The organism is Rossellomorea arthrocnemi (assembly GCF_904424705.1).
GTDB classification, from domain to species: Bacteria; Bacillota; Bacilli; order Bacillales; family Bacillaceae_B; genus Rossellomorea; species Rossellomorea arthrocnemi.
The window spans coordinates 1-101,504 of sequence record NZ_CAJGBF010000014.1; the positions used below are offsets into that span (position 1 = coordinate 1).

General features: G+C 43.7%; 91 protein-coding genes, 1 pseudogene and 2 other annotated features. Of the genes and pseudogenes, 26 read left to right on the forward strand and 66 right to left on the reverse strand.

Annotated features, from left to right (window positions below; genetic code table 11):
• The first annotated feature begins 3 nt into the window (after window positions 1-3).
• Window positions 4-84, forward strand: a complete 81-nt coding sequence (locus BAA9072_RS24715) for a hypothetical protein (protein ID WP_408015236.1) — start codon at window positions 4-6, stop codon at window positions 82-84.
• A 256-nt stretch (window positions 85-340) separates the two neighbouring features.
• Here BAA9072_RS24715 and argH read toward each other — a convergent pair whose 3' ends face one another.
• Window positions 341-1,735, reverse strand: coding sequence for an argininosuccinate lyase (gene argH / locus BAA9072_RS16875; protein ID WP_201715863.1), 1,395 nt, complete (start codon window positions 1,733-1,735; stop codon window positions 341-343).
• Window positions 1,732-2,943 (reverse strand): argininosuccinate synthase, encoded by a 1,212-nt coding sequence (locus tag BAA9072_RS16880; RefSeq protein WP_230980919.1) that lies wholly within the window; start codon window positions 2,941-2,943, stop codon window positions 1,732-1,734. Before BAA9072_RS16880 ends, argH begins: the two co-directional genes overlap by 4 nt.
• A gap of 210 nt (window positions 2,944-3,153) precedes the next feature.
• Between BAA9072_RS16880 and BAA9072_RS16885 the strand changes: the two genes are divergently transcribed.
• Window positions 3,154-3,465: a hypothetical protein gene (locus BAA9072_RS16885; RefSeq protein WP_201715864.1), complete on the forward strand. Its 312-nt coding sequence runs from the start codon at window positions 3,154-3,156 to the stop codon at window positions 3,463-3,465.
• Window positions 3,466-3,490: 25 nt separating this feature from the next.
• Here the strand turns inward: BAA9072_RS16885 and BAA9072_RS16890 are convergent, their stop codons facing one another.
• From BAA9072_RS16890 to sppA, 8 genes are all read right to left on the reverse strand, one after another.
• Window positions 3,491-4,330: an EcsC family protein gene (locus BAA9072_RS16890; RefSeq protein ID WP_201715865.1), complete on the reverse strand. Its 840-nt coding sequence runs from the start codon at window positions 4,328-4,330 to the stop codon at window positions 3,491-3,493.
• A 463-nt stretch (window positions 4,331-4,793) separates the two neighbouring features.
• Window positions 4,794-5,987, reverse strand: coding sequence for an acetate kinase (locus BAA9072_RS16895; RefSeq protein WP_201715866.1), 1,194 nt, complete (start codon window positions 5,985-5,987; stop codon window positions 4,794-4,796).
• Window positions 5,988-6,468: 481 nt separating this feature from the next.
• Window positions 6,469-7,455 carry a class I SAM-dependent methyltransferase gene (locus BAA9072_RS16900; RefSeq protein ID WP_408015245.1) on the reverse strand — a complete coding sequence of 329 codons (987 nt, stop codon included), beginning with the start codon at window positions 7,453-7,455 and terminating at the stop codon, window positions 6,469-6,471.
• A gap of 129 nt (window positions 7,456-7,584) precedes the next feature.
• Window positions 7,585-8,085 (reverse strand): thiol peroxidase, encoded by a 501-nt coding sequence (gene tpx / locus BAA9072_RS16905; protein WP_201715868.1) that lies wholly within the window; start codon window positions 8,083-8,085, stop codon window positions 7,585-7,587.
• 128 nt (window positions 8,086-8,213) lie between these two features.
• A complete protein-coding gene (gene ytfJ / locus BAA9072_RS16910; protein WP_201715869.1) occupies window positions 8,214-8,684 on the reverse strand; it encodes a GerW family sporulation protein in 471 nt (156 codons plus the stop codon).
• Between the two features lie 15 nt (window positions 8,685-8,699).
• A complete protein-coding gene (locus BAA9072_RS16915; protein WP_201715870.1) occupies window positions 8,700-9,410 on the reverse strand; it encodes a DUF2953 domain-containing protein in 711 nt (236 codons plus the stop codon).
• A 308-nt stretch (window positions 9,411-9,718) separates the two neighbouring features.
• Window positions 9,719-10,171 (reverse strand): RDD family protein, encoded by a 453-nt coding sequence (locus BAA9072_RS16920; RefSeq protein WP_230980922.1) that lies wholly within the window; start codon window positions 10,169-10,171, stop codon window positions 9,719-9,721.
• A 92-nt stretch (window positions 10,172-10,263) separates the two neighbouring features.
• The gene (gene sppA, locus BAA9072_RS16925; RefSeq protein WP_201715871.1) at window positions 10,264-11,274 is read right to left on the reverse strand and encodes a signal peptide peptidase SppA; all 1,011 of its coding nucleotides are present in this window, start codon (window positions 11,272-11,274) and stop codon (window positions 10,264-10,266) included.
• 154 nt (window positions 11,275-11,428) lie between these two features.
• On the opposite strand from sppA, the gene BAA9072_RS16930 reads away from it, so the two are divergent.
• The gene (locus tag BAA9072_RS16930; RefSeq protein ID WP_201715872.1) at window positions 11,429-12,229 is read left to right on the forward strand and encodes an NAD kinase; all 801 of its coding nucleotides are present in this window, start codon (window positions 11,429-11,431) and stop codon (window positions 12,227-12,229) included.
• A gap of 152 nt (window positions 12,230-12,381) precedes the next feature.
• Here the strand turns inward: BAA9072_RS16930 and rarD are convergent, their stop codons facing one another.
• The 6 genes from rarD to BAA9072_RS16960 form a co-directional block, all read right to left on the reverse strand.
• Window positions 12,382-13,299: an EamA family transporter RarD gene (rarD, locus tag BAA9072_RS16935; RefSeq protein WP_201715873.1), complete on the reverse strand. Its 918-nt coding sequence runs from the start codon at window positions 13,297-13,299 to the stop codon at window positions 12,382-12,384.
• Window positions 13,300-13,373: 74 nt separating this feature from the next.
• Window positions 13,374-14,969, reverse strand: a complete 1,596-nt coding sequence (locus BAA9072_RS16940; RefSeq protein WP_201715874.1) for an amidohydrolase — start codon at window positions 14,967-14,969, stop codon at window positions 13,374-13,376.
• A 115-nt stretch (window positions 14,970-15,084) separates the two neighbouring features.
• Window positions 15,085-16,668 (reverse strand): acyl-CoA synthetase MbcS, encoded by a 1,584-nt coding sequence (mbcS, locus tag BAA9072_RS16945; RefSeq protein WP_201715875.1) that lies wholly within the window; start codon window positions 16,666-16,668, stop codon window positions 15,085-15,087.
• Between the two features lie 689 nt (window positions 16,669-17,357).
• On the reverse strand, window positions 17,358-17,561 hold the full coding sequence (locus BAA9072_RS16950; RefSeq protein WP_034765764.1) for an alpha/beta-type small acid-soluble spore protein: 204 nt from the start codon (window positions 17,559-17,561) through the stop codon (window positions 17,358-17,360).
• 86 nt (window positions 17,562-17,647) lie between these two features.
• Window positions 17,648-18,859 (reverse strand): tRNA uracil 4-sulfurtransferase ThiI, encoded by a 1,212-nt coding sequence (gene thiI / locus BAA9072_RS16955; RefSeq protein ID WP_201715876.1) that lies wholly within the window; start codon window positions 18,857-18,859, stop codon window positions 17,648-17,650.
• On the reverse strand, window positions 18,856-20,007 hold the full coding sequence (locus tag BAA9072_RS16960) for a cysteine desulfurase family protein (RefSeq protein ID WP_201715877.1): 1,152 nt from the start codon (window positions 20,005-20,007) through the stop codon (window positions 18,856-18,858). Before BAA9072_RS16960 ends, thiI begins: the two co-directional genes overlap by 4 nt.
• A gap of 692 nt (window positions 20,008-20,699) precedes the next feature.
• On the opposite strand from BAA9072_RS16960, the gene brnQ reads away from it, so the two are divergent.
• Window positions 20,700-22,040: a branched-chain amino acid transport system II carrier protein gene (brnQ, locus tag BAA9072_RS16965; RefSeq protein ID WP_201715878.1), complete on the forward strand. Its 1,341-nt coding sequence runs from the start codon at window positions 20,700-20,702 to the stop codon at window positions 22,038-22,040.
• A 62-nt stretch (window positions 22,041-22,102) separates the two neighbouring features.
• Here brnQ and ezrA read toward each other — a convergent pair whose 3' ends face one another.
• Entirely contained in the window at window positions 22,103-23,797 is a 1,695-nt protein-coding gene (ezrA, locus tag BAA9072_RS16970) for a septation ring formation regulator EzrA (protein WP_201715879.1), read from the reverse strand.
• 472 nt (window positions 23,798-24,269) lie between these two features.
• Between ezrA and hisJ the strand changes: the two genes are divergently transcribed.
• Window positions 24,270-25,064, forward strand: coding sequence for a histidinol-phosphatase HisJ (gene hisJ / locus BAA9072_RS16975; RefSeq protein ID WP_201715880.1), 795 nt, complete (start codon window positions 24,270-24,272; stop codon window positions 25,062-25,064).
• A 42-nt stretch (window positions 25,065-25,106) separates the two neighbouring features.
• Here the strand turns inward: hisJ and refZ are convergent, their stop codons facing one another.
• Entirely contained in the window at window positions 25,107-25,760 is a 654-nt protein-coding gene (gene refZ, locus BAA9072_RS16980) for a forespore capture DNA-binding protein RefZ (RefSeq protein ID WP_201715881.1), read from the reverse strand.
• Between the two features lie 283 nt (window positions 25,761-26,043).
• Here refZ and BAA9072_RS16985 point away from each other — a divergent pair, with 283 nt between their 5' ends.
• The gene (locus BAA9072_RS16985) at window positions 26,044-26,529 is read left to right on the forward strand and encodes a GAF domain-containing protein (RefSeq protein WP_201715882.1); all 486 of its coding nucleotides are present in this window, start codon (window positions 26,044-26,046) and stop codon (window positions 26,527-26,529) included.
• Between the two features lie 340 nt (window positions 26,530-26,869).
• Here the strand turns inward: BAA9072_RS16985 and BAA9072_RS16990 are convergent, their stop codons facing one another.
• The 3 genes and pseudogenes from BAA9072_RS16990 to rpsN form a co-directional block, all read right to left on the reverse strand.
• Window positions 26,870-27,238 (reverse strand): hypothetical protein, encoded by a 369-nt coding sequence (locus tag BAA9072_RS16990; protein WP_201715883.1) that lies wholly within the window; start codon window positions 27,236-27,238, stop codon window positions 26,870-26,872.
• A 69-nt stretch (window positions 27,239-27,307) separates the two neighbouring features.
• Window positions 27,308-27,519: pseudogene (gene rpmE / locus BAA9072_RS16995) on the reverse strand (50S ribosomal protein L31).
• 31 nt (window positions 27,520-27,550) lie between these two features.
• Window positions 27,551-27,820 (reverse strand): 30S ribosomal protein S14, encoded by a 270-nt coding sequence (gene rpsN, locus BAA9072_RS17000; protein ID WP_201715884.1) that lies wholly within the window; start codon window positions 27,818-27,820, stop codon window positions 27,551-27,553.
• Window positions 27,821-28,156: 336 nt separating this feature from the next.
• Here rpsN and BAA9072_RS17005 point away from each other — a divergent pair, with 336 nt between their 5' ends.
• Both BAA9072_RS17005 and BAA9072_RS17010 read left to right on the forward strand, forming a co-directional pair.
• Window positions 28,157-29,140 carry a metal ABC transporter substrate-binding protein gene (locus tag BAA9072_RS17005; protein ID WP_201715885.1) on the forward strand — a complete coding sequence of 328 codons (984 nt, stop codon included), beginning with the start codon at window positions 28,157-28,159 and terminating at the stop codon, window positions 29,138-29,140.
• Between the two features lie 418 nt (window positions 29,141-29,558).
• On the forward strand, window positions 29,559-30,200 hold the full coding sequence (locus tag BAA9072_RS17010) for a phosphatase PAP2 family protein (protein ID WP_201715886.1): 642 nt from the start codon (window positions 29,559-29,561) through the stop codon (window positions 30,198-30,200).
• 48 nt (window positions 30,201-30,248) lie between these two features.
• On the opposite strand, the gene megL is transcribed toward BAA9072_RS17010, so the two are convergent.
• The 3 genes from megL to BAA9072_RS17025 all read right to left on the reverse strand — a co-directional run bounded on the left by megL (window position 30,249) and on the right by BAA9072_RS17025 (window position 34,435).
• Window positions 30,249-31,430, reverse strand: a complete 1,182-nt coding sequence (gene megL / locus BAA9072_RS17015; RefSeq protein ID WP_201715887.1) for a methionine gamma-lyase — start codon at window positions 31,428-31,430, stop codon at window positions 30,249-30,251.
• Window positions 31,431-31,970: 540 nt separating this feature from the next.
• Window positions 31,971-33,788, reverse strand: coding sequence for a sensor domain-containing diguanylate cyclase (locus tag BAA9072_RS17020; protein ID WP_201715888.1), 1,818 nt, complete (start codon window positions 33,786-33,788; stop codon window positions 31,971-31,973).
• Window positions 33,789-33,829: 41 nt separating this feature from the next.
• Window positions 33,830-34,435 (reverse strand): hypothetical protein, encoded by a 606-nt coding sequence (locus tag BAA9072_RS17025; protein ID WP_201715889.1) that lies wholly within the window; start codon window positions 34,433-34,435, stop codon window positions 33,830-33,832.
• A 337-nt stretch (window positions 34,436-34,772) separates the two neighbouring features.
• On the opposite strand from BAA9072_RS17025, the gene rpsD reads away from it, so the two are divergent.
• Window positions 34,773-35,375 (forward strand): 30S ribosomal protein S4, encoded by a 603-nt coding sequence (gene rpsD, locus BAA9072_RS17030; protein WP_034765742.1) that lies wholly within the window; start codon window positions 34,773-34,775, stop codon window positions 35,373-35,375.
• A gap of 246 nt (window positions 35,376-35,621) precedes the next feature.
• Here rpsD and tyrS read toward each other — a convergent pair whose 3' ends face one another.
• Complete coding sequence (gene tyrS / locus BAA9072_RS17035) at window positions 35,622-36,884, reverse strand: tyrosine--tRNA ligase (protein WP_201715890.1); 1,263 nt, start codon at window positions 36,882-36,884, stop codon at window positions 35,622-35,624.
• A 54-nt stretch (window positions 36,885-36,938) separates the two neighbouring features.
• Window positions 36,939-37,147: a binding site (T-box leader), on the reverse strand.
• Window positions 37,148-37,333: 186 nt separating this feature from the next.
• Here tyrS and BAA9072_RS17040 point away from each other — a divergent pair.
• The gene (locus BAA9072_RS17040; RefSeq protein WP_201715891.1) at window positions 37,334-40,294 is read left to right on the forward strand and encodes a transglycosylase domain-containing protein; all 2,961 of its coding nucleotides are present in this window, start codon (window positions 37,334-37,336) and stop codon (window positions 40,292-40,294) included.
• A 769-nt stretch (window positions 40,295-41,063) separates the two neighbouring features.
• Here BAA9072_RS17040 and acsA read toward each other — a convergent pair.
• Window positions 41,064-42,782, reverse strand: a complete 1,719-nt coding sequence (acsA, locus tag BAA9072_RS17045) for an acetate--CoA ligase (RefSeq protein ID WP_201715892.1) — start codon at window positions 42,780-42,782, stop codon at window positions 41,064-41,066.
• Window positions 42,783-43,035: 253 nt separating this feature from the next.
• Here acsA and BAA9072_RS17050 point away from each other — a divergent pair, with 253 nt between their 5' ends.
• The 4 genes from BAA9072_RS17050 to BAA9072_RS17065 all read left to right on the forward strand — a co-directional run bounded on the left by BAA9072_RS17050 (window position 43,036) and on the right by BAA9072_RS17065 (window position 46,979).
• Window positions 43,036-43,668, forward strand: a complete 633-nt coding sequence (locus BAA9072_RS17050) for a GNAT family N-acetyltransferase (protein ID WP_201715893.1) — start codon at window positions 43,036-43,038, stop codon at window positions 43,666-43,668.
• A gap of 30 nt (window positions 43,669-43,698) precedes the next feature.
• Complete coding sequence (locus BAA9072_RS17055) at window positions 43,699-44,346, forward strand: acetoin utilization AcuB family protein (RefSeq protein WP_201715894.1); 648 nt, start codon at window positions 43,699-43,701, stop codon at window positions 44,344-44,346.
• The gene (locus BAA9072_RS17060) at window positions 44,343-45,518 is read left to right on the forward strand and encodes an acetoin utilization protein AcuC (RefSeq protein WP_201715944.1); all 1,176 of its coding nucleotides are present in this window, start codon (window positions 44,343-44,345) and stop codon (window positions 45,516-45,518) included. Before BAA9072_RS17055 ends, BAA9072_RS17060 begins: the two co-directional genes overlap by 4 nt.
• Before the next feature lie 354 nt (window positions 45,519-45,872).
• Window positions 45,873-46,979, forward strand: a complete 1,107-nt coding sequence (locus BAA9072_RS17065) for a hypothetical protein (RefSeq protein WP_201715895.1) — start codon at window positions 45,873-45,875, stop codon at window positions 46,977-46,979.
• 70 nt (window positions 46,980-47,049) lie between these two features.
• Here BAA9072_RS17065 and motS read toward each other — a convergent pair whose 3' ends face one another.
• From motS to BAA9072_RS17085, 4 genes are all read right to left on the reverse strand, one after another.
• Window positions 47,050-47,784 (reverse strand): flagellar motor protein MotS, encoded by a 735-nt coding sequence (gene motS, locus BAA9072_RS17070; RefSeq protein WP_201715896.1) that lies wholly within the window; start codon window positions 47,782-47,784, stop codon window positions 47,050-47,052.
• Entirely contained in the window at window positions 47,774-48,589 is an 816-nt protein-coding gene (gene motP, locus BAA9072_RS17075; RefSeq protein WP_201715897.1) for a flagellar motor protein MotP, read from the reverse strand. Before motP ends, motS begins: the two co-directional genes overlap by 11 nt.
• A gap of 60 nt (window positions 48,590-48,649) precedes the next feature.
• Window positions 48,650-49,648, reverse strand: a complete 999-nt coding sequence (gene ccpA, locus BAA9072_RS17080) for a catabolite control protein A (protein WP_201715898.1) — start codon at window positions 49,646-49,648, stop codon at window positions 48,650-48,652.
• Window positions 49,649-50,057: 409 nt separating this feature from the next.
• The gene (locus tag BAA9072_RS17085; RefSeq protein ID WP_201715899.1) at window positions 50,058-51,134 is read right to left on the reverse strand and encodes a bifunctional 3-deoxy-7-phosphoheptulonate synthase/chorismate mutase; all 1,077 of its coding nucleotides are present in this window, start codon (window positions 51,132-51,134) and stop codon (window positions 50,058-50,060) included.
• A gap of 205 nt (window positions 51,135-51,339) precedes the next feature.
• Here BAA9072_RS17085 and BAA9072_RS17090 point away from each other — a divergent pair, with 205 nt between their 5' ends.
• Window positions 51,340-53,496 (forward strand): cell division FtsA domain-containing protein, encoded by a 2,157-nt coding sequence (locus tag BAA9072_RS17090; RefSeq protein WP_201715900.1) that lies wholly within the window; start codon window positions 51,340-51,342, stop codon window positions 53,494-53,496.
• A gap of 47 nt (window positions 53,497-53,543) precedes the next feature.
• On the opposite strand, the gene BAA9072_RS17095 is transcribed toward BAA9072_RS17090, so the two are convergent.
• The 4 genes from BAA9072_RS17095 to BAA9072_RS17110 form a co-directional block, all read right to left on the reverse strand.
• Window positions 53,544-54,095 carry a YtxH domain-containing protein gene (locus BAA9072_RS17095; RefSeq protein WP_230980920.1) on the reverse strand — a complete coding sequence of 184 codons (552 nt, stop codon included), beginning with the start codon at window positions 54,093-54,095 and terminating at the stop codon, window positions 53,544-53,546.
• A 137-nt stretch (window positions 54,096-54,232) separates the two neighbouring features.
• On the reverse strand, window positions 54,233-54,547 hold the full coding sequence (gene ytxJ / locus BAA9072_RS17100; protein ID WP_201715901.1) for a bacillithiol system redox-active protein YtxJ: 315 nt from the start codon (window positions 54,545-54,547) through the stop codon (window positions 54,233-54,235).
• A gap of 121 nt (window positions 54,548-54,668) precedes the next feature.
• Entirely contained in the window at window positions 54,669-55,157 is a 489-nt protein-coding gene (locus BAA9072_RS17105; RefSeq protein ID WP_201715902.1) for a YtxH domain-containing protein, read from the reverse strand.
• 17 nt (window positions 55,158-55,174) lie between these two features.
• Window positions 55,175-55,696, reverse strand: coding sequence for a DUF948 domain-containing protein (locus BAA9072_RS17110; protein WP_201715903.1), 522 nt, complete (start codon window positions 55,694-55,696; stop codon window positions 55,175-55,177).
• A gap of 201 nt (window positions 55,697-55,897) precedes the next feature.
• On the opposite strand from BAA9072_RS17110, the gene BAA9072_RS17115 reads away from it, so the two are divergent.
• Window positions 55,898-57,013, forward strand: coding sequence for an aminopeptidase (locus BAA9072_RS17115; RefSeq protein WP_201715904.1), 1,116 nt, complete (start codon window positions 55,898-55,900; stop codon window positions 57,011-57,013).
• Window positions 57,014-57,250: 237 nt separating this feature from the next.
• Here BAA9072_RS17115 and murC read toward each other — a convergent pair whose 3' ends face one another.
• The 9 genes from murC to BAA9072_RS17160 all read right to left on the reverse strand — a co-directional run bounded on the left by murC (window position 57,251) and on the right by BAA9072_RS17160 (window position 67,838).
• A complete protein-coding gene (murC, locus tag BAA9072_RS17120) occupies window positions 57,251-58,570 on the reverse strand; it encodes a UDP-N-acetylmuramate--L-alanine ligase (RefSeq protein ID WP_201715905.1) in 1,320 nt (439 codons plus the stop codon).
• Window positions 58,571-58,728: 158 nt separating this feature from the next.
• Window positions 58,729-59,385, reverse strand: a complete 657-nt coding sequence (locus BAA9072_RS17125; RefSeq protein WP_201715906.1) for a hypothetical protein — start codon at window positions 59,383-59,385, stop codon at window positions 58,729-58,731.
• Between the two features lie 8 nt (window positions 59,386-59,393).
• Window positions 59,394-60,497, reverse strand: coding sequence for a nicotinate phosphoribosyltransferase (locus BAA9072_RS17130; RefSeq protein ID WP_201715907.1), 1,104 nt, complete (start codon window positions 60,495-60,497; stop codon window positions 59,394-59,396).
• A gap of 111 nt (window positions 60,498-60,608) precedes the next feature.
• Window positions 60,609-63,350, reverse strand: coding sequence for a DNA translocase FtsK (locus BAA9072_RS17135; RefSeq protein ID WP_408015246.1), 2,742 nt, complete (start codon window positions 63,348-63,350; stop codon window positions 60,609-60,611).
• Between the two features lie 468 nt (window positions 63,351-63,818).
• Window positions 63,819-64,424, reverse strand: coding sequence for a YtpR family tRNA-binding protein (ytpR, locus tag BAA9072_RS17140; RefSeq protein WP_201715909.1), 606 nt, complete (start codon window positions 64,422-64,424; stop codon window positions 63,819-63,821).
• Entirely contained in the window at window positions 64,424-65,233 is an 810-nt protein-coding gene (locus tag BAA9072_RS17145; RefSeq protein WP_201715910.1) for a DUF1444 domain-containing protein, read from the reverse strand. Before BAA9072_RS17145 ends, ytpR begins: the two co-directional genes overlap by 1 nt.
• Window positions 65,234-65,679: 446 nt before the next feature.
• Complete coding sequence (locus BAA9072_RS17150) at window positions 65,680-65,997, reverse strand: thioredoxin family protein (protein ID WP_201715911.1); 318 nt, start codon at window positions 65,995-65,997, stop codon at window positions 65,680-65,682.
• Between the two features lies 1 nt (window position 65,998).
• Window positions 65,999-67,030 carry a PTS transporter subunit IIC gene (locus BAA9072_RS17155; RefSeq protein ID WP_201715912.1) on the reverse strand — a complete coding sequence of 344 codons (1,032 nt, stop codon included), beginning with the start codon at window positions 67,028-67,030 and terminating at the stop codon, window positions 65,999-66,001.
• A gap of 304 nt (window positions 67,031-67,334) precedes the next feature.
• Entirely contained in the window at window positions 67,335-67,838 is a 504-nt protein-coding gene (locus BAA9072_RS17160; protein WP_201715913.1) for a hypothetical protein, read from the reverse strand.
• A gap of 171 nt (window positions 67,839-68,009) precedes the next feature.
• Between BAA9072_RS17160 and BAA9072_RS17165 the strand changes: the two genes are divergently transcribed.
• Both BAA9072_RS17165 and BAA9072_RS17170 read left to right on the forward strand, forming a co-directional pair.
• The gene (locus tag BAA9072_RS17165) at window positions 68,010-68,456 is read left to right on the forward strand and encodes a YtoQ family protein (protein ID WP_201715914.1); all 447 of its coding nucleotides are present in this window, start codon (window positions 68,010-68,012) and stop codon (window positions 68,454-68,456) included.
• A gap of 215 nt (window positions 68,457-68,671) precedes the next feature.
• Window positions 68,672-70,165, forward strand: a complete 1,494-nt coding sequence (locus BAA9072_RS17170) for a peptide MFS transporter (RefSeq protein ID WP_201715915.1) — start codon at window positions 68,672-68,674, stop codon at window positions 70,163-70,165.
• A 263-nt stretch (window positions 70,166-70,428) separates the two neighbouring features.
• Here BAA9072_RS17170 and BAA9072_RS17175 read toward each other — a convergent pair whose 3' ends face one another.
• From BAA9072_RS17175 to BAA9072_RS17185, 3 genes are all read right to left on the reverse strand, one after another.
• The gene (locus BAA9072_RS17175) at window positions 70,429-70,629 is read right to left on the reverse strand and encodes a hypothetical protein (protein WP_201715916.1); all 201 of its coding nucleotides are present in this window, start codon (window positions 70,627-70,629) and stop codon (window positions 70,429-70,431) included.
• Window positions 70,630-70,753: 124 nt separating this feature from the next.
• Window positions 70,754-71,278 carry a DUF84 family protein gene (locus BAA9072_RS17180; RefSeq protein WP_330999307.1) on the reverse strand — a complete coding sequence of 175 codons (525 nt, stop codon included), beginning with the start codon at window positions 71,276-71,278 and terminating at the stop codon, window positions 70,754-70,756.
• A 118-nt stretch (window positions 71,279-71,396) separates the two neighbouring features.
• Window positions 71,397-72,470: a M42 family metallopeptidase gene (locus tag BAA9072_RS17185; protein WP_201715917.1), complete on the reverse strand. Its 1,074-nt coding sequence runs from the start codon at window positions 72,468-72,470 to the stop codon at window positions 71,397-71,399.
• Window positions 72,471-72,700: 230 nt separating this feature from the next.
• On the opposite strand from BAA9072_RS17185, the gene BAA9072_RS17190 reads away from it, so the two are divergent.
• A complete protein-coding gene (locus tag BAA9072_RS17190; protein ID WP_201715918.1) occupies window positions 72,701-73,015 on the forward strand; it encodes a PepSY domain-containing protein in 315 nt (104 codons plus the stop codon).
• A 46-nt stretch (window positions 73,016-73,061) separates the two neighbouring features.
• Here BAA9072_RS17190 and BAA9072_RS17195 read toward each other — a convergent pair whose 3' ends face one another.
• Both BAA9072_RS17195 and trmB read right to left on the reverse strand, forming a co-directional pair.
• Window positions 73,062-73,904, reverse strand: coding sequence for a YtnP family quorum-quenching lactonase (locus BAA9072_RS17195; RefSeq protein ID WP_201715919.1), 843 nt, complete (start codon window positions 73,902-73,904; stop codon window positions 73,062-73,064).
• Window positions 73,905-74,049: 145 nt separating this feature from the next.
• Window positions 74,050-74,694 carry a tRNA (guanosine(46)-N7)-methyltransferase TrmB gene (trmB, locus tag BAA9072_RS17200; RefSeq protein ID WP_201715920.1) on the reverse strand — a complete coding sequence of 215 codons (645 nt, stop codon included), beginning with the start codon at window positions 74,692-74,694 and terminating at the stop codon, window positions 74,050-74,052.
• Window positions 74,695-74,927: 233 nt separating this feature from the next.
• Here trmB and BAA9072_RS17205 point away from each other — a divergent pair, with 233 nt between their 5' ends.
• The gene (locus tag BAA9072_RS17205) at window positions 74,928-75,206 is read left to right on the forward strand and encodes a YtzH-like family protein (RefSeq protein ID WP_201715921.1); all 279 of its coding nucleotides are present in this window, start codon (window positions 74,928-74,930) and stop codon (window positions 75,204-75,206) included.
• A gap of 1 nt (window position 75,207) precedes the next feature.
• Here BAA9072_RS17205 and BAA9072_RS17210 read toward each other — a convergent pair whose 3' ends face one another.
• From BAA9072_RS17210 to thpR, 4 genes are all read right to left on the reverse strand, one after another.
• Window positions 75,208-75,981 carry a phosphotransferase family protein gene (locus BAA9072_RS17210; protein ID WP_201715922.1) on the reverse strand — a complete coding sequence of 258 codons (774 nt, stop codon included), beginning with the start codon at window positions 75,979-75,981 and terminating at the stop codon, window positions 75,208-75,210.
• 168 nt (window positions 75,982-76,149) lie between these two features.
• Entirely contained in the window at window positions 76,150-78,294 is a 2,145-nt protein-coding gene (pulA, locus tag BAA9072_RS17215) for a type I pullulanase (RefSeq protein WP_201715923.1), read from the reverse strand.
• 275 nt (window positions 78,295-78,569) lie between these two features.
• Window positions 78,570-79,514: a nuclease-related domain-containing protein gene (locus tag BAA9072_RS17220; RefSeq protein ID WP_201715924.1), complete on the reverse strand. Its 945-nt coding sequence runs from the start codon at window positions 79,512-79,514 to the stop codon at window positions 78,570-78,572.
• A 24-nt stretch (window positions 79,515-79,538) separates the two neighbouring features.
• Entirely contained in the window at window positions 79,539-80,090 is a 552-nt protein-coding gene (thpR, locus tag BAA9072_RS17225; RefSeq protein ID WP_201715925.1) for an RNA 2',3'-cyclic phosphodiesterase, read from the reverse strand.
• 165 nt (window positions 80,091-80,255) lie between these two features.
• Between thpR and cysK the strand changes: the two genes are divergently transcribed.
• Window positions 80,256-81,185, forward strand: coding sequence for a cysteine synthase A (cysK, locus tag BAA9072_RS17230; protein ID WP_201715926.1), 930 nt, complete (start codon window positions 80,256-80,258; stop codon window positions 81,183-81,185).
• 44 nt (window positions 81,186-81,229) lie between these two features.
• Here the strand turns inward: cysK and BAA9072_RS17235 are convergent, their stop codons facing one another.
• The 3 genes from BAA9072_RS17235 to pepV are packed head-to-tail and all read right to left on the reverse strand — an operon-like array spanning window position 81,230 to window position 83,803.
• On the reverse strand, window positions 81,230-81,505 hold the full coding sequence (locus BAA9072_RS17235; RefSeq protein WP_201715927.1) for a hypothetical protein: 276 nt from the start codon (window positions 81,503-81,505) through the stop codon (window positions 81,230-81,232).
• An 18-nt stretch (window positions 81,506-81,523) separates the two neighbouring features.
• A complete protein-coding gene (dat, locus tag BAA9072_RS17240) occupies window positions 81,524-82,372 on the reverse strand; it encodes a D-amino-acid transaminase (protein ID WP_201715928.1) in 849 nt (282 codons plus the stop codon).
• A 24-nt stretch (window positions 82,373-82,396) separates the two neighbouring features.
• Window positions 82,397-83,803, reverse strand: coding sequence for a dipeptidase PepV (gene pepV, locus BAA9072_RS17245; protein WP_201715929.1), 1,407 nt, complete (start codon window positions 83,801-83,803; stop codon window positions 82,397-82,399).
• 395 nt (window positions 83,804-84,198) lie between these two features.
• On the opposite strand from pepV, the gene BAA9072_RS17250 reads away from it, so the two are divergent.
• The gene (locus BAA9072_RS17250) at window positions 84,199-84,420 is read left to right on the forward strand and encodes a DeoR family transcriptional regulator (RefSeq protein WP_044340309.1); all 222 of its coding nucleotides are present in this window, start codon (window positions 84,199-84,201) and stop codon (window positions 84,418-84,420) included.
• Window positions 84,421-84,873: 453 nt separating this feature from the next.
• Here BAA9072_RS17250 and BAA9072_RS17255 read toward each other — a convergent pair whose 3' ends face one another.
• Window positions 84,874-85,593: a pseudouridine synthase gene (locus BAA9072_RS17255; RefSeq protein WP_201715930.1), complete on the reverse strand. Its 720-nt coding sequence runs from the start codon at window positions 85,591-85,593 to the stop codon at window positions 84,874-84,876.
• 436 nt (window positions 85,594-86,029) lie between these two features.
• Complete coding sequence (locus BAA9072_RS17260) at window positions 86,030-87,649, reverse strand: putative polysaccharide biosynthesis protein (protein WP_201715931.1); 1,620 nt, start codon at window positions 87,647-87,649, stop codon at window positions 86,030-86,032.
• Between the two features lie 196 nt (window positions 87,650-87,845).
• On the opposite strand from BAA9072_RS17260, the gene BAA9072_RS17265 reads away from it, so the two are divergent.
• Window positions 87,846-89,108, forward strand: a complete 1,263-nt coding sequence (locus BAA9072_RS17265) for a BaiN/RdsA family NAD(P)/FAD-dependent oxidoreductase (RefSeq protein ID WP_201715932.1) — start codon at window positions 87,846-87,848, stop codon at window positions 89,106-89,108.
• A 46-nt stretch (window positions 89,109-89,154) separates the two neighbouring features.
• Here the strand turns inward: BAA9072_RS17265 and BAA9072_RS17270 are convergent, their stop codons facing one another.
• From BAA9072_RS17270 to BAA9072_RS17295, 6 genes are all read right to left on the reverse strand, one after another.
• Window positions 89,155-89,337: a sporulation protein Cse60 gene (locus tag BAA9072_RS17270; RefSeq protein WP_034765594.1), complete on the reverse strand. Its 183-nt coding sequence runs from the start codon at window positions 89,335-89,337 to the stop codon at window positions 89,155-89,157.
• A gap of 340 nt (window positions 89,338-89,677) precedes the next feature.
• Complete coding sequence (locus tag BAA9072_RS17275; RefSeq protein WP_201715933.1) at window positions 89,678-89,992, reverse strand: rhodanese-like domain-containing protein; 315 nt, start codon at window positions 89,990-89,992, stop codon at window positions 89,678-89,680.
• A 171-nt stretch (window positions 89,993-90,163) separates the two neighbouring features.
• On the reverse strand, window positions 90,164-92,578 hold the full coding sequence (gene leuS, locus BAA9072_RS17280; RefSeq protein ID WP_201715934.1) for a leucine--tRNA ligase: 2,415 nt from the start codon (window positions 92,576-92,578) through the stop codon (window positions 90,164-90,166).
• Window positions 92,579-92,648: 70 nt separating this feature from the next.
• Window positions 92,649-92,871, reverse strand: a binding site (T-box leader).
• A 317-nt stretch (window positions 92,872-93,188) separates the two neighbouring features.
• A complete protein-coding gene (locus tag BAA9072_RS17285) occupies window positions 93,189-93,965 on the reverse strand; it encodes a 3-hydroxybutyrate dehydrogenase (RefSeq protein WP_201715935.1) in 777 nt (258 codons plus the stop codon).
• A 15-nt stretch (window positions 93,966-93,980) separates the two neighbouring features.
• A complete protein-coding gene (locus tag BAA9072_RS17290) occupies window positions 93,981-95,303 on the reverse strand; it encodes a GntP family permease (RefSeq protein ID WP_201715936.1) in 1,323 nt (440 codons plus the stop codon).
• A gap of 279 nt (window positions 95,304-95,582) precedes the next feature.
• Window positions 95,583-96,941: a sigma-54 interaction domain-containing protein gene (locus tag BAA9072_RS17295; protein WP_201715937.1), complete on the reverse strand. Its 1,359-nt coding sequence runs from the start codon at window positions 96,939-96,941 to the stop codon at window positions 95,583-95,585.
• Between the two features lie 173 nt (window positions 96,942-97,114).
• Between BAA9072_RS17295 and BAA9072_RS17300 the strand changes: the two genes are divergently transcribed.
• Window positions 97,115-97,618, forward strand: coding sequence for a cupin domain-containing protein (locus BAA9072_RS17300; RefSeq protein WP_201715938.1), 504 nt, complete (start codon window positions 97,115-97,117; stop codon window positions 97,616-97,618).
• A 329-nt stretch (window positions 97,619-97,947) separates the two neighbouring features.
• On the opposite strand, the gene BAA9072_RS17305 is transcribed toward BAA9072_RS17300, so the two are convergent.
• The 3 genes from BAA9072_RS17305 to BAA9072_RS17315 form a co-directional block, all read right to left on the reverse strand.
• A complete protein-coding gene (locus BAA9072_RS17305) occupies window positions 97,948-99,135 on the reverse strand; it encodes an MDR family MFS transporter (protein WP_201715947.1) in 1,188 nt (395 codons plus the stop codon).
• A 154-nt stretch (window positions 99,136-99,289) separates the two neighbouring features.
• Window positions 99,290-99,454, reverse strand: coding sequence for a hypothetical protein (locus tag BAA9072_RS17310; protein WP_060672924.1), 165 nt, complete (start codon window positions 99,452-99,454; stop codon window positions 99,290-99,292).
• A complete protein-coding gene (locus BAA9072_RS17315) occupies window positions 99,451-99,744 on the reverse strand; it encodes a YtzC family protein (protein ID WP_201715939.1) in 294 nt (97 codons plus the stop codon). Before BAA9072_RS17315 ends, BAA9072_RS17310 begins: the two co-directional genes overlap by 4 nt.
• A 200-nt stretch (window positions 99,745-99,944) precedes the next feature.
• Between BAA9072_RS17315 and BAA9072_RS17320 the strand changes: the two genes are divergently transcribed.
• The gene (locus tag BAA9072_RS17320) at window positions 99,945-100,910 is read left to right on the forward strand and encodes a TIGR01212 family radical SAM protein (protein ID WP_201715940.1); all 966 of its coding nucleotides are present in this window, start codon (window positions 99,945-99,947) and stop codon (window positions 100,908-100,910) included.
• Entirely contained in the window at window positions 100,907-101,479 is a 573-nt protein-coding gene (locus BAA9072_RS17325; RefSeq protein ID WP_201715941.1) for a class I SAM-dependent methyltransferase, read from the forward strand. Before BAA9072_RS17320 ends, BAA9072_RS17325 begins: the two co-directional genes overlap by 4 nt.
• Window positions 101,480-101,504 lie beyond the last annotated feature (25 nt).

Consider the following 101,504-nt stretch of genomic DNA (forward strand, 5'->3'; position numbering starts at 1 on the left):
TACGTGCGCTATTACAACCAAGACCGTATCCTAGAAAAATTAGGCTACCTGACGCCCAAAGAATTTGGGGCGCAAGCAGCCTAAAGAGGTGTTTTATATGTGTCTCAAATCGCTATGTCAGTCTATCACCCCAGTCGCTTCTTTCTTTTTATGAAGATAGAAATACCGAATATCCCACAAGTTGATTGTAGCGGAAGGTGCTCGACTCCTGCGGGAAATGCGTGGAAGTTGAGAACCCACAGGGCTTCAGCCCGAGGAGGCTCAACCCACGCCCCGCGGAAAGCGAGCACCTGCAGCGGAAATCAACCAGCACTCGCTAATGTTAAGGTTCAACATTTTTCTACACAGATTGAGTAGCAAAAGACCCCAACTGAGCCTTCCCCTTCTCAATTTGAATCTTCACCTGCTCAAACCCCGTACCACCATATGAATTCCTTCTCTCAACAGCCGAATACGGAGCCAGAATCGAATAAATGTCCTCCTCAATCAATGAAGAAAACTCACCATACTTCTCAAGCGGTACATCCTTCAGATAGCAGCCTTTCTCAATACAATAAAGCACAAGCTTTCCGACAATTTCATGGGCTTGTCTGAAAGGAACACCCTTCGTCGCCAAATAATCCGCAAGCTCTGTCGCATTGGAAAAATCGTTTCCGACCGCTTCCTTCATTTGATCCTTGTTCACCTTCATCGATGACATCATGCCGGTGAAAATCTTAAGTGATCCAACCACCGTTTTAACGGTATCAAACATCCCTTCCTTGTCTTCTTGCATATCCTTGTTATAGGCAAGAGGCAGCCCTTTTAAAACAGTCAGAAGGGAGATGAGATTCCCATTCACCCTGCCTGTCTTACCTCTGACAAGCTCCGCCATATCCGGGTTCTTCTTTTGCGGCATGATGCTGCTGCCCGTCGTGAAGCTGTCATCGAGCTCAATGAATCGAAACTCCTCCGTGGACCATAGAATCATTTCTTCCGCCAAGCGGGAAAGATGGGTCATCATCATCGAGCTATTGCTCAGGAATTCCAGGATGAAATCACGGTCACTCACGGCATCGAGACTGTTTTCATAGCAGGACCCGAAGCCGAGGAGCTCCGCTGAATATTCCCTGTCGATGGGGAATGTCGTCCCTGCCAGTGCTCCTGCACCTAATGGAGATACGTCGATTCTTTTTAGAGAGTCAACAAGACGTTCCTTATCCCGATTGAGCATCCAGAAATAACACATCAGATGATGGGCGAATGAAATGGGCTGAGCACGTTGAAGGTGTGTGTATCCCGGAATGATCGTTTCAACATTTTCTTCAGCCTGTAGGATGATGGCCTGTTGAAGATCCTCAACAAGATTCACAATTTCCTCTACCCGTCTTTTTAGAAACAGATGCATGTCTGTCGCAATCTGGTCGTTCCGGCTTCTTCCTGTATGAAGCTTGCCCCCAACCTCACCGATTAAATCAATCAGCTGCTTCTCCAAGTTTAAATGGATGTCCTCATACTCAACAGAAAACTGAAGCTCATTTTTTTCAGCCTTTCCATACAGCACTTGTAGTCCATCAAGAATCTGATTGGCTTCACTCCCCTTAAGGATTCCGCATTTTTTTAACATTTTCACATGAGCGATGCTGCCTTCAATATCCTCCAGTACGAGCTCTTGATCGAAAGAGATGGATGCATTGAATTCATCCACCCACTCTTCCGGTTTTTTAGTGAAACGTCCTCCCCACAGCTTGCTCATAGAGTCACTTTCTCTTTCTTTTCAGCATTGACCATAGCTGAAACCTTGGTAGGAAGACCCCATAATTGAATGAATCCAACGGCTGCATCATGATCGAATTCATCAGCTTTTGTATAAGTTGCCAGATTTTCATCGTATAAAGAGTTAGGTGATTTTCTTCCTTCGACGATTGCGTGGCCTTTGAATAATTTCACGCGAACAACGCCATTCACGTACACCTGTGTTTGATCAAGGAATGCTTTCAGTGCTTTATTCAGTGGTGAAAACCATAACCCTTCATAAATCAATTCCGTCATTTTTTTCTCGATAACCGGTTTGTAGTGAGCAAGCTCTTTCACTAGTGTGAGATCCTCGAGTTCTTTATGTGCTTTCAATAATGTGACGGCTGCTGGGCATTCGTACACCTCGCGAGACTTGATCCCGACAAGGCGGTTTTCCACATGGTCGATACGTCCCACCCCGTGCTTTCCAGCGATGGCATTCAATTTCGCAATGATTTCTTCCAACGGATAAGCCACGTGATCCAATTCAACAGGCACACCTTTTGAGAATGTGATCTCGACCACTTCGGCTTTATCCGGCGATTCTTCAATGCTTGACGTTAGATCATAGGCATCCTCTGGCGGAGCGGCCCATGGATCTTCAAGAACTCCGCACTCATTGCTTCTGCCCCAAAGGTTCTGGTCGATGCTGTAAGGAGAGTCTAGATTGATGGGAATCGGAATTCCTTTTTCCTTCGCATATTCAATTTCTTCCTCACGGGACCATTTCCACTCACGAACGGGCGCAACCACTTCCAATGAAGGATTGAGTGCCGCGATGGATACTTCGAATCTCACCTGGTCATTTCCTTTACCCGTACAGCCATGTGCCACCGCCGTTGCATTTTCCTGCTCTGCGATTTCCACAAGTTTTTTGGCAATCAACGGTCTTGAGAGAGCGGACACCAGTGGATATTTCCCCTCGTACAGTGCATGACTTTGTAAGGCGAGCAGGGCATATTCATTCGCAAACTCTTCTTTCGCATCGATGACATAGCTTTTAGAAGCCCCTACCGTCAACGCTTTTTCCTGTACGAAATCCAAGTCCTTTCCTTCCCCCACATCCAGGCAGCATGCAATGACTTCATATCCTTTTTCCTTCAACCATTGAACCGCCACCGACGTATCTAAACCGCCTGAATAAGCTAATACCACTTTTTTATTCATCCGTATCTCCTCCTGTTGATTTTATATAAAAATGAATATTTATTCTTTAAGATGAATTTATATTAGCAGTTAATCAGGGATACATCAATACTTATTCATGAATTTGTATAAATATTTTATGGACAGATTGTAAGATTGCCTTTGCACTGGGCTTGTCGGGGATTTTCATGTAGGATGAAAGGAGAATGTAACGCAAGGAGTTCAGAACAGATGAAGAACGAATTTTTTTCATATGATGCAAGACTGGGAATTCATCTGCCCGTGCTTATGAAAGAATGGCCGTCTTATTCATCCCAGGAACAAGAAATGGTCCTTCTCGAATGGGAACGGGTAAGAGGCACGATTCCGGATCGGATCCAGGAAATTGAAGTGGAGATTGAGCGGCTACAGGGGGAATTGGCACAGGAAGACGATTTCGACCGATCCTGTATGATCAATGGCGAGATTTCCGAAAGGGCTTCAGAAATCAATGATTTATGGATCTGGTATCGGACCAATCCTGAGAAAACACAAAGGGAATGATGTACGTTCATCATTCCCTTTGTGTTTATTGATCATTTTTTTTATCCCGCAAATAGCGATATTGATAATATTTTTCCGCAAAATCAGTGATCTTTCTGGAAAGCTGATAGTTGGATCCTGCACCGATGGCGATGCTGACAAGAGGCAAACCCGACCACTTCTTCCCTTTGAACATGGTAATGGCCATGGCTTTCAGTGCCTGCTTCATGGACCCTTCCAGCCAGGTGTAATCTGTCAATTGCTCTGATCCGTCATAGAAATAATTCGAATCCTTCTTATTTAAATCCTCCATCAAATCTTCCCAGGCAATGGCCCGCAGTCTGGCGGGAAGTGTCGCTGCGTGAAACACCTTCAACGACGTCATCATTTCAAACGGGGTCTGAACATCAAATCCATAAGTGACAGCAATGAGCTGCACCGAACGCAAATTGATGACGAGCATGGCAGGGAGATCCGAACCGAGCGCCACGAGGCCACCTGTACCCGTCACCCCTCCTTGCAGCAGGGAGTAGATGCGATGGCGTCCCGCATGCTGTTCTGCTATGTAATGAAGCTGATCAATCGTTAAATAATGAAGGTCCTCCACCGTCTGAATGTCCTGATTGAAAGCCCTTGCCGTCACAAGAATGCGCTCACGTGCGTCATTCTGCATCTGTGAGCCTTGAATAAGAGAGTGCATGTGAAACAACCAACCATCCAGTCGCTGGAAAAATTGATCCTGAACATCTTCAGGAATCGATTCAAAGGCGTAATCCAACCATCTCACATATGTATGCTCCAAATCATTCGCTTCATATTCATATAATTCATCTCTCCACGCTTTGATCGACTGCCATACCTGCTTATCTCGTTCTGACCAATTCACCGCTCCCACTCCTTACATTCCTTAAATTAGGTATAGTATATCATATATGGGGTATATAATTCTTTGGTTACGGGAGGAGTCTTTGGAATAGTCAGATATTATGGGTGTGAAGAAAATTCGACACCGTGGCATGATTATTTGAAACCTCGCATGATTAATCAGAATCCCGCATGATTAATCAGAATCCCGCATGATAAAACCCATTTCCCGCACGAATATTGTGAATCCGGCATGATCCCCATCAATTCTCGCATGATTCCTCAGCGAGGGGGCTTTCAGCCAAAGAAACCTCTTCCCTATCCGGCCAAAAACTCCCTTCCAGGTTCATATTCCCAGCTGAAACAGACAATCTAACGATAAATTCTTTTAGAAAGAGACCGAAAACCAGCTATTTCAGAAACAACGCCATTCCTTTTTTAAACAAATAAAAAAAAGGACCGCCAAGGCGATCCCGTTTCATCTATTAGATATTCCCTTTTTCCACGACATCACGCGCGATCATGACTTCTTCATTCGTAGGAATGATCATGACTTTAACAGGTGAATGCGGGTAGTTAACGAATGCTTCTTTTCCGCGTACTTTATTTCGTGCCGGATCCCAGTATACGCCCATGAATTCTAAACCTTGAAGAACTTTTTCACGGATCAGTGTACTGTTTTCACCGATACCAGCTGTGAAAACGATCGCGTCTACACCGTACATGCGTGATGCATATGAACCGATGTATTTATGAATCCGGTTGGCGAACACTTCAAGAGCCAGCTCCGCACGGTCGTTTCCTTCTGAAGCCTGTTGTTCGATGTCACGAAGATCACTTGAGAATCCTGATACACCAAGCATACCGGACTTCTTGTTCAGGATATTCAATACCTCATCAGCCGTTGATCCCGTTTTCTCCATAATGAACGGAATAAGGGCAGGGTCGATATTTCCTGAACGTGTTCCCATGGCAACACCGGCAAGTGGTGTGAAGCCCATTGATGTATCGATTGATTTACCGCCTTCGATGGCTGCGATACTTGCCCCATTTCCAAGGTGACAAGAAATCAGGCGTACTTGTTCTTCCGGACGACCAAGCATTTCAGCTGCACGCTGAGATACATACTTATGAGAAGTACCGTGGAAACCATATTTACGGATTCCGAAATCTTCGTAGTACTCATAAGGAAGGCTGTACAAGAAAGAGCTTTCCGGCATGGATTGATGGAACGCTGTATCAAACACAGCAACAGCAGGTACATTCGGCAACACATTATGGAATGCTTTAATACCTGTTAAGTTTGCCGGGTTATGAAGTGGCGCTAAATCAGACAGTTCTTCAATTTTCGTCACGACTTCATCTGTGATCAGGACGGAATCATTGAAGACCTCTCCGCCGTGCACGACACGGTGGCCAATTCCATCGATTTCATCAAGTGAGTTGATGATGCCAAAGCCTGTCAGCTTTTCAAGCAGCATTTTAACGGCCACTTCATGGTTCGGAATATCCGTTACTTCTTCACGTTTCTCATCATTTACTGTTATATTGAAAACCGCATCGTTCAGTCCGATACGTTCAATTAGACCTTTTGTAATAACTGTTTCTTCAGGCATATCAAAAAGCTGAAACTTTAACGAAGAGCTTCCAGCATTAATTGCAATCACTTTTTTTGCCACGTTGTATCGCTCCTTTTGTTTTCGATCTATCGACTCTTATTTATTCTGTTCATTGAATCGTTTTTTATCTCTCAATTCCCCATTAAATCACTGACTCCCCCCCATTTCAAGAAAAAGCTTGAAATGACATCGTTTTCATGTTAAATTAAATGTTTTCACAAAAGTTTGAAAAAGAAAAGCGGAGGCGGCTTGCCCAGAGGCGACAAGCATAAGGCGGGAACACCGGAAAGGCGCCCTTTGCCTTTTTGGTGTTCCTGACTTATGACCTCGAGCTTCTAAGCCTTGGAGCTAGACATATCAAAAAGCAAGTGTAGTCCTACACGAATCTTGTCGACTTACAAAAAGGTCAATATACTCAAATTTCGGTCGATATCTATTTTGAAAAAGGTCAATAAACTCCTCGTTTACTGCATACCCTTCCACCACCTTCTACAAAACACCCAAAAAAAAGACTGCCCAAAGGCAGTCTTGATTCATCCATTTATTTATTTTGTACAAGCCACTGATCGATTTTCGACAGGATGTCTTGAAGGGCTCTCTGGTTTGAAAGACTTGGCAGCTGGGCTAGGAGGACCTCTTTAGGAGGCTTGATACCTTCTTTTTTCTTTTGAAGCACCAGGATACTCTTCGCCGAGTTTTTATTTTTAAACAGGGAAAGGGGCAGCTGCAGGAAGCCCTGGATGTCTGCCTTATCCTTGAGATACCCTTGCAGCTGTGCACTGTGCGGGGATTCAAAGAGTCCGTTTGGCACGATGAAAAACAGGTATCCTCCGTCTTTCGTATGCTTCAGGCTTTGTTCAATGAACAGGTGATGAGCATAGGAATGTCCTTCTTCTGCTTTAAGCTCATAATCCTGGGAGCGCAGGTCGTTCGGGTAATAGCCGATCGGCAGGTCGCATAGCACGAGATCCACGGGATCGATGAATAACGGCTCAAGTGAATCCTGATTAAAGAGCTGCAGGGGATGCTTCTGAAGATCTGCCCCCACATACGCAAGTTTGATCAGGATTTCATCAATTTCCACCCCGATGGACTGGGTTTCTTTACCCGGCATTTGGTTTAACACAGTCGTCAGGAGATTCCCCGTTCCGATTGCAGGGTCCAAAATAGTGAGTTTATTCTTACCAGCTGTAAATTTATTTACCAGATAGCTGATAAATAACCCGAGTGAGTCCGGTGTCATTTGATGATTCGGTTGTACATTTTCTTTCATCCCTTTTAAGATAGCAAATTGAAACGCTTTACGGATATTTTCGTTCTCAAGTTGAGATAGACTGACTTCATCGTACTTTTTGTTCAGGCGTTTTTTGGTCAGTTCACTGGCTTCCTCCTGGAGGACATCCCCCTGAAAAAGGTTTTCCCCGGTTTCAGCAACGGCTTCCAGGTAACTGCATGCTAATTCTTCCTGGAGCAGTGTAGCCGTTTCATCGATTATTCCAAATAATGATTCGACAGGCGAATTAATCATCGGCATTCATTCCTTTATCACAATTTCATTCATCTATTTTACCTTTGTCCCGCACGTTTGTAAAAAAAACAATGCTGACCATCCGAAAGTCAGGTCAGCATTTTTAAATATGTTTTAGTTGGGACTGAATTACTTAGCGTTCTTGACTGCTTCAACGGCAGCTTCATAATTTGGGTGGTCAGTAGCTTCGCTTACATATTCCACATACGTTACTTCATCATTGCTGTTTACGACGAATACAGCACGTGCAAGGAGGCGGAGTTCCTGGATGTGCACGCCGAATGCTTCACCGAAAGAAAGGTCGCGGTGATCGGAAAGGGTTTGAACGTTTTCGATTCCGTTTGCACCGCACCAGCGTTTTTGAGCGAATGGGAGATCTACTGAAACCGTCAAGACTTCAACATTATTAAATTTTGTAGCTTCTTCATTGAATTTTCTTGTTTGTGCATCACAAACACCTGTATCGATGGAAGGAACGACACTGATTAAACGTACCTTGCCCTTGGAATCATTCAGTGTGACTTCCGATAAATCATTAGCTAATACTGTGAAGTTGGGAGCTTTGTCCCCTACTTTTACCTCATTACCTAATAGAGTGACAGGGTTGTTCTTGAACGTAATATTTGCCATTAATGGTTCCTCCTCTATGAATAGTATGTACACTTTCATAGTACAGAAAAAGGAAGGGGGAAAGCAAATCATAGGATCCCTTTTCAAAAAAAAGATGAGCTCACTCATTCGAGTAAGCTCCCTATCATTTACAGATCCAGCTTATGATTGTTTTGATTGTGTTGATCCTGCTTATTGTCATCCTTTTTCATCATGCCCTGAATCTTTTCAATGGCACCCGGCGCCAGGTCCAGCAGGCGATCGATCAGGTGTGTGCTTTCATCTAAATGAAGCATCTTAATTCCTTTTGAACTGACGATCAGGAACGCGATTGGCGTAATGGACACACCGCCCCCGCTACCTCCGCCAAACGGCTGCTGCTTAGGAGCTGACTTATCACCGCCGCCGTCTCCGCCTTTGCCGCTATCCTCTTTCCCCTTGCTGTCGATGATAAATTCACTTCCACCTGCAGCAAACCCAAAGCCTACCTTTGACACGGTCAAGATGACGCTTCCATCGGGTGTTTCAACGGGATCACCGATAATCGTATTCACATCAATCATTTCTTTTAAATTTTCCATTGCCGTGGTCATCAGACCTTCAATCGGATGTTCTGACATTAGAAGACCTCCTTATTAAACTGAATGTTTTTCTCCAGAAATTGTGGAAAGTGGCTTCGTCTTAAACCTGGCCCTGCCGCCTCTCCAATACCGAAGTATCTTTAAACCTACTAGGATAGCATTCCCTATGCGAAACTGGATAATACATGAAAATTGCGTTTGAATTACAGCGTGCTGAAATGTAGGAGTTACCTCAATGACTGGCATGGATTGTAGACGCACATACCCGCTCAATATTCCGATGATGCTCCCTTTTATCCCCCAGATCGTTCCGGTTAACGTCCCCGTTGACGCTGCATCCCCGGTACCAAAGAGAGTCTTCCATTGAACTTGATCCAATTTAACTTTTTTAAGAAACCCCCGGATGATCCTGTGCATGGACTGTACATGAAGGACAATCTCTCTGGTGTCACTTAAGCTGGCAATGAAATCGTTTGGTGTAATTTTCTTTTTAGATGCCTTTTTCTTGGATGGATTGCTTTCATTCCCTTTCTTCGTTTCCTGTTCAACGACCACATTCGGCCCATCGTCATCGAGCTTCACGAGGGGAATGTCGATTGTATATTTAATCAAACCAAACCAGGCCCTAAGCTTCACCTTGAAATGGTCATTATCATTTCCATGGTACAGGGAGATAGTGACGGTCAGCTTCGTAATGATAAGAATGAATAATAGAAATATAATAAGTGCCCCGATAATGATTAACGTCCAAATCCACCAGCTCATATTTTCACACCCTTCAACCTCTTATTATGGCCTTCCCGGAGGAAAATAAACTTAGGACGTAAAAATTTGCATCGAAAGGGTTGGAGAGGAGGGCATTTGCAGGTAGCTTATGTGTTAATGGTTGGAGGATTGCGTCATTTCGAAGGTAATTGCGTCATTTTTCAAATAATTGCGTCATATTCCCTACTAATTGCGTCATTTTATTATCAATTGCGTCTAATCAACAGTTAATTGCGTATTTTACATTTAATGGAAACTAATGTGATGCAAAATAAAAAACAAACCCGCCTCAGCAGGTTTGCCTCATATTATACAGCCGGATTAAACTCCAGCTTCTTCTTTTCTTGAATGACAGTCGTGTCTGCAAACAGGTCATGAATCCCCTGCTTCTTATTCGTAAAGGCTACAACCACGTATAAAATAAAGATGGTCGTGGAGATGAACCGCCCGATCAGTTCCCTGAAAAGAATGGTTCCCCATGATGGTTTGGAGCCTTTCAACTCGATGACCCGGATGCCGAACACCATTTTTCCGATGGTTTGGCTGAAGTATTTCGTCATTAAGATAAAATATCCGTAGAAAACAATGCTCGTCAGAATGGAGATCGGAGCAAACATCGAGCCATCTGATAAAGAAATGTCCAATAGTTTAAAAACTGGATTCACGATTAGACGCGTGATGCTGCCGATAACGATCAAATCCACCAGATACGCCCAGAATCTTATCCAGAATCCCGCTAAGTAATATCCGTCGGGACGGATGGTACTTGAATAGTCAGGAGAAGAGGATTGGACGTCGATATGTTCCCGTGTTTCATTTTGTTCATAGCGATCACTCACTTCATTCACCTTCCTTATTCAGAATATAGATACATTAATCGTGGAGAACCCGGGTTTGACAGAAGTTTCATAAGTGCTGCCGCTTCCATATCCTGACCCATCATTTTCTTTGCACCCATACTGAAGAATTCGGAGAAAGGATCGCCCGCCGTGTATTCAAATACTTGTGCGTCTTTTAATTTATAATCTTTCTTCATCGCTGCAATGGTATCTTCCACATAACCGAATTCATCAATTAAATTGACTTCCTTCGCCTGAATCCCGTCGTACACCCGTCCATCCGCGATTTTCTTCACTTCGGCTTCGGACATATTCCGCCCTTTCGCAATGACATCCACGAAACCTTCATAGGAATTGTCGATCATCGATTGAATGATCTTTCGTTCTTCATCCGTCATTTTACGGGTTGGGCTCATAATATCTTTGTACGGCCCACTTTTAATGGTGACGAAATCCACCCCGTATTTCTCTGCTAATTCAGAGTAGTTGATGCTATGCATGATCACCCCGAGTGAACCTGTCAGCGTTTCTTTACTGGCAAAGATCTTCGTAGCCGGAGCCGATATGTAATAGCCACCTGATGCCGCAGTACCACCCATCGATACATAAATCGGCTTCTTCGTCTTTTCCATGATTTCCACAAGCTTGGAGTGAATCTGTGCACTTTCCACTACACCGCCGCCTGGAGAATTCACTTTCAAGATGATTCCTTTGACAGATTTATCTTTTTCCACTGCATCAAGCTTATCCATAAAGAGTTCATGATTGTACCCCGGGCTTTCAAATAATGAGCTTGCGCCGCCCGTGTCTTGAATGACACCTTCGACTTCCAGGACCGCAATCCGTTTATTCGCATTTCCTTCATCAATGACTTCTTCAGAGAATGGATTGTCCGTCCCTCCGAACATGTCTTCAAATGCCTGATTAAAATCACTTGTCACAGCAGAGGTCGCAAAGTTGACGATTACCGAAACAAAGAATAATACGCCAGCGATTCCTAATGCCGTCCACCTTTTTGCATTCATCTGTATATTCCTCCCTCGTTTACCCTATCTTATGTAAGGATATGAATATCATTCTCACGTGGAAACATGATAGAATATTCACTAAGTTAGATTCTAGCAAAATTTCATGGAAATGGGAAAAATTATCTTATTTTTTATTCAGGAGGTACATACGATGAATAACCGTCGAAATATCTATTTCTATGCATTACATGAAGAAGGATTGCAGGCAAAGCTCGATCATTTATATGAACTTGCCACGCGCTATGATTTCAATATCGTTGAATCTCCCAAAACCGCCAATATCATCGTCAGTATTGGAGGCGATGGTACATTCCTTCAAGCCGTCCGTCAAACCGGTTTCAGGCAGGACTGCTTGTATGCGGGGATCTCAACCGGCGGCACCTTGAGTATGTACTGTGACTTCCATATCGATGACACATCCAAGATGATAGAAGCCATGACAACGGAGCAGATCGAGGTTCGTAAATATCCGACCATCGAAGTGACTGTTGATAACCAGACGTCCTTTCACTGCCTGAATGAATTCAGCATCCGCTCTGGCATCATCAAGACCTTCGTCATGGATGTCTTTATCGATGACAAACATTTCGAAACGTTCAGAGGCGACGGCATGATCTTCGCCACCCCAACGGGAAGTACCGCTTATAATAAATCCGTCAACGGTGCCGTGGTCGATCCCATGCTTCCTTGCATCCAGGTGAGTGAAATGGCTTCCCTGAATAATAACCGCTACCGCACCCTTGGTTCTTCTTTCATTCTGAGCGAAAAGCGCAGACTCGTTCTGAAGATCGTTCAAGACGGAAACGATTACCCGGCCATGGGAATGGACAATGAAGCCTTGAGCATTCAGCATGTGGAAAAAGTAGAAGCAAAACTGAGTGATAAAGTCATCAAAACCGTGAAATTGAAAGATAACTCGTTCTGGGAGAAAGTGAAGCGGTCGTTTTTATAGGTTAGAAGGTGGGAAATGGTTGAGAATGAGCAGGTTTGGGATGGAACCTTGCTGCAGTTTGGCCGGTTGTTTGCGATAACCTTTGGCCTAACTTGTGCCAAATTGTGATCAACAGAAAACGCTCCAGGGGACCCCCCTGGAGCGTTTTTGCATTATGCTGATAACCTCGCATCTCTTCTGCGCTTCCTCGCGTACTGCACACGAGAAGCGGTAAAAATCGTCAATGCGAGCCAAATGAACATGAATGAAACGAGATGAGTCACTGAAAAGGCTTCGTGATACACCCATATGCCGAGTATCAATGTGATTGTCGGTGCAATGTATTGCAGGAATCCGACCATATACAGTGGTATCTGCTGGGCACCCTTAGAGAAGAACAGTAAAGGTATCGCCGTCGCTGCCCCGGCTCCCATAAGCAGGAGGTCCGTCCCTACTGAAACATGGAATAGGGAAAGGGTTCCTTCTTTGAACATGTAGCCAAGGTAGATCAGGGATAAGGGTGCGATGGTCATCGTTTCAAGCGTGAGACCAATGGATGATTCCACCTGTATGAGTTTTTTTGCTAATCCGTATAGCCCGAAGGAGAAGGCAAGACCAATGGCGATCCAGGGGAATTCCCCGTAAGATATCGTGAGGATCAGCACTCCGATGGCCGCCAATCCAAAGGAAATGACTTGAGCCTTTGACAGGCTTTCCTTCAGGATGAATACCCCTAACAGCACGCTGACCAGCGGATTGATATAGTAACCAAGGCTTGCTTCTACCATCTGATTCGTATTTACCGCCCAAATGTAAATAAACCAGTTCATACTGATCAGGAGTGAAGCAAGCAGCAATGCAAATAGCTGCTTCTTTTTGGTTAGAGATGTTTTGAGATAGTTGGAAAAATCTTTCCAACGCTTGCTGACGAATAAGAATAGAAGCATGAACCAGAACGACCAAAAGATGCGGTTGGCGAGGATTTCATCCGCCGATACATGATTCAGCCATTTCCAATAAATCGGGAGAATGCCCCATAGAAAATATGAAAATGCTGTGTAGAGGATCCCGGCTTGATCCGTTTGCTTCATAAAAAACACCCCCAAAACTATTTCTGTTTTCGAAATATCTCTATTATATCGGTGAACAGTTTTGGGGGCAATGATTATTTATTTTTTTTATAGACGATGGTCTCGTCAACAATCGTCATATGGACCACTTTACCGAGTAATTTGTCTGTGTCAACTTTGAATGGATCGATGTCTAAGACGGTGAAGTCTGCCGTGTACCCTTCACGGATCTCTCCTCTATCGTCTTCATGATGACAGGCATATGCGCTTCCCTTTGTGAAAAGGGATATTGCTTCATGCATCGTAAGTTTTTCTTCCGGACGATAGACGGTTCTGTTTGGATCCAGTGGGTTCGTCCGGGTTACGGCCGCATGGATGCCCCAAAGAGGATTGATCGGTTCAATCGGTGCGTCTGATCCACCTGCGCAAGGGATTCCTTCTTCAAGAAGCGTTTTCCATGCATAGTTGTACTTCATGTTTTCTTTTCCCAATCGTTCGATTACCCATGGAAAATCCGACGCCACAAATCTCGGCTGAATATCAAGGATGAGAGGCAGACCTTTGATTTTCCCGATTAGTTCTTTACGAAGAATTTGGGCATGGATGAGCCGATCACGTCTATTGTGAATGGAAGGAGCTTCCAGGATGCTGTCAACGACATTTTCAAATGCTTGATCCCCGATCGTATGGACCGCAATCGGTAATTCATACTTTCTAGCTTTCTTCACAAGTTCAAGAAGTCGTTCATTCGAATGGATGCTGACTCCAGTCGTGCTTGGATCATCGGCGTACGGATAGCTCAACAGTGCCGTTCTGCCACCCAATGCACCGTCTGCGAAGATTTTCATGGCACCGAATTCAATGAATTCATTCCCACTCAGGAACTGATGGCCATCCTCCTTCCAATCTTCAATCACTTCATGATGAACGAGAAGATGGGCCCTGAATTTCCTTTTGCCTTCGTTGATGGTCTTAAGAAAAGCATCATATGTTTTCTTAAAGTTGCCGTAGTAGCTCAGATCCTCTGTATGTCCCCCAACCAATCCATGCTCCCAGCAGCTTTCGATCCCTTTTGTCAGGGCTTCGACGAGATATTCGGAGGAAATGGATGGCAGAGCATCGATCATAAGATCCTGTGCCTTATCCTTTAATAAGCCATTCAGATCACCCAGATCATTCCTTTCAATTAATCCGCCTGAAGGATTTGGTGTACGTTCATCTATACCGGCATGAATGAATGCAAGTGAATTCACGACCATGGCATGGCGGCAAATCCGCTTAAGGAGGACCGGATGCTTTGGAACGACTGCATCGATTTCCTGCCTGGTCAAAACTGCGGCGTCACTCCAAAGATTTTCATTCCAGCCTTCCCCGATGATCCATTTGCCTTCCTCGAGTCCTTTGGCTTTTTCCGAAATGGCGTCCAGTACTTCACGCTTACTGTTCATACTGGAAAGATCAAGCCTCATCAAGGTTTCACCGTGACCGATCAGATGCATGTGACTATCCACAAATCCAGGGAACATTACCTTCTGTTCAAGATCCACTATGGAATCAATCGTAAACTTCTGTTCTAATTCTTCCGAGGTGCCTAATCCTTTGATAAGACCATTCTCGGTAAAAACTGCTTCCACATGATGTCCCTCTTGTTGCATGGTATAGATGATTCCGTTTCTCCATAAAGTACCCATGATGCATTTCCTTCTTTCATAAAAGTCTATTTCTCAAATGTATCATATGATAGGAAGATTCTGAAATGGAAAACTCATAAAAAATAGGGAGCCTTTAATGGCCCCCTATCCCGAATCAGTTTTTCACTGAACTCGATTCTTTTTGTCTTAGTTCGATTCTTCTAATCTTGCCGGACGTTGTCTTCGGCAGTTCCTTTACAAATTCAATCTTACGCGGATACTTGTATGGGGCCGTTAATTCCTTCACGTGCTGTTGCAGGGAGGGAATCAGATCGGGATTCTCCTGATCTACATCTTCCCGTAATACGACAAATGCCTTTACGATCAGTCCCCTTACTTCATCAGGACTTCCAACGACGGCACACTCCTGAACGGATGGGTGCTTGACGAGGGCATCTTCCACTTCAAATGGCCCGATCGTGTAACCGGAGCTGATGATGATGTCGTCCCCGCGGCCTTCAAACCAGAAGTAGCCGTCTTCATCCTTCTTGGCTTTATCTCCTGTAATATAGTAATCGCCCCTGAACTGCATGGCCGTACGTTCAGGATCTTTATAATAGTTTTTGAACAGTGCAGGCGTTTCTACGTGAACCGCTATATCTCCCACTTCGCCTGCTTCACATGGGTATCCTTCATCGTTGATGATTTCGACCCGGTTTCCAGGGGTCGGTTTCCCCATGGAGCCCGGTTTCAATTCCATACCTTTCATGATCCCGACTAGGAGGGTGTTTTCTGTTTGCCCGTAGCCGTCACGGACTTCAATCTGGAAGTGTCTCATAAAAGCATCGATGACTTCCCTGTTTAACGGTTCTCCCGCAGACACAGCGCTGTGCAGATGATCCAGCTTGTATGTTCCCAGGTTATCCACTTTAGCCATGAGTCGGTACTCAGTCGGGGTACAGCACAGAACATTGACCTGGTTATCCTCAAGCATCTGGAGATACTTGTTCGGATCGAATTTCCCTTGATATACAAGCCCGGTAGCACCGGAACCAAGGACGGACAGGAAAGGACTCCAAATCCACTTTTGCCAGCCTGGACCTGCCGTTGCCCAAACCGTGTCGCCTTCTTCGATGCATAACCATTCCCTTGCCGCTGTTTTCAAGTGAGCGTATGCCCATCCGTGGGTGTGGACAACCCCTTTTGGATTCCCCGTCGTTCCGGACGTGTACGAAAGAAATGCCATATCGTCCCTTTTCGTATCGGCAAATGCTAATTGATCAGAGGCGGTTATCATTTCGTCTTCGATTGCAATCCAGCCGCCCTGCTTTTCCCCTACTACAAACTTCTTGAGATTTTCCATGCCCCTTACGTTTTCAAACTGCTCCACAAATGGAGAATACGCCACAATCCCTTTTACATCCCCGTGATCGATCCGGTATTCCAGATCCTTTGTCCGCAGCATTTCAGAACTCGGTATGACCACTAGTCCGGATTTCAGGGCTGCAAGATAAACGGCGTACGCTTCGATCAGGCGAGGAACCATGACAAGGACGACATCCCCCTTCTCAAGCCCTTTCTCAGAGAAAACGCTTCCAATTCTATTTACATTTTCCAATAATTGTTTATATGTAATGTCTTCTTTTTTTCCTTCTTCATTTTCCCACTTGATCGCAAGCTTCTCTTCACCACTTGCAAACTTCTCAACTTCTTCCACCAAATTATACTTTTCCGGTGCGATCAATTCTTCCCTCTTCACTTCTGACTCCCCCTTGTATGTCGATTCCCCTCTATTATACAAAATAATTTAAATTTTTTAAATTATTTGGATATATTCGATCATCGTCAATATGTGAGGTTATTCGACAAACATAATTAAATTTAAGAAGCGAGTAGTGGTTGATTTCCGCTCCAGGTGCTCGCTTTCCGCGGGGCTGGCGGTGAGCCTCCTCGGCTGCGCCTCCGGGGTCTCACCTGTCCAGCGTTTCCCGCAGGAGTCGAGCACCTTCCGCTCCAATCAACATTGGTTTTATCATTCATTAAAGGATAAACATCTGAATGTTTAACAATTATTATGGATAATCACCAAGAGAGCAAAGCAAGGCACTGATTTATTCAAAACAAAATTCAAAAGGACATCGTTCGTTTTTTGTTGTTTATGTATATGAAGTGTATTTAGCAGGCTCTAGCTGTTGATTGGAGTGCAAGACGAAGACTCCTACGGGAAAAGCGGAATAGGTAAGACCCCGCAGGAGCGAGAGCGACGAGGAGGCTTGCCTTCCGCCCGAGGAAAGCGAAGTCTTGCACGGAAATCAACAGCGGTGTGAAAGTGATACATAAATTTTATACGATTTGATCGTCTTTGGATTGAAACACGAAAACAATTTTCTTTTTCACACAAATAGAAAAGGAGCGGGAATCCCGCTCCTTTGTAGCCATTGTATTTAATTATTTTGAGTATCCGCCACCGATTTGTTGTTCAGCCATTTGAACTAAACGTTTAGTGATTTCACCACCTACAGAACCGTTAGCGCGTGCTGTTGCATCTGGACCAAGTTGAACTCCGAATTCAGAAGCGATTTCGTATTTCATTTGATCGATTGCTTGTTGAGCTCCTGGAGCTACTAATTGATTTGAACTGTTGTTTGCCATGTGTTTTCACCTCCTTGTTGAATATAGATTGTGTAAAAACACATGGCTTCATACAAGGAATTTCACTGGTAAATTATCCTAAATACTTAGAGTAATTCGTCAAAAGTTTTTTCTGCATTTGAACCGGTGGATCCATCGATCGTGACTGTTTCTGTACCGTCTACTGCCTCTTTAAGAAGAGTTTCGAAATCAACGAAGCTTTCATAGTACTCCACTTTTTCTTTTTTAGGGCGTGTCTTTGGTGCAGGCGGCGTGAAGATCGTGCAGCAATCTTCGTAAGGAAGAATGGAAATGTCATGGGTATCGATTTTCTGGGCGATATCAATGATTTCCAGCTTGTCCATGGCAATGAGTGGCCTTAACACAGGTGTGGTTGTAACTGCGTTAATCGCCTGCATGCTTTCTAACGTCTGACTCGCCACCTGGCCGAGGCTTTCGCCGGTAATCAAGGCGAGACCTTCATTCTTTTCACGGATTTGATCCGCAATCCGGAGCATCATTCGTCTCGTTGACGTCATGGTGTAATTTTCAGGAACCTGATCATGGATTGTTTGCTGCACTTTCGTAAATGGAACGATGTGCAGTTTTACTTTTCCACTGAAGGCAGAGAGCTTTTTCGAAAGATCGATGACCTTTTGCTTTGCCCGTTCACTTGTAAATGGCGGGCTGTGAAAATGAACCGCTTCGATCTCTACTCCTCTTTTCATCGTAAGATAACCGGCTACAGGACTGTCGATCCCTCCTGATAGCATAAGCATCGCTTTTCCGCTTGCCCCGACAGGCATACCGGTGGACCCTTGATAAATTTCAGAGGAAAGATAGACTCCCTCTTTTCTCACTTCCACATTAAGTTGAATATCGGGGTTTTTCACGTCCACCTTTAGGCCGTCCATATTGCGGAGGATATAAGATCCCACTTCGTAATTTAATTCATTTGTGTCCATCTCAAACTTCTTGTCCGCTCTGCGTGCTGATACCTTAAAGGTCTTACCAGGGGCAAAACTCTTCTTGACGAGGGCCAATCCTGCTTTCGTGATTTCCTCTATATCCTGAGGAACTTTCACAACAGGACTGAACGATTGGATTCCAAATATTTTCTCTAATCTTGGAATGATTTGATCCCCGTTTTCGTCTCCCAATTGGATGTGAAGGCGATCCCTGCCAGCTGCAACAGAAATCGTCGGGAAATCCTTTAATGCTTGCAAAATATTTTCACGAAGCTTGGCTGTGAACATCTTACGGTTTCTTCCTTTGGTCGAAATTTCACCGTATCTGACTAGTATGCGATTATATTTCATCGTGATCTCCTCATTGTATGTTGTAATAACTCTATTTCACTTTTTAATAACAGAATGAATGCTTTGCATTCTTCTATTGTATTATGAAACGACAGGCTGACCCTGATTGAATTACTTGCAAGGGTATCCATTACACCCATCGATAAAAGGGTCTGACTTGGCTTACTTTGCTTCGATGAACAGGCGCTTGTCGTCGATACGTACACGTCATGCCGGTCAAGGGCATGGATGAGCACTTCCCCTTTGAAATCCCTGACTGAAAAATTCAGGATGTGTGGAGCGCGATCTCGGATTGGTGTATGAACAGTCACTCCTTCGATTTTCTCCAACTCTCTCCTAAGGAATTGATGATTTTCTTCCATTAATCCCAATTTCCGGTTACTTTCTTCCGTATGCATTCGGAGTGCCTTTGCAAAGGAAACAATCCCACCTGTGTTCTCCGTACCGCTGCGAAGGTTTCCTTCCTGCTCCCCACCGGACAGGATAGGAGAAAGCTCGAGTCCGTCCCTCACATAGAGCATGCCCGTTCCCTTGATGCCATGAATTTTATGGGCGGAAAGGCTGCATAAATCGATGAGCTTTTCGTCGAGAATAAGAGAGACTTTCCCACATGCCTGTACAGCATCGACATGAAAGAGTATCTTAGGATGGTGTTTCAGGATCATCGCGATTTCCCTGATGGGCTGGACACTGCCAATCTCATTATTGACCTGCATGACCGAAACAAGGATCGTATCATCCTGAATCGCCTCCTGCAACTCGGAGGGACGGACCTTTCCCTGATCATCCACATCGAGATACGTCGCCCTAAACCCAAACGCTTCCAATTGCTTAAAGGCGTTGATGACAGAGGGATGTTCTATTTTAGTTGTGATGATGTGTTTCCCTCTGTGTCCGTATTGAAGAGCGGTCCCTTTGATCGCCAGGTTATTAGATTCAGTTCCTCCAGAAGTAAAAAACACCTCTTTCGTCTTTATACCTAATAGAGAGGAGATCTGTTCCCTGGATTGCTGTATTAATTTTTCCACCCGGCCACCGAATGAGTGGACGGATGAGGGATTGGCATAATAGCTTTCATTGACTTTCAGGAACGTATCCAGTACTTCTTTATATGGCTTGGTTGTCGCACTATTATCAAAATAGATCAAAGTATACACCTTCTTTTGAATGACACTTACTTTTATATTCAATCACTAATCTTACCATAAATCTTTCTTATCCCAAACATTTTGGTTAAAGGCTTATTTTGTAAAAGGAAATTGCTTTTTAATTAGTGAGTGCTAGTTGATTGGAGCGGAAGGTGTTCCCTTTCCGCGGGGCGTGAGTTGTGCACCTGGAGTTTAGCTTCTCTCTCAATGTTGAGGTCAACGTCCTGCTCTTTCGATAGCCTCTTGTCATTGGGTGAGTTCTGTCACTCAAATTGGGTTTAGAAGGTGAGGGGTACTGGGTAACTCCGGTCTGGGATCTGGCGTGACGATACCCCGTTCGTTTTAGCTGAAAAGGATCTGCGGTACGTCCGCGCTAAAAAGCGGAGTAGTTCCCGTCAACCTAAAGCTTACAGTGATGGACAGAGCCTATACAGAAGATAAGTTAAGTTCAACTATCTTTTCGAATATATTATAGTGGGAACATAATTCAACAAACTTTCACAATTAATTATACATTTTCCAAAAATTATTATTGAAAAGTGACAGAATTTTTGCGAGAATCTATAAGGAAATATCAACGGAAGTTATTTAAATATACTAAATTGCGAGACTATTTAGTTTTTCGACATTTTTCTACAATCTTATGATACGATATTTTTCTTATGACATCGATTACAATCGGAGGGGTATATATGAACGAGAAAGCGCTATCATTCAGCCAGATCTTAACGATCGGATTAATGCTCTTCGCTCTATTTCTTGGTGCAGGAAATCTGATTTTCCCGCCATTTCTGGGACAGCAGGCTGGAGAGCATGTTTGGACCGGAATCATTGGCTTTCTTATTACGGGAGTAGGTCTTCCTTTGTTAGGGGTCATTGCCATCGCGAAATCGGGAGGAGATCTCCAAACTCTCGCCAACCGGGTTCACCCATTATTCGGAATTGTTTTTACCATTGTTATGTACCTGGCGATTGGGCCGTTCTTCGGAATTCCCCGGACTGGAACAGTTGCCTATGAAATCGGGGTCATCCCATTTTTACCTGAAGAAACAGCGAAATACGGCATTCCTTTACTTATTTATACAGTCATTTTCTTTGGGTTGACGGCATGGCTTTCGATGAATCCGTCAAAGCTTGTGGATAGAATCGGGAAAATCCTGACGCCTTCCCTGATCGTGATCCTCACCATTCTGGTAGCCAAAAGCTTTATTAGTCCCATGGGCGAATTCGGTACACCGAAAGACGCTTACCTGAATGGACCATTGTTCAAGGGGTTCATTGAAGGATATCTCACCATGGACACCATTGCGGCCCTGGTGTTCGGGATTGTGGTCATTAATTCCATTAAAGATCGAGGCATCACAAGTAAATCCAGTCTGACCCGCATCACGATCATTGCAGGAATTATCGCTGCCATTGGCCTTGCTCTCGTGTATTTATCCTTAAGTTATATCGGTGCCAGCAGCCCGGATTCCATCGGATTGCAGGCAAACGGTGGAGCGATCCTATCAGCAGCAGCGAGCCATTTATTCGGTTCTATGGGGACGATCATCCTTGGACTCGCTATTACCTTTGCATGCATTACGACATCAGTCGGACTTGTTTCAGCATGCTCACAATATTTTGCGAAAATACTTCCTGTTTCCTATCCGAAATTAGTAATCATCATCTCTCTCTTCAGTATGACCATTGCCAATATCGGATTGACTCAGTTGATCGCTGTATCTTTACCTGTTCTTATTTTCATCTATCCATTGGCGATTGTACTGATCCTTCTGTCCTTCATGCACAATGGATTTAACGGGTACTCCCTCGTTTATGTGGGGGCTTTGATTCCAACAGGGCTGATCAGTTTAGTCGACGGAATCAAGACCGCCGGCGTTGACGTAACAGCCGTCAGTCAATCACTGGATTTCCTTCCGTTTTACAGTCAAGGAATCGGCTGGGTCGTTCCAGCAATGATCGGTGCCATCATCGGATTCGTCATTGCCGTACTTGCAGGACAAACCAAACGGACGATTGAAGCAAGCTGAGTTCAATCGTCTCATCAAAAAAAGGACTGATGTAGAACATTCTACATCAGTCCTTTTATTTATTATTTTTCTTCGAGGTCCATCATTTTCTCAATCTTCTTCAGCGCGCCCGGCTCCACTTTCTCAATGGTAGTGGCCGCTTCTTCCAGGGCTTTACGGTAATCATATTGACGGAAGGCTTCTTCAGCAGTATGCAAACCATCCCTTACCGAACTATATTTACTGCGGTAGCGATTACCGTATTGAATGATTTTCTCTGATAGGAGGACATTCTCGATCAGATCTCCTGTTTTCGTATAGAAATGGTCGACCGTATCTTCCGCCCCTAATAATGTTTCTTGGATGAACTTCATATTTAAAGGTTTTTCCGTTAAGCTCGCATTCACTTGCTCAATCTTACGGTGGACCTCGTCCAGAAGATCTTTGTAATCAGCAGGCAGTCCCGGAACATTGCTCTTTGAAATCATCCGGCTTGCTTCCGCTACCTTTTTCTTCAGTTCCTGGATTTTTTCCCTTGTAGCCAATTCATCTTTACGGAGGTTCTGCAGATAAACGGAGAACTCGCTCTGCTGTTGATTCAGTTCTTCCAGTCCGTTTCTGATCTCCTTTAGCTCATCACTCAGGTTTGAGAAGGCCGTAGCATTTGTTTCTTCCTTGTGCATGAGCATCTCGTGACGCTTTGAGAGCTGGATAATCTTCTTATCGATCTCGCTCGGAGTACTAAGGTCTGCCTCATGAAGGTGATAGCCTTGTTTTACAATACTAATTTCTGATTGGATTTCATCATTGTCTTCCTTGGCCTTGATCAGCCCTTCAGTCGTTTGATCTCTGTACTGCTCTACAAAATGCTTGGAGTGAACTTCTTTTTCCAGTAAATCATAAAGGCTTTCGACCTTCACTTTGATTTCCTGTATACCTTCTTCCACTTCCTCGACCTGAAGCTCTTCAAGATTCTTGTTAAAGTGCTGGAGGGTGTCCTTTAAGGATGCCACTTCTTTGTCCACTTCAATATGATCAAGGGTGTAACCCTGATCCTTCATTTCCACGTATCCTGCTTCAAGCTCAGACAACTGGGAAGGTAACAGGTTTTCACAATCGGTGATCAGCTTCGGCACCGTCTCCATTTTGTAGGAAACATCCTTCATTTCTTCTGCAAGGCTAAGCACGATTTCTCTTGCATCCAGATAGTTCCCCTGTTCTGTCAGGTCATTGAATTGATTGATTTGTCCAGAAAGCTTATCAAGGATTGCCTCTATGTGCTTTGCCGTTTGACCGTATGTATGACGATAGGCGAGCAGCTGCTTCTTGCTGTTTCGATGTTCTTCCTGAAGAGCCTGAATTTCTTCACGGTTCTTCTCTTCACTGCCAACCAATTCATTTAATTCGTTGAGAATCTGTTCGATCTTTTCTTCGGTTTGGGTAAGGACCTGATGAATTCTCGCCAAGATCTCTTTCGTTTTATTAAAACGAAATTTATCGGTGTACTCTTCTGCATCGAATAGGAGTTCTTCAACATCAGGAAGCTGCACAGCAACAATCTCATCCCATCCCTGTCTCCAGCCGTCAAACAATTCTTCCGTCTGACCTGTCATATTCAGTTGCTTCACTCTGGAAAGCTCGTCTGAAACCGGTTTGTTCATAATATCGATTTTCCAGGCTTCATATCGATCAATTTCAGCGTAATATTTTTTTCTAGAGAAAAATCCGATTAGGAATACGATTAAGATAAGTATTATTCCAGCGATGACGTATTGCATCTTAAGCCCCCTGTTCAACTATTCAGTAGACATCTATATGAATGTGGATGTTTCATTAATAATTTGTCATTGCTATAATGATACCATGTTAACGACATTTTTTGACTATTAATTTCTAATTTTTCAGTGATAAAAAATCAATTTTAGCAAATTTGAGGGGAAATGGACATGATTTTTTGGGTTTTGTGTTGATTGGGCTGTCTTTGTAACACCTTTTGGATGGGTGAGTGTTGGTTGATTTCCGTCCAGGTGCTCGCTTTCCGTGGGGCTGGCGGTGAGCCGCCTCCGCTTTTTGTTGTTTCCCACAGGAGTCGAGCACCTTCCACTCCAATCAACTCATATAGTTTCAAATTACGTATCTAATTGGGGCTAATAATCTCATAATATTTATTACCCTATCAAATTCACAATATCTTTTTCATATTCCATTTTAATAGCACAATTCATTATTTAAACAAGGAAGTGAAGTCTCATGGTTAAGGTTGATGGGCATGTTCATACGCCGTTTTGTCCGCATGGAAGTCGGGATTCTTTTGAGATGTATGTGGAGAGGGCGATTTCTTTAAATTATAGTGCAATAACGTTTACGGAGCATGCTCCGCTGCCGGACGGATTCAGGGATACGACGCCTGATCAGGACAGTGGGATGGATCATTCACGCCTTGAGGAGTATTTTGATGCGCTTGACAACCTTAAGAAGAAATATAAGGACAAGGTCATCATCCGATCCGGGCTCGAGGTTGATTATATTGAAGGGTTTGAAAAGGAGACGGAAGAATTCCTTTCGATCTATGGACCAAGGATGGATGACAGCATTCTTTCTGTTCATTTTTTACAGCACCGTGGCAAGTGGGATTGTCTCGATTTCAGCCCCGATGTGTTCGAATCCATGATCGGGTATTATGGTTCGGTTGATGCAGTTTATGCCCAGTATTATGAGACGGTATTGAAATCGATAAGGAGTAATTTGGGTGTTCATAAACCGAAGAGAATCGGTCATATCACTCTGGTAAAGAAATTTCAGCAGCTGTTTCCTGCTTCCCATTCGTTCTCGGGTGATATTTCCACCATCCTCCGGGAAACGGCGGGTAAAGGTCTCGCGCTTGACTATAATGGGGCGGGATTTGTCAAGGAGTATTGCGGTGAGTCTTACCCTCCACTGGATATCGTGAAAGAGGCCCGTGCGCTAGGGATCAAAACCGTCTATGGTTCTGATGCCCATACGGCAAATGGCCTTGATCAGGGGAGGAAATGGATGGACATATAAAAGAAAAAGAACTCTTCTTCAATCGGAGAAGAGTTCTTTCATTCAGATGATCAGCTCTTTTTTCATGACCTCTTTCGATTCAGAAACGAGGAGGAGGTCGATCCATTGATCAATGTTTTTATAATATTGATCGATAAAGTAATACTCCTGTGGGAACATCTGCCACACTTCTCTTAATTGCTGGCTGTGAAGAAATGGCATGGTCAGCATGGACTTGAGCTGGATCACGAGAAAGCTGACCGGTTGTTTTTTCAATGCATGGTCTTTCATTCCTTGTTCAAATAACCGTTTCATATAATGTCTTTCTTTCATTAAATAGGAGGAAATGATTTCACGGACCACCTGTGAATCGATGGACACTTCCCTCCAGATGAATCGGGATAATTGATGGTTGTCACTTTGGAATTTCAATATTTTGTAGACTGCCCGCTTTAGGCAAAGTTCGGCACTTACATAATTCAACGCTTCTACCTCTTCCTGAAGAAAGCGCAAATACGGCTCAAAAAAATGGGTGAAGCACGCTTCCAATACCCCCTGCTTGCCTTTGAAATAATAGGAGATCGTAGCTGGATTCACGTTCGCCCTCTTCGCAATATCCCTGACTGACGTCCCATCAAACCCATGATCATAAAATAAGTACACAGCTGCTTTAAAAATGGACTCTTTCGTCGACTTGGACGTATCTAGTTTTTTCATATTTCCCCTTCTTTCAACTATTATAGGCGAATGAAAAAAACAGTGGCGAGGATCAATGTATAAAAAAGTTCATCAGAAAAAAATCTAAATCATTGAAGGTTATAAAGAAATGTGCTAAAAATGGTTCAATAGATGTTTCTATTATAAGTTGTTTACACAATGAATTCGTGTTTTCGCAGGGATTTCCTTTAAGTTTTTCTCGACAGGATTTGTTGCAGGGATGCTTCATAGGAACAGATAGACATGAAATTACACATATTATGTAGAATCGGGGGAGTTATTGGTGTTTCAAGTAGAAAAATATCAAGGTACAAAGGAACAGGGCTTTGGTCTTGTCACGAAACAACTGAAAGCTTTATTAGAAGGTGAGCCGAATCAAATCGCAAATTTGAGCAATGCTTCCGCCCTATTGAACCAATTCATGGACCGCATTAACTGGGTAGGCTTTTATTTATATGAAGAAGAAAGCAATCAACTGGTACTCGGACCTTTCCAGGGACTGCCTGCTTGTGTAAGGATCCCCTTAGGAAGAGGGGTTTGCGGTACCGCCGCCAGTGAACAAAAAACCCTGTTAATCGAAGATGTCCATCAGTTCCCCGGTCACATCGCCTGCGATGCTGCTTCCCAATCTGAAATCGTCATCCCTCTCGTCAAAGAAGGAAAACTGATCGGAGTCCTGGACATCGACAGTCCTGAAAAAGGAAGATTTGACGGAGAAGATCAGAAGTATTTGGAGATTTTCGTGAAAGAACTGTTGAACCATCTTTAATAAAAGAAAATCCAGTAGAAAAGCCTGATTCCGGATGCGGATTCAGGCTTTTTTTTAACACATTATTCGACTTTGATATAAAATTCTTCCACATACGGATTCTCTGGCTCGGCAACCGTTTCAAACACGGGATTTGTAATGGCCGGCATGGTTCGGCCATTACAAATCTACAGCACTCACCCATACATATAGGTTGTTAGCCCCCCCTGTACCTTCTACATTGGAAAAAAATATCAATATTCAACATAAAAACTCTTACTCAATTTATTTACTGAAGAGGGTAAGACTCCATTCTTCACCCCCACTCCATGTAAACGATTACGATCATCATTTATCATGGTTATGTATGCAAATCTCCCATCGAAAAATAAAAGTATTTCCTATTTTCAGGTGATGACCCTTTTGGACGAATTATATCCGTACAATCAAACCATTTTACCTGACCCAACACCGAATCTAATTGTTGTTGGATTTCCTTTTCGATTTCCCTCATTTCAGCCATAAATTGACCATAGGATAATTGAAAATGATCTGCGGCCTGTTGATGAGGGGCGTTCTGAATGAGTAAACTCATGAATTCTTCTGATGAAGCAGCCTGTTGAGCAAGTTCATCTTCCAGTTGAACCACGTACTGATATAAGTCTCTCTTTCTTTTGGGAAGTGAATGGACAATTTCTCTTGCCACTATTTCCATAAGGTTCCCATTCATTACTTCCACCTTCCTTTTACATGAAAAAGGGGTACAGAGTAAAAGATTATTCTGCAACCCTTCCCCCCATTATTTCATATTGTATTTCTTCATGAAGCGTTCTGCGCGCCCTCCGCGATCCGAGAATTTTTGTCTTCACGTGTAAAATGGATGCCTGTCAGCACTGATCTCTACTTTTATTAATGGATAGGATTTTCCATCCTTCCACTCCGTTAAAAACGTAATCCCGTTATATCCATGAATACAACGTCATGGTATTGAGGATGTATTCCTTGCTTCATTTTTTGCTCCTCCTCAGCTAATCACCTTGTATTACCAGCTTGATTTTTTCACGCCAGGAATTTGACCTTTATGAGCCAATTCACGGAACGCAATGCGGGACATCTTGAATTTCCCAAGGTATCCCCGCGGACGTCCAGTCAGTTCACAACGGTTCTTCAAACGAGTAGGAGACGAATCCCGGGGGAGCTTTCGAAGCGCATCATATTCTCCTTGTTCTTTAAGCTCTTTTCTTAGTTTTGCGTACTTTAACACCATCTCTTGACGCTGTTTTTCTTTTACTACTTTAGATTTTTTAGCCAAAGGATTTCCTCCTGTTATCAAATCGTAATCATTACGCTTTAAATGATTCTAAAATTAGTTAAACACAAACATCCACAATTTGCAAACGCACATTCATGTAAAAAATGGAGAGTAAAAAGGAATGCATCCCTTTATACAAAGTTCAAACATTCGGAAGAAATTCCGAATTACATAACCATTTCCATATCTGTCTCCAGTAAAAGAATTAGAGATTGATTGAAGATTATTTGTACAGATAATCTTTTTTAAAGAAAAATAATCGTAATGATTTCGATTTACAAAACGTAATCATTACGATATAATCACATTTGAATTTAACTAAAAAGGAGTTTACCTATGAAAAAATCCCTAATAATTTCCCTTCTTCTTGTTTCGTCCCTGTTTCTTTCTGCCTGTAATGAGACAAATAAAACTACAGGAAATAACGAAAGCTCATCTGATGCTGAAGAATCGATAAGCATCATGACTTCACTTTATCCACTTCAGTATTTTGCCGAGCGTATAGGAGGAGATCTAGTGAAAGTCGAGTCTCTTCTACCTCCAGGTTCTGATGCCCATACCTTTGAACCAACTTCAAAGGATATGATCGCTATCGCAGAATCCGACCTATTTATTTATAATGGGCTTGGGATGGAGTCGTATGCTGATAAAATTACTAAAGCGCTGGAAAATGAGGATACCATAATGGTTGAGGCAACAAAGGGGGTCGATGTCATCACAAGCACTCATCACCACTCTGAAGATGAACACCACGAAGGCGAAACTGCCAATCATGAAGAAGAGCACCACCATGGGGATTATGACCCGCATGTTTGGTTAGATCCTAACCGTGCAAGTCAATTGGCCAAGAATATTCGTGATTCTCTAATTGATCTTCATCCTGAATATAAAGATACATTTACTCAAAATTACAGCAAATTAAAAGAAGATTTAGATGAAGTTGACGAGGAATTCACCACTTTGGTTCAAAAAAGTAATCATCCTGAAATTCTTGTCTCTCATGCAGCATACGGATATTGGGAAGAAGCTTATGGAATTAAACAATTAGCTGTAGCCGGTCTCTCTCCTACCGATGAGCCTTCTCAAAAAGAGTTAAAGGAAATCATCGAAACAGCTAAAGAACACAATATTCAATATGTCATTTTCGAACAAAATGTCACGACTCGAGTTGCTGACATCATCAAAAACGAAATTAATGCAAAGCCCTTGAAAATTCATAACCTCGCTGTATTGACAGAATCAGATATTAAAAATAATGAAAACTTTCTTTCATTGATGGAGCAAAACCTCAAGACCTTAGATCAAGCTATCCATGATTAAAACAACTGTTTAATGTTTTATATTTAATTTCAACAAGCGCGGCAACGATTTATGGCTCGCGCTTGTTGATTTTTTTTTGAAGTCCCCTGCAGGATTTGCATGAAATTAAGAAAAACGCAGGTCTGCCCGGGAGATATTCAGTAATCGCTCAAACACAATAGAAAAAAATTCATAATCCTTATCTTATTAAATCGAACTCATTCCCCACTTAAAGCAAATCTCTTGCTGCAATCAACAGGACATTCTTCTCAGTAAAATAGTTCTAGACATTATCCGCAACTAATGGTATGTTTACGTTTTTCACCCCTGTTAAAAGGGAAGAGAGTAACGTAAATAAAGATAAAAGTGGAACAGGCAATTTTCACTATATAATCCATACAATGTCTTAGAACAAAGTGCAGGTAAGAAGAGGTGTTTTATGAGAAACAAGAAAAAAGACTTACCCTATTTAGTATGTTTGCTGGTGATGCCGGTATTAGGGTTGGTATATACACTATTGAATACAGATACCCGTGAAGCGGTCATCCTCTCCACAACACTTGATGAATGGATCCCATTCGTGCCGGCTTTCATTGTCCCCTATATTTGCTGGTACGCATTTATTTTAGGTTACCTTTTTTACTTTTGGTATAAAAATGTACCGACATTCCTTAAAACTCTTGGCATCATTGTCATCGGTGAGTTGATTTGTTTTGTTATCTACTTCTATTTTCAAACAACTGTACCTCGTCCTGAACTAGCAGGAGACGGACTGTTTGTCGACCTGGTTCGAATGATCTACAGTCATGATCAGCCATATAATGCTTTTCCAAGTATCCATGTCTTAACGACATTCGCTATCATTCTAGGAAATTTCAACATTAAGAATAAACACCCGTTCCATTCCGCCTTTGTGCCGATCATGGGGTCGTTGATTATCGTCTCAACTCTTTTTGTTAAACAGCATTATATTCTCGACATGACCAGCTCGATCTTTTTAACCGTGTTCATTTATGGCATTTTGTTTGAGCTTTATGGAGTCAGTGCAAAGAAATCGAAGCAAGCCTATTTAGAAGAATAATAGACAAAACAGGAAGGACCCCTTAGTCGGATTCCTTCCTGTTTTTTCTTATGTCTTATCCAGCGCCTGGGATAAATCACTCCAAATATCTTCCGGTGCTTCTAGTCCCACAGAGAGCCTCAGAAGAGAATCATTGATTCCCATGCTTTTTCTCGACTCTTCAGGCACGACGGCATGAGTCATGGTGGCGGGATGCTGGATTAACGTTTCAGCGTCTCCCAGACTTACGGCGATCTTGATCATTTTGAGATCATCCATAAGCTTCTGTGCTTCTTCCTTTGTCCCTTTCAGCGTAAAGGAAATCATCCCGCCCGGTTTTTTCATTTGTTTCTTCATGACCCCGTGCTGAGGGTGATTGATGTGTCCAGGGTAGATGACGGTTTCGACTGCCGGGTGCCCGGCTAATAAATCGGCAATCTTTTCCGCACTTTCACAGTGACGGTCCATTCGCACAGCCAGAGTTTTTAACCCCCGCAGTAACAACCATGCATCGAATGGAGAAATGATTCCTCCGATATCCTTTTGAGTCGTCATGCGGATTTCGGCCATCTTTTCCTGTGTACCGACGACGAGGCCGGCGACGACATCCCCATGTCCGCCAATATATTTCGTCGCACTGTGAATGACAATGTCACACCCATGCTCTAACGGACGTTGTAGATACGGGGAACAGAACGTATTATCCACAACGACAGGGATCCCTTTTTCACGGGCGACCTTCACAACAAGTTCCAGATCAATGAGCTGCATTGTCGGATTGATCGGAGTTTCCACATAAATGCAGCTGGTGTTTTCTGTGATTTTGCTGCGGATCTCTTCCTCTGAATCCATGGAAGAAAAATCATGCCCGATGGCAAATTTCTCCTGGATAAGCTCAAGGAGGCCAAACGTACAGCCATACACCCCTTGAGAGCAGAGGATATGATCCCCTGACTTTGTCAGCGAAAACAGCACTGCGCTCACAGCCGCCATTCCGGAACCAAAGGCAAGGGCAGCCTCGCCCCCTTCCAACGACGCCATCCGATCTTCCAATATCGACACCGTCGGATTTCCCAGTCTTGAATATATATATCCTTCTTCTTCACCGGCAAATCGATTTTCCCCTTGTTTCGCATTTGCAAAGGTATAAGTAGAAGTTTGGTATAAAGGGGGTGCTAAACTATCAAAATGCTGAGACGATTGATACCCCTCGTGAATCACTCTTGTTTCAAAACGCTTCTCTTCTTTCATCCAGTATTCCTCCCAGTATTCCCTTTAAAGTCTAAGTAACTACTATTCTAGAATATGATAACCCCGGTGAAAAAGAAAGCGTTTACACTAAAGTGATAAAGGAACTTATTACTATTTTTCTTTGTTTTGTCAACATCGCTCCCTACATAGTGAGGTGTTGGTTGATTTCCGCTCCAGTTGCTCGCTTTCCGCGGGGCGTGAGTTGAGCCTCCTCATGCTAAAGTCCTGCGGGGTCTCAACTTTCACGCGTTTCCCGCAGGAGTCGAGCAACTTCCGCTACAATCAACTTTCTAGTTTTTTTCTACAACATTCAATGTTTAACTACCTTCACTTCACAGAATGTTGACTGAATTACTTCATTGCTGAACTTTGTAACACAAAACCTGATTGTTAGCAGGAAAACTGCGATCGATTCCTATAGCTAAAAGCAAAGAAATAAGTTCCATCGTCCTTTTAAACACCAATCTTCAGGCAAAACTAACTAAAATAGGAAGAACCAAAAAATGGGTCTTCCCAAGTCATCCTTTATTTAGTAGTACCTCAATCACAATCGTTCACAACCTGATTTTTCCCATTATTCTTCGCAATATAGAGCGCCTCATCTGCTTTTTTCACTAATTCTTTGACTGATTTGGGACATGTGTCATCGTCTTTTCTCCAGATGGATAAGCCGCAGGACAGGGTAACGGATGGATCTGTTTTCAAAGGGATGTCCTTTACGATCCGACGGGCAATTTCCCTGCCTTTATCACGGCCGATGGAAGGCAGGTAGACGGCCAATTCTTCCCCACCCCACCTTGCAACGAAACCATGATGGCTGACAATTCCCTTGATCAGATTCGACACTTCTATGATGACCTCATCCCCGACCTGATGTCCGTAGTTATCATTGATGGATTTGAAATCATCAATATCGATCAAAAGTAAAGTTCCCCGTTCATCCTTATTCATGGAAGACTCCATTTCATCATCCAAATAATTACGCGCGAACAGTTTGGTCATATGATCGGTGATGACCATTTGTTCAAGTTTTTCACGCAGAGTCGCATTGGTGATCGCAAGGGTTGAATGATGAATGAACGACTGCAGCAGCTTATACATATCGAATGAAAACATATACGGTTCCTTGTGAAGCACCACACAGAATCCGATCAGGGCTTCATTTTGAATCATGGGAGCTGCCATGATCGAAGGATAGGCGGCCTCTGTTTCAAATCGATCCCTGACATCCCCTAAAAAGATGGCATCCCTTTCCCTTTCGATGCGCTCCTTTACATAAGAAATATATTTCCTGCCTTTCTCTTCAAAAAAGACAGGTGAGCTTTCATCCAGAATCGAGTACTCCCCTTTTTGAAGGAGCACAAATCCAATGGCGGATGCCTGAAAAGATCGTTTGATCTGTTTCTTTAAAAACATGACGGTTTCAGATAATCGTAAATTCAAGTTTAATTGATGGGATGTTTCATTGATGAGCTGAAGATCGGTTATAAGTCTCTTCGACTGCTCATAAAGCTTGGCGTTCTCCAAAGCACTCCCTGCCGTATAGGCAAGCAGGCGAATGAACTCAATCTTTTGGTCCGTGAAGGTGGCATGCGACATAGACTTCACCTCAAGTACCCCATAGATTCCCTGCTTCCCCTTTAAAGGTGCATACAGGACATCCCGCTCCCCGGCTTCAATCCTCCCATTTACAAATGCCTGCATGGCGGATTCATTGGCTCGGTCAAAGTCGAAATTCTTAATAGGTAGTTCCCCGAAATCATACCTGTCGTTTGAGAGCAGCAAATGGAACTCATCAACAGGGAATACCTCTTTCAACGTCTCAATGATTTGCACGAGAAGCGTGCGGACATCCCTCGTTGAATGGAAGATCTCCGTTACTTTGAACAATTCCCTGTATCTTCTCTCGTCTTCAAGTACTGTCTGAATACCGCCTGTGTGCTGTAAAAACTGATTGCTCGCTTTCCAAAAAGAATGGAGCCCGCTTTCATCTGCCCAACCCTTCGAATGCTCTTTCTTCACTACTAGGATCGCTAAAGGACTTCCATCCTTTTTCCTAAAATGAAACTTAATTGAGGAGTGGTCTTCCTTCTCAATCAAGATAGGGCGGAGGACATATTCCTCCGTCGCTTCAGCAAGTGTTAGAGGAACATCCCCATTCTCACGGGGTTGATATAGAAAATAAGTAGAATTGCTATAAAAATATAAAAATGCCCGGTCGATTTCCAGGCAATCTTTCACAACCGTCAGCCACTTTTGCAAATGAACAGAATGATCTGCCTCCGCTGACATTTCTTCGTATACCAAATCGAATAGCTTTGACTTGTATTCATGCATTGCATGTTGAATAACGTACATTTTCCTCACCCACACCTGAAAGGTTTGTGAAACAATTTACATCATTGACTCCTGGCCAGTACCAAATCTTTTTCAAAGACAACCAGCCATAATGAATCGTCTTCGGATAAAGAATGAATTTCTTTTGGTTTCTCTTTTCTTTCTGAAAGATCCAGTCTGTCAGATTTCGCATCATCCTCTGGAATGCTGATGAATCCAGTGTTCTCCTGTATGTGAAAGCTCCGACGACTTGATGTAATGGAAGCAGGTTCACTGTCTTTCTCCCGCAAAGTCTCTAAAGAATCGGAAAAAAAGATCCATTTTTTCTTTTCCAATTGAACCCATATCCCATTATGTTCTTTTGTTATGCCCAGCGATTTCACTGGATTATGTAACGACACACTATGTAATACCTTAAAATAATATTGGTTGTTTCGATCAAGTTCATATATGACAAGGACCGGCTGCTTTTCGACCACCTTAGCCACTGCGATGACAGGGTTATGGTTTCCGTCCCCCCTGGACAATACTTCAGCATGGATGGATGGTTCAATCCCATCTCCTTTTCCTGATGAAGAGGAGGAATAAAGGTAACCTCCCAAAACGACCAGCAGACACAGACCGATCAATAGATATCGAAGAAATTTCTCTCTCTTTGATTCTTGCAAATCAGCTCACCTATTTAACATAATTTTCAACTTTTATTATATCACAACAAATGACTTATGAACTATTTTGTTTGAGTAATCTTGATCGTTCTTTGATGAATCTTAAAAATACTTCCTTGACTTCTATACTCTCGCATCATATAATATTCTTTGTGTAAAATAATGCAGCTTCAGTGAAGTCCTTTATGCTCGTATTTTGTTCCTCTACACTTTGAGGTGTATCTTGTAACCCTCTGCTGCTAGGGCGAAGGTACATGAAAACAAAATGCACATAATTGTTTATTCACAGGTGTTTTTATTTTACAACAAAATAAAAACAATAAAGGAGGAGTCATTCATGGCTCGATATACTGGCCCAAGCTGGAAATTATCTCGTCGTCTTGGAATCTCTCTAAGCGGTACGGGTAAAGAATTAGAAAAGCGTCCTTACGCTCCTGGACAACATGGTCCTAACCAACGTAAAAAAATCTCTGAGTACGGTTTACAACTTCAAGAGAAGCAAAAACTTCGTCACATGTACGGAGTAACTGAGCGTCAATTCCGTAACCTATTTGACCAAGCTGGCAAATTACAAGGTAAACACGGTGAAAACTTCATGGCGCTACTTGAGTGCCGCCTGGATAACGTTGTTTATCGTTTAGGTCTTGCTCGTACTCGTCGTCAAGCACGTCAACTTGTTAACCACGGTCACGTTACAGTGAACGGATCTCGCGTAGACATCCCTTCATTCCGCGTACTTCCTGGTCAAACTATCTCAGTTCGTGAAAAATCACGTAACCTTGACATCATCAAAGAAGCGATGGAAGTGAACAGCTTTGTTCCTGAATTCCTAACTTTCGATGCTGACAAATTAGAAGGTACATTCACACGCGTTCCTGAACGTTCTGAATTACCAGCTGAAATCAATGAAGCTCTTATCGTTGAGTTCTACTCTCGTTAATCTTTGTAAGAAAGACACTGTCCATTTTATGGGCAGTGTTTTTTGTGTACTTTTGCGTTTTTTAGAATGATTGAAATGATTACACGAAACATGTCGTCACTGCGTTTATGAGACGTTTATGAAAAAACCTCTTCCTTTTTGAACGTTGATTGACAGCCTCCTCCATTTTATCCCTTTACACAAAAAAGCACGATACCCGCTCCAGAAAAGAGAAACGGATACCGCACTGAAAGATTCTATTTCCTATTATACGTACTGAATTCTGAAATATTTCTTTTTTCCGCGACGAATGATCGTAAACTGTCCTTCGATCTTGTCACCTTCACCCATTATATGCTGAAGATCTGTCACGCGCTCGCCATTAATATAAATCGCACCGTTTCCTGCGTCCTCTCTTGCCTGACGTTTGGAAGGAGAGATTTTTGCATTGACGAGGAGATCGATCAATCCGATTTCTTCGTCTTTAGACTGCTCAAAGGATGGAACATCTTTAAAGCCTTCTAGTATTTCTGAAGCGGATAATGACTTAATGTCACCGCTGAATAGAGCTTGAGTAATACGGATGGCCTGATCAAGGGCTTCTTCTCCGTGTATGAGTGTCGTCATTTCTTCCGCCAGTGTCTTTTGTGCTTTACGAAGATGAGGTTCTGTTTCTACAGACTGAGCCAGTTCCTCAATTTCTTCATGAGAAAGGAAGGTAAAGTATTTTAAATATTTCACGACATCAGCATCCGCCGCATTAATCCAGAACTGGTAGAACTCATAAGGAGACGTTTTCTTCGGATCAAGCCATACAGCGCCGCTTTCCGTTTTCCCAAATTTACTTCCGTCCGCCTTCGTTACGAGTGGAATCGTAAAACCAAACGCCTTCGTTTCTTCTTCATGGGTACGTCTGATCAGTTCAAGGCCTGTCGTGATATTCCCCCACTGATCACTGCCGCCGATTTGAAGCTTACAATTGTAGTGGTCATATAGATGATTGAAATCGAGAGCCTGAAGGATCGTATACGTAAATTCAGTGTACGAAATACCTGATTCCAAGCGGGAAGCAATTGTATCTTTCGCCAGCATATAATTCACACCTACGTGCTTACCGAAGTCACGAAGGAATGTGACGACGTCCATCGCTCCGATCCAGTCATAGTTATTCACCATCACTGCACCATTTTCCCCTTCAAAATCAAAGATGCTCTCAAGCTGTACTTTTATACTTGCTACATTTCCCTGAATGGCTTCAATCGTCTGCAGTTTACGCTCTTCATTTTTACCACTCGGATCACCGATTAATCCGGTTGCCCCTCCCACCAGTACAAGGGGACGATGCCCTTGATTCTGGAAACGACGAAGCGTCAAAAATGGAAGCAAATGCCCAATATGCATACTGTCCGCTGTTGGATCAATTCCACAGTAAATCGAGATGCTTTCTTTATTCAATACATCCTTCAAGCCTTCCGCATCCGTTTGTTGATACGTGATCCCACGCCATTCCAAGTCTTTTAGTAAATCCATCTTTTTTCCTCCTTATTGATAAACAAGCTGACAACAAAAAAGTCCCTGCATATATGCAGGGACGCTGTCGCGCGGTACCACCCAAATTAAGGAATAACATCCTTCACTCATTCAAGATAACGGCTTTCACCGTTTGCTGCTACTAGTGTTCACAGCAAAAGCTCCAGGATGTAATTCATCGGCCATTTGTGTCAGTTCACAGCACCCACTGACTCTCTTCGTAACAGGGAAGGCAGACTACTTATTCCTCTCATTGCGTTGTCATTTATTTTTTCATACAGAAATCCGAACAGATGAAGGACTCATCATTCATTTCGCTATATTAGGTTTTTATCATATTCTAAAATAATAGTCAACTAAACGCGTGCTAAAAGACCATTTTATTTGACTTTTTACGACAGCCTTCTTGCAAATATGCTATAATGGGAATGTTCTGGGGGGAATGATATATGAAGGAAAAATGGAACAAATTACTCGAAAAATTAGATCCTGCAATCAGGTTCTTTTCAAATACTGGATTACAAAAACGTGCAAGAATTACATACGGAGTATTCTGGAACCTGTCTTTGATCCTGGTCGTTATCTTTGTATTGGGATTCGCATTTGCAGGGGGAGTTGGAGCAGGTTATTTCGCTTCACTCGTCAAGGAAGAACCGATCCGTCCTTATGATCAAATGAAAAAGGACATTTACAACTACGAGGAAACCTCTCGACTTTACTTCTCTGATAACGTATATCTGGGGAAACTGCGTACTGACCTGGAGCGGGAAGAAGTAAAGCTTGAAGATATCTCGAAAGATTTGCGAAATGCCGTCATCGCCACGGAAGATGAGTACTTCAACGAACATAACGGTGTTGTACCGAAAGCGATCATGCGTGCCGTACTGCAGGAATTCACGAATTCCTCTACCCAATCGGGTGGGAGTACACTTACTCAACAGCTGATTAAAAACCAAATCCTCACAAATGAAGTGTCATTTGAGAGAAAAGCGAAAGAAATTCTTCTCGCTCTCCGCTTAGAGAGATTTTTTGATAAAGATGAAATACTGGAAGCGTATCTGAATGTAGCGACTCTTGGACGAAATTCTTCCGGTCAAAATATTGCAGGGGTCCAATCGGCCGCAAAAGGTATCTTTGGAGTGGAAGCAAAGGACCTGTCCCTGCCTCAGGCAGCTTTCATCGCCGGCCTTCCGCAAGCCCCATTCTCTTACACACCGTTTAAAAATAATGGGCAGATCAAAGAGAATCTCGATGCCGGGATGAGCCGAAAAAACACGGTCCTCTACCGTATGCACCGGGAGGGATATATTACGAAAAAACAATATGACGAGGCCGTTGCCTATGACATCTCAAAGGATTTTGTAAAGCCTAAGCCATCACCTCAAGAGCAATACCCTTGGCTGACTGCCGAACTTGAAAGCAGAGCAGTGGATATCATGAAAAATGTGCTTGCCAAGAAAGAGGGCTATTCCGAACAGGATCTAGAGAATAATGATGAGCTCGAAGACAAGTACCGAACATTGGCTGACCGCAATGTTCGTCAAAGCGGGTACGAAATTCATTCGACCATCAACAAGAAGATTTATGATCAAATGCAAAAAACAAAAAATGCGTATGAAATGTACGGTCCTACGAAAACCATAACCGCAACCGACCCTGATACAGGGAAAGAAGTCGAAGTGGAACAGCCGGTCCAGGTAGGAGCCATGATGATTGAAAATAAAACAGGACGCATCATCAGCTTCATCGGCGGCCGTGACTTTAAATTGGAACAAATCAACCATGCCACCCAGTCACTGAGATCAAACGGTTCCACCATGAAGCCATTGCTCGCCTACGCACCTGCACTTGAATATGGCTACCTTTCACCGGGATCACCTATTCCTGATGTCGCCGTCAATATCAATGGCTGGACACCTGAAAACTATTCATTCAGGGAACGCGGGCTTTTCCCTGCAAGATTTGCCCTTGCAGAGTCATTAAATATTCCCGCTGTCAGAACGTATGCGAATATTTATAACCGAAATCCATTTAAAGAGTTTCTGTTGAAAATGGGCTTTACAACCCTGTCAAGCCGATATGACAATAACCTTTCATTAACGCTTGGAGCAACTACTACAGGTGTGACAGTGGAAGAAAATGTGAATGCCTACACCACTTTTGCAAATGGTGGGAAATTCATTGATGCATTCATGATTGATAAGATCGTCGATAAGGATGGCACGGTCGTCTATGAGCATAAGAAAGACCCTGTGGATGTATTCAGTCCACAAACCGCCTACTTAACGATTGATATGATGAGAGATACCCTGGATCATTCCCTTGGTACCGGGCGATATGCGAAAACCTTCCTGAACTTTGGTTCAGACTGGGCCGGGAAGTCCGGAACGAGTCAGGATTATAAGGACCACTGGTTTGTCGCATCCAATCCAAGTATCACATTCGGGACATGGTTCGGATATGACTCACCTTCGTCATTAAACACAGCGTCATCACGCGCACAATATGGACATTACGGCTTACGTAACATAAGATTGTGGTCTTACTTACTGAATGATACGAGAGACCTTGCACCCGAACTCATCGACCCTGATGCATCGTTCCAACAGCCAGAAGGAATTGTCAGAAGATCTTTCTGTTCGATTTCCGGACTGCTTCCATCAGAAGCATGCAGCCAGGCTGGACTCGTAAAAAGTGATTTATTCAACGCAAAATTTGTACCTACCAAAACGGATGACAGCTTACTTATGAGCCGATACGTGATGGTAAACGGAAAGAAATACCTTGCTCTTCCGAACACTCCGGAAGAATTTTCACAGCCGGGTGTCATCTTGAATCCTGACTTTGTGAAAAACATCTTCGGTGCCGTCCCTGGAAATCCGGACAAACTCATACCGGATGGAGATGAACGATTTAAAAATGTACTCGTCGCAGAAAACAAGATTTCTGATGATGGGCAAGCTCCAGGAACCGTGAAAGCAAGCGGAAACGGGAACAAAATCACCTGGACGCCATCTGCAAGCAGCGATGTCGTCGGATACCGGGTTTACAACACATCCGGCGGGAAAGTCGGAAGCGTCAAGTCCGGAGCCAGTTATGCAGTGTCCGTTGGAAACGGTGACTTCTATGTGGTTGCAGTCGATGTAGCCGGCAAAGAATCTTCCCGTTCCAATACGGTGCAAATCGGTAAGCCCGAATCGAAACCGGATCCTAAACCTGATAAACCGGATAAACCGGGTACGGATCCGAAACCGCCAGGGGATAAACCATCCGATCCCCCGCCAAAACCGGATAAGCCGGACAAACCGGAGCCACCACCGCCAGAAGATGGCGGCGGTGACGGCGGTGACGGCGGTGGAGGCGGAACAGAACCACCTACGGAACCCGATCCACCTGGGGAACAGAACTAAAGAAGGATTTAAAAGAGGGAAACGTCGACATGACGTCTCCCTCTTTTTATGTTGGCTATCTTCTCAACCATTGCTGCTATTTCATCTTCTGAAAAACTGGACAATTGAGTGATTGGAACTCGTCTGTTCTGCGGTTCAAAATCTCTAACTACTTCCGGTGTATGCTGACGGTAACGTGGAGGCGCGTTTGAATCCGGCTTCTAACACCCATTTTTCTTTGTGATTTATTTTGTCGCTATTATGACCTCGAGGGGCTAGCCGCCGGAGCTTGACAAGTGAGACCCCACAGGACAATTTTAGCCCAAGGAAGATCAACACGCGCCCCGCGGAAAGGGAACAATTGGAGTGGAAATCAAACAGTACTTGCTAATTGAATAGTAACATAGTTTACGAAAACAGCCTTTTGTAAAGATGCCCTCTCTTTCTATTCTTTTTTTACTGAATTCATACGAATTGGATCTGCTCTTTCTACTTAAGTGTCGGTCCAAACTACCTAAATGAGGGCTCAGTACCTTTGACGATCTCTCCTGCCGATTTTATGAGCTGTTTTTCAAGATTTTTGAGCCATTTTTCAGATTTATGAGCTGACTTCAGGAAAATATGAGCAGGAATTCAGATATATGAGCCACTTTTCAATTTTATGAGCCTTTTGTCGAAAAATAACTATTCTACACAAATCGGCCATCCCCTATGCTATGGCGCAAAGAACTCTTCTCCCATAGCCAAAAGAACCCCCACTCCAAGAGCAGGGGTTCTCCTAACATATCTATTAATCTTCCATTGTACTCAAATCACCTGTCGGCAGGTCCAACTCCCATGCCTTCAATACACGGCGCATGATTTTTCCGCTTCGTGTTTTTGGCAGTTTGTCACGGAATTCGATTTCTCTAGGAGCCGCATGTGCAGCAAGACCTTTTTTCACGAACTGTCGAATTTCTTCCTTCAGTTCGTCTGTCACTTCGTATCCGTCACGCAGGGCGATGAATGCTTTGATGACTTCACCACGGACCGGATCAGGCTTTCCGATTACCCCTGCTTCTGCTACAGCCGGATGTTCAACAAGCTTACTTTCCACCTCGAAAGGACCTACCCTTTCTCCTGAAGTCATGATGACATCATCGATCCGCCCCTGGAACCAGAAGTAGCCGTCTTCATCCATATAGGCAGAATCCCCTGAAACGTACCAGTCACCAGGCATGAAGTAAGATTCATACTTCTGTGGATTATTCCAGATCTGATTCATCATCGATGGCCAGCCTTTCTTGATCGCTAAGTTCCCCATGCGGTACGGAGGAACTTCATTTCCTTGATCATCGACAATGGCTGCTTTGATACCCGGGAATGGTTTCCCCATGGAGCCTGGTTTGATTTCCATGTTTGGATAGTTACAGATCAGTTGACCGCCTGTTTCAGTCATCCACCATGTATCATGGATGCGCAGGTTGAATACCTTCATCCCCCACCGGACAACCTCAGGATTCAACGGTTCTCCCACGCTGAGGATATGACGAAGGGAGCTCAGATCGAATTGTTTTACAACTTCATCCCCTGCACCCATTAGCATTCTGAAGGCAGTCGGTGCACTGTACCAGACCGTAACACCATAATCCTCGATCGTTTTATACCAGTTTTCCGGCTTGAAGCGTCCCCCTACGATGACATTGGAGGCACCTGTCAGCCATGGACCAAAGATTCCATACGAAGTCCCTGTAACCCAGCCTGGATCCGCTGTGCACCAATACACATCTTCTTCCTGAAGATCCAGTACCCATTTAGACGTTTGATAATGCTGGATCATGGCGTTATGAACGTGAAGGACCCCTTTTGGTTTCCCTGTAGAACCTGATGTATAGTGAAGGATCAGTCCATCGTTACGGTCTACCCATTCCACTTCCAGCTTATTGCTCGCTTCAGCAAATTTAGTCATAAAGTCCACATGAACATCGTCCTCCTGAATATCTTCACCTATCAGAAAGACATGCTTCAGGTTTGGCAGTTCACTTACAGGAACCCTTTTCAATAGCTCAGGAGTGGTGATGAGTACCTTTGCTTCGCTATCCTCCAGGCGGTCCCGGACAGCTCCTTCCATGAACGCTTCAAACAATGGTCCCACGATGGCGCCAAGTTTGATCGCTCCTAATACGGAGAAATACAATTCCGGTGATCTCGGCATGAAAATGAAAACACGGTCCCCTTTTTCAACATCCCCAAAACGCTTTAATACATTTCCTGCTTTGTTCGACATCTTCTTCATATCAGAGTACGTATATTTTTCATCACGTTCTGCATCTCGGTAATAAAGAGCGACTTTATTTTTTCTGAAAGACACTGCATGTCGGTCAATCGCTTCATGTGCCAGATTGACGCGACCTGTTTCCGCCCATGAAAATTCTTTTTCGACGTCTTTCCAATCGAATGATTCATACGTATTTTCATAGCTTTCAAGATTATAGTTGCCCTTAGTCACTGGTAACGCTTCCACTTTCATATACCGCATCCCCCTTATGTAAGAAATTACAATCTTATTATAGTATAAAACGAATATTTTCTCAATTTTTTAAAAAATCTGCCATAGAGTATGTTCCTTATTTTTCTGTGAAAAACCCTGTTGAATCGCCATCCTCTATAGGTATTTTAGAATAACATTAACCCGTTAAACCTCTGAATTTTTCGTGAAAGCGCTCTCTCAATTTTAAATTCATGTATAATGGACTAGAGGAATATCTTTAGGTGGTGTCCAGATGAAATTGAAAAAAACCTATAATGCAACAGAATTAAAGACAGCAAAAGGAAACATCATTATTGAAGGACCGATTTCCGCAGAGGAATTGGCCCGCCTTGATTTTCACGAGGACCTGGTCGCTTTCAGGCCCCCAGCCCAGCAGCACAAAGCCCTTATTGAGATTGCCAGTCTACCAGAAGGGCGTATCTTGATTGCGAGAGACCATCATACCATTGTCGGGTACGTTACATATTTATATCCAGATCCTCTCGAACGGTGGTCCCAGGGAAAGATGGAGAACCTGATCGAGCTTGGAGCCATTGAGGTCATCCCGAAATTCCGCGGAGCTGCCGTCGGGAAAAATCTATTAAAAGTATCCATGATGGATGATCATATGGAAGACTATATCGTCATAACGACTGAATATTATTGGCACTGGGACCTCAAAGGAACCGGCCTGAACGTATGGGAATACCGGAAAGTGATGGAAAAGATGATGAACGCAGGCGGATTGGAATATTATGCAACGGATGACCCTGAAATCAGTTCCCATCCGGCCAACTGCTTAATGGCAAGAATCGGAAAAAGAGTGGATTCAGATTCCATTCAACGATTTGATCAGCTTCGATTTATGAATCGCTTTATGTATTAACGGGACAGTTTTCTAAAAGGGGTGGAGAACGTGATTGTTGAAGAGATAATGAAAACGAAAATCGAAACATTGAAAGCCGACGATACGATTGCATCGGCCATACAATTAATGAGGGATAAGAAAATCAAGCATATCCCGATCACCAATGACACGATGGAAATCGTAGGCATCGTAAGTGACCGGGATGTAAAAGATGGTACACCTTCCATTTTTCATGAAGGGTCAAATACTTCCGAGTTACAAAACCCTCTTAAATTCATCATGAAGACCGACGTAATCACCGGGCATCCACTGGACTTTGTCGAAGAAGTCGCTGCCCTTTTTTATGAGCATCATATCAGCTGCCTTCCTATCCTGAAGGAAAAGAAGCTCGTTGGAATCATTACGGAAACGGACCTGTTGTATACCCTGATTCAATTAACCGGTGCACACCAGCCCGGATCTCAAATTGAAGTGAAGGTCCCTCATAAAGCCGGTATCCTCTATGAGGTGGCAGGCATCATCAGACGGAATAATTCCAATATCCAAAGTGTCCTCGTCTATCCGGATAAAAAGGACGAAGAATATAAAATCCTTGTATTCCGGGTAAGAACGATGAATCCGATGAATGTGATCAATGATCTTAAGAAAGAAGGATATGACGTGTTATGGCCAAACATGCCGGGAATCTCATCATGACTAAGGATGCCGTCTTTATCTATTCAGATGAACTGCTGGGGTACCGGTTCTCTGATGAGCATCCCTTCAATCAGACCCGGATCACCCTGACGATGGACTTATTGAAAGAAGTGAATGCTCTTCAACCGGATGAAATCGTTCCTCCCCGGATGGCTACAGACGAAGAGTTGTATCTTAATCACGATCCCAACTACGTAAACGCTGTCAGGCGAGCAAGTGATGGCCAGCTTTCTCAAGATCAGGCGGAAGGATTTGGGATCGGTACAGAAGACACCCCGATGTTTCAAGGTATGCATGAAGCAAGTGCATATTTAGTGGGCGGTACGCTAACGGCTGTGGACTACGTTATGACCGGGAAAGCGAAGCATGCCCTTCATCTTGGGGGCGGATTGCATCACGGATTCAAGGGAAAGGCGTCGGGGTTTTGCATTTATAATGACAGTTCTGTCGCGATCCGCTATTTACAGGAAAAGTACGGGGCGAGAGTTCTCTATGTAGATACCGATGCTCATCATGGGGATGGTGTCCAGTGGTCATTCTACGATGATCCGGATGTTTGCACCCTGTCGATTCATGAAACAGGGCGGTATCTCTTCCCGGGAACAGGCAATATCAATGAACGCGGTCACGGAAAAGGGTACGGGTATTCATTCAATATCCCCCTCGATGCCTTTACAGAGGATGAATCATGGCTCGAGGCCTATGAAACGTCCTTCCGGGAAGTCATTGAATTCTTCAAGCCCGACGTGATCCTCACCCAAAACGGAGCGGATGCCCATTATTATGACCCCCTCACCCACCTTTCGGCAACCATGAACATTTATCGGGAAATCCCCCGCATCGCCCATGAGCTTGCTCATGAGTATTGCGATGGGAAATGGATTGCCGTTGGAGGCGGAGGCTATGACATATGGAGAGTCGTCCCAAGAGCCTGGAGCATGATCTGGATGCAGATGACCGGTCGAATAGATCTCGCCGATTCATTTCCTGAAAAATGGACGCAGCGCTGGCAAAGTAAAGCAGGTGTCACACTACCGACAGAATGGACAGATGCATCTGACATCTACAAGCCGATCCCGCGAAAAGAAGAAATCACAGAAAAGAACAAACAAACCCTGGAAAAAGCCCTCTACTCCATCCGGCAACAACTCAGACAAAAACCCTCCAGTTAAACAGAAAAGCGGAGGCGGCTTGGGCAGAGGCGACAAGCATAAGACGAACCTGCCGGAAAGGCGCTCTTTGCCTTTTTGGCAGGTTTGACTTATGACCTCGAGCCTCTAGCCGCCGGAGCTGGACATACAGAAAAGCGGAAGGGGCTCGCCCTGTCCGACAAGCATAATACAGGAACCAGAAAAGAAAGAATGATAGAATAAGTGCCAAGCCCCCTTTTCTAAGCGTGTGCGTGCTTGGGACTTGGTCTTTCTTTTGTATTAAATCTATCTATCAATTGGTTTACATAGCTTTCTTGTAAAGGAAAATGTGTTAAACTCCTCCATAATCTTCTAAGAAAAAGGATGTGTGAGGCAATGAATAAATATTTGCCGATAATGTTAACTGTATCACTTATACTGGGAGCCTGTTCCTCTCCCACTGCAACAAAGGAACAGGAAAAAGATGCAACAACTTCTGAACAAGACAAATCAAAGGGAGAAAAGAACCCTAAAGAAGACCTGGCGACAGAAAGCAAGGAACAGAGTAAGCCACCTTTTCAACCCTTGGAACCGGCTGAAGATGCTGTGTCGCTGAAGGAAACTCTGTCTGAAGAAACTCAACCGGATAAAGAGGGGCAGGCAGAAGAAGAAAAGCCTCAACGCACGGTACCTTTTGGTGAGACGCTGGCAAACGGTGTGGATGATCCATCAGATGGCCCACTAAAGGACCATCGCCTGGTGACCTACTATGGAACACCCGCGTCGAAACATATGGGGATTCTTGGGAAGTATGAACCGGAAGAGTACATAAAAAAGCTGAAAGAACAAACCCAGATTTATTCCGATCTCGACCCGGATCGTCCTGCTGTACCGACAATTGAGTTGATTACGACGATGGCCCAGAATGCGCCCGGTCCCGACGGTGATTATGTGCAGATGACGTCAGAGGAAAATATCGAAACGTATGTGAAGCTTGCCGAGAAGCACGATGCTCTGGTCTTGCTTGATATTCAGCTTGGAACGGATACGGTCATGAATCAGGTAAAAATGGTTGAAAAGTGGCTTAAGCGTCCGAATGTTCATTTGGCAATCGATACGGAATTCCACGTGGCAGAAGGGGAAAAACCCGGTGAGGATCTCGGCGAAGTCGATGGCCGGAAAATCCAGGAGGCGATTGAATATATATCAACGCTTGCGGAAAAAAACAACCTGCCGGATAAACTAGTTCTGGTCCACCAATTTACAGGTCCCGTACTGACAAACAAAGATGCGATAGAACCGACTGACAATGTCGAAGTCGCTATTAACTTTGATGGTTGGGGAGCTGCCGCAGACAAGCAGGCACTGTACGGCAAGTACGTTCGGGATGAACCGACACAGTATGGCGCCTTCAAGGTGTTCTATGATAAAGATATCCCTGTCCTGACCCCTGAAGAAGTGTTGAAATTGGACCCTAGTCCAGCGGTCATCAACTATCAATAACGTCATATATATTTTTAGCATGCACCAACAAAAGCAAGGACCTCCCCTCTCAACGGGAAGTCCTTGCTTTTTATCTTTCCTCATATGCAGGATCGGTGATGATCACTTCAACCCGCCTGTTTTTCTGAAGATTTTCCCCGGTATTATTTGGGGCGATCGGGCGTGTATCTCCATATCCGACGGCGATGAATCGTTTTGGATCCAGATTTTCGGTTCGAATCAAGTAACGCACCACACTGCTTGCCCTCGCTGATGAGAGTTCCCAGTTTGATGGGAAACGATAGGTATTGATCGGGCGGTTATCTGTATGCCCCTCCACCTTCACAAAGTTCGGGATCTCTGATAAAAGAACACCGACTTTATTCAAAAACGGATAGGCATCTGGCAGGACCGTTGCTTCGCCTGATGCGAACAATGCCTGTTCCTGAAGAACAAGTACCACTCCCCGTTCAGTTCTGTTAGCTACAACGGCGTCACTCAATTTGTTCTCTTTCAAATAACTCTGGATATTTGCCAATAACGAGTTTAAATCTTGATCTTCCCCATCTCCCTGAGGTTTTGAATCCTCGGATTCCATTTCTGGTTCTGCCGACGGATTATCAAAAGGGATGACAGAAGGATAAAACTCGAGAATCTGCCGCTGCTGAAAGGAATCAGCAATGGTCCTGAATTTCACAATATCGATTTGTGACATAGAGAATAATAGAATAAAGAATACGAGAATAAGAGTAATGAGATCAGAAAACGTAACCATCCATTTTGGTGCCCCCTGAGGCTGGGATACCGGCCTTCGTCTACGCTTCATCTGAAGAAGTCCCAACTTGTTCCCTGACTGAATACATCTGCAATTCCTCATTAGATAAAAACACTCTTAATTTCTCTTCTAATATTTTCGGATTTTGACCGGATTGTACCCCGATGACACCTTCAATCACGATTTGTTTCATGAACACTTCTTTCTCTGTTTTCATCGCAAGCTTGGATGCCATGGGCAAAAAAACAAGGTTTGCAAGTAAGGATCCGTACAGGGTCGTAAGTAAGGCGATCGCCATATTAGGACCCAATGAAGCTGGATCATTTAGATTTTTTAACATCAAAACGAGGCCGATCAGCGTACCGATCATCCCCCAGGCAGGTGCATACTCCCCTGCCTTATCCAATAAGCTTTTATTTTTGCGGTGCCGTTCTTCTAACGCGATGATTTCAGCATTCATAATATCGACGATTACGTCCTGCTCGATTCCATCGACAGCGAGCAGCACCCCTTTTCGGATAAAAGGATCCTCAACCGCTTCCACTTCTGCCTCCAGTGAGAGAAGTCCTTCACGCCTTGCTTTTTCTGACAATGTCACAAACGTACGGATCAGATGGTGAAGATCATATTCCACATCACGAAAGGATTCTTTCATCACTTTCCCAAGCTGTTTCAATTCCCTGATCGAAAAGCTGACCAGCATGGCCGCAATCAATCCGCCGATGACAACAAGCATGGACGGAAGATCGATGAAGGAACTGAATCCGGTCACTCCGGCATTCGAAATAATGGCGAATGCAACAAATAGGAATCCGACTGCAACCCCGATTGGTGTAAGAACATCAAGCTTTTTCATTTTGACTCTCCCTACAAAAAGAAGTTCTGTTTGTCTTTATCATTTATATCGACAAACTTCTTATTTTGTTGAGTTGCGGTATTCAAGTCGATGGGGAAGAACGACCGTCGATTCTTCAACTGTCTCTTTGTTCATGTATTTCGTCAATAATCTCATGGCCACTGCTCCGATATCGTATAAAGGCTGGACAACGGAAGTTAACTGAGGTCTGACCATAAGGGCCAGTCTTGTGTTATCAAAACTGATGACTTCCACTTCTTCCGGGATGGAGACGTTTTGGTCCTGAGCACCGTGGACGACACCAAGGGCTGTTTCATCATTCCCGACGAAGATGGCTGTCGGCTTGTCCGAAAGCTCAGAGAACTTTTGCCACGCCTCCAGTCCTGAATCATACGTATATTCGCCTTCTACGACCAGATCATCGCTGTATTCAACGCCTGCTTTGGCCAGTGCTTCTCTGTACCCTTCAAGTTTAAACTTCATATTGATCGTATCGTGGAAAGGACCGCTTACGAAACCGATGCGCTTGTGTCCTTTCTCAAGCAGTTCGGAAACTGCGTCAAATGACGCCGCCTTATAATCGATATTCACGGAAGGAATCTTGTTCGTATCTTCGACTGCACCAGCCAGTACGATCGGAACGGGAGAACGCTCGAACTCCTGCACATGCTCTTCTGAAATATGGCCACCAAGGAACAGGATGCCATCCACTTGTTTCCCAAGCATTGTATTCAACAGATGAAGCTCCTTCTCGGCATTCTGATCCGAGTTACTTAAAATGATATTGTATTTATACATCGTGGCAATATCTTCAATCCCACGTGCGAGTTCTGCATAGAAAATATTTGAAATATCAGGGATGATAACGCCGACTGTCGTTGTTTTCTTACTGGCAAGCCCTCTTGCTACAGCATTCGGACGATAACCGAGACGATCGATGACCTCCACTACCTTCTTTCTTGTTGCGGGCTTAACATTTGGATTTCCGTTGACCACACGGGAAACTGTGGCCATAGATACATTAGCTTCTCTTGCTACATCATATATTGTCACGTTCATAGCTTACACTCCTTCACTCTTCTACTCATTTACCTTATTCTACACCAAATAAACCTAAAGAAAAAAGCGATTACAATAGTTTGTTAAAAAATGCACATATTTATGTTCAAATTAGTGTTGATATTGGTTATTTATCTGCAATTATGTAGATTATCATACGATAGTCTTGATATTCCTGCAATTCGTCAGCTTTTATTTGTGCAAAAAGATTATTATAGCATATTGGTTTGGAAGTGGGGTGTTTCTTTTTATGGGGATAGGAAAAGTAAAATGAGCCTTCGCTGATAAAATACAATTTTCGCTGATATATTTTATGCTGATATCCGTACCATCCTGCATACGAGGCACTTTCATCCCATCAATCAAAAAGGGCTGAATCCCTCAAAAAAGGATTCAGCCCTTCATACCATTATACTTCTATCGTTCTGCCTTTTAACAGTTCCTTGTAGAAATGATCAAATTGATCAAGGTCCATTTGCTGAGCGGAGTCGGATAAGGCGACGGCAGGATCTGGATGAACCTCGGCCATGACCCCATCTGCCCCGATGGCAAGTGCTGCTTTGGCTGTTGGAAGCAATAGATCTCTGCGTCCAGTAGAGTGTGTTACATCCACGAATACCGGGAGATGCGTCTCTTGCTTAAGAATTGGCACCGCTGAAATGTCCAATGTGTTTCTTGTTGCTTTCTCGTACGTACGGATTCCACGCTCACAAAGGATGATGTCTCCGTTCCCTTGTGAAATGATGTATTCAGCAGCATTGATGAATTCATCAATCGTTGCGGCTAAACCACGTTTAAGCAGTACGGGCTTTTTCACAGCTCCGGCAGCTTTCAACAATTCAAAGTTTTGCATATTTCTTGCACCGATCTGGATTACGTCAATGTATTCCAATGCCGGTTCGATATCGGCGGGATTGACGATTTCACTGACGACAGCCAGGCCATATTCATCCGCCACTTTTTTAAGAATTTTTAATCCTTCAATGCCTAGCCCCTGAAAGTCATAAGGTGACGTTCTCGGCTTGAACGCTCCGCCCCGAAGTAATTTCAATCCTTTAGCTTTAACAGCTTTCGCAACTTCAGCCACTTGCTCGTATGATTCAACGGCGCATGGACCGAAGACGAAATGAGGTTTTCCATCTCCAATGGCTTCTCCATTAATATTGACAATCGTGTCCTCCGGTTTCTTTTTACGTGAAACCAATAGTGCTTTACGGTGATCGTCTTTTTGAAGCTCTAAACCGGCTTTGAAGATTTCTTTAAAAATATGTTCAATGGTCGAATGTTCAAAAGGACCATTATTATTTTCTTTAATCAGATCAAGCATCCCTCGTTCACGAACAGGATCATAGCGGTATACTCCTTGAGTCTCCTTGACACGCCCGATTTCCTGAACTAGTTTAGCACGTTCATTAATGGTGTCTAATAGTTTTAAGTTCATCTCGTCTACTTGTTTTCGTAATTGATCGAGCTCTTGATTACTCACAATACAGCACCCTTTCTTTTTTTATCCTGTTCATACGTAAAAACTGTTATAGTTTTAAGAAAGTATGATACATTTTTGATATTGAAACTTATTATAATAGAACACATCTAAAATGTCACGATAAAATTCTTTATTAATTAGACGCTTTTAAGCACTAAAGTATTTTAGTATTGTATGAGACTAGGTTAAAGTGGGTGAACACAAAGTGAAAAATAACCAAAAAATCTTTGCATTAGATATCGGAACCAGGTCGGTTGTCGGTATTATTTTGGAAGAAATAGACGGAATATTTCAAGTTTCAGATATCTTGATAGAAGAACATAAGAAGAGAGCCATGCTTGATGGGCAGATTCATGACGTTCCTGCCGTTGCGGAAGTCATCTCCTCTATCAAGGTGAAATTGGAAACAAAACACGGCCCTCTTCACAAAGTGTGCGTCGCAGCAGCAGGAAGGGCTCTTAAAACAGAGACCGCGCTTTCCACTTCTATTATTAAGGGAAAACCCCTTCTACAGAAAAATGACATTCTCCACCTGGAATTGAGCGCAGTTCAGCAAGCGCAGGCAATGGCAGCAGAAAGTGAGAACAGTTCGAAAGATTATCATTATTATTGTGTTGGCTACTCCGTTCTTTTTTACCGGTTGGATGGTGAGGAGATCGGTAGTCTGATCGATCAGCAGGGGGAAGAAGCAAGTGTCGAAATCATTGCCACCTTCCTTCCCCGCGTCGTCGTGGAGTCCCTGATTGCTGCACTTACCCGTGCGGAACTTGAGATGGAAGCCCTGACGCTTGAACCCATCGCTGCGATTAACGTTCTCATTCCTGAGTCTATGCGGCGTCTGAACGTTGCACTGGTAGATATCGGAGCTGGAACGTCCGATATCGCCATTACCAATATCGGTACGGTCATTGCTTATGGAATGGTTCCAACAGCAGGGGACGAAATAACAGAAGCCATCAGTCATGAATTCTTACTGGATTTCCCTTTAGCCGAACAGGCCAAGAGGGGACTTCAATCCTCAGGGGAGATGACGGTAACCGATATTCTCGGGTTCGAAACGAACGTCCCGTCCCTTGAAGTGATAGAGAAAATCTCTCCTGCTGTGAATCACCTCGCCGGGGAGATTTCAAAAGAAATTCTGCGTCTGAACAATGGGAAGCCACCGCAGGCCGTCATGCTCGTAGGGGGAGGCAGCCTGACGCCAGGTCTTCCTGTGCAACTGGCTTCTTCCCTTCAGCTGCCTGCAAATCGTGTGGCAGTAAGAGGTGTGGACGCGATTCAGAATGTCACCGTTTCAGACGAAGTGACGAAAGGTCCGGAGCTTGTCACCCCGATCGGAATCGCCATTGCAGCGAAACAGGCCCCTGTTCAATATGTGACAGCCTATGTGAATGACCAGCCTGTACGCTTATTCGAAGTGAAGGATCTAACAGTCGGCGACTGCATCCTTGCTGCAGGGCTAAAGCTAAGCAAATGGCATGGTACACCAGGTAAAGGTTACTTTGTGAGCGTCAATGGACAGGACATCACCTTACCCGGAGGTCACGGTCTGCCGCCACACATTGAAAGAAACGGGGAGCAGAGCGAACTGGATGAAACCATCCAGAATCATGACAGAATTTCAGTTCAGAAAGGACAGGACGGCTCTTCCCCTCAGGTGACGATTGGGGATCTTGTGGATACCTCTTCTAGCAAACAGATTGTCATAGACGGGAACCCTCATCTGGTCACTCCCCTCGTCTTCCGAAACAATCTGCCCGGATCATTGGAAGAAGTCATCCAGGATCGAGATGTGATTCGAATAGAATTGATCGACACCCTTCTGGACCTGTTAACCCATTTCGGCTATAACGAATGGTTAGAGGGATCCAGGCCTTATCGAATCTCCATTAATGGAGTGGATACATTCTTCCCGACCTATTGCGGGAAGTTATTCATAAATGGTATGGAAGCCAAGCCATCTGCTAAAGTCAAGAATGCTGATGTCATTTCTTTCAAACCCGGTATTACTCCAACAGTAAAGGAAATTCTCGCAAAGAAACAGCTCACTTCTGAGTCGGCGATCCGCATAACGTTTAACGGTGAAGAAGTGTACCTTAAGAAAGAAAGCAGCAGAATCACCCGGAACAGCCTCAAGCTTGAACGGGATGATCGCTTATTCTCGGGAGATTCCATTGTAATAGAGGAGCAGCAAACGGGCTCATTTATTTTTCAGGATTTATTTAATTCAGTGGAAATCAATATGCCCACTCATTCAAACGGAAGCTTTGTCCTTTTGAAGAATGGCGTGGAAACGACTTTTTATGAAGAAATCCAACAAGGTGACGAACTGGAAATCCTCTGGCCGCATGCCTCTCGTTGATGAGTTACAGACAACCAAAAAAACTGGCAATTACGCCAGTTTTTTTATTATGATCCAACTTGACCCGGGATTCCGCTCTTACGGTTGGTTGGATGAATAATGTGGTCCTGAGTGGAAGTTGAGCTTGTCACAGGCTGTGATGAAGTGGAGTCGCCGGTTATTTCTTCTCCCGCTTCTTGCACTTTGCCTCCAATACCTTTTAACTCTTCTGCCGCTTCTTTCGTAGTGGTAATCATCTCCGAAGAGTCATCTTTTATTTGATTGACTTGATCCATCACATCATCATTCACCTTTTCATATAGGCTCTGTGCGTCGCTTATGGCTTCCTTCAATACGCTGGACGCTGTTTTCAGACGATCCTGCCAGTCATTTACGACTCCAGAGGGATTCTCTTTCACCTTAGCTACCATTCCCATGGTGGAGTCCTTCATGTCTGATGTTCTGGATGAAACATTTTTTCTCGTCGTCTTATCCAGTAGGGCAAGAGCTCCACCTAAAACGGCTCCCACCACCATACCTTTTACTAACTTGCCATTCCTTTTACCGTTCATTTTCGTATTATTTCTTGTTCCAGTTTCATAAGGTACAGGCTGTGTCATGAATCGTTCCTCCATTTACTTGTTTTTTATTCTTATAAGTTAATTTCCCTGTAAGAAGATTAATAAACGTAAAGGAGAAATTTACAAAGTATTTCCAAAAACAAAAATGGACCCCGACTAAATCAGAGTCCATTCCTTTATAACTTATTCAATTCGCTTTCGGTAATTTTCCAATGTGACGCATTCCAGCCCGGTTTTCCCTCTATGAACAGGAAAGCTTGGGGGGATTCATGTCTGATCCCGTATTTTTCGGCGATATGCTGGGAAAGTTCCCGGGATTCCTGCACCGCTAAATAATAGCCTTCTTCCTCAGTATTCTTATTCAGGAACGCCTGGTATTCATTAAAGGCATTAGAGCTTACCGGGCATGTGAGGCTATGTTTCATAAAAAAGAAGCGGGGATTCGTTTCTGAAAGTTGTTCAAACTCCTGGACGGTTTCAATCTTTTTCATATATTCATACTTCCTTTCCTAAAGAGTACGTTCTTTTCTGCCAAGGTTTCCCCTGGCCCTTTTTACCCAAACAAAAAACGGTGAAGTTATCATATCACTTCACCGTCCCTGGAATCAATTATTATTGATTGTATGTTTTTTCAGTTTCATCGAACGCTTTTTTGGTTTCTTCGAGCTTTTGATTCACATCTTCTGTTTCTTCCAAAGCTGTTGTTTCTCCAACTGAGACAGCTTGAAGCTCATCATTTGTTTCTTCCAGCTCTTTATTATTGGAACGGTATGTTTTCAGCTTCCCAACCACATTGTTGGACTGCTCTTGTACGGATTTTGATAGGGCAGAAGATTTTTCTTTCGCCACTGCTGCAAGCTCATTGCTCTTCTCTACAGCTGTATCCTTCCACTGACCTGTCTTTTCTTTTATAACACCAGCCTGCTCATTGAGATCATGACGTAGGTCTTTACCGGATTTTGGAGCCAGTAGTAAGGCCGCTGCAGCTCCCACGAATCCTCCGATGAGTGTTCCGATCATAAAGTCCTTTGAGTTGATGTTGTTGCTGTCATTTGTTTGGTTCTGATTTTGATTCTGGTTTTGATTGTACTGTTGAGTCATGATTAAAATTCCCCTCTCTAATTGTTATAAGATCTTGCTCTTTTAACTAATTTTTCTCGAGATCGAACTTCTTTGGATGCTTGGTTTGTAACAGCTGCATCAGCAACATCAGGTTGTGTTGGCTGTTTTTCCTGTTTTTGTTTCCATTTGTCCTTTAACTCAATAAATGCATTTCCCCATTGAACCACCTGTGAAATCTTCCCCTGGTTGCGCTCCAGTTCAGTAGAAATGGAAGTACTTACCTTCTTCACCGAGTTATTAAGATTCTGGATGGAATGCCCTACATCTCTTACCGCATAAACAACCGTGTTCAGATCCTCAGATTTCTTCTGGATATCCTCAGCCAATAAATTTGTTTTATGTAGTAATTCTGTAGACTCTTTCGTCACTCCTTGAAGCTGGCTCTCAAGTCCTGTCAATGTAGTCGACACACTGTCTAATGTTGTGCCCAGGGACTTCAAGGTCTTCATTACGCTCATAACCAAAATAAAAAATGCTACCGCTATAACCGCTACGCTCAGATAAAGAATGATTTCCATATGCCACACCTCCATGTATAGAAATTCTTTACCCTTAAGATAAACATTTAAACATTATACTAGTATTTCTTCCTCCACAAACAATTTTCCTGCATGAAAAAATAAATATTTTTCTTGTTTTAGCATTTCACATTTTCCTTCTCTCATCCATTATCATTTTAGGGTACAATAATAAAGACTACATACAAGGGGGAAAATGAAATGAAAGATCCACGTATTGAAAAGCTGGCAAAAAATTTAATTCAATATTCAGTGCAATTACAACCTGGCGAGAAAGTATTGATTGAAAACTTCGGACTGCAGCGGGAACTGGTAACGGCACTTGTTAAAGAAGCGTATGCAGCAGGGGGGTATCCTTTCGTATCCATTAAAGATCATGCCGTCGACCGCGCATTATTGATTGGCGCGCAAGAAGAACAATACAACATGATTGCAAGCTTCGAAGCGAATGTCATGGAGCAAATGGATGCGTATATCGGTTTACGCGCAGGCGATAATATCAGCGAACAATCTGATGTACCTGATGAAAAGATGAAAATCCATGGAAATACGATCGGGAAGAAAGTACATAGAGAAATCCGCGTCCCTAAGAAGAAATGGGTCGTGCTCCGCTATCCTACTTCATCCATGGCACAGTTAGCCAACATGAGTACAGAAGGCTTCGAAGACTTCTACTTCGATGTCTGTAACCTGGACTACAGCAAAATGGATAAAGCGATGGATAACCTCGTAGAACTCATGAACAACACGGATAAAGTCCGCCTTGTCGGTGAAGGGACGGACCTTACATTCTCCATCAAGGATATCCCTGCAGTGAAATGTGCAGGACGACTGAACATTCCCGATGGAGAAGTATATAGTGCACCTGTGAAGGATTCAGTGAACGGCGTCATTTCCTACAATACACCGTCCCCTTATAATGGGTTTACATTCGAAAACGTAAAATTGACTTTCAAAGAAGGTAAGATTGTTGAAGCTACTGCCAACGACACAGACAGAATCAATAAAATCTTCGATACGGATGAAGGGGCACGGTATGTTGGGGAATTCGCCATTGGTGTGAATCCATTCATCCAGCATCCGATGCAGGACATCTTATTTGATGAAAAAATCGACGGCAGCTTCCACTTTACACCGGGTGAATGCTACGAAGAGGCATATAACGGAAATCACTCAAACATCCACTGGGACATGGTAATGATTCAACGCCCTGAGTATGGCGGTGGAGAAATCTATTTCGATGATGTATTGATTCGAAAAGATGGAAGGTTTGTCATTGACGAGCTTGACGTGTTGAATCCGGAGAATTTGAAATAAGAATGATTGAGCCACCGTCATGATGAATGATGGTGGCTTTTATGGTGATTTTGACAGGTGATTTCTGGTGGTGATTCTTCTGTTCAATTCTCTTTTGATTTCAACTGTTGATTTTCACCGTTTTTTCTCCTGTTGAATTCTCCTCATTTTTTAACAGGCAAACTCACCCAAATATTCTCCTGTCAAATCACCTTTAAACCACAAAAAAACCGGTTCCCAAAGAACCGGTTCCTACCTTTAATTTTCTTCTTTCACTTGTTCCCCAAGCTTCTGTTCATACGCTTGTTGGAACTTTTGAACGTCGCCTGCCCCCATGAAAATAAGCACTGCGTTTTCATGTTTGAGTAAAGCAGTTGTATCTTGTTCATCTATGATTTCGCATCCTTCAATCTTGCTTTCAAGGTCGTGGATGGAAAGTTTCCCGTGGTTTTCCCTTGCGGAACCGAAGATTTCACATAAATACACTTTGTCAGCGAGACTTAACGTTTCGGCAAACTCTGTAAGGAAGGTTTGCGTCCGTGTAAATGTGTGAGGCTGGAAGACAGCGATGATCTCTTTTTCAGGATATTTTTGTCTTGCCGAGTCGACGGTTGCCTTGATTTCAGTCGGATGATGCGCATAGTCATCGATCAGGATCTGTGAGCCCACTTCTTTCTCGGAGAAACGGCGTTTGACTCCTTTAAATGTGCTCAGTCGTTCTTGAACGATAGCTGTATCGAGCTCTTCATAGTGACAAATGGCGATGACAGACAAGGCGTTCATGATGTTATGGTCGCCGAATGTCGGGATTTTGAATGAGGCATAAAATTCATTCCGTACGAATACATCGAATGATGTACCCGACCTGTCCCTCGATACGTTTCTCGCCTGGAAGTCATTTTCCTCAGCGAAGCCATAAAACACCACCGGTACCTGAGCCTGGATCTTTTGTAACTGTTCGTCATCCCCGCATGCAATGATTCCTTTTTTCACCTGCATGGCCATCTCCTGGAATGCGGAAAAGACGTCATCCACATTGGCAAAATAGTCGGGATGATCGAAATCAATATTCGTCATAATGGCATAGTCTGGGAAATAAGACAGGAAGTGACGACGGTATTCGCACGCTTCGAATACAAAGTACTTTGCATCCACTTCGCCTTTACCTGTTCCATCCCCGATCAGGAAGGACGTCGGCTTTGCGCCACTAATGACATGCGCCAATAAACCGGTTGTGGACGTTTTTCCGTGTGCACCGGTTACTGCTACGCTTGTGAATTCCTGCATGAAGTCACCAAGAAATTTATGGTATCTGGTAACAGGCAGACCTTGTTCCACGGCAGCCTGAATTTCTTCATGGGTATCCGGAAAAGCATTGCCTGCAATCACATGCATATCCCCTCCAATGTTTTCTTTTTGGAATGGGAGAATTTTTATATTTGAATCATCCAGTGCCTTCTGGGTAAAGAAATACTTATCTACGTCAGATCCTTGGACCTCGTAGTCCATATCGTGGAGTATTTGGGCTAACGCACTCATGCCCGACCCCTTAATTCCTACGAAATGATATATCGTCATAATAGAACCTCCAACAATCGTCTATCTAAAAGCATTATATGAAATCAATATTTATTTTGCCATCGGTCTTTCGCTTTCGATATTGAGTTTAGAAGAAAGTAAACATTCTTCAACTTGAAACATTATATCATTTTTTAAAATCCCTGACCATGTACAAGCTACGAAAGGCTGGATAGAATGAAGTTTGGCGCTTCTTCTTTTAAGAATGTTCTCCATAATACCCCAGTTTTTTGATTCATTTGACCGTAATGATTTTTAAGGTTCGTTACAACATCCTGTGAATCCACGTAGAAAACAGGACCTAAGATCCACTGGTGGACAACCAGCGGGACTTTCCTCACGAAATACACCTGCCCTTCCACCATTTCCTTTTCCATACAATCATGGTTCAATTTAACAAGTGCCTCATCACCATGAATGATGTGCCGGCAGTATATGCTTTGTCCATCTTTTTGCATCACTTTGATCGGTTCCCAGGCAGCAGTCAATACCACTGCACCAAGAAGTTTGGTTGATTCAGGCAAAGGATGCGACTGGAGAAATTGAAAAAATAGGGTCTGACCCTTAATGGTTTTATAGTCGAACAGAAACCATTCTTGAAATAATTTCTCGACATCTTTAGACAAACGGTCATCATCTTGTTGAAGAAAACGCTTGGAAAATATCATCTTTGCCCTTACTTTTTCTCTTATATTGGTTTCCTTCCAGGCGTAATCATACGCTTTCCGGTAAAGGTCCTTTATGTGATCCTCTGCGATCTTCTGCTTTTTCTGTCTAAACTGTTCAAGATCCAAAGTACTTTCCTGTTCTTGCATGTTCTCACCTATTCGAATTCTACTTTTTCCAGTCGAGAGTTAGGGCGAAGCTTTCTCCCTGCCTTTGCTTCAGGGGAACCGTCGATGACGACATTATCACCCGTAAATCCGACATGGATCTTCAAGAGGCTGCTTCCCACCCCGTACATATCTACTGGAACTTGATTTTCCTCAAACTGGCGGATTCGGTCTTCATTGAAACCGCCTGACACCACAATCTTGACGTGATTGTATCCTTCTTCATCCAAAGCATTTCTCAATGCATTGATAAGCTGCATATTGACCCCGCGTGGATCAAAGGTTCCAAGCACATGCTGATTACGAAGGAAATATTTATCGATCATCATTCTTGATGTATCTACCCTTACCCCTTTTAATTCTTGTCCAAACTCTCTTGCAACCTTTAAGGAATCGGTTATGACATCGTTGTTATAATCGACAAGGGCAATGAGTTCATCTTCAGGAAAGGTTTCCTTGTACGCTTTCGTGGCTTCGACGATATCCCCATTAAATAATTGGATGAGGGCATGAGGCATGGTCCCCATCCCCTTTTTCCCCCACCATTCGTTCATGGCGTGTGTCGCCTGGGCGGTGGATCCACCGATGAATGCCGCATATCCATCCCCGGCCTGCTGGGTGAAATGATCATCCCGGTCACCCATGAAGATAACCGGCTTCTGCTGCCCTGAGATGGATGCAGCTTTCATGACATTATAAACGCTTGTGGCAACGGACGTTCTTCTGGCAAGGATGCCGTCAATGATGCCTTCTAAATAGCCAAAGTCCTGGTAACGCCCCTTGATGGTGAGCACAGTTTCAAAAGGAGAAATCTGGTCCCCATCCTTTAAGGAGTGGATTTCAAGATTTTGCGGATTATCAGCGAATGTATGCAGAAGAGCAATCACTTCATCTGTTCCACAAATGACGGCATGGGTCTTTTGAAAAAATTGCATGGTCACGAACGCATCCGGCTTTTTCTTCTTGGCGATTTCTTTCGTCTTCAAAAAATAAACAGCTGAAAACCAGCCATCCTTGATTCTTTCATCAAACTTAAATGTATGATTGGTCAACCTGTTGAGTTTCCCTTGAAGTTTCAATTCGATTTCTTTCATCACTAAAGCTCCTTATGGCACTTCCTACACAAAAATAATAGGTATTCTGTTTACTGAGTCCTTATTGGACAGATATAAACAGAATACCATGTATTAAATATTTGTACTAGTCTAGGCCAATGTCTCCAATTCACTTTCAGAGATCAGGATATCCCTTGGTTTACTGCCTCTCGACTCGGAGATGATTCCATTACTCTCCATCATTTCCATCAATCTTGCTGCCCGGTTATAACCGATCCTGAAGCGGCGCTGTAAGCTTGATGCTGATGCCCCGCCCTGATCGACGACAAATTCGCACGCTTCTAAAAATAATTCATCTTCTTCCTCGGTAACCTGTGCTTTCTTGATCAATTCATCCTGTTGGAAGAGATAGTCCGGTTCTCTTTGCTCTCTTACATGATTGATGATGTCATCGATTTCGTCATCGGATACGAACGTACCCTGCAAGCGGACGGGTTTGGATGATCCATTTTCAAGGAAGAGCATATCTCCCTTACCGAGCAGTCGCTCGGCACCGCTCCCATCTATGATTGTTCTTGAGTCAACGCTTGAAGATACGGAAAATGCGACTCTTGTCGGCACATTCGCTTTAATCAGACCTGTGATGACATCGACTGAAGGACGCTGAGTGGCAATGATCAAGTGAATTCCACAGGCACGTGCCTTCTGGGCGATTCGGCATATTGCTTCTTCTACATCTGCTGGAGACATCATCATCAAATCAGCCAACTCATCAATAACGATCACTAAATATGGGAGCATATCGCTGTATTGTTTATTTCGCTTGGCCAATTCATTGAATCGCTTAATATCCCGCACACCGGTGTGGGCAAATAATTCGTATCGTCTTTCCATTTCCTCCACGGCCCACTTTAGTGCTGCAGTCGCTGCTTTCACATCGGTGATTACTGGACTCACCAGGTGTGGAATCCGATTATACGGGGCAAGCTCGACCATCTTCGGATCAATGAGAAGCATCTTTAGTTCATCAGGTGATGCCTTGTACAAAAGACTGACGAGAATTGAATTGATACACACACTTTTACCAGAACCCGTGGCCCCTGCTATGAGACCATGTGGCATCTTGCTGAGGTCTGTCACGATGGGCTGGCCGGATATATCCAGTCCCAGTACAGCGGTCAAAGGGGAAGACGGCTCTTGAAACGCAGGGCTTGCGATGACTTCACTGATGCAGACCGGCCGGCTCTCCCTGTTCGGCACCTCAATACCGATCGTATGCTTACCGGGTATCGGTGCTTCCATCCGGATGTCCTTGGCTGCCAGGCTCAGCTTTATATCATCTGTTAGATTTGTAATTTTATTGACCTTTACCCCTGGTTCCGGTTGAACCTCGAATCGTGTGACCGACGGCCCCTGGGTGACATTCACGACTTTTGCCCTGACGTTGAAATTATGAAGGGTCTCATCCAGTAATAGTCTTTGAGAATCCAGCCACTCTCCACTCAGTTCCTTTGAAACCGGCGGCATCAGATAATCCAATTCCGGAAAGACATAGTCTCTCGTTCTTTTCGATGATGAGCTTAATTCACTGTAACTCTTTACTGCTTCTTCCCCTTGGACTTGCTTCTGTTGAGATGTCTTCTCTTCTGAATACTGAAGGTCTTCAGGTGTTTCTTCCTGTCGTGCCTCCTTGACAGGAGTTGTCTGGGCCGTTGGTTCAGTTGTCCTTTGTCTCTCCACTGCAGGAGCAGTTTCTGTACGTCCAATGGATTTACGACTATCCATCTGCCGCTTATCCTGTTTGAGCATTAATACGTTAAAAGGAAGATGTGACCTCTTTCGTTTTTGAGGCTCTTCCTTGACCGGTTCTGACGGAACAGCTGCTTCAGATTCCCCCTCTTCAAGACTCTCTTCATCAGGATCCTCTGCAGTTGTCTTTTCTTCAAAAGAAGGAGACTCCTCCCGGACAGGCGCTTCCATGACAGAATCTCGAGACTCCTGAATGATTGTCGATTGAGCGGGAGAATCCAAATCTTGGACGGGTTCATAATGTCTTGACATATCAGGTTCTTCTATCAGCGCTCCCGGTTCTGTTACAAGTGAACCACCTTCACTTGGTGTGTGGGCAGTGCCTACAACCTCCATTTCCTCCTCATGATCCCCATGCTCTGTTTCAGCATTTCGGGTTCCTTGTATCTTTTCAGTCTGATCCGGTTGATCTGCAGGTTGTTCATAAGTAGGTGTCTTTTCTTTCACTTCTTCTTTCAGTGACTCTACCGGTTCTGTAACTTCTGATTCGATCAGAACGGAAGACGTCTTTTCTTCTAAAGGAATGGAGTCCTCTGCAATTGATATAGCTTTATGATCAATGACTGATTCTTTCCTTTCTTCTTCACTATGTAAAAACTTCTTCAGTTCGTATTCGACGCTTTCTTCTTTTTTAACTGGTCTTCCTTTAAAACCATAAATAGGCGATGGAATTTCCGTAGGGGTAAATGGCCGGCTGTTTCCTTTTTCTACTTTTGGTGCTTTCTTTGTTTTGACAGGGGTGGAATGGGTTTCTTCTTTCCATTTCCGGCTGCCCGAAGATTGGTTTCGATCCTTCTTCTCCTGTTCCTTGGGATGCTCTTCTTTTTCCTGATTTCTTCGTGTTCTCCGCGGACGCTCTCTGTTTTCCCCATCGGATATAAGGGGGAATCGGAAATTCCCTTTAGGATATTGATAGGTCATCCTTGCTTCTACATCACGAGAATGGCTGGGCCCTGCTATATGTTTACGTTCAGTTTTTTTCGGTTCGATTTTCTGAACATCGTCGTGGTTTTCATCATAATACTCTTCAAATTGTTCATCATTATCTGATAATTTACCAAATATTTTTTTAATCCAACTCACAAACATCACTCTTTCTTTCATACTTACTATTTATTTTATCAGTTAAAGAGAAAAATTCGAGTCATTTCGATAGAATAAGAGAATTGTTAAAGAATTGTGTCGAAACAAACATAGGCGTAAAGAGAATGTAACACGAAAAGCGCAGGCGGCTGGGGAGTCCCGACAAGCACAACGGGAAAATCCCAAAAGGCGCTTTTTGCCTTATGGGATTTTTCCGTTGTGACCTCGAGGGACTAGCCGCCGGAGCTAGACAATCCGAAAAGCGCAGGCGGCTTGCTCAGGCCCGACAAGCATTCCTTTCTAATTTATGAGCATTTTGTCGAAATATCCCGACCTGACACTCCGTCGCTGAGCACTTCATTGATCAATCCTAGCATGTTTCAAAATACCGCACTTCAAATCCCTTCAACAACCTGTCACTCATACGAAAAAAATACCCGGGCCCACACCGGACCCAGGTATACTTTTTTAAGCTGTAAAAGGTTGACCCACTTGATATGTATCTTCTAGAACCAGGATGCCTTTTTCTTGAGGGGCATCTGGAAGGGCAAGTTCCTTGGCAGAGCAAATCATGCCTGATGAAGCCACTCCGCGGAGCTCTGCATCCTTAATGACCATACCGCTTGGCATAATAGCGCCCACTTTCGCCACCACGACTTTTTGTCCTTTATCAACGTTTGGTGCACCACAGACGATTTGCAGGGTTCCTTCCCCAACATCCACGGTACATATATTCAGCTTGTCTGCATTTGGATGCTTTTCTTTTTCAGACACATACCCAACCACGAACTTTGGTGAAAAATCTGCTTCCAATTCCTCATTGAAACCGTTCTTCTTGATGGCTTCATTGATCAATTTGAGCTTTTCATCATTCATCTCGACAGGTCCCACTTCGCTTACATCCAAATACTTTGATGCTTGAAATAGGTTATAACCAAGTGTTTTCCCTGTTTTTTCATCAAACAAACGTGCAGCATCTTCTTTTCTTTCGTGTTGAACTTCTCCTTCGAATCCTGGATCCAGTGTAACGATCAGGGTATCCCCAATGCCTTCCAAGTTGTAAAATACGTTCATTATTTCTTCTCCCTTTCCTTTTTGCGATTTTTAGCCAAAATGAAGATCGGCTCCAATTCCCCTTCTTCATAGACGAAAGATAACGCCGTAATCGGTACATTTCCTGTCGTAAAGAAACTCATAGTCATCTGTGCCAGGACATCGTAGCCTGTTTCATTACGAATATCCCCGATGACTAATACATCCTGATGCGGCACTGATACCGTCATCTCACCTTGAATATCCTTACTTACCTGTTTTAAAAAGGCGTCATTCAAAATGCGACTGGCATCGTATCCATCGTTATTGTTGAGGAAGTAGAAGATGTTTCCTGCTACTTCATCCTTCTTCATGTCCGTCGTTAAGCTTCTGACATTGAATAGAGCTGTCTCCTTCATCTGCTCGTGGGTCCATCCTTCAGCCTTAAGCATGTTCTCATCCAACAGGCGGTAGGTTTTCCCTAAATCAACAGCATAGTAGATGCGTGTTTCAGCCGTATGATCATCTGTGACGAGGGCAATCCCGTCATTAGATTCGGTGGCAAATGAGGTTGAACGGATCACTGGAAAGACCTTTTTCTGTTTACTGCCAAGTTCCGTTTCCGTCCCCATTACGTTTAACGCTTCTTCTACGTAATAGACCACTTCGTCGATAATAGATTTATTGTTTTCTTTCCATTTTGAGACGATCGGGGGAAGGGCAACGGTGATCCCTTTTTTCGTATCCGTGTTTTCAATTCTCAGTGAATCTTTGTCTCGATCATATGTAAACGTACGATTCGGCTTCTCTAATCGTTCCTGGAGTAAACCTTTTAGCTTTTTTATGTCCAAAACTGATCCTCCTTTGTTTTTGCTTTTAGACTTTGTTCTGAAACATATTTTATAGAAGAGAGGGGCAGTCCTCTTCAGGTGCCCGCTTTCCACGGGGCAGTCGGTGACCTGTGAGGACTCACCTTCGCAACAATTCCCGCGGGAGTCGAGAATCACCTTTCTCGATATAGAAAAATCTAAGTAATCCCAACCTCTATCAAACAACCTTGTTCTAACATGATCAAAGCGAAGAAGTACAAATCAGCCCAGACGCCTTGATATTGTTTTAAAACAATCTTTGTAAAAGAGCTACCTTTTATAATAGAAAGTAATGGCTTCATCACTCTCAAGTTTGATTAATTACTTATAACATTTTACATCAAAATGAAGAGAATTCAAAAGGAACCTGTTTCTATTCAGGCAAAAAGAAAAGGGATCCCATCTTTAGGTGATCCCTTTTCTTTCGATTATGAAGCAAATGTGTTCATAAAGTCCTCGATTTGTTCTTTTGTTTTGCGATCTTTACTCACAAATCGTCCCAGTTCACGGCCATCTCCATAGGCTATAAAGCTCGGGATTCCGAAGATGTCCAGCTCGATGCACAGGTCGATGAACTGATCTCTGTCTACATATAGGAATGTGTACTCTGCATATTGGCTTTCTATTTCCGGGAGGATTGGTTCGATGATCCGGCAATCCGGACACCAGTCCGCCGAAAACATGAATACATGCTTCCCGCTTTCTTTCAACTGTTGAAACTCTTCCACTGATTCAAGCTTACGCATCTTATTTGCCCCCTGTTTCTATCGTCATTTGATTCGGTTTGATCCAACCTAGTTTACGCATATATTCAGATATTAACAGGCTAATGAATGCAGGTCCAACAAAATGCAATACAAGGATTTTCATTGTGACATCCCAGCTGAATCCCATTGTTTTAAATGTCATGATTTGACCGACGAATCCGCTGGTTCCCATACCTGCTCCGGCTGCATTGTTTTCCATCAGCCAGATGGTCGTACCGATGGGAGCAAGAATCATCCCTGCAACAGTCGGTGGAATGAGGATAATGGGATTACGGACAATATTCGGGACTTGAAGCATGGAAGTTCCAATTCCCTGGGCAAATAAACCGCCGACCCGATTTTCACGATAACTGATGACGGCAAATCCAACCATTTGTGCCGCACAGCCAATCGTAGCGGCTCCTGCCGCGACCCCGCTCAAATCAAGCATCAGTGCGATGGCCGCACTTGAAATCGGTGCTGTCAACGCAAGACCCATGAGGGCCGCAACCAGGATCCCCATGATGATCGGTCTCTGCTCCGTCGCCCAGCTGATCCAGCTCCCGAACATGCTCATAAAGTCAGCGATTCCAGGCCCGATAAAGTAGGCTGTCGTAAACCCTGCAAGAATCGTGATAAATGGGGTAACGATTATATCTATTTTCGTCGTCTTACTTACGAGCTTCCCAATTTCTGTGGATAGAACAGCCGCAACATACGCTCCTGCAGGCCCTCCCAGACTTGCACCGGCAGCCCCGGTCACCACGGCAGCGAATAAGACAAGCGGCGGTGCTCCAAGACCAAAGGCAATGGCTACCCCGATCGCCGGTCCCATTAAGCTGATGGCGAGCCCCCCCATATCTATGAAGAATTCACTTAATCCCCCGGGAAGTGGGAGTTGTTCCCCGATCGTTTTGATAATCAATCCAATAATCAACGAACTGAACAATCCCAATGCCATATAACTTAATGCATCTATAACATACGTTTTTGCCGATAACGTAATACCTTTCTTTTGTAAATAAGCTCTCATGCACTTCACTCCTCCGTGTTAACCTCTTTCCTTTTACTAGTGTAAAGACACATGTCGAATTTGTCTATTATTTTTCCTAAACTAAAGAGCATTTTCTCCTATTCTCCTGTAGATGAAAATCCATTCCGGATCAATAAAAAATACTCCTCACACGATTGCTGGACGGTTAAGGGGAATTAATTTAGCGTTCGAGCAATAAGGAATGGTCACTTCTTACATGGCCAAACCTGGGGAAGAGGCATAATGCAACCTCAAAAAAAACCGTCCTTTCCTGCTTCCACAGAAAAAAACGGTCTATATCTTTTTATTTATGTTTAACTGACGCTGCCATTTTCATCATCATTTCAGCGTTATCCGCCAAGTCCTTTAATTGCGATTGTGTCGTTACTTTCGTTCCACCCACTCCAACAGTAAGTTCGTAATCTTCTGTATCAGGCAGTTCCTTAATGACATAGTATCCTAAGCGGTCATCTTCTTTAAAAGTCCCATGCTTCACGAGACTTTTTTTGTCATTAATCGCCATTTTATATAGAAGTTCACTATCCTTATCCTCTTGAGGGTTTGTGAAAAGAATAAATGTATCAGAGCTTTTTGAAATAATGATATTGTAAGGAGATTCTTTTTCTATCTCGGCACCAAACGGAAGGTAAAAGCTGATGTTTCCAGCCTCTTCATCGGCTGCTTCATTTGAACTCAAAGCACCCTTCACCACGCTTGCTGTCTCCTCTTTTTCTTGATCAATTGACGTATTGCACCCTGCTAATATAAGCACAAGAATAAAGAAAATAATCGATGCTTTGGTTTTCATCCTCGATTTCCTCCCTTTCATGCCTAGGACCTACGCTTATGATACCCTCACAAAGTCCTACCTGACAACCCTTCCAATAAGAAATTCTGCCTTTTTCATGGGAAGAATGGTTGAATTACCTTCTGAAGGGTATTTATGATAAGATGACTAAAAATAGGAAGGTGATCAAAGATGGAATTAACCGTTTATTTAGCTGGAGAGATACATAGTTCCTGGAGAGATGAATTAAAAGAGAAAGCAAAAGCCCTTCGACTTCCCATTCATTTTGTCGGTCCCATGGAAAATCACGATCGTTCTGACTCAATAGGGGAAGAAATCCTCGGGAAACAACCGAACAAGATTTTCCGTGATGAAGCAGCTTCTGCTGTCAATAATTTCCGGACCGAGCTTCTTATGAAAAAGTCCGATGTGGTCATTGCTTTGTTTGGGGAAGAATATAAGCAATGGAACACAGCAATGGATGCGAGCACAGCCCTTACCCTACAAAAGCCCCTTATTCTCATTCGCCCTGAAAAACTTCATCATCCTTTGAAAGAGCTTACAAATAAGGCGAATATCACCGTTTCGTCCATTGAACAGGCATTAAAGACTATTTCTTACGTTTTTGAATCTGAGTAACCAAATCACCCCAAAAAACCTGCAGGATCAATCCTGCAGGTTTCTTCATTCAAACCCTCTGCACTTTCGATAGTCCTAATTATTTTCACTATTTAAAAATAATAAAATATTGGCAATCTAAAGATTTATTATGTTATTATTAACCATTTGCAAACTTTTTTTGACTTTAAGAAAATATTAAAATATTATAGTAAAAGAATAAGGGAGGTAGTAACATGTCATCAATGAATAAACAGAAAATTGTGGATAGTGTCCCTCAAAAAGGTTTCTTTGGACAACCGAAGGGATTATTCACTTTGTTCTTTACTGAATTTTGGGAGCGCTTTTCTTACTATGGAATGCGTGCCATCCTCGTATTCTACATGTACTATGAGGTTTCAAAAGGTGGACTGGGTCTTGAGCAAAATACCGCTTTAGCTATCATGTCTATTTATGGTTCACTTGTGTATATGTCAGGCGTAATCGGGGGCTGGTTGGCTGATAGGATATTCGGAACGTCAAAAGCCGTTTTCTACGGTGGAATATTCATCATGTTTGGTCACATTGCTTTATCATTTCCAGGGAACTTATCTATGTTCTTTGTTTCAATGGTATTGATCGTAATCGGAACAGGTTTATTAAAACCAAATGTATCCACTGTTGTAGGTGAAATGTACAGTGAAAATGATACCCGCCGTGATTCGGCATTCAGTATTTTCTACATGGGTATCAACTTAGGTGCTTTCATCGCTCCACTTATCGTAGGTAGTCTTATGGAGGCGAAAGGGTTCCACTGGGGATTCTCAGTTGCCGCAGTCGGAATGTTCTTAGGTCTTGTCGTATTCATGTTAACGAAGAAAAAGAATCTGGGTCTTGCAGGTACGTATGTTCCAAACCCGCTTAATACCCGCGAAAAGAAAAAATATGGATTAATCGTAGGTGCTGTCGCAATAGGGTTGGCCATTTTATTAGGAATCACCATTCCGGCAGGTTTATTCACATTGGACGTATTTATCAATATCGTCGGAATCTTCGGAATCGTCGTTCCAACCATCTACTTTATTGTGATGTACTATAGTCCAAAGACAACGGCAACAGAACGTTCAAGAGTCATTGCCTATATTCCATTATTTATTTCAGCAGTTATGTTCTGGTCGATTCAGGAACAAGGATCGACTATTCTTGCTGCTTATGCAGACAAGCGTACACAACTTGATTTCATGGGAATGTCAATTTCTCCTGCATGGTTCCAGTCATTGAACCCATTATTTATCATCCTGTTAGCTCCAGTATTTGCATGGATGTGGGTAAAATTGGGTGACCGTCAGCCTTCGATTCCGAAGAAATTTTCATTCGGTCTATTGTTTGCCGGTTTATCTTTCTTAGTAATTCTTTTACCTGCCCAAATGGGAGGAGAAGATTCGCTTGTAAATCCACTATGGCTCGTGCTAAGTTACTTCATCGTTGTTCTTGGTGAACTTTGCTTATCACCGGTCGGTCTTTCAGCTACTACTAAGCTTGCACCAGAAGCGTTCTCTGCTCAAACGATGAGTCTTTGGTTCCTGGCGTCAGCCGGTGCACAGGCTCTGAACGCACAGCTTGTCCGCTTCTATTCACCTGAAAATGAAACACTTTACTTTGGTTCAATCGGTGGAATGGCAATTGTACTGGCTGTTATTCTATTCCTGATTTCCCCTATGATCCAACGGGCAATGAAAGGTGTAAAATAATGGATCGATCCCCCTGAATTCTTTCAGGGGGATTTTTTTATTTCTTTTCTCTACGATTCTTAGAGAAGAAAGTGCCGGTTGATTTCTACTCCAGGATGCCCGGTAGAACGCTAGCAGCACGCACATACAGAGTAAAGACAGATATCAGAAAAAAAGAACCCCGTTTAAAACGGAGTTCCAATCATCTTACCAGAATAGATTACAGAAGCAGTTTCTATGTCTTCTTTTGCATCCACATCTTCTTCGGTTGTCTTCAGCACCCATTACGTCATCTCTTCTGCCATGGCAGCCTCTGTTACGGTCTTCTGCTCCTCTGACGTTGTCTCTGCCGCAACCGCATCTTCTGCGATCATCATTCGCTCCAAAAAGATTACATCTTCTTCTGTCACCAAAAAGGAATTTATCCCAATCACAACAAAATCGGTCGTCCCGGCGATCATCTCTACGCCCGCCACGGTCGTCACAATGATTGCATCCCATAAATTCTAACCTCCTTAGAAAGAATTTATCAGATAAAATAAAGTCTGATATACTCCATCCTATGAAGGACTGGACGATTTGGTATGGGCCAAGTACCCTCTCAACACATCAAAGATTATTTTGTTTATATTGCCACTGGCCGATTAAAAGTCCGACCACGTGCCGGAACATTTCCTTTCTCGTCACAAGATCGTTGGTAAGTACCCCAATGGCCCCTTCCTTTTTTCTAATTTCCGTTCTTTTCGCATACTCATCCATCAAGGGACCGAGCTCTTTCCCAGCTTTTAACCCCCTAATGATTTCGTTTGGCAGGGGGATCCTGGCTCCACCGCCAATGATTTCATTCCCGTCCCGGTCCACAAGTGCCCCCCAGTTACAGACGAACATTCCATACAGGGACTCTGATACTCCTCCTTCAAGACCGATCCCCACATCACTTTCCGTGGCTTTGAGTACATTTTTGGCCCTGTTTAATGCCCCTTCAATCGTTTCCTGGTCGGATAGGGGCTGCTCACTTACATTGGAATCGGTTTTCAGACATTGGAATAAAACCTCTCCGTATTGTTCTTGAAAGGCTTTTTGGATCGCATGTACTTTCGCGGGGTTTTGTGTTCCGATAGCTACTTTCAACACTTAAATACCTCTTTTCTAACAGGGGGCCGGCCATGCATGCCCCCTTTTTTATCTCTATAAAAAGGCTGCCTCAACACGTACATAATGAGACAGCCTTTTAATATTTATTTAAATGTGATCATCCATTGGATTTAATGGTCTCAATGGTCGATCGATCACACTGCTTCACTAGCTTGACGATCAGCTCTTTGGCAGCCGCATAATCATCTATATGGATCATAGAAGCATGGGTATGGATATATCTCGAACAGATTCCCACCACTGCGCTTGGGACCCCTTCATTTGACATATGTACTCTTCCGGCATCTGTCCCGCCTTGCGACACAAAGTACTGATAAGGAATGCTGTTTGTTTCAGCTGTATCTAAAACAAATTCCCTTATGCCCCTGTGCGTGACCATTGAACGATCAAGAATGCGAAGCAGCGCACCTTTTCCTAGTTGTCCAAATTCATTTTTATCCCCTGACATATCATTTGCAGGACTCGCATCAAGGGCAAAGAAGATATCCGGATTGATCATGTTGGCTGCTGTCTGGGCACCGCGCAATCCAACCTCCTCTTGAACCGTCGCCCCGGAGTAAAGGGTATTCGGAAGGGATACGCCCTGAAGCTCTTTTAATAATTCAATGGATAAGCCGCATCCATAGCGGTTGTCCCAAGCTTTGGCAAGGATCTTCTTTTCATTTGCCATAGGCGTGAATGGACAGATCGGTACAATCTGCTGACCCGGTTTGATCCCGATTTCACGTACATTTTCCCGGTCATCTGCCCCGATATCGATGAGCATATTCTTGATATCCATCGGCTTCCTCCGTTGCTCTTCCCCAAGCAAGTGCGGTGGGATACTGCCAATCACACCTGTTATCGGTCCGTTATCCGTCATGATCTGAACCCGTTGAGCAAGCAGCACCTGACTCCACCAGCCACCGAGTGTTTGGAATCGAATCATACCATTATCCGTAATCGATGTAACCATAAAGCCTACTTCATCCATGTGCCCGGCCACCATGACAACGGGATCCTGATTGCTTCCTTTTTTAACCCCGAATACTCCGCCTAATCGGTCCTGCACGATCTCATCTGAGTATTGAGATAATTGTTCTTTCATAAATTTACGAACCGCATGCTCATTACCGGGTGCTCCCGGCAATTCCGTCAACGTTTTAAATAATTCCAATGTATCTTGTTTCATGTCATATACCCCTTTTCATAAAATCTACTTTATGTATAATCTTATTTTACAGAACTTTCACACGCCTTACCACCAATTGAGAATAAAAGCAGTTCTCTTTTTTATGATTTCTTTGATAGAATGTACCTATGGATAAAAAATTATCGATCATTGCCGGATAGTTTGTTAGGATCGAGTAAACGGATCCTGACTGCTTAACACGCAAAAATTGCCTGTGGAGGGAATAAAGAATGAACTGGAAATCTTTCATATTTGGACTCGGAATTGGAGCAGCGGGCGGATATTTACTTAAAGAAAAGCTTGATGATACACGCCTCATTTCTGCTGAAAAAGTATTAAAAAACGTTAAACTTTCATTTAAAAGAGAGGGCAGCATCGACGGTTCTTGGATCGGGATGAAGCCTGAAGATTATCAGAAGCACTCCGTCAGCACAAAAGTGTATAAAGGAGGCATATCCAGACGAAAGGACGGCAAACTCGAGCAATTTGAGTTCGTGGCCGATGCGTATACGGGAACGGTTGTGGATGTGTACCCTTTAGCTTAAAAGAATGGGATGATCCCGTTTATCCGGGACCATCCTTTTTCAATGCCTATTTATCTCTTTCTACTCTATCAACAATTTCGCCGTCTCTATTCCACTTGATCCCTCTGTATACTGCGTCATGATAGAAAAGAAACCAATATTCTTCTTCAATCCCCTTACTGATCCACTTTTCTTTGGCACCGATGGATGTCATTGGATAGTCGTCATAAGCGAGTACCCATAAAGGGTTTTTGTGTGCGTGTGTAGGCATGATGTCCGCCATATGAATAAACTTTTCTCCGTTATGCTCTAACAGGATGATCGAATGACCGTCACTATGGCCTCCAGTGTGGACCATTTTAATCCCCGGGAGGACTTCCATTTCTCCTTTATACGTTTTCACTTGGGATTGAATGCTTTCCCAGTTTTCCTTCCAATATGTATTACGGGAGCGCACGTTGGGATTCCTCATTTCATCCCATTCCACCTGTGAGGTGTAGATAGCGGCATTCGGGAAGACAGAAACCAATTCATCTCCCTTATATGTAGTCAATCCGCATGCATGATCGAAGTGCATATGAGTCATCAAGATCACATCGATATCATTCGGCGAGAGTCCAAGGGTAGCAAGTGATGTTTCGATATCGGATTCTTCATCCACTCCGTAATTGCGCTTTTGTTTATCATTCAGTTTTCCTTTGCCGATACCCGATTCGATCAACACATTTTTCCCTTCCCACTGGAAGAAAAGGGGATCAGTTCGTAATTCAATCTGATTCAATTCATTTACAGCATATTTTTTTGACCAAAGAGGCTTTGGAACCACGCCAAACATAGCTCCCCCATCCATGTGAGTCACTCCGCCATTCAGCCAATGTATTGTTAGATCTCCTACTTTTAATGTTTCCATCCTGACTCCTCCTTTGTTCATACTCATTCATTTTATCAGAATTGATGGACAACTTGTAGGTGTGTGCTTGTCTTCTAGACTTCCACCTTCCACCGCAATCCCTGCGAAAACAGCCCTGCAAAATCGCAGGGCTGTCAGTCAATCATTATGAATGTTGAAATTGTGCTTCAACACGGTAAATTCTTTGCCCTTTGGCTGAGAACTTTTCTTCGTATTCAGTCATGATATTTCCTTCAAATTCACTATTATGCAAATCAAGGCTTAGGAAATTCAAATGAAGACCATACCATGAGAAGCTCTTTAATGAGTACTCGAATAATCCTTGATTATCAGTTTTAAAGTGGATTTCCCCACCTTTGATCAGAATTTGTTCATACATAGACAAAAAGTCCTTATACATCAGGCGACGCTTTTCATGGCGATTTTTCGGCCATGGATCAGAAAAGTTCAAGTATACTCTGTCCACTTCTCCAGCTTCGAAGTATTCTGTCAGATTCTTCGCATCGACATTCAACAGCTTAACATTTGGAAGCTCTGCTTCGATCAGGCGATCAAGAGCGGTTACGATGACACTTTCATATAGCTCAATTCCAATATAATTAACGTCCGGATTGGCCCTTGCCATTTCCGTGACGAATTGACCTTTTCCTGTTCCTACCTCGATATGGATGGGATGATCGTTTCCGAACTCTTTATTCCATTGACCTTTTTTCTCTTGGGGTTCTGCCACAACGTATTGTGGATGATCACTAATTTTCTCAGAAGCCCATGGTTTATTACGTAAACGCATGTAGACACCTCATTTTTTATTATCGAAAAAAACATACCATGACTCCCCTTCCTATGCAAGAGCCAAAATGGTACCATGCGCCGCATAGAGGTCCGTCCCTCAAAAAAGGACGCATAATTGAAAAAGGAATTCACACACTAGTAGTGAATTCCTTTTTAGGGTCTGGTCATTTGAAGGGCTCTTTAGTAAGTACGTGATTCATTCAAACATATGAAAATGAAAGGGTGTACTCCATGCCTTTAAATTCACAGAATCAAATGCAGTTATTATCCGATATTTTAAGCAATCATTCGACGGATTGCTGCGGTTCAGTTTCTGAATGTGAGCAGGTTGAGCGGCTTGTGAAGTCATTGATGGTCAATGCCGATATTCATGAAAACGTCAAACCCGTTTTACAGGAAATTTATCAGTACAGTCAAAGCGGAATCTCTTCAGCCGACTTAACGAACCATATTACGACCAACAAACAAAACCTGTCCCAATGGGTTACTGATATGAACAGCTATTCTTAATTCATATCACCTTGTGCAAATATTGAATCCAATGATTCATTTCGTGGAAACGCGCTTTCCCCTTATGCCATTGGATGGACAAAATCGTTTGTGCCACAACATACCATTTCATTCGCAGCTTCAAGTTATCTGTCAGCTCAGTACCGTATTGAGTCAGCCAGCTTTCCCACTGATCCTCCGGGATATACCAGTACAATAACAAACCTACATCAAATGCAGGATCTGCGATCATTGCTCCGTCCCAGTCGATTAAATACAACTGGTTGTAATCAGACAGCAGCCAGTTGTTATGATTGACGTCTCCATGACAGACCACATATTCTTCCTGTTGAACTTCCATAAGCTCCTTTTGAAGAAACAGAAGCGCCTCTCGGATGACAGGTAAGGAAAGAAGATCGAATTCTAATCCCGTCTCCACTTCTGTCAGCATATGCTCGGGCTGAAACGGCTCTTTACCCAATCGCTCCAGCATGGTGGAAAGAGGCTTCGAGGAATGGATCTTGTTCAAAAGCCTTGCCACCCGTTCATCCTTCATTTCTTCGGGCTTTAATTCTCTCCCATTTAACCAGTGTTGTGCCGTGATGACGTCCCCGTTTTCCATTCGTTTTGTCCAAACAAGCTTAGGTACGATTCCTTCTGCTGATAATACAGCTACAAAAGGGGAAGAATTACGCTTCAGAAATAATCTTTGCTCCTGATACTGAGCAAAGAACGCTTCTCCCGTAGCACCGCCTGCGGGGACTATTTCCCAATCTTGGTCAAATAAGTGTTCCAATATATTCACCTTCTATTGGTCCTTTGTCATATTTATATGTTCATTTGTTATGGTAGGTTTAATGTCTTATAAAATAAAAAAGACAGCTATTGGGCAATACAAATCAATAGCCATCTGTTTACGATTTTATCGTCATCTTGCGTTTTCGTCAAGCACTGGAATGAACTGTTACCTTACAAACACATAGGAAGAGACCGGCTGAAGTGTAATGGAAAGCTCCTTCATATCGTACAAACCTTTAACACTTGCCTGATGGCCATCTGATAAACAGACCCATTTATTTCCATCCGGAAGGGAATACTCACAGGTTTTCGTATCCGAATGAAAGACCATGAGGATTTCATCCCATGGACCATATGGATGGACATTATGATAGGAAACATCCACTAGATTTGCCTGGCTGTGGGACACCTTTACATGCTCCCGGATCAAATCACTTTTTTGTAACCGGAATGCCCCGTGACTTTTCCTGATCTGGATCAGGGCTTTCACATATTGAACCACGCCGTCGAACTCTTCTCTTCTGATCCAGTCCAACTGATTCATTTCGATTGGGGAGTTATAGCTATTTTCGATCCCCTTTTTGGTTCTGAAAAATTCCTGCCCTGCGTGGAGAAACGGAATTCCTTGAGATAAGAGCACCATCGATGTCGCTAGCTTATGACGATCCTTAAGGGTATCCTCGTCTTCATTCAGGCAAGCCTTCATTTTATCCCACAAAGTATGATTATCATGTGACTCCACATAGTTAACGGATTGGGTGGGCTCTTTAAAGAGTCCCCGTTCACCACTCTTCATACCTATGCTCCCGGTTAGGACAAGCTCCACCTTTTCTTCAAGCTGTCCGTGACCGAGGGCAAATCCTTTATCGTATAAATTAAATGTACTTCCTTTAATGGTGTCCCTGAACCAATCGTTGAATTGCCCGATTCCTTGAAGCTGATGGGCATTACGAAGGTTGGCTTTCTGGTGGGGAGGAAGCGGCGTATTCAAATCCCAGCCTTCCCCTATTAATATTGCACCCGGCAACACCTTATCGACTTCTTCACGGATCGTGGTCATGGTCTTGACATCCAGGATCCCCATCAGATCGAACCGGAAACCGTCGACACCGTATTCTGTCATCCAATAAAGAATCGAATCGACAATGAACTTCCTTGCCATCAGCCTTTCAGAGGCAAAGTCATTTCCAACCCCCGTGCCGTTTGATGGTAAGCCATTTTCATCATGGCGGAAAAAATAGCCTGGCACGAGCTTTTCAAAAGATGACTGTTCCCGAATGAACACGTGGTTGTACACCACATCCTGAATGACCCGGATATTCTCATCGTGAAGACAACGGATCACGGTCTTTAACTCCCGGATCCGCTCATACGGATCTTCAGGCTTCAAGCTGTAACTCCCTTCAGGTGCATTAAAGAACAAAGGATTGTATCCCCAATTATAACTTGTGTCTGAAGGATTATCCGTCACACCATCGAAATCGTTTACAGGAAGCAGCTCCACATGAGTGACCCCAAGCTCCTTCAAGTACTGAATCCCGCTCGAGAACCCATTTGGTGTTGTCGTTCCTTTTTCCGAAAAGGCGCAGTATTTCCCTCTATACTTCATACCGCTCTCCTTTTGTGCAGAGAAATCCCTGATATTCAACTCATAAATCACAGCATCTGTCGGTGAAGATAACGGAGAGAGAGGATGATTCGTACCATCATCCACCGGTTTGATGACACAACCCCATTCACTATTTAATGAGACTGCTTTCGCATAAGGATCGACCAGCTCATCCCAAACCAGATTAATGCACGGAAGGATCGTGTAAAAGTATCCTTCTACATCCTTTTTCACCCGGCATTCCCATACGCCGCTTTCCATTCTTGTATACGAGTATTGGGTTTCCTCATCACCCGGTGACTTAAGTTTTAACCTTACTTCTGTTGCAGTCGGTGCCCATACCTTGAAAACAGTGCATCCCCCCTGGTCTGTTACACCAAGGTCATTTCCATCATAATAGTACCGGGCATCAAATTCTTCGGTTCGTATAACCGCTCCGATTTGGAGATCGGTCTTTGTATCATGCTCATCGACAATTTCATAGAAATCACCTAAGATGATCTTCTCACTTTGAATGGTCGTTACATATTTCATGGCATCATTCAGGGGAATCTTTTCTTCAATATGAAGAGCGATCTTTTCATTTCCTTTGATCAGGGTGAAGTGACCCGAGTTCCCCTCATGATAATCATATGGAAGGATCATGGTAATCGTATTAAATGTATCTAAAAACGCATCATACTGCCTGCTAATGACTAACACTTCTGCCACCCACTTCTGTTTACGTTTTCCGACTCAATGGAATGAACCCGGACCTTTTAGCTTTTCGTTTCCTACGACTTCTAAAGAACAGTATTAGTGAGGATGATACCTATCTTATAATATTCACTAAATGCCCATTCGGTCCGCTGTTCATGGTCAATATCCCATTTCATTCACTGATGCTTTATTAAGGTATATGCTTGTTTTTTATGAATAAGTCAATTAACCGCTACCTGATAGAATATACCCTATCAGCCTCTATTCAAAACCGTGGGCTACTCTTCTGATGCAGCTTCTTCCCATTGAAGCCTTTTGAAGGAAGTGGTTTGACAATACTCCAAAATGGCCTGAGCCGCTTTCAGCTGCACACTTTTAATCGGTGAAGAGCTTGAACGCTGCTGCCGGAACCATTCATTATGGATCCGCTTGTCCAAAAACTGAACCCCCACAGGGGACTGAGGGTAATCTATGTAACCATTCCTGCTAATGACGGCTTGGTAAATGGGAAGATCCACTCCGGCATATCGGATGATTTGATGGACGATTCTCTCCATCCTTTTTAACCCTATGAGAGGATTTAACACTTTCGCTTCCATATCCCCCCATTTTTTTAACCAGAATCTCTCTCCTGAACCGATATAGGCAGTTCCCTCCTCAAACTCAAGAAAAGTTAAACACCATATGCCCGTAGGGGTGATCAAGATCGTTTCCAGCTCAACTGGTGCATTTTTGATTTTCAGAACGGGGTTGTACAAGACAAATATATTATCCGGAAAACGTTGGAGAAGATAGCGTAACCGTTCGTCATAATGATAGCTGTTGTCCACATACGATTTTTCCATGATCGTAGAACTTGCCCATTTCAGCTGAAAATCGAATACGAGATTCAAAAAGGAAATCTTCAATTCTTCCTCTGAGTGGATATCCTGACCTGCTTCCCATTCAAAATGTATTTCTTCATCACTCGGCTGAGGGGCAAGTTCTTCTTCTTCTGCCTCTTTCTTTTTGAAAAGGGAAAAGAGTTTTTCCTTCACGGAGTTCTTCTCTTCGTCCACCTCTTCCTTTACAGGAGATGGAGCAGGAGGAAGCTCTCCATTTTCCCAATGTTGTTTCATTTTTTCCCATTGCTGCTTTTTTAATCGGACAAATTGGGAAGGATATCGATATAAATCCGTTTCATATCGTGAAACGTAATCTTGAAGCTTAATCAGCTGTGCCATATTGAATCGGTCCTTTCATGACGGTCAATTTGTCTGTAACGGTATAGTGTGGATGGCTTCATACTTAGGCATCCGGTCCGGATGGGTTCGATATAAAACCATTTCTGTTGCTGTAAACGTATGGCTGTAGGTGGGCTGGACCCTATTCAGCCACTTATGGGTAAAGAAGAACTCTTGGTCCCTCTTCCTTCCCACCGTAATGTGGGGAGAAAATGGCCGTTTATCCAATTGAAAGCCCGCATTTTCACATGCACCATATACAAGATCCCGGACACGCTGAAGCATGTCGGAAGGCTTGACACCCATCCATAAGATTCTGGGAGAATCACTATGTCCGAAAGTACCGAACCTGTCCAGGGTTAGTGGAAAAGAAAAACAGTGCAGCTTACCCACTTTATCCATGACAGTATTCAGCTCATCTGCACTCCCTAAAAAGGCCAGGGTCAGGTGATAATCCTCGGGGTGGACCCACTTCTTAAACGAGCCCTCATCTATCATCGGCTCCGTGGATCTTCTTATGTATCGTTTCGTTTCCTCAGGCAGGGAAAGTGCAAAGAAATAGTGGGTTTTCATCATAGTGCCCGTCCTTTCTATTATTACTATCATTTTAGCAAAATGTGTCATGGGAGAGAATGTCTAGAAGGAATTGCAATAAAAATGAAATACAAAGCTAATTTATTTGATAAGATTTCTCTGAATTAGTACGATAGAAAGAGAATGTTTTCTGAAAGGAAGATGAACATGAAAGTGGTACAAAATATCGCAGATCTGATCGGGGATACCCCCCTTGTAAAATTAAATCGATTAAACCCTGCTGACGGGGCGGATGTTTATGTGAAATTAGAGTTCTATAATCCAAGTAAAAGTGTCAAGGACAGAGCGGCGTATCAAATGATCGTTGAGGCGGAAAAGGAAGGGTTCTTGAAGGCAGGGTCGACCATCATCGAGCCGACGAGTGGCAACACAGGTATCGGGCTCGCCATGAATGCGGCAGCACGAGGCTACCGAGCAATCCTTGTGATGCCTGATACAATGACTCAAGAACGCATCAACCTGCTGAAGGCGTATGGTGCAGAAGTGGTATTGACACCAGGAGATGAAAAAATGCCCGGTGCCATCGAGAAAGCAAAAGAACTGACAAAGAAAATCCCTAACAGTTTCATGCCCATGCAGTTTGAAAATGATGCCAATCCAAATGCCCACCGAAAAACAACAGCCCTGGAGATCGTTGAAGCCATGAAGGAAATTGGAAAATCGTTATCTGCATTCGTCGCAACGGCCGGTACCGGGGGAACAATCACCGGAACGGGCGAAGTCTTGAAGGAACATTATCCTGAACTCGCTGTCCATGTAGTGGAGCCTGCCGGATCCCCGGTTTTATCAGGAGGAAAACCAGGGAAGCATAAATTGGTTGGTACGAGTCCGGGGTTTGTCCCGGATATCCTGAATACGGAAGTCTATGATGAAATCCATAAAATCGAAGACGAGCAGGCCTACGATATCGCCCGCAGAATGGCAAGCGAAGAAGGGATCTTAGTGGGACCTTCCTCAGGAGCCGCTTGCTACGCAGCAATTGAAGTGGCGAAGAAATTGTCACCTGACGATGTGGTAGTATGCATCGCCTGCGATACAGGTGAACGCTATCTATCAAGTGACCTGTTCAGATTTTAATAATAAGAGACTGCCTCTATTAGTAGGGCAGCCTCTTTCTATGTTCATTTAACCTGATGGTAGTGTGAGATGAATTGTTCGGGAGAAGATTTTACGACGAACGTCCAGACCCCTTCAATTGTGTGAAGGTACAAAAACGTATAATAAGCGGACAATGGCTTGCTTGTCACGTCCATTACATCCTTGATGATGAAGCTCCTCGTAGGAGTGACGATTCGATCACTGTACAAATACAAATGCTCCTCCGTCTCTACCGTGAATTGCTGGTTATCTTCTATTCTTCGTTCTGTCTTCATAAATGGCTGTGAACAAATCAACATGTATTGCCTCCAACTGGTTTAACGTGTTTCAATTCCTATTCTTTCACTAAATAGCGACTGAAGCCTTTTCGTGACAGCACCTGGTTTTCCTTCTCCGATTACCTTTCCATCAATCTCGATGACTGGCATCACCTCTGAGGTGGTACTGGCTATGAATACTTCATCCGCTCCCAACAGCTCAGTAACAGAAAACGTCTTTTCTTGAAACATAATACCATTTTTCCCACACAAACTTTCAATGACTCTCCTCGTGATTCCATTAAGAATTAGGTTTGTAACGGGATGTGTATAAATAACACCATCTTTTACAATGAAGGCATTGGAAGAAGAGCCTTCCGTTACCGTATCTCCTCGATGTAAAATCGCTTCAAAATGCCCATTGGAAGCCGCCTCTTCTTTTGCCAGAAGGTTTCCAAGGAGATTCAGGCTCTTAATGTCACATCGCAGCCACCTGATATCCTCCACAAGCTTTGCAGTCACCCCATTCTCCATCTGCCCAACCGGAACAGGGAAATCCTTTGTATACGCAACAACACTTCCCGCCACGTCCTTTGCAGGAAAGTGATGCTGACGCGGAGAGACACCGCGGGTCACTTGTACATACACAATGCCGTCTCCAATCCCATTGAGTTCAATCAGCTTAAGGAGCTTTGACGTGAATTCTTCTTCCCCGTACGGAATGGAAAGCTTCATCTTTTCAGCGCTTTGGTACAATCTTTCCATATGCTCCTTCATGGTAAACGTGCTTCCGTCGTACACCCGGATCACTTCATAGATGCCGTCCCCGAATTGGTAGCCACGGTCTTCGATATCGATCTTCGCCTTGTCGCGATCGATCAGTTCACCATTTACAAATACTGTGTTCATCCTCTTCTCTCCCCCTGGTCTTTCTTAAGATTCACATGCCAATTCATAAATCGCCTGGGCATAAATAGCCGTAGCTTTAAGAAGATCCTCTATATACATATATTCATCCTTCTGATGGGCAATATCCTCACGCCCCGGGAATAACGCTCCAAAGGCTACACCTGCTTCAAGACTTCTGGCGTAAGTCCCTCCACCGATACTTAATAACTCTCCTCTTTCACCTGTTTGATCTTCATATACTTTTTTCAAGGTTTGAACAAGTTCATCATCTTTAGAAACATGATGAGGTTTGCTGTCCGTGAAATTCTCGATGGAATACCCCTCAATATTTTCAATGATACTCTTTCCTTTTTCCATATCAAACGTCACCGGATAACGCATGTTCAACCCTAATCGTCCGCCTTCCGCTTCTGTATAACGCAGCTTCCCTACATTAATGGTCAGGTCCCCTGTGATGTCGTCTGTGTAACTGACACCAAGCTGAATCCCCCTGGAGTCCTTGAAGAGATGCTTCGTTGTGAATTCAAAGAACTGCTTTCCTTGAGAAGATAATGGCAGTTTTGATAAGAAAGCGGCTAAATAAAGTCCTGCATTCTTTCCATTGTCAGGCTCCATTCCGTGTGAAGACACACCTTCCACTTGGAATACAAGCTCCCCATTCTCTAAATAATAACTTCCTTTGACCCCTTCTTCTTTCGTGAAGATTTCAAAATTCTGCACCCAATTGGTATGATCCTCGTCAACAACCAATATAGCCTTTGCATAATCAGGAACCATGTTATATCTGCGTCCGGACTCAAAGGAAAGGACTTTAATACCTGAATCGGTCACATCCTCAGGCTTTACCTGAACAAGATCATAATCCGCAATCCCTTTTTCCGCATGGATAATCGGGAAGTCGGCATCGGGAGCGAACCCCATCGTCGGCATTTCCTCGTTCTTGAAATAATGATTCACACATCTCCAGTCGCTCTCTTCATCCGTCCCGATGATCATGCGGATTCTCTTATTAAAAGTTGGATCAAGGTCCTTTACGATTTTCATGGCATAGTAAGCGGCCATTGTCGGACCCTTGTCATCAATCGCTCCACGGGCGTAAATCTTTCCGTCTTTGATCTCGCCGCCATAAGGATCGACGCTCCATCCGTCCCCTTCAGGAACCACATCCACGTGGCAGAGGATACCAAGGAGGTCCGTCCCTTCCCCAAACTCTAAATGACCGGCAAGATGATCCACGTTCTTAGGAGTGAAACCGTCACCCTCCCCAAGTGTCAACAGGTAAGAAAGAGCTTCCTTCACACCTTTGCCGAGAGGTGCATCTTCTGTCGCATTCTCTTCATCCATTACGCTTTTGATCTGAAGGAATTTCTGCAAGTCTTTAAACAAATCATCTTTCCGTTTCTCGACTTCATTTGTCCAATTGATACTCATACACTTCCACCTGCTTTATATGTATTTTCTTCACCTCCCATTTTATACTGTTTGACGGTGAAATCCAAACAGGGACGATCGACCAAAATCAACTCAGTCCTCACCTGCAGGACGATCATATGGAGGACTAAAGAAAAAATACATAATTTTAGCATTTTCTTCATATTCTAGGAATACAACCATCAAGTTACTACGTAAATAGTTTGTAAATTTGGACAATATTCTAGAAATTTTGTCGGATTAGGAGTACAATGTAATTGTCTGACATCATATGAGTAAACTTTATATGTAGAAAAGGGGTTGTCTAAAGCGCATAGTACATATGGTAGCACGTGAGGTGCACAAACGACGCATGTAGTCTTTGCCTTTGGAAAAATGATGAGGGAGTGGTTTTTTTGAAACCTTCAACCAATCGTATGCTCACTAGAATCAAAGCTGTATACATGTACATCAAACAGAAGGGTACTGTAACAACTCAAGATCTTGTAGACGAATTTGGCATTACTCCTCGCACCATACAAAGAGATCTCAACGTGTTAGCCTATAATGACTTGGTACAAAGCCCGAGTCGGGGTCAGTGGACAACAACAGAGAAAAAAGTAAAAATGACTTCATAAACGAAAAGCGGAGGCGGCTCGATCAGGCCCGACAAGCATAAGACGAGAACGTCAGAAAGGCGCCCTTTGCCTTTTTGGCGTTCTTGGCTTATGACCTCGAGGGACTAGCCGCCGGAGCTGGACACATAGAAAAGCGGAAGGGCTTTGCCCAGAGGCGACAAGCATAAGACGAACCTGCCGGAAAGGCGGGTTTTTGCCTTTTTGGCAGGTTTGGCTTATGACCTCGAGCCTCTAAGCCCTGGAGCTTGCCACACAGAAAAGCGGAGGCGGCTCGATCAGGCCCGACAAGCATAAGACGAGGAACCCGGAAAGGCGCCCTTTGCCTTTTTGGGTTCCTTGGCTTATGACCTCGAGGGACTAGCCGCCGGAGCTGGACACATAGAAAAGCGGACCAAATTGACTTTTAAAAGAAACAGGGACAGCACCTTTAGCAAAGCGTGCTGTCCCGTTTTTTTATTCCCGCTTATATTCCTTAAGTAGCGTTACTTCCTCTTCCGTCAGTTCACGGTACTCACCAAGCTCCAGATCTTCGTCAAGCTCGAGGGGCCCCATGGTCAAACGCTTCAGATAGATCACGCGCTTGCCGACACTTTCAAACATTCTCTTCACCTGATGGAATTTCCCTTCTGTAATCGTCAGTTCAATATCTGAAGTTAAACCCGATTTTAAGATTGTTAAATCCCCCGGTTTCGTTTCATAGCCATCATCCAATGTGACGCCTTTTTTGAAAGCTTCCACATCAGCTTCCGTCACTTCCCCGTCTATCACGGCAAAATACGTTTTCGGTACATGGCGCTTCGGTGAAAGAAGCTGGTGGGACAATTGGCCGTCATTCGTAATCAGTAGAAAGCCTTCCGTATCCTTATCAAGTCTTCCAACGGGAAACGGATTGAAAATCTGATCTTCCAACTGCAGTAAATCAATCACGGTTTCATCCTGTCCGTCTTCAGTAGCGGAGATGACCCCCGGCGGCTTATTCATCAGCAGGTAGATGTATTCACGATACTCTACCTGTTCACCGTACAACATCACCGTATCCTTTTCAGTGTCAATATGAACTTTTCCATCCTTGACGACTTCCCCATTCACTTGAAGACCGCCGTCCTTTAATAATTTCTTTACTTCCTTACGGCTGCCATAGCCCATATTCGCAAGCATTTTATCTATTCTCATTTCATCATTCACGCTCCGTTTGTTTTTGCTTTAAATTCATCGGTCTATTTGGGTTTTATCCCTTCATCCTTCTATTCTTAACACAGGCTGCTTGAGGTAAGCAACTTTGATAAAAATAAAAGACTGTATTCGTAAAGGATGTGGTTTTGAACAATTTGTCTGCCTGGGCTCTGTCAATTGATATGTGCTGGATGGTGAGGGGAACTGCTCCGCTTTCCGCGGACGCTTCGCTTCCGGGGTCTCGGCCAGCCTGTTTTTCCGCAGGAGTCTGCGCAGTTCCCCTCACCATCTTTAAAGATTTTCGTGGCAGAGCTATAAGGTATCAAAGAAAAATCGAATAGAAAACAATATTCTTCTTTCTAAATCTAAAAGCAACAAAGTATGCGAAAAACCCCAAATAAAAAAGGGATGATCGGCATGTATCATCCCTTTTTCCCTACCCTATGCGCAGCTTACTGCGAATTTTTGTTATCTTGTCACCGAACAGCCGGTCTGCAAGTTTACTTCTTAAGCTTAGGTAGAAGTAAACGAGGGCTCCTACTCCGCCGCAAATGGAGACGAGTATAATAGATTCGAGTCCTGTCTCCGGACTAAGGAAACGCACCAGGACACCATATAAAACCAATACGACTCCAGCCATGACCGCATTCAATGCACCGATGAACAAGGTTCTTCTCAAAATCAACCGGAATTGATACCTTGCATATTTTTTGATGACATACAGATTGATCAGAATCGCCACTGCATATCCAATTGTAGTAGCGAGCACAGCACCCTGGGTTTCAAAAAGGCGAATTAACGGGATGTTCAGGACAAGCTTCAGAAGCAAGCCGACAAGCAGGCTGAAGATCGTGAACTTCTGCTCATCAATCCCTTGAAGGATCGCTGCAGTAACCGCAAATAATGCAAACAGGATCGCAACAGGTGCATAGGAACGTAAAATCGAGGTTCCAAGGACATCACTGTGATAGAACAGCGTATACATCGGCTCAGCTAAAAGGGCTAGTCCCAACGCTGCCGGAACGGTCAGAAACAGCAGAATCTGAAAGGTCTGGTCAATGTTTCTACGCATCGTTTTCCTGTCACCGCTCGTATACGATGTTGTAATCAACGGAATCAGCGTCATGGAAAAAGCCGTTGCCAATGATACTGGAATGATCACGAGCTTATGGGTATAGAAGTTCAATACGGCAAAAGCATGGTCGGAGATTTTGGCGTTCCCGATATCTGCCATTGCAGTATTGAACGTAATTTGATCCACCAGTTGAAACAATGGATTGGCAAGACCTACAAAAATGAACGGGATTGAATAGGCAATGATTTCTTTGTACATCGCTCTTAACGAAATCTCTTCGTTCCCCCGGTCCTCTTCAAGGAGTTCATCCATATGAGGCTTCCGCTTAAACCAATACCAGATCAATGCCCCAAGACTGGCAAGTCCCCCTACAAATGCAGCGAATGTCGCAACGGAAATGGCCGTTGTCACGGTTCCATCCAGTATGTTCAATACGACATAAATCCCGCCAAGGAGGAAAACGATGCGGACAATCTGTTCAATTACCTGGGAAACCGCCGTCGGCCCCATGGATTGATGTCCCTGGAAGAACCCCCGGATCAAACTCATGAACGGAATGATAATCAATGCGAAACTCACGGCACGAATGACGGTGGTCACTTGTGCAACGGATATGACCTGCTCATCGCTTTTAATCGTCATTTCTGCAAAAATCGGTGCGAATGCATACATGATGAGGAATGATACAACCCCTGTCAGTGTCATGAGCACCAGCCCTGATTTAAATAATTTCCGACCTACGGCATATTCCCCGATGGCATTATATTTTGAAACGAATTTAGAAACAGCCAGTGGCACTCCCGCAGTTGCTACTGTCAGAAAGATCGTATAAGGGACATACCCATATTGATAAAGGGAGGCTCCCTCTTCATGGCCTTTTAACAAATCATCAAACGGTATAACATAAAAAAGACCCAAAAACTTCGAAATAAAGGTCCCCAACGTTAAAATAAACGTTCCTCTTATTAATTTAGATGACATAGTATCCCTCTCTATATATCTTGTTGCCCGTTAAACAAACAAAATAAATTCGAACTAAGAAATTTTCACACTATCAGTAGTTTACTACTGTACGAAACGAATGACAATTTTTTTCGAATGTTGTATTTAAAACCCATCCCATTTAAAATAAGGTGAAACTTCTTTTGAGAAGCGAATATTAAAAGTTGGTGGAAAAATGGTAAAGAAATACGATGTCATCATCATAGGCGGAGGACCATCAGGCTTGATGGCCAGTATCGCAGCCGGTGAAAACGGCTCGAAAGTCCTCCTTGTAGATAAAGGTACAAAGCTTGGCAGAAAGCTCGCCATTTCAGGAGGTGGCCGCTGTAACGTGACCAACCGGCTTCCTGTAGAGGAAATCATCAAGCATATCCCGGGCAACGGACGTTTTTTATACAGCGCGTTTTCCGAGTTTAATAATGAAGATATCATCTCTTTCTTTGAAAATCTCGGAATCCAATTGAAAGAAGAAGATCATGGGCGAATGTTTCCTGTTTCGAACAGGGCCATGGATGTGGTGGAAGCCTTACTGGGGCGAATGAAAGAATTGAAGGTGGACACAAGGACCAGCACTAGTGTCGAAGAGGTTCTTTACGAAAACGGCAAGACAGTCGGCATCCTCTTAAAAGACGGTGAAACCATCGCCGCAAACGCTGTTGTGATCGCGGTCGGAGGAAAGTCCGTCCCTCACACCGGATCCACTGGTGACGGATATCCTTGGGCGACAAAAGCCGGCCATACAATTACAGATCTGTTTCCGACAGAAGTACCCCTTACATCGGACGAGCCTTTCGTGAAGAAAAAGGAGCTTCAGGGCCTTTCATTGCGCAGCGTCGATTTAAGCGTATTGAATCCAAAAGGAAAAAAGATCATCACCCATAAGATGGACATGATCTTTACCCATCTAGGGATTTCTGGTCCGGCTGTTCTTCGCTGCAGCCAATACGTAGTGAAGGCGATGAAAAAATGGAACCTGACCCATGTTCCCATGCAGATCGATTCCATTCCGGATCAAAATGAAGAACAGCTATTCCAGTCCCTCCACAAGCAAGTGAAGGAAGAAGGTAAAAAAGCCGCGAAAAATATCTTTAAAGGTCTTGTCCCTGAGAGATACCTGTTATTTTTACTCGAACGGGCAGAAATCGATCATGATGAAAAAGGGGATCATATCTCTTCTGAGAAAATCCGTCATTTTGCAAAGCTCTTAAAGCAATTCACCTTTAATGTGAACGGAACCCTATCCATTGATAAAGCCTTTGTAACCGGAGGCGGAGTCTCCATTAAAGAAATCGAGCCGAAAACAATGGCTTCAAAAAAGATGGAAGGCCTCTTCTTCTGCGGGGAAGTCCTCGACATCCACGGTTATACGGGGGGGTACAATATTACCTCTGCCCTCGTAACCGGACGGCTGGCCGGACTGAATGCCGGGAAGGTTTGATTGTAAAAAAGAAAGGTTGATCCTCACTCTTGAGCGATCAACCTTTTTATTTTCTGTACACGACCATGGCGGAGAAGCAATAGATTTGATCCTCCACTTCCTCGGACATTGCCGCTACGTGATATTTGATATCGACGATCTTCTTATCATCCATTTTACTGAGAAAATGGTTCATATCTTTCTCTAAATCTTTTTCATGCTCGTAGTCGAAGACTTTTACCTGGATCATGGAGTCCCCTCCCGGATTGTTTTGGTATCAGTATCGTCAGAATCCTGCCTTTTCAAACGATTAATAGTGGGAATATTTCGTTAATGCCAGAATGTTTTGCGGTGGAGTTGTCGATTTTCGCCGTTATATCTTAGATTTCGCCGTTATATTTTGACTTTCGCCGTTATATCGTAAATTTCGCCGTTAAAATGAAATTTTCGCCGTTAAATCAGTTTATTAATTACTCTTAAATATTTTTTCACAAGGTTCTCTTAACCACCCTGTCCTCTTCATCGCCACAATAAATAAAAAAGCACACCCCCTTTTTCCAAAAAGGAATGTGCTACCCCACCAAAAATCATTATTTCTTCGCTGCAGTGTCTCCTGCCCAGTTCATCATGCCGCCTTCCATGTTCACCACTTTATAGCCTTGTTCCTGCAAGTAGTGAGCGACATTTCCACTGCGGTTCCCCGAGCGGCAGATAAAGATATACTCCTTATCCTTATCGAATTGATCAAGAGACTCAGGGATTTCGCCCATCTTGATATGCTTCGCTCCCGGGATCATGCCCTCTTCCACTTCTTCGTCTTCACGGACATCCACTAAAAGCAGATCTTCCCCATTCTTCAACTTTTGCTCCAACTCATCTGTCGAAATCGTCTTAATACTATCCATTCTTCTCAACTTCCTTTCAACATTCAATTCATTCATCACGATTATACCAAACCACGTCTCCCAATCAAAAAAATCAGATTCAAAAAAGAGGGACGGACCTCTACGAAATGCTGATTTAAAGCGATTCACGCTTAAAATCAGGCCCATTTCGAGGTCCGTCCCTCCCATTTATCAGTTGGCTACGATGTTGACGAGTTTGCCTGGTACGGCGATGGTTTTGCGGATGGTTTTGCCTTCGATTTGGCTTTTGATTTCATCGTTTTCCATGGCTGTTTTTTCAAGTTCGTCTTTTGTCATGTCACGTGGGATCATGACTTTTGCTTTCACTTTTCCGTTCACTTGAAGAACGATTTCAACTTCGTTGTCTACTAGCTTCGATTCATCGAATGTCGGCCATGCTTCGTAGGAAATCGTTCCTTCGTGACCAAGTTTGCTCCAGAGTTCTTCTGTCATATGGGGAGCGATTGGAGACAGAAGCTTGATGAATCCTTCTACATAGTTCTTCGGCAGAGTATTCGCTTTGTAGGCATCATTGATGAATACCATCAACTGGGATATCCCTGTATTGAAGCGAAGGCCTTCATAGTCTTCCGTCACTTTCTTAACGGTTTGGTTATACGTTTTGTCCAGGTCACTGTTCGGTGCATCTGTTACCTTAGAGGAAAGTGAACCATCTTCCTCAACAAGCAGGCGCCATACACGGTCAAGGAAGCGACGGGCTCCGTCAAGGCCGTTTGTGCTCCAGGCAATGGAAGCTTCCAGTGGACCCATGAACATTTCATAGAGACGAAGGGTATCGGCACCATGAGATTCAACAACTTCATCAGGATTAACCACATTCCCTTTTGATTTACTCATTTTCTCATTATTTTCCCCAAGGATCATGCCTTGATTGAACAGCTTTTGGAACGGCTCCTTCGTTGGGACTACGCCGATATCATAAAGGAACTTGTGCCAGAAACGAGCATACAGCAAGTGAAGGACAGCATGTTCGGCTCCTCCGATATACGTATCCACAGGAAGCCACTCCTGCATTTTCTTCGCATCGGCCAGGGCTTCTTCGTTATGTGGATCGATATAACGGATATAGTACCAGCAGCTTCCTGCCCATTGTGGCATTGTGTTTGTTTCACGACGGCCTTTTTTTCCTGTTTCAGGCTCTTCCACATTCACCCATTCACTGATGTTCGCAAGCGGGGATTCACCTGTTCCGGACGGTTTGATTTCAGTCGTCTTCGGAAGAACAAGGGGAAGCTCACTTTCCGGAACCGTCGTTGTTGTACCGTCTTCCCAATGGATGACTGGAATCGGCTCACCCCAATAACGTTGGCGGCTGAATAACCAATCACGAAGGCGGTACGTTACTTTCTTCGTTCCGATGCCTTTCTCTTCTAACCAGGAAATGGATTTCGCAATCGCTTCTTCTTTTCCAAGTCCATCAAGGAAACCGGAATTCACATGATTTCCGTCCCCTGTATAAGCTTCTTTCTTAACGTTGCCGCCAGCGACAACTTCCACGATTGGAAGATCGAACTCTTTTGCAAACTCATAATCTCGGTCGTCATGTGCAGGAACGGCCATGATAGCTCCTGAACCGTAGCTCATAAGAACGTAATCAGCAATCCAGATCGGCATTTTGTTTCCGTTAGCCGGATTGATCGCATATGCACCAGTGAATACACCTGTTTTTTCTTTTGCAAGATCTGTTCGTTCAAGATCACTTTTCGACTTGATCTTGTCGATGTACTCATCCACTTTCGAGCGTTGTTCCTCCGTGGTGATCGTTGCAACAAACGGATGCTCAGGGGCAAGAACCGCATATGTTGCACCAAAGATTGTATCAGGACGGGTTGTGAAGACATCGAATGATTTATCATGACCGTCAATCACAAACTTCACTTCTGCTCCTTCAGAGCGTCCGATCCAGTTGCGTTGCATATCTTTAATGCTTTCCGGCCAATCTACATCTTCAAGGTCTTCCACAAGACGATCAGCATAAGCAGTGATCTTCAGCATCCACTGTTTCATCGGACGGCGTTCTACAGGATGCCCTCCGCGTTCGCTCTTCCCATCGATGACTTCTTCATTGGCAAGGACCGTCCCCAGTGCCGGACACCAATTCACGGCAACCTCATCCACATAAGCCAGACCTTTTTCATAAAGCTTGGTGAAGATCCATTGCGTCCATTTGTAATAGCCTGGATCTGTCGTATTGACTTCGCGATCCCAATCATACGAAAATCCTAGAGACTTAATTTGACGACGGAACGTGTCGATATTTTTGTGTGTGAATTCAGCCGGGTCATTCCCTGTATCAAGGGCATACTGCTCAGCAGGTAACCCGAATGCATCCCAGCCCATTGGATGAAGGACATTATACCCTTGCATGCGCTTCATGCGGGAAAGGATGTCTGTTGCCGTAAACCCTTCCGGATGTCCTACGTGAAGACCTGCGCCTGATGGATACGGGAACATATCCAGCGCGTAAAAATTGGATTTTCCTTCGTCTTCCGTTGCCTTGAACGTTTTGTTTTCTTCCCAATACTGCTGCCATTTCGTCTCAACGCTTTTATGATTAAAACTCATATTGAGATCCTCCTTTGATTGTCTTATGACTTTCTTTTAAAAAACAAAAAAACCCTCATCCCAAATAAATATTTGGGACGAGAGTTTGTATGTACATTCTCCCGCGGTACCACCCACATTAGTGTACGCGCACTCAGCTTCATTCATCCTTAACGCGGAAAACGGCAAGTCTTACTGTTGGTTCACACTTGCAACTCAGCAGGCGAGTTCATGATGCTTCTGGTTGACTTTCACCACCCGTCAACTCTCTACGACAGAAAACCGTCATTACTACTCCTGATCAACGTTTTAATATTAGTAAACAATATATGTATTCACTATTTTAGTGAAAAATATACAGAAGCGCAAGCCTATTGTTGGTTTATGGGTAAGAATTTTGTCATTTGTTTAAGAATTGGAGCGGGAGTTTCGTCCTTTTGACTCAGGGTTTTTGGGTAAAAACCGGGAATGGTCATGAAACCGAAGCCGTCATTACCGAGAAGAATCACGCCGAATCCGAAGATGATCCTGCCGTCTTACTTTTTTCCCAGACATTCAATCCCGGTCCCCTAACACTCTCCCTATCCACAAAAAAGAAACGACCCTCTAAAAGGTCGTTTCTCATCACAGGCTATTGAACCGTATATCCACCGTCCAACACGACTGCCTGCCCTGTGATTCCTTTCGCTGCATCACTGCACAGGAACATGGTATAGTCTGCAATTTCTTTAACGTCCAGTAATCTTCTCTGTGGCACTAAAGGATAGATGACTTCCTCAATCACCCTTTCAAATGGGACGTTACGCGTCTTCGCAAGATCCGTCAGTTGATTCCGGACTAAAGGCGTATCCACGTATCCCGGGCATACCGCGTTTACGGTAATGCCATGTTCCGCCGTTTCCAATGCCGCGACCTTCGTTAGACCGATGACTCCGTGTTTAGCAGAATTATAGGCGGCTTTACCGGAGAAGCCGACCAGGCCGTTAATGGATGCCATGTTGATGATTCGTCCCGAACCCTGTTTCTTCATGTGGGGAAGGGCATGCTTGATCGCGACAAATGGAGCCGTCAGCATGACTTTTAATAGAAATTCGAACTTTTCAGTAGGGAACTCTTCAATATGGGATACATGTTGTAGTCCTGCATTGTTAATCAGGACGTCGAGCCTCCCGAAGTGATTCACCGCTTTTGTGATTGCTGCTTTCAACTCAGATTCCGATGTCACGTCACAGCGTAGTCCAAGAACTTCATACCCCTCTGTTTTAAAGGTCTCTGAAGCCTCCTGTACAGCCTCTTCCTGCAAATCCGTCAGGACTACTTTTGCTCCTCCAGCGGCAAATTCCCTGCCGATTTGGTAGCCTATCCCACGGGCTGCCCCTGTTATGAATACCACTTTATTTTCAACCATGATGCTACTCCTTTCTTAAATCCCAACTCCCAAGGTAAATAATAGAATCGCCAATGCCAATCCAATAAGTGGGACGATGACCGTCAATGCTCCTACAGCACCGTATGCTTCTCCATGTGTTTCATTACAGATCGAGCGGATGGTCGTCACGACATATCCATTGTGCGGAAGGGAATCCAGTGCTCCTGAAGAAATCGCGACAACCCGGTGAAGGGCTTCAGGATTCACCCCCATATCGACATAGTGCGGCGCAAGGATCGGCAGGGCAATTGCCTGACCGCCAGATGCCGAGCCTGTCATACCTGCAATGACACTGACGGCGATGGCTCCACCGATCAATGGCGAGCCTGGTATATTCGTCATGACCTCAACTGCTGTACTAAAGGCTGGAACGGCTTTGGCCACTCCTCCGAATCCAACAACTGCCGCCGTGTTCCCGATGGCAATCAACGCTCCGACCGTTCCTTCAGAAACAGCACCCCAGAACCCTTTAAAATACTTACGATTCAGCACATATGCCGAAATCACCCCTCCTAACAGAGCAATAATCAGAGCTGATTGCTTTAGAGAATCGTGGAAGGAAAACGCCAGGATGAGGACAACCAATAATGGAATCAATCCCATGAACGGGTTTGGTAACGGCCTGCCTTCATCAATGACCGGATCTTCTTCACGGGCATGAAACTTTTCTCCCTTGTTCACGGCTTTGGTGATCATTCGTTTTAACCACCAGTAGCCAAATACCGCCATAAATACAGCGACGATCAAACTGACTTCCCAGCCTGCATAAGGTGTTGTTTCTAAATATTCAATCGGTATCCAGTTTTGAATTTCAGGTGAACCGGCAGAGGTCATCGTGAACGTGACCGAACCGAACGCTAATGCTGCCGGAATGAAGCGGCGAGGCAGATCGGCTTGTTTAAATAAACTGACAGCCATAGGATAAACAGAGAATGCCACCACGAAAAGACTGACTCCACCATAAGTCAAAACCGCACAGGCAAGGACAATGGCAAATACAGCATACTTCATCCCCAATTTTTCTACCACAAAACGGGAGACACTATCTGCGGCACCGCTATCCTCCATCACTTTACCAAACACCGCTCCAAGTAAGAACATCAGATACCAGGCAGCGACAAAGCTTGTGAATCCTGACATATAGTTGGAAACAAGATCAGCTTCCCCTTTACCTGCCAATTGCGGGAACAGCGGCATACCACTTAACACTGCGACGAATAATGCCGAAATGGGACCAACAATTAATATATTCATACCCCTCATTGTTAAAAAAATTAATAAAATGAGTCCTCCAATAAGACCGATCATACTGAACATGAAATTTCCCCCTTTGTTCTCTTGAAATGATGACGCTTACATTTTATCTTGATACGTAAGCTCTCCTTTCTAAAAAATATGTTCAATAAGATTACATGCAATAATGATGCCAACTTTCAGATTACTAAGAAAATACTCTTGGTTGTAATGAGATCTTTTTCGATTCCGAAATTCTGGACAAATACTATAATTCAGTCACGGAATGTTCATATTTCCTCTTGAACTAAAACAGTCCGGAAACACGGACTGTTTTCCGTATTTCCGGACTGTTTTATACACTTATAAAAGCCCATACTTATTTAATTTTTCATACATACTGGATTTACTTATCCCAAGGGACTCTGCAACCTTACGTTTATCGTGTTGGGCTTGCAGACTCTGGGTCAAAACCGACTTTTCTGTTTCTTCAAGGATTTCTTTAAGGGTTTTGGATCCTACATCATACACGTTTCCTGATTTCATGTAAGTTGGTAGTGAATGAAGAGAAATCCTGCTTTCATTCGACAAATAGGTGGAAGCGTGAATGACATTTTCCAATTCACGCAGATTCCCCGGCCAACTGTAGGAGAGGAAAATCTGCATGACTTCATGTTCGAATTCTTTGATACGCTTTCCCGATGATTTTGTGGATTTCTCCAGAAAAAAAGATGCCAGTGTTTCAATATCTTCTTTCCGCTCGCGCAGTGGCGGTATTTGAAACGGGACGACATTGATCCGGTAATACAGATCACTCCGAAAGCGCTTTTCTTCCATCATCTTCTCAAGGGGACGATTCGTAGCGGCAATAATCCGTACGTCAACGTGCTGTATGCGAGTCGAACCCACCGCCTCGACTTCCCCTTCCTGTAATACCCTAAGAAGTTTCGCCTGCATATTAAGAGGCATATCTCCGATTTCATCTAGGAACAGTGTCCCCTTGTGGGCAAGCTGAAATTTCCCTTTTTTCCCACCCTTTTTTGCCCCCGTGAAAGCTCCCTCTTCGTACCCGAAAAGTTCCGACTCCAGGAGCTGCTCCGGAATCGCGGCACAGTTCACTTTAATGAAAGGCTGCCCGCTTCTCTCACTCAGCTGGTGAATGCTGTGCGCAAACAGCTCTTTTCCCGTCCCGCTCTCACCCCTGATCAGGATTGAAATATCACTTGGGGCGATCATTTGGGCTTTGTCCTTCAGTTCAGTCATGCCTGGGGATTCACCGATGATATCATTCAGCGAGTATTTCACTCCGGTGTTGATATCCTGTATGTAACTTTGAATCTTCGACATCATGTTTTTCACATGTGAACTCATTTGCATCCATTCACTCGTGTCCCTGAAAATGACGGAGCCGAATGCGCCGATCACTTTCCCGTCTACTGTGATCGGGATGCGGTTGGCAATCATGTAATTTCCTTTTATGTACTGAAGATCCGCCACCTCTTCTTCACCACCAGCAGCAACTATATGCATTCTTGTGTTTTCGATCACATTTGTCACATGTGAGCCGATCGCTTTATCCCGTTCTACCTCAAGGAAGCGGCAGTAATTGTCATTTATATAGATGATGGTGCCCTCGTGATCAACGACGACCAACCACTCGAAAGCATTCTCAAGAATGATTTCGATCATGTCCACGGATACCTTCTTTAATAAGCTGCTCATCTCCCATTGCCTCCTCTATTTTGCAAGAGAACATATACCTCTATAGTAGCACATCCTCTCACCTTCTTTGTGAATACAAATCAGGTTTGTCAATCATTCAATTACCAGACCCGAATCGGTTTAATGCCTGTAGTATTAGGGAATCTTTTTACCAATGAATGGAGGAATAAAGGATGAAAATCGCAGAACTGAAAATATTTTATTTCGAAGACGATGGAATCATCCCGAATAACCCGGACCTGCCTGTACTCATTTACCGGAGCGCACTTGATCAAGCGAATGAAGCCGAAGAGATATTCAATCGAAATCAATGGCTGAACAGCTGGACTAATGGTATTTACGAATATCATCATTACCATAGCAATGCTCATGAAGTATTAGGTGTCATGAAAGGTGAGGCTACGGTTCAATTGGGAGGGGAAAAGGGAGAAAAAGTGACAGTCCATCAAGGTGATGTGATGATACTCCCAGCGGGGACAGGACATAAGAAATTGATCTCAAGCCCCGACTTTAAAGTTGCCGGAGCCTATCCTAACGGAGACAGTTATAACTTGAAAAAAGGTTCCTTACGGGAACGCCCCAGCGTGTTAATTGAAATTAAAAACGTCTCCCCTCCATCATCTGACCCTGTATTTGGCGATAGCGGTCCACTGCTGGAATATTGGCTGAAGAAATGAGCTGGAAAAACATTCTGCATTGTATCGACGCTTTCATTCCTATTTCTTAATAGTCATGCTTCTTAGAAACAGCTATCACTACTTTATTAAATCAGATATTTTAAATTGCATTATTATATTTGTACAATAGTCTTGTTTTCTTTCAAGTCCTATGCTATTCTATTATAGCGATGAGCTGAATTGTGTAAGTCGGGGATCACGTCTTTGTGACAACAAACGATGTGGCGTTTGCTGATCTTCCGCCTCAATTTTTTGCAAGTGGGCTTCCGTAGGAAACGGGAGCCCTTTTTATATAAAGAACCCCCAATGATGCTATCATTGGGGGTTCTTTATTGTTGCACCGATATCGTCACAGCTCTTTTCTTTTTTAACGGTCGGTCATATTGACTTGTAATCACTAGTGAAACCATGAAGAATGCGATCAACGTCATAAACAGCACCTGCATGCTGAATACATCCACAAGCACTCCTCCGATAAACGGTCCGATCATTCTGCCTCCCGTTGCCGTACTGTTGACGATTCCCTGATAAAAGCCCTCTCTACCCTTTGGGGCAAGTGAATTCGCTATAGTCGGAACCGCCGGCCAAATGAGCATTTCACCGATTGTCAAAATGATCATGGCAATGGCAAACCACTGAAATTGATCAGCAATCGAGGCAACGCCGAATGAAACCATGAAAATGATGGTTCCGATTATGATTTGCAGCTTTAAATTGTTCTCGAATCGCTTGATGGCTTTGGATAAAAGCGGCTGAGCCAGAACAATCAACGCTCCATTGATCGTCCACAATAAACTGTATTGTTTCAAGGAAATATTGATTTCCTGCGTATATGTCGCAATGGTGGACTGCCATTGAACATACCCCATCCAGCATAATAAATACGCGACACATATGAAGAGCAGTGCTTTCAGTTTCGATTTATCCCTTATCACCTTTGATTCATTCAATACAGATGTTTGATGCCCGGCGATCGAAATGTTTCGATATCCAAAGAAAGCAATGAAAAAAAAGACGATATACATACTCAGATTCGCTAAAAATATATAATTAAAGGAGAATGAGGCGACGAAACCACCTAATGCGGCTCCAACAGCCACTCCAATATTTTGAGCGACATAGACAGAATTGAATGCTTTACGTCCACCTTCAGGCCATACAGAACCAGCCATGGCATACATGGAAGGAAATACGATACCAGAGCCGAATCCGACAATGGCCAAGAATACGACGTAATACGAAAAACTATGCCAAATATTCATTCCGATAAGGGCGGATAACGTAATCGAAATCCCTAAGAGGATCGAACGGTAACCACCAAAACGATCAAATAATGTTCCTCCAATCAGATTTCCAATTACACTTGCGCCTGCATTCATCATCAGAACAATTCCGGCTACAGACAAGGACTTTCCTAAATTTTCATGAAGGTAAATGGTATTAAGCGGCCATAAAAAAGAGGATCCTGTCACATTTACCATCATTCCAACGATAAGCAGCCATAATGATTTGGGCATCATTCTGCCCCCTTTCTCCCCTTTTATTTCGAGTCCCAAAAGGATTTTACTCTTTTTCAGGGAAGGGAGCAAGAATTATTTCTTTAAATCGATGTCCTTTTTTTGTAAAGAAAAAACCAGGTACTCCTTTTTATGAGTACCTGGCTAATTCCGGTCATTTCCCGTTATGGTGATTGGATTTAACAGGCTGTCCCTGTTTTTCGTATCGCTTTTTGGCTTCTTTCACAGGATTGTTTTCTGCACCGAATTCTGTATCCAGTTTTCGGAAATCACTGCGGGTCTTTTGTTCTGGATTGTTTTGATCAGAGCGTGTACTCAATGTAATTTACCTCCTACTACATTGGGATCATGATCTAATAAAATCATTTCATTTTGCAACGTCTGAAGCTGGAGTCTCATGCGATGCAATTGTTCACGTTGTTGAGAGTTCGCGCTGTTTGCCATATGAGCCACATCGTTGACTGCTTCTTCAAGCTGCTGCATAGCCTGTGTGTATTCAACATCATGATAATGCTCCTGCTGTGTCCCGGATTTATATTGTTCTTGAGCGTAACGAATGGCATCTTCACACTTTTGAATGCATTCATCCATTGAATTTCTGGTTGCCATTTCGACTACCTCCTTGGCGTATGGAATAAAGAAGAGGAAGATCCTATCCTTACCTCTCCTCCATCTTAGTTTGAACTTGATTGTCCTTTTCAGAAGTGGTAAACTTCGCCTATTTCTATGCGCAGGATACATTTGTCTCCTCGTTCATGATAAAATCTCTTTAGCGTTATACATATCGCTATATCAATGAATTACAGGAGGTGTTTGTCATCGGGACAAACCCGTTTCCATATGCTACAGATTCAAAACGATACCATACATGGAACTATCATTTACGAAATCATTTCGGACATAAAGTCTTTAAGGTTGCCCTGGACGCCGGTTTTGATTGTCCGAACAGGGATGGCACAGTTGCTTACGGCGGCTGCACCTTTTGCAGCGCAGCCGGATCAGGGGACTTTGCAGGAAGCAGGGTCGATCCTTTAGAGAAGCAATTTAATGATATTAAAGGAAAAATGCATAATAAGTGGAAAGATGGAAAATACATGGCGTATTTCCAGGCATTCACGAACACTCATGCACCTGTTGACGTACTGAGGGAAAAGTACGAATCCGTTCTGAAGCAAGATGGAGTTGTAGGCATTTCCATCGCCACCCGCCCTGATTGTCTTCCAGATGACGTTGTTGAATATTTAGCTGAATTGAATGAGAGAACCTATTTATGGGTAGAACTCGGCCTTCAAACCGTTCACGAAAAAACGGCTGGATTGATCAATCGTGCCCATGACTTCCAGTGTTATGTTGAGGGCGTAAATAAATTGCGGAAGCATGGAATACGTGTATGCTCCCATATTATTAACGGACTTCCCCAGGAAAATGAGGAAATGATGATGGAAACAGCACGTGAGGTAGCAAAACTTGACGTTCAGGGCATCAAAATTCACCTCCTTCACTTATTAAAAGGAACTCCAATGGTCAAGCAATACGAAAAAGGACTTCTTGACTTCTTGAACTTTGATCATTACGTTAAACTCGTATGTGACCAGTTAGAAGTCATCCCTCCCGAGATGATCGTTCATCGCATTACCGGGGACGGACCTATCGACTTGATGATCGGGCCAATGTGGAGTGTGAATAAATGGAGCGTGCTTAATGCCATCGATGATGAACTGAAGCGCAGGGACAGTTGGCAGGGAAAATTTTATAAAGTGGATGTGAAAGCATGAAATTGGATCGAATCTTACCTTTTGCAAGACAGTTGTTAGAAAGAGCTGTCAAACCGGGAGATATTACCATAGATGCAACCCTAGGGAATGGACATGATACCCTATTTCTCGCTCGCTTAGTAGGTGAAAACGGCCGGGTATACGGGTTTGATATTCAAGAGGAAGCGATTGAAAACACGAAGGAACAGCTCATCACCCATGATCTCTCCCACCGGGTGACACTCTTCCAACAGGGACACGAGACTGTCATGAATGTTATTCCCCCATTGCATCACGGGAAAGTGACGGGGGCAGTGTTTAATCTTGGCTACTTGCCTGGCGGCGACAAGGATATCGTCACCCGTCCAAAAACAACGATACTCGCCTTGAATCAGATCCTTGATATGATGGCTCCTGAAGGGATCCTTGTTCTTGTGATTTATCACGGGCATCCTGAAGGCGCTGTCGAAAGGGATTACATCCTTCGTTACGTTGAACGACTGGATCAAAACTATGTTCATGTCTTGAGATATCAATTCATGAACCAGCTTAACAATCCACCGTTTATTGTGGCGTTGGAAAAAAGATAAAAAATAGGGACGGACCTCTCAGAGG

What these genes read in the sequence shown, in the direction of transcription:
- argH (WP_201715863.1), bottom strand. Translation starts at nt 1,735, where the DNA reads ATGAGCAAGCTGTGGGGAGGACGTTTCACTAAAAAACCGGAAGAGTGG.
- BAA9072_RS16880 (WP_230980919.1), bottom strand. Translation starts at nt 2,943, where the DNA reads ATGAATAAAAAAGTGGTATTAGCTTATTCAGGCGGTTTAGATACGTCG.
- BAA9072_RS16885 (WP_201715864.1), top strand. Translation starts at nt 3,154, where the DNA reads ATGAAGAACGAATTTTTTTCATATGATGCAAGACTGGGAATTCATCTG.
- BAA9072_RS16900 (WP_408015245.1), bottom strand. Translation starts at nt 7,455, where the DNA reads ATGATTAATTCGCCTGTCGAATCATTATTTGGAATAATCGATGAAACG.
- tpx (WP_201715868.1), bottom strand. Translation starts at nt 8,085, where the DNA reads ATGGCAAATATTACGTTCAAGAACAACCCTGTCACTCTATTAGGTAAT.
- ytfJ (WP_201715869.1), bottom strand. Translation starts at nt 8,684, where the DNA reads ATGTCAGAACATCCGATTGAAGGTCTGATGACCACGGCAATGGAAAAT.
- BAA9072_RS16915 (WP_201715870.1), bottom strand. Translation starts at nt 9,410, where the DNA reads ATGAGCTGGTGGATTTGGACGTTAATCATTATCGGGGCACTTATTATA.
- sppA (WP_201715871.1), bottom strand. Translation starts at nt 11,274, where the DNA reads ATGAATGCAAAAAGGTGGACGGCATTAGGAATCGCTGGCGTATTATTC.
- BAA9072_RS16930 (WP_201715872.1), top strand. Translation starts at nt 11,429, where the DNA reads ATGAATAACCGTCGAAATATCTATTTCTATGCATTACATGAAGAAGGA.
- rarD (WP_201715873.1), bottom strand. Translation starts at nt 13,299, where the DNA reads ATGAAGCAAACGGATCAAGCCGGGATCCTCTACACAGCATTTTCATAT.
- BAA9072_RS16940 (WP_201715874.1), bottom strand. Translation starts at nt 14,969, where the DNA reads ATGGGTACTTTATGGAGAAACGGAATCATCTATACCATGCAACAAGAG.
- BAA9072_RS16950 (WP_034765764.1), bottom strand. Translation starts at nt 17,561, where the DNA reads ATGGCAAACAACAGTTCAAATCAATTAGTAGCTCCAGGAGCTCAACAA.
- thiI (WP_201715876.1), bottom strand. Translation starts at nt 18,859, where the DNA reads ATGAAATATAATCGCATACTAGTCAGATACGGTGAAATTTCGACCAAA.
- brnQ (WP_201715878.1), top strand. Translation starts at nt 20,700, where the DNA reads ATGAACGAGAAAGCGCTATCATTCAGCCAGATCTTAACGATCGGATTA.
- ezrA (WP_201715879.1), bottom strand. Translation starts at nt 23,797, where the DNA reads ATGCAATACGTCATCGCTGGAATAATACTTATCTTAATCGTATTCCTA.
- hisJ (WP_201715880.1), top strand. Translation starts at nt 24,270, where the DNA reads ATGGTTAAGGTTGATGGGCATGTTCATACGCCGTTTTGTCCGCATGGA.
- refZ (WP_201715881.1), bottom strand. Translation starts at nt 25,760, where the DNA reads ATGAAAAAACTAGATACGTCCAAGTCGACGAAAGAGTCCATTTTTAAA.
- BAA9072_RS16990 (WP_201715883.1), bottom strand. Translation starts at nt 27,238, where the DNA reads ATGAATGGGAACCTTATGGAAATAGTGGCAAGAGAAATTGTCCATTCA.
- BAA9072_RS17005 (WP_201715885.1), top strand. Translation starts at nt 28,157, where the DNA reads ATGAAAAAATCCCTAATAATTTCCCTTCTTCTTGTTTCGTCCCTGTTT.
- BAA9072_RS17010 (WP_201715886.1), top strand. Translation starts at nt 29,559, where the DNA reads ATGAGAAACAAGAAAAAAGACTTACCCTATTTAGTATGTTTGCTGGTG.
- megL (WP_201715887.1), bottom strand. Translation starts at nt 31,430, where the DNA reads ATGAAAGAAGAGAAGCGTTTTGAAACAAGAGTGATTCACGAGGGGTAT.
- BAA9072_RS17020 (WP_201715888.1), bottom strand. Translation starts at nt 33,788, where the DNA reads ATGTACGTTATTCAACATGCAATGCATGAATACAAGTCAAAGCTATTC.
- rpsD (WP_034765742.1), top strand. Translation starts at nt 34,773, where the DNA reads ATGGCTCGATATACTGGCCCAAGCTGGAAATTATCTCGTCGTCTTGGA.
- tyrS (WP_201715890.1), bottom strand. Translation starts at nt 36,884, where the DNA reads ATGGATTTACTAAAAGACTTGGAATGGCGTGGGATCACGTATCAACAA.
- BAA9072_RS17040 (WP_201715891.1), top strand. Translation starts at nt 37,334, where the DNA reads ATGAAGGAAAAATGGAACAAATTACTCGAAAAATTAGATCCTGCAATC.
- acsA (WP_201715892.1), bottom strand. Translation starts at nt 42,782, where the DNA reads ATGAAAGTGGAAGCGTTACCAGTGACTAAGGGCAACTATAATCTTGAA.
- BAA9072_RS17050 (WP_201715893.1), top strand. Translation starts at nt 43,036, where the DNA reads ATGAAATTGAAAAAAACCTATAATGCAACAGAATTAAAGACAGCAAAA.
- BAA9072_RS17060 (WP_201715944.1), top strand. Translation starts at nt 44,343, where the DNA reads ATGACTAAGGATGCCGTCTTTATCTATTCAGATGAACTGCTGGGGTAC.
- BAA9072_RS17065 (WP_201715895.1), top strand. Translation starts at nt 45,873, where the DNA reads ATGAATAAATATTTGCCGATAATGTTAACTGTATCACTTATACTGGGA.
- motS (WP_201715896.1), bottom strand. Translation starts at nt 47,784, where the DNA reads ATGAAGCGTAGACGAAGGCCGGTATCCCAGCCTCAGGGGGCACCAAAA.
- motP (WP_201715897.1), bottom strand. Translation starts at nt 48,589, where the DNA reads ATGAAAAAGCTTGATGTTCTTACACCAATCGGGGTTGCAGTCGGATTC.
- ccpA (WP_201715898.1), bottom strand. Translation starts at nt 49,648, where the DNA reads ATGAACGTGACAATATATGATGTAGCAAGAGAAGCTAATGTATCTATG.
- BAA9072_RS17095 (WP_230980920.1), bottom strand. Translation starts at nt 54,095, where the DNA reads ATGACACAGCCTGTACCTTATGAAACTGGAACAAGAAATAATACGAAA.
- ytxJ (WP_201715901.1), bottom strand. Translation starts at nt 54,547, where the DNA reads ATGAAAAAGATTGAAACCGTCCAGGAGTTTGAACAACTTTCAGAAACG.
- BAA9072_RS17105 (WP_201715902.1), bottom strand. Translation starts at nt 55,157, where the DNA reads ATGACTCAACAGTACAATCAAAACCAGAATCAAAATCAGAACCAAACA.
- BAA9072_RS17110 (WP_201715903.1), bottom strand. Translation starts at nt 55,696, where the DNA reads ATGGAAATCATTCTTTATCTGAGCGTAGCGGTTATAGCGGTAGCATTT.
- BAA9072_RS17115 (WP_201715904.1), top strand. Translation starts at nt 55,898, where the DNA reads ATGAAAGATCCACGTATTGAAAAGCTGGCAAAAAATTTAATTCAATAT.
- murC (WP_201715905.1), bottom strand. Translation starts at nt 58,570, where the DNA reads ATGACGATATATCATTTCGTAGGAATTAAGGGGTCGGGCATGAGTGCG.
- BAA9072_RS17125 (WP_201715906.1), bottom strand. Translation starts at nt 59,385, where the DNA reads ATGCAAGAACAGGAAAGTACTTTGGATCTTGAACAGTTTAGACAGAAA.
- BAA9072_RS17130 (WP_201715907.1), bottom strand. Translation starts at nt 60,497, where the DNA reads ATGAAAGAAATCGAATTGAAACTTCAAGGGAAACTCAACAGGTTGACC.
- ytpR (WP_201715909.1), bottom strand. Translation starts at nt 64,424, where the DNA reads ATGAACGTATTTTACAACTTGGAAGGCATTGGGGATACCCTGATCGTT.
- BAA9072_RS17150 (WP_201715911.1), bottom strand. Translation starts at nt 65,997, where the DNA reads ATGCGTAAGCTTGAATCAGTGGAAGAGTTTCAACAGTTGAAAGAAAGC.
- BAA9072_RS17155 (WP_201715912.1), bottom strand. Translation starts at nt 67,030, where the DNA reads ATGAGAGCTTATTTACAAAAGAAAGGTATTACGTTATCGGCAAAAACG.
- BAA9072_RS17160 (WP_201715913.1), bottom strand. Translation starts at nt 67,838, where the DNA reads ATGAAAACCAAAGCATCGATTATTTTCTTTATTCTTGTGCTTATATTA.
- BAA9072_RS17165 (WP_201715914.1), top strand. Translation starts at nt 68,010, where the DNA reads ATGGAATTAACCGTTTATTTAGCTGGAGAGATACATAGTTCCTGGAGA.
- BAA9072_RS17170 (WP_201715915.1), top strand. Translation starts at nt 68,672, where the DNA reads ATGTCATCAATGAATAAACAGAAAATTGTGGATAGTGTCCCTCAAAAA.
- BAA9072_RS17185 (WP_201715917.1), bottom strand. Translation starts at nt 72,470, where the DNA reads ATGAAACAAGATACATTGGAATTATTTAAAACGTTGACGGAATTGCCG.
- BAA9072_RS17190 (WP_201715918.1), top strand. Translation starts at nt 72,701, where the DNA reads ATGAACTGGAAATCTTTCATATTTGGACTCGGAATTGGAGCAGCGGGC.
- BAA9072_RS17195 (WP_201715919.1), bottom strand. Translation starts at nt 73,904, where the DNA reads ATGGAAACATTAAAAGTAGGAGATCTAACAATACATTGGCTGAATGGC.
- trmB (WP_201715920.1), bottom strand. Translation starts at nt 74,694, where the DNA reads ATGCGTTTACGTAATAAACCATGGGCTTCTGAGAAAATTAGTGATCAT.
- BAA9072_RS17205 (WP_201715921.1), top strand. Translation starts at nt 74,928, where the DNA reads ATGCCTTTAAATTCACAGAATCAAATGCAGTTATTATCCGATATTTTA.
- BAA9072_RS17220 (WP_201715924.1), bottom strand. Translation starts at nt 79,514, where the DNA reads ATGGCACAGCTGATTAAGCTTCAAGATTACGTTTCACGATATGAAACG.
- thpR (WP_201715925.1), bottom strand. Translation starts at nt 80,090, where the DNA reads ATGATGAAAACCCACTATTTCTTTGCACTTTCCCTGCCTGAGGAAACG.
- cysK (WP_201715926.1), top strand. Translation starts at nt 80,256, where the DNA reads ATGAAAGTGGTACAAAATATCGCAGATCTGATCGGGGATACCCCCCTT.
- BAA9072_RS17235 (WP_201715927.1), bottom strand. Translation starts at nt 81,505, where the DNA reads ATGTTGATTTGTTCACAGCCATTTATGAAGACAGAACGAAGAATAGAA.
- dat (WP_201715928.1), bottom strand. Translation starts at nt 82,372, where the DNA reads ATGAACACAGTATTTGTAAATGGTGAACTGATCGATCGCGACAAGGCG.
- pepV (WP_201715929.1), bottom strand. Translation starts at nt 83,803, where the DNA reads ATGAGTATCAATTGGACAAATGAAGTCGAGAAACGGAAAGATGATTTG.
- BAA9072_RS17255 (WP_201715930.1), bottom strand. Translation starts at nt 85,593, where the DNA reads ATGAGAATAGATAAAATGCTTGCGAATATGGGCTATGGCAGCCGTAAG.
- BAA9072_RS17260 (WP_201715931.1), bottom strand. Translation starts at nt 87,649, where the DNA reads ATGTCATCTAAATTAATAAGAGGAACGTTTATTTTAACGTTGGGGACC.
- BAA9072_RS17265 (WP_201715932.1), top strand. Translation starts at nt 87,846, where the DNA reads ATGGTAAAGAAATACGATGTCATCATCATAGGCGGAGGACCATCAGGC.
- BAA9072_RS17270 (WP_034765594.1), bottom strand. Translation starts at nt 89,337, where the DNA reads ATGATCCAGGTAAAAGTCTTCGACTACGAGCATGAAAAAGATTTAGAG.
- BAA9072_RS17275 (WP_201715933.1), bottom strand. Translation starts at nt 89,992, where the DNA reads ATGGATAGTATTAAGACGATTTCGACAGATGAGTTGGAGCAAAAGTTG.
- leuS (WP_201715934.1), bottom strand. Translation starts at nt 92,578, where the DNA reads ATGAGTTTTAATCATAAAAGCGTTGAGACGAAATGGCAGCAGTATTGG.
- BAA9072_RS17285 (WP_201715935.1), bottom strand. Translation starts at nt 93,965, where the DNA reads ATGGTTGAAAATAAAGTGGTATTCATAACAGGGGCAGCCCGTGGGATA.
- BAA9072_RS17290 (WP_201715936.1), bottom strand. Translation starts at nt 95,303, where the DNA reads ATGTTCAGTATGATCGGTCTTATTGGAGGACTCATTTTATTAATTTTT.
- BAA9072_RS17295 (WP_201715937.1), bottom strand. Translation starts at nt 96,941, where the DNA reads ATGAGCAGCTTATTAAAGAAGGTATCCGTGGACATGATCGAAATCATT.
- BAA9072_RS17300 (WP_201715938.1), top strand. Translation starts at nt 97,115, where the DNA reads ATGAAAATCGCAGAACTGAAAATATTTTATTTCGAAGACGATGGAATC.
- BAA9072_RS17305 (WP_201715947.1), bottom strand. Translation starts at nt 99,135, where the DNA reads ATGCCCAAATCATTATGGCTGCTTATCGTTGGAATGATGGTAAATGTG.
- BAA9072_RS17315 (WP_201715939.1), bottom strand. Translation starts at nt 99,744, where the DNA reads ATGGCAACCAGAAATTCAATGGATGAATGCATTCAAAAGTGTGAAGAT.
- BAA9072_RS17325 (WP_201715941.1), top strand. Translation starts at nt 100,907, where the DNA reads ATGAAATTGGATCGAATCTTACCTTTTGCAAGACAGTTGTTAGAAAGA.